Source organism: Pseudomonas sp. HLMP (assembly GCF_046365545.1).
Lineage (GTDB): Bacteria > Pseudomonadota > Gammaproteobacteria > Pseudomonadales > Pseudomonadaceae > Aquipseudomonas > Aquipseudomonas guariconensis_B.
On record NZ_JBDLLR010000001.1, the window covers coordinates 4,515,141 to 4,616,026 of the forward strand.

At 62.3% G+C, this 100,886-nt stretch carries 92 protein-coding genes, 6 tRNA genes and 5 pseudogenes (1 of these 103 only partly in view); 51 read left to right on the forward strand and 52 right to left on the reverse strand.

Annotation, left to right across the window (positions count from 1 at the left end):
* Positions 1-751: the 5' portion of a 23S rRNA pseudouridine(955/2504/2580) synthase RluC gene (gene rluC, locus ABFA30_RS20850; RefSeq protein WP_225787059.1), read on the reverse strand. It extends 206 nt beyond the left edge of the window; the window shows 751 of its 957 coding nt (coding positions 1-751); it begins with the start codon at positions 749-751; its stop codon lies off the left edge, out of view.
* Positions 752-1,497: 746 nt separating this feature from the next.
* Between rluC and rne the strand changes: the two genes are divergently transcribed.
* Positions 1,498-4,743, forward strand: coding sequence for a ribonuclease E (gene rne / locus ABFA30_RS20855; RefSeq protein WP_410045861.1), 3,246 nt, complete (start codon positions 1,498-1,500; stop codon positions 4,741-4,743).
* 138 nt (positions 4,744-4,881) lie between these two features.
* Here rne and murB read toward each other — a convergent pair whose 3' ends face one another.
* The 8 genes and pseudogenes from murB to ABFA30_RS20895 form a co-directional block, all read right to left on the reverse strand.
* Positions 4,882-5,901 (reverse strand): UDP-N-acetylmuramate dehydrogenase, encoded by a 1,020-nt coding sequence (gene murB, locus ABFA30_RS20860; RefSeq protein WP_225787061.1) that lies wholly within the window; start codon positions 5,899-5,901, stop codon positions 4,882-4,884.
* A complete protein-coding gene (locus ABFA30_RS20865) occupies positions 5,898-6,362 on the reverse strand; it encodes a low molecular weight protein-tyrosine-phosphatase (RefSeq protein WP_410045862.1) in 465 nt (154 codons plus the stop codon). The genes murB and ABFA30_RS20865 overlap by 4 nt, the downstream gene beginning before the upstream one ends.
* Positions 6,362-7,126 carry a 3-deoxy-manno-octulosonate cytidylyltransferase gene (gene kdsB, locus ABFA30_RS20870; protein ID WP_410045863.1) on the reverse strand — a complete coding sequence of 255 codons (765 nt, stop codon included), beginning with the start codon at positions 7,124-7,126 and terminating at the stop codon, positions 6,362-6,364. The genes ABFA30_RS20865 and kdsB (ABFA30_RS20870) overlap by 1 nt, the downstream gene beginning before the upstream one ends.
* Positions 7,123-7,308, reverse strand: coding sequence for a Trm112 family protein (locus tag ABFA30_RS20875; RefSeq protein WP_011532874.1), 186 nt, complete (start codon positions 7,306-7,308; stop codon positions 7,123-7,125). The genes kdsB (ABFA30_RS20870) and ABFA30_RS20875 overlap by 4 nt, the downstream gene beginning before the upstream one ends.
* Before the next feature lie 41 nt (positions 7,309-7,349).
* Positions 7,350-8,360, reverse strand: coding sequence for a tetraacyldisaccharide 4'-kinase (gene lpxK / locus ABFA30_RS20880; RefSeq protein WP_410045864.1), 1,011 nt, complete (start codon positions 8,358-8,360; stop codon positions 7,350-7,352).
* Positions 8,360-8,794 (reverse strand): ExbD/TolR family protein, encoded by a 435-nt coding sequence (locus ABFA30_RS20885; RefSeq protein ID WP_225787065.1) that lies wholly within the window; start codon positions 8,792-8,794, stop codon positions 8,360-8,362. Before ABFA30_RS20885 ends, lpxK begins: the two co-directional genes overlap by 1 nt.
* Positions 8,791-9,426 carry a MotA/TolQ/ExbB proton channel family protein gene (locus ABFA30_RS20890; RefSeq protein WP_410045865.1) on the reverse strand — a complete coding sequence of 212 codons (636 nt, stop codon included), beginning with the start codon at positions 9,424-9,426 and terminating at the stop codon, positions 8,791-8,793. Before ABFA30_RS20890 ends, ABFA30_RS20885 begins: the two co-directional genes overlap by 4 nt.
* Before the next feature lie 94 nt (positions 9,427-9,520).
* A pseudogene (locus ABFA30_RS20895) lies at positions 9,521-11,731 on the reverse strand (DNA internalization-related competence protein ComEC/Rec2); the annotation flags it as partial.
* A gap of 143 nt (positions 11,732-11,874) precedes the next feature.
* On the opposite strand from ABFA30_RS20895, the gene ABFA30_RS20900 reads away from it, so the two are divergent.
* The gene (locus tag ABFA30_RS20900) at positions 11,875-12,501 is read left to right on the forward strand and encodes a DUF2062 domain-containing protein (RefSeq protein ID WP_410045866.1); all 627 of its coding nucleotides are present in this window, start codon (positions 11,875-11,877) and stop codon (positions 12,499-12,501) included.
* On the opposite strand, the gene ABFA30_RS20905 is transcribed toward ABFA30_RS20900, so the two are convergent.
* From ABFA30_RS20905 to ABFA30_RS20915, 3 genes are all read right to left on the reverse strand, one after another.
* The gene (locus tag ABFA30_RS20905; RefSeq protein WP_225787069.1) at positions 12,385-13,164 is read right to left on the reverse strand and encodes an ABC transporter permease; all 780 of its coding nucleotides are present in this window, start codon (positions 13,162-13,164) and stop codon (positions 12,385-12,387) included. The two genes, ABFA30_RS20900 and ABFA30_RS20905, sit on opposite strands and share 117 nt — an antisense overlap.
* Complete coding sequence (locus ABFA30_RS20910; RefSeq protein WP_410045867.1) at positions 13,161-14,093, reverse strand: ABC transporter ATP-binding protein; 933 nt, start codon at positions 14,091-14,093, stop codon at positions 13,161-13,163. Before ABFA30_RS20910 ends, ABFA30_RS20905 begins: the two co-directional genes overlap by 4 nt.
* A 145-nt stretch (positions 14,094-14,238) precedes the next feature.
* A complete protein-coding gene (locus ABFA30_RS20915; RefSeq protein ID WP_410045868.1) occupies positions 14,239-14,862 on the reverse strand; it encodes a glutathione S-transferase in 624 nt (207 codons plus the stop codon).
* A 274-nt stretch (positions 14,863-15,136) separates the two neighbouring features.
* On the opposite strand from ABFA30_RS20915, the gene ABFA30_RS20920 reads away from it, so the two are divergent.
* Positions 15,137-17,584, forward strand: coding sequence for an acyl-CoA dehydrogenase (locus ABFA30_RS20920; RefSeq protein WP_368816580.1), 2,448 nt, complete (start codon positions 15,137-15,139; stop codon positions 17,582-17,584).
* Positions 17,585-17,612: 28 nt separating this feature from the next.
* Here the strand turns inward: ABFA30_RS20920 and ABFA30_RS20925 are convergent, their stop codons facing one another.
* A complete protein-coding gene (locus tag ABFA30_RS20925) occupies positions 17,613-19,088 on the reverse strand; it encodes a hypothetical protein (RefSeq protein WP_410045869.1) in 1,476 nt (491 codons plus the stop codon).
* 144 nt (positions 19,089-19,232) lie between these two features.
* Between ABFA30_RS20925 and ABFA30_RS20930 the strand changes: the two genes are divergently transcribed.
* The 3 genes from ABFA30_RS20930 to ABFA30_RS20940 all read left to right on the forward strand — a co-directional run bounded on the left by ABFA30_RS20930 (position 19,233) and on the right by ABFA30_RS20940 (position 21,173).
* Positions 19,233-19,643 carry a PA2817 family protein gene (locus tag ABFA30_RS20930; protein ID WP_410045870.1) on the forward strand — a complete coding sequence of 137 codons (411 nt, stop codon included), beginning with the start codon at positions 19,233-19,235 and terminating at the stop codon, positions 19,641-19,643.
* Between the two features lie 181 nt (positions 19,644-19,824).
* Positions 19,825-20,364 carry a fimbrial protein gene (locus tag ABFA30_RS20935; protein WP_410045871.1) on the forward strand — a complete coding sequence of 180 codons (540 nt, stop codon included), beginning with the start codon at positions 19,825-19,827 and terminating at the stop codon, positions 20,362-20,364.
* Between the two features lie 68 nt (positions 20,365-20,432).
* Positions 20,433-21,173 (forward strand): molecular chaperone, encoded by a 741-nt coding sequence (locus tag ABFA30_RS20940; protein ID WP_410045872.1) that lies wholly within the window; start codon positions 20,433-20,435, stop codon positions 21,171-21,173.
* 6 nt (positions 21,174-21,179) lie between these two features.
* Here the strand turns inward: ABFA30_RS20940 and ABFA30_RS20945 are convergent, their stop codons facing one another.
* Positions 21,180-22,640 carry a hypothetical protein gene (locus ABFA30_RS20945; protein ID WP_410045873.1) on the reverse strand — a complete coding sequence of 487 codons (1,461 nt, stop codon included), beginning with the start codon at positions 22,638-22,640 and terminating at the stop codon, positions 21,180-21,182.
* Positions 22,641-22,695: 55 nt separating this feature from the next.
* Positions 22,696-22,908, reverse strand: a pseudogene (locus tag ABFA30_RS20950) (autotransporter outer membrane beta-barrel domain-containing protein); the annotation flags it as partial.
* 357 nt (positions 22,909-23,265) lie between these two features.
* Here ABFA30_RS20950 and ABFA30_RS20955 point away from each other — a divergent pair.
* Positions 23,266-23,739, forward strand: coding sequence for an autoinducer binding domain-containing protein (locus ABFA30_RS20955; protein ID WP_253080450.1), 474 nt, complete (start codon positions 23,266-23,268; stop codon positions 23,737-23,739).
* A gap of 124 nt (positions 23,740-23,863) precedes the next feature.
* Here the strand turns inward: ABFA30_RS20955 and ABFA30_RS20960 are convergent.
* The 5 genes from ABFA30_RS20960 to ABFA30_RS20980 all read right to left on the reverse strand — a co-directional run bounded on the left by ABFA30_RS20960 (position 23,864) and on the right by ABFA30_RS20980 (position 24,422).
* A tRNA-Gly gene (locus ABFA30_RS20960) sits at positions 23,864-23,939 on the reverse strand.
* A gap of 86 nt (positions 23,940-24,025) precedes the next feature.
* Positions 24,026-24,101 (reverse strand) — tRNA-Gly (locus ABFA30_RS20965).
* A 3-nt stretch (positions 24,102-24,104) separates the two neighbouring features.
* Positions 24,105-24,180: transfer RNA gene (locus ABFA30_RS20970), tRNA-Glu, on the reverse strand.
* Positions 24,181-24,268: 88 nt separating this feature from the next.
* Positions 24,269-24,344: transfer RNA gene (locus tag ABFA30_RS20975), tRNA-Gly, on the reverse strand.
* Between the two features lie 2 nt (positions 24,345-24,346).
* Positions 24,347-24,422: transfer RNA gene (locus ABFA30_RS20980), tRNA-Glu, on the reverse strand.
* A 390-nt stretch (positions 24,423-24,812) separates the two neighbouring features.
* Here ABFA30_RS20980 and ABFA30_RS20985 point away from each other — a divergent pair.
* Positions 24,813-25,580: a hypothetical protein gene (locus ABFA30_RS20985; protein WP_225787091.1), complete on the forward strand. Its 768-nt coding sequence runs from the start codon at positions 24,813-24,815 to the stop codon at positions 25,578-25,580.
* Between the two features lie 239 nt (positions 25,581-25,819).
* Here the strand turns inward: ABFA30_RS20985 and ABFA30_RS20990 are convergent, their stop codons facing one another.
* Both ABFA30_RS20990 and ABFA30_RS20995 read right to left on the reverse strand, forming a co-directional pair.
* Complete coding sequence (locus ABFA30_RS20990) at positions 25,820-26,305, reverse strand: GAF domain-containing protein (RefSeq protein ID WP_225787092.1); 486 nt, start codon at positions 26,303-26,305, stop codon at positions 25,820-25,822.
* The gene (locus ABFA30_RS20995) at positions 26,302-27,192 is read right to left on the reverse strand and encodes an ATP-binding protein (RefSeq protein WP_225787093.1); all 891 of its coding nucleotides are present in this window, start codon (positions 27,190-27,192) and stop codon (positions 26,302-26,304) included. The genes ABFA30_RS20990 and ABFA30_RS20995 overlap by 4 nt, the downstream gene beginning before the upstream one ends.
* Positions 27,193-27,303: 111 nt before the next feature.
* On the opposite strand from ABFA30_RS20995, the gene ABFA30_RS21000 reads away from it, so the two are divergent.
* A complete protein-coding gene (locus tag ABFA30_RS21000) occupies positions 27,304-29,661 on the forward strand; it encodes a response regulator (RefSeq protein WP_410045874.1) in 2,358 nt (785 codons plus the stop codon).
* Here the strand turns inward: ABFA30_RS21000 and ABFA30_RS21005 are convergent.
* Positions 29,651-30,139, reverse strand: coding sequence for a glutathione peroxidase (locus ABFA30_RS21005; protein WP_225787095.1), 489 nt, complete (start codon positions 30,137-30,139; stop codon positions 29,651-29,653). The two genes, ABFA30_RS21000 and ABFA30_RS21005, sit on opposite strands and share 11 nt — an antisense overlap.
* A 13-nt stretch (positions 30,140-30,152) precedes the next feature.
* Positions 30,153-30,548, reverse strand: coding sequence for a peptide-methionine (R)-S-oxide reductase MsrB (gene msrB / locus ABFA30_RS21010; RefSeq protein WP_253080452.1), 396 nt, complete (start codon positions 30,546-30,548; stop codon positions 30,153-30,155).
* A 164-nt stretch (positions 30,549-30,712) separates the two neighbouring features.
* Between msrB and ABFA30_RS21015 the strand changes: the two genes are divergently transcribed.
* Positions 30,713-31,924, forward strand: a complete 1,212-nt coding sequence (locus tag ABFA30_RS21015; RefSeq protein WP_225787097.1) for a pyridoxal phosphate-dependent aminotransferase — start codon at positions 30,713-30,715, stop codon at positions 31,922-31,924.
* Between the two features lie 333 nt (positions 31,925-32,257).
* Complete coding sequence (gene htpX, locus ABFA30_RS21020) at positions 32,258-33,145, forward strand: protease HtpX (RefSeq protein ID WP_225787098.1); 888 nt, start codon at positions 32,258-32,260, stop codon at positions 33,143-33,145.
* A gap of 80 nt (positions 33,146-33,225) precedes the next feature.
* Here htpX and ABFA30_RS21025 read toward each other — a convergent pair whose 3' ends face one another.
* Entirely contained in the window at positions 33,226-33,876 is a 651-nt protein-coding gene (locus ABFA30_RS21025; protein WP_253167569.1) for a thiopurine S-methyltransferase, read from the reverse strand.
* A 101-nt stretch (positions 33,877-33,977) separates the two neighbouring features.
* Here ABFA30_RS21025 and ABFA30_RS21030 point away from each other — a divergent pair, with 101 nt between their 5' ends.
* Positions 33,978-34,745, forward strand: coding sequence for a class III extradiol ring-cleavage dioxygenase (locus ABFA30_RS21030; protein ID WP_368816491.1), 768 nt, complete (start codon positions 33,978-33,980; stop codon positions 34,743-34,745).
* A 104-nt stretch (positions 34,746-34,849) separates the two neighbouring features.
* Here the strand turns inward: ABFA30_RS21030 and ABFA30_RS21035 are convergent.
* Positions 34,850-36,542, reverse strand: a pseudogene (locus ABFA30_RS21035) (DEAD/DEAH box helicase).
* Between the two features lie 282 nt (positions 36,543-36,824).
* Positions 36,825-37,580 carry a spermidine synthase gene (locus ABFA30_RS21040; RefSeq protein WP_410045875.1) on the reverse strand — a complete coding sequence of 252 codons (756 nt, stop codon included), beginning with the start codon at positions 37,578-37,580 and terminating at the stop codon, positions 36,825-36,827.
* A 114-nt stretch (positions 37,581-37,694) separates the two neighbouring features.
* On the opposite strand from ABFA30_RS21040, the gene ABFA30_RS21045 reads away from it, so the two are divergent.
* Positions 37,695-39,041, forward strand: a complete 1,347-nt coding sequence (locus tag ABFA30_RS21045; protein ID WP_225787102.1) for a class II 3-deoxy-7-phosphoheptulonate synthase — start codon at positions 37,695-37,697, stop codon at positions 39,039-39,041.
* 61 nt (positions 39,042-39,102) lie between these two features.
* Here the strand turns inward: ABFA30_RS21045 and ABFA30_RS21050 are convergent, their stop codons facing one another.
* Positions 39,103-39,324 carry a DUF1127 domain-containing protein gene (locus ABFA30_RS21050; RefSeq protein ID WP_225787103.1) on the reverse strand — a complete coding sequence of 74 codons (222 nt, stop codon included), beginning with the start codon at positions 39,322-39,324 and terminating at the stop codon, positions 39,103-39,105.
* 96 nt (positions 39,325-39,420) lie between these two features.
* Here ABFA30_RS21050 and ABFA30_RS21055 point away from each other — a divergent pair, with 96 nt between their 5' ends.
* Entirely contained in the window at positions 39,421-40,275 is an 855-nt protein-coding gene (locus ABFA30_RS21055; protein ID WP_225787104.1) for a LysR substrate-binding domain-containing protein, read from the forward strand.
* A gap of 28 nt (positions 40,276-40,303) precedes the next feature.
* On the opposite strand, the gene ABFA30_RS21060 is transcribed toward ABFA30_RS21055, so the two are convergent.
* Positions 40,304-41,053, reverse strand: coding sequence for a sulfite exporter TauE/SafE family protein (locus tag ABFA30_RS21060; protein ID WP_253090857.1), 750 nt, complete (start codon positions 41,051-41,053; stop codon positions 40,304-40,306).
* 112 nt (positions 41,054-41,165) lie between these two features.
* Here ABFA30_RS21060 and ABFA30_RS21065 point away from each other — a divergent pair, with 112 nt between their 5' ends.
* The 3 genes from ABFA30_RS21065 to ABFA30_RS21075 all read left to right on the forward strand — a co-directional run bounded on the left by ABFA30_RS21065 (position 41,166) and on the right by ABFA30_RS21075 (position 43,192).
* A complete protein-coding gene (locus tag ABFA30_RS21065; protein ID WP_225787106.1) occupies positions 41,166-42,119 on the forward strand; it encodes a LysR family transcriptional regulator in 954 nt (317 codons plus the stop codon).
* A gap of 57 nt (positions 42,120-42,176) precedes the next feature.
* On the forward strand, positions 42,177-42,632 hold the full coding sequence (locus tag ABFA30_RS21070; protein ID WP_225787107.1) for a MarR family winged helix-turn-helix transcriptional regulator: 456 nt from the start codon (positions 42,177-42,179) through the stop codon (positions 42,630-42,632).
* A gap of 131 nt (positions 42,633-42,763) precedes the next feature.
* Entirely contained in the window at positions 42,764-43,192 is a 429-nt protein-coding gene (locus tag ABFA30_RS21075; protein ID WP_410045876.1) for an organic hydroperoxide resistance protein, read from the forward strand.
* 91 nt (positions 43,193-43,283) lie between these two features.
* Here ABFA30_RS21075 and efp read toward each other — a convergent pair whose 3' ends face one another.
* Both efp and earP read right to left on the reverse strand, forming a co-directional pair.
* Complete coding sequence (gene efp / locus ABFA30_RS21080; RefSeq protein ID WP_225787109.1) at positions 43,284-43,853, reverse strand: elongation factor P; 570 nt, start codon at positions 43,851-43,853, stop codon at positions 43,284-43,286.
* A gap of 48 nt (positions 43,854-43,901) precedes the next feature.
* A complete protein-coding gene (gene earP / locus ABFA30_RS21085; protein ID WP_410045877.1) occupies positions 43,902-45,035 on the reverse strand; it encodes an elongation factor P maturation arginine rhamnosyltransferase EarP in 1,134 nt (377 codons plus the stop codon).
* Between the two features lie 131 nt (positions 45,036-45,166).
* On the opposite strand from earP, the gene ABFA30_RS21090 reads away from it, so the two are divergent.
* The 5 genes from ABFA30_RS21090 to ABFA30_RS21110 all read left to right on the forward strand — a co-directional run bounded on the left by ABFA30_RS21090 (position 45,167) and on the right by ABFA30_RS21110 (position 50,259).
* A complete protein-coding gene (locus tag ABFA30_RS21090; RefSeq protein ID WP_225787111.1) occupies positions 45,167-45,544 on the forward strand; it encodes a hypothetical protein in 378 nt (125 codons plus the stop codon).
* A 2-nt stretch (positions 45,545-45,546) separates the two neighbouring features.
* A complete protein-coding gene (locus tag ABFA30_RS21095) occupies positions 45,547-46,029 on the forward strand; it encodes a GreA/GreB family elongation factor (protein ID WP_225787112.1) in 483 nt (160 codons plus the stop codon).
* A gap of 122 nt (positions 46,030-46,151) precedes the next feature.
* The gene (locus ABFA30_RS21100; protein ID WP_410045878.1) at positions 46,152-47,339 is read left to right on the forward strand and encodes an MFS transporter; all 1,188 of its coding nucleotides are present in this window, start codon (positions 46,152-46,154) and stop codon (positions 47,337-47,339) included.
* A gap of 239 nt (positions 47,340-47,578) precedes the next feature.
* The gene (locus ABFA30_RS21105; protein ID WP_253081491.1) at positions 47,579-47,956 is read left to right on the forward strand and encodes a hypothetical protein; all 378 of its coding nucleotides are present in this window, start codon (positions 47,579-47,581) and stop codon (positions 47,954-47,956) included.
* A gap of 164 nt (positions 47,957-48,120) precedes the next feature.
* Positions 48,121-50,259 carry a TonB-dependent siderophore receptor gene (locus tag ABFA30_RS21110; RefSeq protein ID WP_410045879.1) on the forward strand — a complete coding sequence of 713 codons (2,139 nt, stop codon included), beginning with the start codon at positions 48,121-48,123 and terminating at the stop codon, positions 50,257-50,259.
* 114 nt (positions 50,260-50,373) lie between these two features.
* Here ABFA30_RS21110 and ABFA30_RS21115 read toward each other — a convergent pair.
* Positions 50,374-50,463, reverse strand: a tRNA-Ser gene (locus tag ABFA30_RS21115).
* 289 nt (positions 50,464-50,752) lie between these two features.
* Between ABFA30_RS21115 and ABFA30_RS21120 the strand changes: the two genes are divergently transcribed.
* From ABFA30_RS21120 to ABFA30_RS21130, 3 genes are all read left to right on the forward strand, one after another.
* A complete protein-coding gene (locus ABFA30_RS21120; RefSeq protein ID WP_225787116.1) occupies positions 50,753-51,442 on the forward strand; it encodes a crotonase/enoyl-CoA hydratase family protein in 690 nt (229 codons plus the stop codon).
* Between the two features lie 157 nt (positions 51,443-51,599).
* Positions 51,600-52,340, forward strand: coding sequence for a lysophospholipid acyltransferase family protein (locus ABFA30_RS21125; RefSeq protein WP_253081489.1), 741 nt, complete (start codon positions 51,600-51,602; stop codon positions 52,338-52,340).
* Between the two features lie 97 nt (positions 52,341-52,437).
* Positions 52,438-53,409: a magnesium and cobalt transport protein CorA gene (locus ABFA30_RS21130; RefSeq protein ID WP_225787118.1), complete on the forward strand. Its 972-nt coding sequence runs from the start codon at positions 52,438-52,440 to the stop codon at positions 53,407-53,409.
* Positions 53,410-53,481: 72 nt separating this feature from the next.
* On the opposite strand, the gene ABFA30_RS21135 is transcribed toward ABFA30_RS21130, so the two are convergent.
* Entirely contained in the window at positions 53,482-54,219 is a 738-nt protein-coding gene (locus ABFA30_RS21135) for an amidotransferase (RefSeq protein WP_410045880.1), read from the reverse strand.
* A 526-nt stretch (positions 54,220-54,745) separates the two neighbouring features.
* Here ABFA30_RS21135 and ABFA30_RS21140 point away from each other — a divergent pair.
* Positions 54,746-55,546 (forward strand): cytochrome c, encoded by an 801-nt coding sequence (locus ABFA30_RS21140; protein WP_253102443.1) that lies wholly within the window; start codon positions 54,746-54,748, stop codon positions 55,544-55,546.
* Positions 55,547-55,560: 14 nt separating this feature from the next.
* On the opposite strand, the gene ABFA30_RS21145 is transcribed toward ABFA30_RS21140, so the two are convergent.
* From ABFA30_RS21145 to ABFA30_RS21160, 4 genes are all read right to left on the reverse strand, one after another.
* Positions 55,561-55,893, reverse strand: coding sequence for a ribonuclease E inhibitor RraB (locus ABFA30_RS21145; RefSeq protein ID WP_225787121.1), 333 nt, complete (start codon positions 55,891-55,893; stop codon positions 55,561-55,563).
* A 182-nt stretch (positions 55,894-56,075) separates the two neighbouring features.
* Positions 56,076-56,312 (reverse strand): hypothetical protein, encoded by a 237-nt coding sequence (locus tag ABFA30_RS21150; RefSeq protein ID WP_225787122.1) that lies wholly within the window; start codon positions 56,310-56,312, stop codon positions 56,076-56,078.
* A gap of 128 nt (positions 56,313-56,440) precedes the next feature.
* Positions 56,441-58,522, reverse strand: coding sequence for an LTA synthase family protein (locus ABFA30_RS21155; RefSeq protein WP_410045881.1), 2,082 nt, complete (start codon positions 58,520-58,522; stop codon positions 56,441-56,443).
* A 144-nt stretch (positions 58,523-58,666) separates the two neighbouring features.
* Complete coding sequence (locus ABFA30_RS21160) at positions 58,667-58,858, reverse strand: PLDc N-terminal domain-containing protein (RefSeq protein ID WP_225787124.1); 192 nt, start codon at positions 58,856-58,858, stop codon at positions 58,667-58,669.
* A gap of 125 nt (positions 58,859-58,983) precedes the next feature.
* Between ABFA30_RS21160 and ABFA30_RS21165 the strand changes: the two genes are divergently transcribed.
* Positions 58,984-59,931 (forward strand): ZIP family metal transporter, encoded by a 948-nt coding sequence (locus tag ABFA30_RS21165; RefSeq protein WP_368816496.1) that lies wholly within the window; start codon positions 58,984-58,986, stop codon positions 59,929-59,931.
* 30 nt (positions 59,932-59,961) lie between these two features.
* Here ABFA30_RS21165 and ABFA30_RS21170 read toward each other — a convergent pair whose 3' ends face one another.
* Positions 59,962-60,492: a hypothetical protein gene (locus tag ABFA30_RS21170; protein WP_225787126.1), complete on the reverse strand. Its 531-nt coding sequence runs from the start codon at positions 60,490-60,492 to the stop codon at positions 59,962-59,964.
* A gap of 61 nt (positions 60,493-60,553) precedes the next feature.
* On the reverse strand, positions 60,554-61,075 hold the full coding sequence (locus ABFA30_RS21175; protein WP_225787127.1) for an ankyrin repeat domain-containing protein: 522 nt from the start codon (positions 61,073-61,075) through the stop codon (positions 60,554-60,556).
* A 269-nt stretch (positions 61,076-61,344) separates the two neighbouring features.
* On the opposite strand from ABFA30_RS21175, the gene ABFA30_RS21180 reads away from it, so the two are divergent.
* A complete protein-coding gene (locus ABFA30_RS21180) occupies positions 61,345-61,617 on the forward strand; it encodes a DUF3509 domain-containing protein (protein WP_225787128.1) in 273 nt (90 codons plus the stop codon).
* A gap of 80 nt (positions 61,618-61,697) precedes the next feature.
* Here ABFA30_RS21180 and ABFA30_RS21185 read toward each other — a convergent pair whose 3' ends face one another.
* From ABFA30_RS21185 to aroC, 3 genes are all read right to left on the reverse strand, one after another.
* Positions 61,698-62,234, reverse strand: coding sequence for a cupin domain-containing protein (locus tag ABFA30_RS21185; protein ID WP_225787129.1), 537 nt, complete (start codon positions 62,232-62,234; stop codon positions 61,698-61,700).
* Entirely contained in the window at positions 62,234-63,388 is a 1,155-nt protein-coding gene (locus ABFA30_RS21190) for an MFS transporter (RefSeq protein WP_253081485.1), read from the reverse strand. The genes ABFA30_RS21185 and ABFA30_RS21190 overlap by 1 nt, the downstream gene beginning before the upstream one ends.
* 153 nt (positions 63,389-63,541) lie before the next feature.
* On the reverse strand, positions 63,542-64,633 hold the full coding sequence (aroC, locus tag ABFA30_RS21195; protein ID WP_225787131.1) for a chorismate synthase: 1,092 nt from the start codon (positions 64,631-64,633) through the stop codon (positions 63,542-63,544).
* A 156-nt stretch (positions 64,634-64,789) separates the two neighbouring features.
* On the opposite strand from aroC, the gene ABFA30_RS21200 reads away from it, so the two are divergent.
* Together ABFA30_RS21200 and ABFA30_RS21205 are read left to right on the forward strand one after the other, a co-directional pair.
* A complete protein-coding gene (locus tag ABFA30_RS21200) occupies positions 64,790-65,752 on the forward strand; it encodes an alpha/beta hydrolase (RefSeq protein ID WP_225787132.1) in 963 nt (320 codons plus the stop codon).
* A 126-nt stretch (positions 65,753-65,878) separates the two neighbouring features.
* Complete coding sequence (locus ABFA30_RS21205; RefSeq protein WP_410045882.1) at positions 65,879-66,667, forward strand: hypothetical protein; 789 nt, start codon at positions 65,879-65,881, stop codon at positions 66,665-66,667.
* A 142-nt stretch (positions 66,668-66,809) separates the two neighbouring features.
* Here ABFA30_RS21205 and prmB read toward each other — a convergent pair whose 3' ends face one another.
* Positions 66,810-67,718 (reverse strand): 50S ribosomal protein L3 N(5)-glutamine methyltransferase, encoded by a 909-nt coding sequence (prmB, locus tag ABFA30_RS21210; RefSeq protein WP_225787134.1) that lies wholly within the window; start codon positions 67,716-67,718, stop codon positions 66,810-66,812.
* A gap of 179 nt (positions 67,719-67,897) precedes the next feature.
* On the opposite strand from prmB, the gene ABFA30_RS21215 reads away from it, so the two are divergent.
* From ABFA30_RS21215 to ABFA30_RS21235, 5 genes are all read left to right on the forward strand, one after another.
* Positions 67,898-68,488, forward strand: a complete 591-nt coding sequence (locus ABFA30_RS21215; protein ID WP_225787135.1) for a cysteine hydrolase family protein — start codon at positions 67,898-67,900, stop codon at positions 68,486-68,488.
* Positions 68,489-68,579: 91 nt separating this feature from the next.
* Positions 68,580-68,900: a hypothetical protein gene (locus tag ABFA30_RS21220; protein ID WP_410045883.1), complete on the forward strand. Its 321-nt coding sequence runs from the start codon at positions 68,580-68,582 to the stop codon at positions 68,898-68,900.
* A 118-nt stretch (positions 68,901-69,018) separates the two neighbouring features.
* Complete coding sequence (locus ABFA30_RS21225; protein ID WP_410045884.1) at positions 69,019-69,579, forward strand: Smr/MutS family protein; 561 nt, start codon at positions 69,019-69,021, stop codon at positions 69,577-69,579.
* 69 nt (positions 69,580-69,648) lie between these two features.
* Positions 69,649-70,194, forward strand: coding sequence for a GTP cyclohydrolase I FolE (gene folE / locus ABFA30_RS21230; RefSeq protein WP_225787138.1), 546 nt, complete (start codon positions 69,649-69,651; stop codon positions 70,192-70,194).
* A gap of 63 nt (positions 70,195-70,257) precedes the next feature.
* Positions 70,258-70,632 carry a glutaredoxin family protein gene (locus ABFA30_RS21235; RefSeq protein WP_225787139.1) on the forward strand — a complete coding sequence of 125 codons (375 nt, stop codon included), beginning with the start codon at positions 70,258-70,260 and terminating at the stop codon, positions 70,630-70,632.
* A 186-nt stretch (positions 70,633-70,818) separates the two neighbouring features.
* On the opposite strand, the gene ABFA30_RS21240 is transcribed toward ABFA30_RS21235, so the two are convergent.
* Positions 70,819-71,421: a glutathione S-transferase family protein gene (locus ABFA30_RS21240; RefSeq protein WP_225787140.1), complete on the reverse strand. Its 603-nt coding sequence runs from the start codon at positions 71,419-71,421 to the stop codon at positions 70,819-70,821.
* A gap of 146 nt (positions 71,422-71,567) precedes the next feature.
* Here ABFA30_RS21240 and ABFA30_RS21245 point away from each other — a divergent pair, with 146 nt between their 5' ends.
* The gene (locus ABFA30_RS21245; protein WP_253081481.1) at positions 71,568-72,758 is read left to right on the forward strand and encodes a benzoate/H(+) symporter BenE family transporter; all 1,191 of its coding nucleotides are present in this window, start codon (positions 71,568-71,570) and stop codon (positions 72,756-72,758) included.
* A gap of 74 nt (positions 72,759-72,832) precedes the next feature.
* Here the strand turns inward: ABFA30_RS21245 and ABFA30_RS21250 are convergent, their stop codons facing one another.
* The 3 genes and pseudogenes from ABFA30_RS21250 to ABFA30_RS21260 all read right to left on the reverse strand — a co-directional run bounded on the left by ABFA30_RS21250 (position 72,833) and on the right by ABFA30_RS21260 (position 76,314).
* Complete coding sequence (locus tag ABFA30_RS21250) at positions 72,833-73,714, reverse strand: methyl-accepting chemotaxis protein (RefSeq protein WP_410046063.1); 882 nt, start codon at positions 73,712-73,714, stop codon at positions 72,833-72,835.
* 27 nt (positions 73,715-73,741) lie between these two features.
* Positions 73,742-74,773: pseudogene (locus tag ABFA30_RS21255) on the reverse strand (methyl-accepting chemotaxis protein); the annotation flags it as partial.
* Positions 74,774-74,916: 143 nt separating this feature from the next.
* Positions 74,917-76,314, reverse strand: coding sequence for a PLP-dependent aminotransferase family protein (locus tag ABFA30_RS21260; protein ID WP_253167581.1), 1,398 nt, complete (start codon positions 76,312-76,314; stop codon positions 74,917-74,919).
* Positions 76,315-76,471: 157 nt separating this feature from the next.
* Here ABFA30_RS21260 and ABFA30_RS21265 point away from each other — a divergent pair, with 157 nt between their 5' ends.
* Together ABFA30_RS21265 and ABFA30_RS21270 are read left to right on the forward strand one after the other, a co-directional pair.
* On the forward strand, positions 76,472-77,644 hold the full coding sequence (locus tag ABFA30_RS21265) for an MFS transporter (RefSeq protein WP_225787144.1): 1,173 nt from the start codon (positions 76,472-76,474) through the stop codon (positions 77,642-77,644).
* A gap of 93 nt (positions 77,645-77,737) precedes the next feature.
* Positions 77,738-78,583, forward strand: coding sequence for a lipopolysaccharide kinase InaA family protein (locus ABFA30_RS21270; RefSeq protein ID WP_253081478.1), 846 nt, complete (start codon positions 77,738-77,740; stop codon positions 78,581-78,583).
* Positions 78,584-78,588: 5 nt separating this feature from the next.
* Here the strand turns inward: ABFA30_RS21270 and ABFA30_RS21275 are convergent, their stop codons facing one another.
* On the reverse strand, positions 78,589-79,350 hold the full coding sequence (locus ABFA30_RS21275; RefSeq protein ID WP_253091297.1) for an SDR family oxidoreductase: 762 nt from the start codon (positions 79,348-79,350) through the stop codon (positions 78,589-78,591).
* A gap of 247 nt (positions 79,351-79,597) precedes the next feature.
* On the opposite strand from ABFA30_RS21275, the gene ABFA30_RS21280 reads away from it, so the two are divergent.
* The 6 genes from ABFA30_RS21280 to ABFA30_RS21305 all read left to right on the forward strand — a co-directional run bounded on the left by ABFA30_RS21280 (position 79,598) and on the right by ABFA30_RS21305 (position 85,873).
* Positions 79,598-80,599, forward strand: coding sequence for an NADP-dependent oxidoreductase (locus ABFA30_RS21280; protein ID WP_410045885.1), 1,002 nt, complete (start codon positions 79,598-79,600; stop codon positions 80,597-80,599).
* Between the two features lie 404 nt (positions 80,600-81,003).
* Positions 81,004-81,795, forward strand: coding sequence for an ABC transporter permease (locus ABFA30_RS21285; RefSeq protein WP_368816698.1), 792 nt, complete (start codon positions 81,004-81,006; stop codon positions 81,793-81,795).
* 13 nt (positions 81,796-81,808) lie between these two features.
* Positions 81,809-82,462, forward strand: coding sequence for an ABC transporter ATP-binding protein (locus ABFA30_RS21290; protein ID WP_368816697.1), 654 nt, complete (start codon positions 81,809-81,811; stop codon positions 82,460-82,462).
* A gap of 52 nt (positions 82,463-82,514) precedes the next feature.
* Positions 82,515-83,621, forward strand: a complete 1,107-nt coding sequence (locus tag ABFA30_RS21295; RefSeq protein ID WP_368816696.1) for an ABC transporter permease — start codon at positions 82,515-82,517, stop codon at positions 83,619-83,621.
* A complete protein-coding gene (locus tag ABFA30_RS21300) occupies positions 83,614-84,702 on the forward strand; it encodes a polysaccharide biosynthesis/export family protein (protein WP_368816695.1) in 1,089 nt (362 codons plus the stop codon). Before ABFA30_RS21295 ends, ABFA30_RS21300 begins: the two co-directional genes overlap by 8 nt.
* Positions 84,703-85,135: 433 nt before the next feature.
* Positions 85,136-85,873, forward strand: a complete 738-nt coding sequence (locus ABFA30_RS21305; RefSeq protein ID WP_368816694.1) for a CatB-related O-acetyltransferase — start codon at positions 85,136-85,138, stop codon at positions 85,871-85,873.
* Between the two features lie 208 nt (positions 85,874-86,081).
* Here the strand turns inward: ABFA30_RS21305 and ABFA30_RS21310 are convergent, their stop codons facing one another.
* Both ABFA30_RS21310 and ABFA30_RS21315 read right to left on the reverse strand, forming a co-directional pair.
* Positions 86,082-87,170, reverse strand: coding sequence for a right-handed parallel beta-helix repeat-containing protein (locus ABFA30_RS21310; protein ID WP_410045886.1), 1,089 nt, complete (start codon positions 87,168-87,170; stop codon positions 86,082-86,084).
* Positions 87,171-87,708: 538 nt separating this feature from the next.
* The gene (locus tag ABFA30_RS21315) at positions 87,709-89,379 is read right to left on the reverse strand and encodes a glycosyltransferase (RefSeq protein WP_368816692.1); all 1,671 of its coding nucleotides are present in this window, start codon (positions 89,377-89,379) and stop codon (positions 87,709-87,711) included.
* A 984-nt stretch (positions 89,380-90,363) separates the two neighbouring features.
* Here ABFA30_RS21315 and ABFA30_RS21320 point away from each other — a divergent pair.
* From ABFA30_RS21320 to kdsB (ABFA30_RS21345), 6 genes and pseudogenes are all read left to right on the forward strand, one after another.
* Positions 90,364-90,570, forward strand: a pseudogene (locus tag ABFA30_RS21320) (DapH/DapD/GlmU-related protein); the annotation flags it as partial.
* Between the two features lie 662 nt (positions 90,571-91,232).
* On the forward strand, positions 91,233-91,628 hold the full coding sequence (locus ABFA30_RS21325; protein WP_368816690.1) for a pantoate--beta-alanine ligase: 396 nt from the start codon (positions 91,233-91,235) through the stop codon (positions 91,626-91,628).
* Positions 91,621-92,754 carry a CDP-glycerol glycerophosphotransferase family protein gene (locus ABFA30_RS21330; RefSeq protein ID WP_368816689.1) on the forward strand — a complete coding sequence of 378 codons (1,134 nt, stop codon included), beginning with the start codon at positions 91,621-91,623 and terminating at the stop codon, positions 92,752-92,754. The genes ABFA30_RS21325 and ABFA30_RS21330 overlap by 8 nt, the downstream gene beginning before the upstream one ends.
* Positions 92,754-95,003: a capsule biosynthesis protein gene (locus ABFA30_RS21335; RefSeq protein ID WP_368816688.1), complete on the forward strand. Its 2,250-nt coding sequence runs from the start codon at positions 92,754-92,756 to the stop codon at positions 95,001-95,003. Before ABFA30_RS21330 ends, ABFA30_RS21335 begins: the two co-directional genes overlap by 1 nt.
* 112 nt (positions 95,004-95,115) lie before the next feature.
* The gene (gene kdsA / locus ABFA30_RS21340; protein WP_368816687.1) at positions 95,116-95,958 is read left to right on the forward strand and encodes a 3-deoxy-8-phosphooctulonate synthase; all 843 of its coding nucleotides are present in this window, start codon (positions 95,116-95,118) and stop codon (positions 95,956-95,958) included.
* A gap of 35 nt (positions 95,959-95,993) precedes the next feature.
* Positions 95,994-97,280 carry a 3-deoxy-manno-octulosonate cytidylyltransferase gene (kdsB, locus tag ABFA30_RS21345; RefSeq protein ID WP_368816686.1) on the forward strand — a complete coding sequence of 429 codons (1,287 nt, stop codon included), beginning with the start codon at positions 95,994-95,996 and terminating at the stop codon, positions 97,278-97,280.
* Positions 97,281-97,417: 137 nt separating this feature from the next.
* Here kdsB (ABFA30_RS21345) and ABFA30_RS21350 read toward each other — a convergent pair whose 3' ends face one another.
* Positions 97,418-98,305 (reverse strand): CatB-related O-acetyltransferase, encoded by an 888-nt coding sequence (locus ABFA30_RS21350; RefSeq protein ID WP_368816685.1) that lies wholly within the window; start codon positions 98,303-98,305, stop codon positions 97,418-97,420.
* A gap of 249 nt (positions 98,306-98,554) precedes the next feature.
* Positions 98,555-99,487 (reverse strand): SIS domain-containing protein, encoded by a 933-nt coding sequence (locus ABFA30_RS21355; protein WP_368816684.1) that lies wholly within the window; start codon positions 99,485-99,487, stop codon positions 98,555-98,557.
* 510 nt (positions 99,488-99,997) lie between these two features.
* Between ABFA30_RS21355 and ABFA30_RS21360 the strand changes: the two genes are divergently transcribed.
* The coding region (locus ABFA30_RS21360) for an IS256 family transposase (RefSeq protein ID WP_410045887.1) at positions 99,998-100,886 on the forward strand (889 nt) is incomplete at its 3' end.

The following is a 100,886-nucleotide window of genomic DNA, read 5'->3' on the forward strand; positions in this document are numbered from 1 at the left end:
TATGCACGCGGATCTGGTGGGTACGCCCGGTCACCGGACGCGCCTCGACCAGGGTGGCGAAATCACCGAAGCGGCGCAGCACCCGGAACAGGGTCAACGCCTCCTTGCCCTCGTCGTTGACCTCGACCATGCGCTCGCCCGAGCGCAGGTTGCTCTTCTGCAACGGCGCGCTGACCTGTTTCTTCGACGTGGGCCAATGGCCGCGCACCAGGGCCATGTAGCGCTTGTCGACGCCGTCGCCGCGCAAGGCCGCGTGCAGGTGGCGCAGCATGCTGCGTTTCTTGGCGATCATCAGCAGGCCGGAGGTGTCGCGATCCAGGCGATGGACCAGCTCCAGCTCCTTGGCGTCCGGGCGCAGCTGGCGCAGCGCCTCGATCACCCCGAAGCTCAGGCCGCTGCCGCCGTGCACGGCGATGCCGGCAGGCTTGTTGAGCACGATCAGCGCCTTGTCCTCGTAGACGATGGCCGCCTCCAGGCGCTGCAGCAGCCCCTGGGCCACCGGCACCGGCTCGTCGCGCTCGGGCAAGCGGACGGGCGGTACCCGCACGATATCGCCGGCCTGGAGCTTGTACTCGGGCTTGATCCGGCCCTTGTTCACCCGCACTTCGCCCTTGCGCAGGATGCGGTACACCAGGGTCTTGGGCACGCCCTTGAGGGCCGTGATGAGGAAATTGTCGATGCGCTGGCCGGCAAGCTCCGGCGCGACTTCGATCAGCTGAACGCCGGAAGTCGGGGGGGTATTGGTCGTCATGGATGGATCATAACAATTTTTTATGGAATTGAAGCACTTAATCATTACTGCTATAGTCGCGAACGCCGCCAAAAGCGGCAGGCCAGCGGCACATGGCTCCACGCCGGCCCCTGACCAACGCAATTCTCGAGGACGCGAGGCCGTCCGACGGGGTTTTCGCCAGTTTACCGAAATGCCTGGAATCGCCACCAGCGCCGAGTAGAGAAGACCGAAAAAAAACGACGAGTGCGGTGTTTCACCTCCTTCCCTGTTCTTTTTCGCCGCGCCTCTGCCCGCCACCGTCGCTTCCGCGCAAGCTGGCGAATGCTTCGGAAACATCTGCCTTGGACATGAATGCGCCAGCTCCCGACGTGGAGCTCGCGAAAAATGCAACCCGTTGCGGATTCAGCGCGCGGCAGCACCCGAATTATCAGGGATACGTGCAGGGTGGAGATGCACAGACCTCGGACCGTGTAGCACGGCATCCGGCCACCGGCCTTCTGACAACGGCCTGGCGAGCGGACCCGCTGTTTTCCAGATGCCCACGGGCGTCCACGGCCCCCTGGCTGATTCCTCCTCCTGAACTGAGTGCACATGCAGCAAATCAGGACGCGTCGTCGCGACCACGGCAGGCTGGGCAACCGGCTGGTGCCGAACGTCGCTGGACACGGGGGTGGCCCGCCACCCTTTGCGCACCTTGGCACCGACCATGAGAAGTCGTGTGTGCCGAACGCCGTTTCCGGCAGCCCGGAAACCGACGGTACAACATGAAAAGAATGCTGATTAACGCGACTCAACCCGAAGAGTTGCGTGTAGCCCTGGTGGACGGCCAACGTCTCTACGACCTGGACATCGAGTCCGGCGCGCGTGAGCAGAAAAAGGCCAACATCTACAAAGGCAAGATCACCCGGATCGAACCCAGCCTCGAAGCGGCTTTCGTCGACTTCGGTTCCGAACGCCACGGCTTCCTGCCGCTGAAGGAAATCTCCCGCGAGTACTTCAAGAAGGCCCCCGAAGGCCGCGTCAACATCAAGGAAGTGCTGAGCGAAGGCCAGGAAGTCATCGTCCAGGTCGAGAAGGAAGAGCGCGGCAACAAAGGCGCCGCCCTGACCACCTTCATCAGCCTGGCTGGCCGCTACCTGGTGCTGATGCCCAACAACCCCCGCGCCGGCGGTATCTCCCGCCGCATCGAAGGCGAAGAGCGCAACGAACTGCGCGAGGCCCTCAACGGCCTGACCGTCCCCGCCGACATGGGCCTGATCGTGCGCACCGCCGGCCTTGGCCGCAGCAGCGAAGAAATGCAGTGGGACCTCGACTACCTCCTGCAGCTGTGGACCGCCATCAAGGAAGCCTCCCAGGACCGCGCCGCGCCTTTCCTGATCTACCAGGAAAGCAACGTCATCATCCGCGCCATCCGCGACTACCTGCGCCAGGACATCGGCGAGGTGCTGATCGACAGCATCGACGCCCAGGAAGAAGCCCTGACCTTCATCCGCCAGGTGATGCCGCAGTACGCCAGCAAGGTCAAGCTGTACGAGGACAGCGTCCCGCTGTTCAACCGTTTCCAGATCGAAAGCCAGATCGAGACCGCCTTCCAACGCGTGGTCGACCTGCCATCGGGCGGCTCGATCGTCATCGACCCGACCGAGGCCCTGGTGTCCATCGACATCAACTCGGCGCGCGCCACCAAGGGTAGCGACATCGAGGAAACCGCCCTGCAGACCAACCTGGAAGCGGCCGAGGAAATCGCCCGCCAGCTGCGCCTGCGCGACATCGGCGGCCTGATCGTCATCGACTTCATCGACATGACCCCGGCGAAGAACCAGCGCGCCGTGGAAGAGCGCGTGCGCGAATGCCTCGAGGCCGACCGTGCCCGCGTGCAGGTCGGCCGCATCTCGCGCTTCGGCCTGCTGGAGATGTCCCGCCAGCGCCTGCGCCCATCGCTCGGCGAAAGCAGCGGCATCGTCTGCCCGCGCTGCTCGGGCACCGGCATCATCCGTGACGTCGAGTCGCTGTCCCTGGCGATCCTGCGCCTGATCGAGGAAGAGGCCCTGAAGGACCGCACCGCCGAGGTTCGCGCCCAAGTGCCGATCCCGGTCGCCGCCTTCCTGCTGAACGAAAAGCGCAACTCGATCACCAAGATCGAACTGCGCACCCGTGCGCGCATCATCATCCTGCCGAACGATCACCTGGAAACCCCGCACTTCGAAGTCCAGCGCCTGCGCGACGACAACCCGGACGTGCTGAACAGCCAGTCCAGCTACGAGATCGCGGCCGCCGAAACGGAAGAAGCGCCCCAGCCGACCGCAACCCGCACCCTGGTTCGCCAGGAAGCTGCGGTCAAGACCGCGCCGGCCCGCGCCAATGCACCGCTGCCGAGCACGCCCGAGCAACAGCCCGCCGCGCCGGTCGCAGCCGCGCCCAGCGTTCCCGAGCCGAGCCTGTTCAAGGGCCTGGTGAAATCCCTGGTCAGCCTGTTCGCCGGCAAGGAAGAGCCTGCCGCCGCACCAGCCGCCACCCCCGCCAAGCCCACCACCGAGCGCACGCAGCGTAACGAGGAGCGCCGCAACGGCCGCCAGCAGAGCCGCAACCGCGGTGGTCGCCGCGAGGAAGACCGCAAGCCACGCGAAGAGCGCAGCGAGCGCGCCCCACGCGAGGAGCGCCAGGCGCGTGAAGAACGTGCACCACGCGAGGAGCGCCAGCCGCGCCAGCCACGCGAAGACCGTCGCGGCAACCGCGAGGAGCGCGTTCGCGAACTGCGCGAGCCGCTGGATGCAGCCCCTGCCGCCCGCGAGGAGCGCCAGCCCCGTGAAGAGCGCGCCCCACGTGAGGAACGCGCACCGCGCGAAGAGCGCGTAACCCGCGAGGAGCGTGCGCCACGTGAAGAACGCGCACCACGCGAGGAGCGTGCGCCCCGTGAAGAGCGCGCCCCACGCGAGGAACGCGCACCGCGCGAAGAACGTGCTCCACGTGAGGAACGTGCACCGCGTGAAGAGCGTGCGCCACGCGAAGAACGTGTCGAGCGCGAAGAGCGCCAGCCACGTCCGCCACGTGAAGAACGTCAGCCACGCGCTGCCGAGCAGGCTGCCGAAGCGGCCGAGGAGCAACTGCCGAACGAGGAACTGCTGCAGGACGAACAACAGGAAGGCACCGATGGCGAACGCCCACGCCGCCGCTCCCGTGGCCAGCGTCGTCGCAGCAACCGCCGCGAACGCCAGCGCAACGCCAATGGCGAGCTGATCGAAGGTGGCGAGGAAGAAGCCAGCGGCGAGCAGCAGCCACAGCCACACAAGGCCACCGAGCTGGGTGCCGAACTGGCTGCCGGCCTGGCCGTGACCGCTGCCGTCGCCAGCAGCAACATCAGCGCCGAAGCCGAGGCCCAGGCCAACCAGCAGGCAGAGCTCGCCACTGCCGTTACCCGCGAGGCCGAAACCGTCAGCCAGCCAGCCGAACAGGCTGCCCAGGCCGAGGAAACCGCCGCCGCCCCAGTGGTCGAGCAGCCGGTCAGCGAACCTGTCGCCGTGGTCGAGCCAAGCGCCGAGCCAGTGGTCGAAGTCGTGCCGCAGCCCGTTACCGAAGCTGAAGCTGTCGAGCAGGCGCCTGCAGTCGAAGGCGGTGAAGCCGAGCCAGCAGTGGTCGCCGAGCAGGCGCCGGTCGAGACGCCAGTCGTCGAGCAACCAGCCGCTGTCGTCGAGGCCACGCCGGAAGTGACCGAGGCCTCCCCGGCCGCCGCCGAGCCAACCCCAGCCGAAGCCCCAGCCCCGGCCGAGCCCGCCACCGTGATGCTGCCCAACGGCCGCGCCCCGAACGACCCGCGTGAAGTGCGTCGTCGCAAGCGCGAGGCCGAAGCTGCAGCAGCGGCCGCCGCCGCTGCCGCCGCTGCCCAGGCGGCGGCACAGCAGGAGGCCCAGCCCGAAGCGGTCGAGCAGCAAGCGCCTGCGGCCGAGCAACCGGAAGTGGCCGAGCAACAGCCCCTGGAAACCACCGAGGAGCACAAGCCTCACCACGGTTGATGCCATCGGCTGAATGAAAAAGCCCCGCCAGTGCGAACTGGCGGGGCTTTTTCATCGGGGAAACCAAAGACCGAAAGCACAACAAGGACCCCGTGGGAGCCGGCTTGCCGGCGATCGGCTGCGCAGCAGCCGCCTCGGTCAATACAGGTTCGGCTCCATCTCCAACTCGACACCGAACCGTTCCAGGATATCGGCCTGGATCCTGCGCGCCAGGTCATGCAACTGCGCCCCGCTCGCCTGGCCATAGTTGACCAGCACCAGCGACTGCAAGCGATGCACCCCCGCATCCCCTTCCCGGTACCCCTTCCACCCCGCCTGCTCGATCAACCAACCCGCCGCCAGCTTCACCTGGCCGTCGGCCTGTGGATAGGCCACCAGGTTCGGATAGCGCGAGCGGATCCGTTCGGCCAGCGCCGCCGGCACCACCGGGTTCTTGAAGAAGCTCCCGGCATTGCCCAGCTCGGCAGGGTCCGGCAGCTTCTCCCGGCGAATGCTGCAGATGGCTTCGCTGATGGCCTGTGCGGTCGGCTGCTCGACACCCTGCTCAGCCAGGCGCTGACGCACCGGCCCGTAGTCCAGGTGTGCCTGCAATGTACGCGTCAGGGCGAAGCGTACCCGCAGGATCAACCAACGCCCCGGGTTGCGCTTGAACAAACTGTCCCGGTAGGCAAAGGCGCACGCCTCCAGGCCGAAGTCCCGCAACTCGCCGGTTTCCCGGTCCAGCGCGGTCAGCCCGGCGAACACATCCTTGATCTCGACCCCATAGGCGCCGACATTCTGCATCGGCGCGGCGCCCACGGTGCCCGGTATCAGACTGAGGTTCTCCAAACCGCAGAAACCCTGCGCCAGGCTCCACTGCACGAAGGGGTGCCAGGGTTCGCCGGCCTCGGCCTCCACCACCACCCGCTCGCCATCGTCGTGCAACACTCGCCGGCCATGGCTGGCCATGTGCAGCACCAGCGCGTCGACGTCACGCGTGAGCAGCAGGTTGCTGCCACCGCCGAGCACCAGCACCGGCACCTGCCGCTCGCCTGCCTCGGCCAGGGCCTGGCGTATCGCCTCGTCGCTGCACGCCTGGGTGAAGTAACGCGCCGTTACATCGATGCCGAAGGTGTTGTAGGGCTTGAGCGACACCCGCTCCTGCCAGCACGCCGTCATAGCCGCCCCTTGATTTCCACGACCAGCTCTCGGCAGGCGGCCTCGATCAGGTCCAGCACCTGCTCGAAGCCTTCGGCGCCACCGTAGTAAGGGTCCGGCACCTCATCCAGGGCGGCGCCGTAGCGCCGTAGGAACAGGTCGAGCTCACCGCTCGCGGTGTGCGGGCGCATGGCCTGCAGATGACCGAGATTGTGCTTGTCCATGGCCAGGATCAGGTCGTACTCACCGAAGTGGGCCACCTGGACCTGCTGGGCACGCTGACGCGACAGATCGTAGCCACGCGCCAGGGCGGCGCGGCGGGTACGGCCGTCGGGCGCCTTGCCGACATGCCAGTCACCGGTGCCGGCCGAGGCTACATGGACCTGCGCGGCGAGCCCTTCCGCTTCGAGCTGGTGACGCAGCACGCCTTCGGCGGTCGGCGAGCGGCAGATGTTGCCCAGGCAGACGAACAAAATGCGCATCAGGCCTCCAGCAAGCGCCGCACGCGCTCCAGGTCTTCGGGGGTATCGACACCCACGGCCGGGGCCTCGAGCGCATCGGCGACATGGATACGCACGCCGTGCCACAGGGCACGCAACTGCTCCAGCGACTCGGCTTGCTCCAGCCAGCAGGGGCCCCAGGCGACGAAGTCCTGGAGAAAACCCACGCGGTAGGCGTACATGCCGATATGCCGACGGTAAGGCACCGCCTCGGGCAGGCTGTCGCGATCCTTGGCGAAGGCATCCCGCGCCCACGGCAGCGGCGCACGGCTGAAGGTCAGGGCCAGGCCGTTCTTGTCGCTGACGACCTTGACCGCATTGGGGTTGAACACCGCTTGCGGCACGTGGATCGGCTCGGCCAGGGTGGCGATGCCCGCTTCCGGGTGTGCCGCCAGGTTCACCGCCACCTGGTCGATGATCGACGGCGGGATCAGCGGCTCGTCGCCCTGGACGTTGACCACGATAGCGTCGGCAGGCAGTTCCAGGCGCACGGCGACTTCGGCCAGGCGATCGGTACCCGACTCATGATCGGCGCGGGTCAGCAGCACTTCGGCGCCGAAAGCCTCGCAGGCCTGGACGATGCTCGTATCGTCGGTGGCGATGACCACACGGCTGGCGCCGCTCTTGCGCGCCTGCTCCCACACGTGCTGGACCATCGGCTTGCCGGCGATCGGCAGCAGCGGCTTGCCCGGCAGGCGCGTGGAACGCAGGCGGGCGGGAATCACCACGGTGAAGTTCAGGCTCATTTGTCCAGACGCTCTTCGTCGGTCAGGGTGCGCGCTTCGCTTTCCAGCATCACCGGGATGCCGTCGCGGATCGGGTAGGCCAGGCCCGCGCCCTTGCTGATCAGCTCGGTCTTGTCGGCGCTGAGCTTGAGCGGGCCCTTGGTGATCGGGCAGGCCAGGATGTCGAGCAGTTTGGTGTCCATGGAAGCTTCCTTGAGGCCAATGGCCGGAAATTGACGATGATTCAGGGCTGCCGGTGCGTGGGCAGCAGGCGCGCGAGCTGGCTGTCGAACCAGGCAATGAAGGCTGGCGATGGCACGGCGTCGACCGCCAGGTACCACCAGTCGTCGCTGGCGAACCCACGGCATTTCACCGCATCCTTTTCGGTCATCACCAGCGGCAGCGGCGGGCTGAAGGCCAGGCTTTCGGCGCTGAACTGCGCATGGTCGGCGAAAGGGTGCGGCACCGGCTGCCAGTTTAGCCCCTGCAGGGTGTCGAAGAAACGCCGTGGGTTGCCGATGCCGGCCACGGCATGCACGGCCTGGCCGGCGGCGAAATGATCGAGGGCGCAGCGCTCGCCGCTGCGCAGGTTGACCAGGGCGCTGGGCTGCAAGCGGAAGGCGAAGCCGTTGTCGCGGTCGGCTTCGGCGCCGTTGTACAGCACGGCGTCGGCCTCCAGCAGGCGCTCGGCCGGCTCACGCAGCGGGCCGGCCGGCAGGCAGCGGCCATTACCCAGGCCGCGGGCGGCATCGATCAGCACCAGTTCCAGGTCACGGGCCAGGCGATAGTGCTGCATGCCATCGTCGCAGAGGATCAGGTCCAACGGCTCGCTGGCCAGCAGCGCCTGCACGGCGCGGGAGCGGTCGGGGTCGATCATCAGCGGCACGCCGGTGCGCTGGACGATGAGCAGCGGCTCGTCGCCAGCCTGTTCGGCGCCTTGGCCGGCCTCGACGCGCCAAGGCAAGCGGGGTGGCTTGGCGCCATAGCCACGGCTGACCACCCCCACCCTGAGCCCTTGCCGGCGGCAGTGCTCGACCAGCCAGAGGATCATCGGCGTCTTGCCAGTGCCGCCGACGGTGATGTTGCCCACCACGATCACCGGCACCGGTGCGCGGTAGCTGGCGCTGCCGCCCTCGAGAAAACGTGCGCGCTTGCGCGTCACCACACGCCGGTACAGGGCCTCGAGCGGCCGCAGCAAGGCCAGGGCCGGGTGCCCGGTGTACCAGGCGGCGAGCAGGCGGTCGGCGAAGGCCATCAGGGGGTCCCCTGGGCCGCCTCGACGGTGGTCATGCGCAAGTGGCTGAAGCCGAGTTTGCCGGCAGCATCCATCGCGGTGACCACGGCCTGGTGCGGGGTACGGCCGTCGGCGCTGATCGCCAGGGGCAATTCGGTGTCGCCGCCAGACTCCCGTTGCAGCGCCTCGACCAGGGTGGTCAGGTCGCTCTTGGGCAGCAGGTGGTTGTTGACCGAGTACACGCCATCGGCGCTGATGGTGACCTCCAGGCGCTTGCCCTCCTCCGGCGGCGCCTGCTCGGCACTGGCGGCTTCGGGCAGCTCGACGCGCAGTTGGGTCTCGCGGGTGAAGGTGGTGGTGACCACGAAGAACAGCAACAGCACGAACACCACGTCGATCAACGACGCCAGGTTGATGTCGACGTTCTCCCGCTGCCGATTGCGCCGGAATTTCACGCCTTGCCTCCGGCCACTTCGACTTCGCGATCGCCCTGCAGCACCTCGACCAGCTTGATCGCCTCCTGCTCCATGCCCACCACCAGCTCATCGATGCGCCGCTGCAGGAAGCGGTGGAAGAACACTGCCGGGATACCGACCATCAGGCCAGCGGCGGTGGTGACCAGGGCCTTGGAGATACCACCGGCGAGCACCGCGGGATTGGCGGTCATCTGCGTGCCCATGAAGGCGCTGAAGATGTCGATCATGCCCAGCACCGTGCCCAGCAGGCCCAGCAGCGGCGCCATGGCGGCGATGGTGCCGAGGGTGCTGATGTAGCGCTCCAGCTCGTGGATGACCCGCGAGGCGGCCTCCTCGATGCATTCCTTCATGATCTCGCGGCCATGCCGGGAGTTGGCCAGGCCCGCGGCGAGGATCTCGCCCAGCGGCGAATCGGCACGCAAGGCCTTGAGCTTGTCACTGGTCAGTTGCTTGTCCTTGATCCACATCCACACCTGGCCCAGCAGGTGCGGCGGGGTCACGCGACTGGCGCGCAGGGTCCACAGGCGTTCGGCGACGATAGCCATGGCGGCGATGGAGCTCAGAATGATCGGCAGCATCATCCAACCGCCGGACTTGACCAATTCCCACACGTTGAACATCCCCTTGGAAAAAGGTCGCCACTCTACCATAGGCGCGAGGGGGGCTCATCTGCCGGAGGTCGCTTCGGTCTGCAAGCCCGAAAGGCTCTCGCCAGAAGCGCCGCTGCGCCCGCAGCCCTTCGACCTCGCCGTGGCGCCCCAGTACCAGCCGCAGTGCCCCGTCCACCGCCGTATCGTGAATCGCCAGCCCATGCCGCCGGTACCGCTCGATGACCTGCGGGTGCGGGTGCCCGAAGCCATTGCTCCGCCCCCGCGAGATCAGCACACCACGCGGCGCAGTGGCACGGATGAAAGCCTCGGTGGAAGAGCTGCGGCTGCCATGGTGCGGTGACTGCAACCAGTCGATACGCGGCCCACCGGTGGCATCCAGCCAGGCCCGTTCGGCACCCGCCTCGATATCCCCGGCCAACAGCAGGCGCTCGCCCTGGGCTTCGACCAGCAAGGTGCAGGAGCGATCGTTGCTCCCCTGCCCTTCGGGCCAGCGCCAGAGCGAGAAACGCACGCCGTCCCATTCCCAGCGCTGGTCGTTGCTGCACGCTTGTGCCTGCAACGCCTGTGGCAACGCCATCGCCTCGCCAGCGAGCACGCGGCCAACCGGCAAGCCGCGATGAATGGCCTGCGCGCCACCGGCATGGTCGGCATGGGCGTGGCTGATCAGCAGCAGGTCAAGGTGACTCACCCCCAGCTTGCGCAGGGTCGGTAACACCACGTGCTCGCCCAGGTCGGTGTCGCCCCAGGCGGGGCCGGCATCGTAGAGCAGGCTGTGGTTGCGGGTGCGCAGCAGCACCGCCAGGCCTTGGCCGACATCCAACTGCCAGACCTCCACCTGGCCCTGCGGTACTTGTTCCCTAGGCGCCCACAGGGCCAGCAGCATGACCAGCCCCAGGCCACGCAGAGGCACGCCCCGAGGCAACAACACCAGCACCGCCCCGGCGAGTACCAACAGCCAGGCCCAAAGCGGCAGGGATGGAGGCGTCCAGGCCGGGCGCCAGCCTGCCACCACGGCCAGCAGGCGAAACAGCAGATCGACCAAGCCACCGGCCAGCCACAGCAGCGCCTCGCCCAGCCCTGCCAGCGGCAGCAGCGCCGTCCCCAGCAGGGCCAGGGGTAGCACGGCCAGGCTTATCCAGGGTACCGCCAGCAGATTGACCAGCGGGGCGGTGAGGCTGACCGGCAACCCCAAGGCCAACAAGGCCGGCAACAGGCCCACGGCGATCACCCACTGGGCGCGGCTCCAGGCCTGCCAGGGCCGCCAGCCACCGAGACGGCCGCCAAAACAGTAGATCAGCACCGCCACCGCCGCGAACGACAGCCAGAAGCCCGGCAACAAGCTGGCCAGCGGCTCGACCAGCAGTACGCCCACCAGCGCCAGCAGCAAGGGAAACAAGGCACCGAGATGGCGAAAACGCAGGCGCCACAGCAGCACGGCCGCCAACATCAGGCACGCCCGCTGCACCGGTACCTGGAACCCCGCCAATGCGCCATAGCCCAGGGCCGCGAGCATTGCCAGGGCGCAAGCCCAAGGCAGCCAGGGCAAGCGCCTTGGCCAGGCGCCCAGACGCGCGGCCCCGGCCACCAGGCCATACACCAGCCCAGCCAGCAGGCCGATGTGCTGCCCGGAAATCACCAGCAGGTGCACCGTGCCGGTGGCCTGCAACACCTGCCATTGCTCACGCGCAAGCCCTGCGCCATCGCCCAGCACCAGCGCCGCCAGCACCGCCTCGCGCCCCTGGGCATTCACCGCCAGCAGACGCTGGCGCACGGCATCGCGCCAAGCCCCCGTGGCCGGTGCCAGCAACTGCCCGGCCTTGACCGTGCCCGTGGCGCCGATCCGCCGCGCCAGCAAGGTCGCCTCGCGGTCCGGGCCATGAGGGTTGAGCAGGCCATGGGGGCGCTTGAGCGTGACCGCCAGCCGCCAACGTTCGCCAGCCTTGACCGGCGGGCCGTCGAACCAGCTCAATTGCAGCCGCCGGGGCAAGCCCGCGCGGCGCGATACCGCCTCGTCCAGCTCGAAGCGCATGGCCCGCCCCGACTGGGCCGGCAGGCCCGTTACCCGCCCCTCCAACCACAGCGTACGGCCATCCAGCTCCGCCGCCAGGCGATCGTCCAGAGCCTGCTGTGCCGACCAGCAGGCCCAGACCAGGCCCAGCAGCAGGCAGCCCAGCGGCCAGCCGCGCGTACACAGGCATGCCAGGCCGGCCAGGGCCAGCACGAGCAGCCACCCGACCGATGGCAAGGCGGGGAGAAAGCCCAGGCTCAACAGCCCGAGCGCGAGCGCAAACATCCCTGTGCGCATGAGGTAAGGCTCCAGAAGCACAATCGCCTTCTGAGGCATAGACGAAATGGCGACAAAGCCCGCTCAACAATTGTCACAAACTCTGAACGAGGCTGTGCGGGAATCAGGGCATACTGAGCGCCTTCGACCCGCCGGGAGCCTACATGCCGCGCCGTCTTTTCAAACGCTACATGCCGGATCCGACCAGCATTCGAGAACACAAGTCCTTACGTTTTCTCGGCCGATTGCTGCACGATCCGAACCTCTGGCACCTGAACCGCCATTCAGTGGCGCGGGCCATGGGTGTCGGCCTGTTCGCAGCGCTCATCCCCCTTCCCATGCAGATGCTGCTGGCGGCCAGCCTGGCGATCCCGCTGCGTGGCAACCTGCCGATCGCGGTCAGCCTGGTGTGGCTGACCAACCCGCTGACCATGCCACCGGTGTTCTTCGTCACCTACATGACCGGCGCCTGGCTGATGCAGATCCCACCGCGCACCCTCCCCGACGAACTGACCTTCGAGTGGATCACCGCCCAGCTCGCCACCGTCTGGCAGCCGTTCCTGCTCGGTTCGGTGGTCTGCGGCGTGGTCCTGGGCGTGCTCGCCTACTTCGCGACCATGCTGTACTGGCGCTGGTGGGTGGGCCGGCAGTGGCGCCGGCGCAAGCAGCGGCTGTCAGGCACGCATGCCGCGGCCGCTGACCAGCAGGCGGACGCACAGCAGGTAGAGCACCGCGGTGGCCACCAGCATGAACGTAATCGCCGTGCCAATACGGATATCCGACACCCCTAGGATGCCGTAGCGGAACGAATTGACCATGTGCAGCACCGGGTTGGCCAGCGACACGGTCTGCCAGAACGGCGGCAGCAGGTTGATCGAGTAGAACACCCCGCCCAGGTAGGTCAGCGGCGTGAGCACGAAGGTCGGGATGATCGAGATATCGTCGAAGTTGCGCGCGAATACCGCGTTGACGAAGCCCAGCAGCGAGAAGATGGTCGCGGTCAACAGCACCACGACGATGGTCACGCCCAGGTGATGCACCTGCAATTGGGTGAAGAACAGCGACAGCAAGGTGACGATCACCCCCACGGCCAGCCCCCGCAGCACACCGCCCAGCACATAGCCGACGAGAATGGTGTGCGGCGACACCGGCGAGACCATCAGTTCCTCGATCGAGCGCTGGAACTTGCTGCCGAAGAAACTCGACACCACGTTGCCGTAGGAGTTGGTGATCACCGACATCATGATCAGCCCCGGGACGATGTACTCCATGTAGCTGAAGCCGCCCATGTCGCCGATCTGCCGGCCGATCAGGTTACCGAAGATCACGAAGTACAGGACCATGGTGATCGCCGGGGGCAGCAGGGTCTGTGGCCAGATGCGCAGGAAACGCCGGACTTCGCGGTAGACGATGGTATTGAGGGCGACCCAGTTGGTGCGCAGTTCCAGGTTCATACGGCCACCTTCGACAGGTTCTTTTCCACCAGGGCCACGAACAGTTCCTCGAGTCGGTTGGTCTTGTTGCGCAGGCTCTGCACCTCGATGTTGCGCAGCGCCAGCTGGCCGAACAGCGCGGTGATACCGATGTCCTTGTCCACTTGCACCTCGAGGGTGTGCGGGGTGATCAGCCGGCACGGATAGCCCTCCAGCGCCGGTGCGGCGGGCAAGTCGTGCTTGAGGTCGAGGACGAAGGTCTCGACGTGCAGCTTGCCGAGCAGCTTGCGCATGCTGGTGTTCTCGACGATGGTGCCGTGGTCGATGATGCCGATGTTGCGGCACAGTTGCTCGGCTTCCTCCAGGTAGTGCGTGGTCAGGATGATGGTGATGCCCTTCTGGTTCAGCTCGGTGAGAAAGCTCCACATCGAGCGGCGCAGCTCGATGTCCACCCCGGCGGTCGGCTCGTCGAGGATCAGCAGGCGCGGCTCGTGGATCAGCGCCCTAGCGATCATCAGCCGGCGCTTCATGCCACCGGACAGCGAACGCGATGGCACGTCGCGCTTGTCCCACAGGCCGAGCTGGGTCAGGTACTGTTCGGCGCGCTCCTTGGCCAGCTTGGCCGGGATACCGTAGTAACCCGCCTGGGTGACGACGATATCGAAGGTCTTCTCGAACTGGTTGAAGTTGAACTCCTGGGGCACCACGCCCAGGCAGCGCTTGAGCGCCGCAGGCTCGCGGTCCAGGTCGTGGCCGAAGACACTCACCGTGCCGCTGGTCTTGTTCACCAGGGTCGAGAGAATGCCGATGGTGGTGGATTTGCCGGCGCCGTTGGGGCCGAGCAAGGCGAAGAAGTCGCCCTCGGCAACCTCCAGGTCGATGCCCTTGAGGGCCTGGAAGCCATTGCCGTAGGTCTTGGTCAACTGTCGTATGGACAGGGCGGAACTCATAGCGGGTCACTTACCGAAGAAAAAGGTGCAGGACACGCCAGGTAAAGTCACTGGCGCAGTGAGTGCGGCCAATGGTGCAAGGCCTGGCCGCACAAGTACAGTCATGTCTATTGATAATGACTATCGAAGAAGCCGAGGTGTTCGATCAGGTCAGCGCGGTCATCACCGCTGCCTGGTAGGCCGGGCGCGCCGTCAGGCGCTCGTACCAGGCCTCCAGGTGGTGCATGGCCGGGCGCTCGATGGGCATCTCGAACCAGGCATAGATGAAACTCCCCAATGGGATGTCGCCCATGCCGATCTGGTCACCAGACAAGTACGGCTGGTGGGCCAGGGTTTCATCGGCGATGGCCAGCAGTTGGGCACATTGCTTGTGCGCGGCGTTGATCGCCACCCAGTCGCGCTGCTCTTCGGGCGTGCGCAGCAGGCCCCAGAACAGCGGGCGGAACGGGCCGGCGAAGGACGAGGTGGCCCAGTCCATCCACTTGTCGGCCTGGGCGCGCTGGCGAGGATCGTCCAGGTACCAGCCCTGCTCCTGGCCGTACTCGGCGCAAAGGTAGCGGACGATGGCGTTGGACTCCCACAGCACCAGGTCGCCGTCCTCGAGCATCGGCACCAGGCCGTTGGGGTTGCGCGCCCGGTAGTGAGGCTCGTCGACCACGCCGAAGGCGCCGCCGGCATCGATGGATTCGAAATCGAGGCCCAGTTCATGGGCGATCCACAGCGCCTTGCGCACATTGCTCGAGTTCTTGCGGCCCCAGATCTTCAGCATGACCCTGTCCTTGTGAATGCGGAGGGTGATCAGTCTACTCCAGAGAACCGCTTCGTGCCCCATCGCCGGCAGCCCCACAGGTTCGGCACCGCCCCCAACAACGGCGCGGTCCATGTGGGGCTTGCCAGCGATGGGCTGCAAGGCAGCCCCAGGATGACGAACCCGACAGAACGCCTGCAACCACACCCTGTCATCGTTCAGACCCTACCCTTCATGCCGTTGCGTCTAAGCTCTGTGGGACGGCTCAAGCCCCTGGTTCCAAGGAGGACCGATTATGTTGCTGTTGTGGTTGGTGGTGCTGGTGATCGGCGCGGCGTACCTCACGCACCGGCGCCTGGCGCCCTTGCAGATCCTGGGTATCCTCGCGGCCTATGTGCTGCTGATGGGCATTTTCAGCAGCGCCCCCGGCTGGCTGCTGACCCTGCTGTGGATCGTGCTGGCACTGAAGATCGCCCTGGTGGCATTGCCGCAGTGGCGGCGCAAGGTATTCACAGGCCCGGTGTTCGAATGGTTCCAGCGCACCCTGCCGCCCATGTCGCAGACCGAGCGCGAGGCCATCGACGCCGGCACCGTGTGGTGGGACGGCGAGCTGTTCAGCGGCCGCCCGAACTGGAACACCCTGCTCGACTATCCGGCACCGAAACTGACCGACGAAGAACAAGCCTTCATCGACGGCCCAACCGAAGCACTCTGCGCCATGGTCAGCGACTGGCAGATCGGCCAGGACCTGGACCTGCCGCCCGAAGCCTGGCAGCACATCAAGGATCAAGGTTTCTTCGCCCTGATCATCCCCAAGGAATACGGCGGCAAGGGCTTCTCCGCCTACGCCCACTCCCAGGTGGCGATGAAGCTGGCCACCCGCAGCGGCGACCTGGCCTCCACGGTGATGGTGCCCAACTCCCTGGGCCCGGCCGAACTGCTGCTGCACTACGGCACCGACGAGCAGCGCAATCACTACCTGCCACGCCTGGCCCGTGGCGAGGAAATCCCCTGCTTCGCCCTCACCGGCCCCTTGGCCGGCTCCGACGCCGGTGCGATGCCTGATACCGGTATCGTCTGCAAGGGCCAGTGGAATGGCGAAGAGGTCATCGGCCTGCGCCTGAACTGGGAAAAGCGCTACATCACCCTCGGCCCGATCGCCACCCTGCTGGGCCTGGCGTTCAAGGCCTACGACCCGGACCACCTGCTGGGCGAGGAAGAAGAGCTGGGCATCAGCCTGGCGCTGATCCCCACCGACACCCCCGGCGTCGAGATCGGCAAGCGCCACCTGCCCCTGGGCGCCGCCTTCATGAACGGCCCCAACAGCGGCAAGGACGTGTTCGTGCCGCTGGACTTCCTCATCGGCGGCCAGGGTATGCTCGGCAAGGGCTGGATGATGCTGATGAACTGCCTATCGGTAGGCCGCTCGATCTCCTTGCCTGCCGTGGGCACCGGGGTGGGCAAGTACACCAGCCTGGTCACCGGCCAGTACGCCAACATCCGTGAGCAGTTCAACGTACCGCTGGCGGCCTTCGAGGGTATCCAGGAATCCCTCGCCCGCATCGGCGGCAACGCCTGGCTGATGGACAGCGCCCGCCTGCTCACCGCCAAGGCCGTGGACCTGGGCGAGAAGCCCTCGGTGTTGTCGGCGATCCTCAAGTATCACCTGACCGAACGTGGCCGCGAGTGCATCCAGCACGCCATGGACGTGCATGGCGGCAAGGCCATCATCATGGGCCCGAACAACTACCTGGGCCGCAACTGGCAAGGTGCGCCGATCTTCATCACCGTCGAGGGCGCCAACATCCTCTCGCGCAATCTGATGATCTTCGGCCAGGGCGCGATCCGCTGCCACCCGTTCGTGCTCGAGGAAATGGCCCTGGCCGGGCGCGAGGACCGTGGGCAGGCGCTGGCCGAGTTCGATGAGCTGCTGATGAAGCACATCATGTTCGCCGCCGGCAACGCGGCCAGCACCCTGGTCTACAACCTCGGCCTGGGCCGCCTGGAGAACGTCCCTGGCGATGCCCTGAGCCAAGGCTACTTCCGTGCGCTCAACCGCCAGGCCGCGGCCTTCGCCCTGCTGGCCGACCTGTCGATGATGCTGCTCGGCGGTGCACTGAAGCGCCGCGAACGGCTGAGCGCACGCCTGGGCGATGTGCTGAGCCACCTGTACCTGGGCTCGGCGGCGCTCAAGCGCTATCACGACCTGGGTTCGCCCGAGCACATGCAGCCCCTGTTGCGCTGGGCCATGGAAGAAAGCCTGGGCCAGGCGGAAAACGCCCTGGACCGGTTGCTCGATAACTTCCCTAACCGTTTCGTCGGTTGTGCCTTGCGCGTCCTGGTGTTTCCGTTCGGCCGTCGGCATACCGGGCCGAGCGACGAGCTGGACGCCGAGGTGGCGGCGCTGATCGGCCGAAGCAAAGGTGACCCGGCGCTCGAAGAATTGTTGACCGGTTGCTTCCGGCCCCAGGCGGAAGGCGACCCGGTGGCGGCACTGCAGCGGGCCTGCGACCTGCTGGATGAAACCGGGCCTTTGCACAAGACGCTGCACCACGCCATCAAGGAGGGGGGGGTACGGCTAGCGAACGGGCAATCGGCTATCGACGAAGCCGTCGCAGCCGGTGTCCTGCAGCCAGCCGAGGGCCAGCGTTTGCACGAAGCCGAAAGAGCCCGACGGGCAGTGATCGACGTCGATGCATTCGAAAAAGACGCGCTCACGCTCAACCCAGACCAGGTGCGATAGCCGGCATAAGCCAGATAGCAGCGAGCGGTCATTCATTGAACAGCTCGCTCACTTTCTCCGCTGAGAACAACGGGACGGGAATGATCGTGAACGCCCAATACATGAACCGGGTGTCACTCAGGTCGCGCGCCCACACGGCAGTGAAAGCAGTGGGCAAGACAGCGGCGGGCGTGAACACGCCCGCCCGAGAGATCTTTCCATTGCCCGAAACGATCTTCCACTCGAGCTCGTCGACTGGAACTTGTACTTGCTCATCGGATTCAGCGCTCACGTACCATAGCGACAGCGACAGTTTGCCTGCTGACACCTTGGCCTTGAAAAAATGCGTCTGGGGCGCATAACGGGAAATGAATGTTGAGAAGGCAATGCTCTCACCTCGGCTGGCCTTGATCACATCCACCGTCACAGGCTCCCGGACCGTCGCCGACAGCGCGGCAGGGCGGTCGGTCTTGTTGTCAGGCTCCAGTTCGGCGGCTGGTTGCAGCGCCGCTGGCGGGAAGTAGTACTGCCTACCGTTTTCACGCCCCATCGTCCCCAGATGGGCACCTTCGAAAGCAAAGGTGGCCTCACCGGCAGGCTCAAGCACGAGTTCCTGCTTGGCATCGAAACTGCCAATCGCGCGGACCAGAGGCGTGATGGCCATTGTGTTCGTCAAACCGGCTATCTCATCGTCGGACGATCGTGGCGTTGCCGCCGTACCAGCCGCATAGAATGCCCAGTAACTGTAGAGGCTGGCTTCAAAGACTCCGCCCTCGAATTCGAACGATGACGGCGGAGCCAAAAGCGAAGCGAGCCATTGACTATCGCTCGGCGGCAGATCTTTATAAACCTCGGGGTACATCAACGATGAAATAATGATCACATTGTAATCACTGGCGATCTCTGCTGATGGCGGTGCTGCTGCAAAAGCGCGCGTGTCCTCGCCGAACAGCCAAAGCCAGGGCGAAAACTTACCAGCGTTTTCGAAATGCACCGATACATCATGCATGAGCGGGTTCAACGGTGGCGTAAGGCGATACAACAGCGTTTGCCCCCGACGTTCGAAATAGCCTCTGAAAAACGCAAGATCCGCATCGCTACCATTAAAGGTGTACTCGGCCGGGCTCGACCACTCCAGGCGCAGCGCCCCCAGGTCCAAGGTCCTGTAGCGTAACCGACTGTCCCCCAGCAAGGCCTTGATCGACAGGGTCTTATCGTCACCGGGCCATGTCTGGCTTATGTCACTGACCCAACCATGACTTGTGCCTGCTTCGTGGGTCAGGGTCATCTCCAAGTCACTCAGCAGGTGCTTGCTCACTTCAATATGCTTATCGGTATAGAGAAGCGATGGGTAACCCAGCCACACCAGCCTGATTTTCCTACTGACCGGGCCGGTGATGCGGTCAAAATAGACCCTCTCGCTTTTTGCAGTTGCTTTGTCGGCATGCAGCCTCCACTGGCGATTGATCGTGTCCCGATCAATCAGGAAAAACACCGGCGAAGGCTCGAGCTCCATGATTTTCATCGCAACTCTCCTCTTTCGTCCAAGTGGAACACCTTTCCCCTCGGCTCGAAACTGGCAGAATTGTCAGGTACGAAAAATCTGGCTGTCCGGTGATGCACCGACCTCTATAATCCCGTCCCACTCAATTTCCTCGAGGACTTTTTCATGGCGACCGACTACCAAGCCTACCACCTGCAGTTGCTGCATCATCTGCGCACCATCCTGGTAGCACTCGGCGACGCCGAGCAGGTGCCTGAAGAAAGCCACACGCTGTTCCTGGAGCGCTTCGATGAACTGCTTGCCGTGCTTCCCAAGGACCCGCTCGAAAGCCAGTACCTCGGCCAGGACCTAATCTGCCAGGTGATCCAGCGCTACCCGCAGATTGCCCATCTGGTCCCCCGTGACCTGCTGTGGTTCTTCGGCGGGGATTGCCTGCATTTCATGCCTGACGAAGAACTGAACCTGTATCAGCGACTGGAAGAACTCCGGTACGAGGCAGAGCAGAAAGGCGAAGCGTTCGACTGGCACCAGCAAAAGCAACGGCTCAGCCTGCCAGACGGTGACGGCCGGCACTGAGGTGCCCCCGTGCGTCACGCTCGAGCGCCTGAGCCTTAACGGGCAGCAGAGTAACCGTCCATATTTCCACGCCCCTCGGGTGAAGAGCCTTACATTTTTGTAGAGCCATCCCACCTATCCTGCGAGCCGAACATGCGCGTCCATGTTTGAGCATCGTTTTTCACCTTCAGGATCTATGGATATGAAAAAGACTTTGGCAGCCCTCGCCTTGGGCTTAGCAAGCAGCGCCGCAGTGGCCAATACAGGCAACATCAATTTTCACGGCACGGTCACACCGGGGGGCACCTGCCCCATCGAAATCGTCGAGCCCGGCAGCGGCGGCACCATTCTCCCCCGCGTGGTGATTGGTAACTTTCACCCCAGTTATTTCGACAGCGTTGGCAAGCGAACCCCGCATATTCCATTCGCCCTGCGTGTCACACCGGGAGGCGGTTGCACCATCAACCCAGGTGAGCAAGGTTACGTGACCTTCTCGCCCCTCCACGGCCCCAGCGGCACCGATCTCTATGCACTGCGACCAGGCGGTGCCGAGGGGCTGGCACTGGCCATTCAAGACAAGAGCAGGACCAACCTGGCGCCCGATGCGGAGTCGGCAGGCTACGCGCTCGACGATACCAAGCCCACTGACATGCTGTTCTACGCCATGTACCAGGCTACCAACGCAACCGTCACCCCAGGTTATGCTGCCGCTGATGTGACCTTCCTGGTCGACATCAAGTAGTACGTTGCTCCAGGCAGTCTCGAACCAGCCTGGAGCATTCCGTTACCCGCCCACCACGAGATTCTTCCATGTTTCGCAAGATCCTGCGCGGTTGCCAGTTGCCAGTAGCGGTGGCAGCCTGCCTGGGCCTGCTCTCGCCGCTCGACGCCCAAGCAGCCCTGACCATCAGCGCAACCCGCCTTATCCAGCCCAGCGACAAGCACAGTACGTCCCTGATCGTCGCCAACCCCAGTCAGCGCACTTATGCCGCGCAAGCCTGGGTCAACACCAGCACCGACGACAACGCCACCGCTGTCCCGTTGATCGCGTCGCCAGCCTTGTTCCGTATCGATCCGGGCAGCGAGCAGACCGTGCAGATCAACCGTCTGCCCAATGACCTGCCGCAAGATCGCGAGTCATTGTTTTTCTTCAATTTGCAGGAGATTCCCCAGTCGGATGCCGAACCAGGCAACGCCTTGACCATCGCCATGCGCACCCGTATCAAGGTCTTCTACCGCCCAAGCCAGCTCAAAGGTCGCCCGCAAGATCGGCTGGCGGAGCTGGCCTGGTCAGTGCAGTCGATAGAGGGCAAGGCGCATCTGGTGGTGGACAACCCCTCCCCTTTTCACTTCACCTTCAACCAACTCACCGTCACCGGCCCCCAAGCGAGCGAGAAAATCGAATCCAGGCACATGGCGCTCCCCTTGGGCCGTCAAACCTATCCACTCCATACGTTGTCGGTCCAGGATGGACTGAAGGTCGAGTTCACCACCGTCAATGACTATGGTGGTATCACTCCCAAAGTGATCAGCCCCGTGAGCCGATCCTGATGCGTCTCATGCCTTCAGCATCGGGCTATAGGTGGGGAAGTCGACCCATGTCTTGCCCGCGTCGAAACTCACCCCCACATGCAGCGTGAAGGTGTGGTTACGGCGCAGTTGCGCCAGATACGTCTTGGGAACTGTCACGCTATCGTTCATCCCGATACCCTGGCTGACCTCGCCCGGTGTGACGACATGCGCTTCGAGCACAGGGTAAGGCTGTGCATCACCACCACTTTGCAGGACGCCAGTGATGGTGATCCTGACCTGCTGGCCAGCGGCCATCCATGACCAGATCCCCAACCTGACAGGTACCAGCGCTGGCGCCGGCCCGAGACTGAAACCATTACCATCGGCCCCTTGCAACTGCACTTGGGGCAAGTGCTCCGACAATGGGCTTACAGCAAGATTACGCGCAGCAGAGGGGAAGGTATCCACCCCATCAAACACGTGGTAGCCGACAACCACCGTTTGCCGACTGTAGGCCAGGAGGCTCTTCACCGGGATGAGAAAATGCCGCTCGGTTCCAGGCTGCGGCTCGGCTGTGGAGAAATAACCATAATCGCCCGGATCGCCCCACGTCACCGTCACCGTCTCGTCCGGAAACAACCGTGCTGTCTCAGGGATTTCTACCAATAAAGGCTCGACGAATGCATTCATCGACAACGTAAGGTCTGGCCCTGCGCCGGTTGCCTGGGGAATTTCCACCCAGCCCAGGTCACGTGGTATTGGCTGAGCGTTCACCCCCATCTCCAACGAACGAGCCTGCGCGCTCAGATTGCCCGCGCGATCCTCTATCTCGTAGTAGGCATAACGTTGGCCGTCTTGACGCTCACGAATCATCTGGCCTTGAAAGTCGATGAACAAGGGCTGCGCGATGTCATCGACGTTCAGGGTTCTACTGTCGACGCGTTCCGAATCATCAGCGCTCGCTCCCCAGTACCACGTGATGATGTCGCCCGGCATGGGGGTTTCGTAATCGGGGACCCGGGTACGTAAACGGTCTTGGTGACGCTCCAGATAACGAGCGGTCAGCCCGTCCCTCTCGATCTGCTCGGCATCCTCGACGATTTCGAGTCGACCACGTTGGCCGCCTAGCGCAGGTGCTGTCTTGTCGATGTACAGCGTAAGCGGCTCGGACGCTTCCGTCCCTTCGTTGCCCAGTGTCACCCGGTACGTCAAGCTATGCCGCCCCTCGACCAGTTTCTCCACCGGCACCTCGAAATCCAGGTCTTCTTCACGCACCGGAACGGTCCAACACCTGGAGTCGAGAAACTGGTCATCCCACTGCAACTCCAGGGTTTCTGGTTCCTCTTCACTGGGGTCGGATATCAGCCACTTGGGAACGCTGACCAGAAGCGGCCTTCGCACAGCCCTGACGGGCAACAAGTTAGGCTCACCTCCCGGAATATCCTCCAGCAGATCAGGAACAATCACCGGTTTGAGCAAGAGCAGGCTTTCATCGGACTGGCGCATCGTCGACCTCTCCCCAAAAAAAAGGAAGACTCGGCGTCTTCCTCTTCAGCGTTGTTCACCAGCTGTAGCGCAGCCCCAGGTTCACCCCCCACGGCTGGTCAATATGTTCGCCACGGCTGTAGTCGAAATCAGCATGCAGTTGCAAGCGCTCCACCATCGATACAGCCACACCCACACCGAGTTCGCCACGCGAGCCTGACAGGTCGTTATCGAAGCGATGGGTATTGACCTTGACCTCATTGTCATCGATGAACTCGTATGCATAGGCGTGACACGCCTGGATTTCCAGGCCCGCTACTACCAGAGCGCCTCGAAGGTCACACCAGGGCTGGCGGAGGGCGCGTTGAGCTTTACTGTGAGTTACGAGTGACGGGGGCGGCCTCGGCTCCGGCAAGGCTCAGCTCGACCTCCAGACGCCAAGTACAAAAACCACCATGCTCCATTGGCAGGTTAGATTTCATCAGCCACCTGATTAAACATCCTGTTTATTTTCCTGGACACGGATTCAGCGCTACAGTGGTTGACCTATCAGCCCCGGCTAGCGCCGCCTCAACGATTCCAGAAAGAAAGGTAGTCGGACCGCCACGACCGACACAGGTCAGGCGTCAACCTACAAGGAGGTGCAATGAAATGCAGGACCATTGAACACTGGCAACGCTTGAGCGATCTACCTGCAATGCTCGACGCCCTGCCGGATATCACCAACGAACTGGGATTTCGGTTCCATGACTTTTCCTTCTGCAGCCCTGGGCATCACGTCGAGTCAGGTAACCTGCCGGCGGGAGCCCCTGCATTGATTCACGCCGCACTCGAGCTTAGCGCCCCCCACCAGCAAGGTTCGGAGCTCCCGTTGTTCTGGACCCCAGAAATCTTCGCCGCCACCCCTGACATGTGGGCCAGGGCGCAAGCGATGGGCTTGACGCATGGCTGGGTGCAGCCGCTGCACGACGGCACGGCCAGGAGCAGCCTGGCGCTCCTGCGCCCCGACGCCAGCGTGTCGGCAGCAGAGCTCTACGAGAAAGCGGCCATCGTCATCTGGGTGGGTAAACAGCTTCATCGGGCCGCAGCGCAAGCGGGTCACGGAGGCTCGAGCGTCTGACGCACCCTTGCCCATGGCGCAATGGCCAGCCCATGTGATGCGGCGCCGCACAAACGAAAAAAGACGCCGAAGCGTCTTTTTTCGTTGATCTACAGACTCCCTTGGAACCCTGCAAATCGATATTTGGAGCGGGAAACGAGACTCGAACTCGCGACCCCGACCTTGGCAAGGTCGTGCTCTACCAACTGAGCTATTCCCGCATTGTGAAGCTTTACCGCCAATCGACGTGAAGCGCCTTGAAGACCTTCACCATCACTGCATCGCATAGACGCCACAGTATCGAAACTGGAGCGGGAAACGAGACTCGAACTCGCGACCCCGACCTTGGCAAGGTCGTGCTCTACCAACTGAGCTATTCCCGCAAATGGCGTCCCCTAGGGGACTCGAACCCCTGTTACCGCCGTGAAAGGGCGGTGTCCTAGGCCACTAGACGAAGGGGACACACAACGCTTTTCAGCGCACCAGGATTTCCTTTCGAAGCATCCTGGATTTCTTTTTCCAGCACCGCCGAAGGCCATGCCGTGGAAACTGGAGCGGGAAACGAGACTCGAACTCGCGACCCCGACCTTGGCAAGGTCGTGCTCTACCAACTGAGCTATTCCCGCATTGGCGTCCCCTAGGGGACTCGAACCCCTGTTACCGCCGTGAAAGGGCGGTGTCCTAGGCCACTAGACGAAGGGGACACGCTACATCTTTTCACTCCCTGCCGCATATCGCGTTGTGCTTTACGCTGCAAGTGGCGCGCATTCTATGGACGCCTTGGGAAGCCGTCAACCCTTTTGTGGAAATTTATTTAAATCAATGACTTCCGCCCTTCTTGATAGCCAGGGCTGGAGGCGCCCAAGGATTGGCGTTGATTTTCTGACGACACCCCGGCAAGCTCGCAGCAAAGTGCCAGCACCTGGGGAAATCGGGCTTTTTGCCGATACCCACTCGGTGGGGACCGCTTCGCGGGCAAGCCCGCTCCCACAGGGGGCTACAGCAGATCGAACGCTGTCCGCCCGGCTGCACTGTTCGGTCGAAAGCGAACTTACTACACTCAAGCTGTAAAACTTCTTCATGAGGCGTTAACGGTGACACCACTTCTGATCACCCTGCTCATCGTGGCGGGTATCGCGTTGCTGATCGTGATCGGCTATCTGAACAACGTGGTCGAGAACGCCAAGCTCGAGCGCGCGCGCCTGAAGATCGAACTGGGCGAGCGCCTGCGCCGCTGCGGCGAGATCACCGAGACCTTCCCCGGGCAACTGATGACGCCCGCCCTCAAATTGCTGCTGACCCGCCTGGAGCTGAACCTCAACCAGCGCCAACTGGCCCTGGACAAGCACAACGGCGACCTCGCGGCGCGCATCACCGAACTCGAAGGGCTGGTCGCCCAGGGCGAAGGGATTGCGGTGAACAACCCGCCCAGCCCGATCCAGACCGAGGCCAAGGCCAAGGACGTGCGTTTCCTGCTGGAGCTGCTGCACAATCAGGTCGTGCGCGCCACCCAGGAAGGCTTCCTGGCCACCAGCGAAGGCAAGCACTGGGTCAAGGAGATCCGCCACATGCTGGTGCTGCTGCACATCGAGTTCTTCAACAACCTCGGCCAGCAGGCCCTGCAGCAGAACCAGCCGGGGCAGGCGCGCCTGGCCTTCGAACGGGGCGTGCAATACCTGCGCAAGCAGCCCGAGCCCAAGGTGTACGAAGAGCAGCTGACCTACCTGGAGAAACTGCTGGCGCGGGCCAATGCCCAGGTGCTGGACCAGATGGAGCCGGCGCAGAGCGACGAGAACGCGCTGACCCAGGGACTCAAGACCGATGAGGACGAGACCTGGAAGAAGAAGGTGATCTACGACTGATCCTGGCTCAGCCGTGGGCCTGAACAGGCATGAAAAGGGGCCATCAGCATCGTAATGCTGTTCACTTAAGTCTGATGTGACATCGATTGGGGCTGCCTTGCAGCCCTTCGCGGGCAAGCCCGCTCCCACAGGATCGTGCTTGCAGCGTACTTGTGGGAGCGGGCTTGCCCGCGAAGGGCCGCAAGGCGGCCCCAATTGCTTAAGTGAACAGCATTACCATCATCATCGGCCCTTTTCTTTTATCGGCAGTCGGTCAACTCGAGGAAGATCGCCGCCAAGCGCTCCAGCCCCAGCTGATCCGCCTCGCTGAAGCGCGCCAGCTTCGGGCTGTCCAGATCCAGCACGCCAATCAACCGGCCCGCCTTCACCAGCGGAATCACCAATTCGCTGTTGGAGGCGCTGTCGCAAGCGATATGCCCCGGGAAGGCATGCACATCCTCGACCCGCTGGGTCTGCCGCGAAGCCGCCGCGGCACCGCACACCCCCTTGCCGAACGGAATGCGCACGCAGGCCACCTGGCCCTGGAACGGCCCGAGCACCAACTGCTCGTCGCGGTTGAGGTAGAAGCCAGCCCAGTTCAAGTCCTCCACCTGGTTGAACAGGAAGGCCGAGAACTGCGCGGCGTTGGCGATGAAATCGCGCTCGTCGGCAAACAGCGCCTGTACTTGCGCGGCCAGCAGGTCGTAGCCATCGAGGCCGCTGCCACTGGCATTGAGATCGATCATTGTTTCTGCTCCAGCAATTGCAGTCCGACCCAGTAGCGGGCGAACTGATAGGCACAACGGCCATTACGGTTGCCGCGGCCAGTGGCCCAGCGCACGGCGAGTTTGTCCAGCGCCTCGTCGCGCTGCCAGGTGAGCCCGGCCGCCTGGGCCAACTGGCCGATCCAGTGCTCGACCACGTTGAGGAAATGCTCCTGGGTGAACGGGTAGAACGACAGCCACAGGCCGAAACGGTCGGACAGGGCGATCTTGTCTTCCACCGCCTCGCTGGGGTGCAGTTCGCCGTCGATCATCTTCCAGTTCTCGTTGTCGCTCTGCTTCTCCGGCACCAGGTGGCGGCGGTTGGAAGTGGCGTACAACAGCACGTTGTCCGGGGCCTGCTCCAGCGAACCGTCGAGCACGCTCTTGAGCACCCGGTAGTCGCCCTCCCCCGCTTCGAACGACAGGTCGTCGCAGAACAGGACGAAACGTTGAGGCAGCTTCTGCAGTTGCTCGACCACCCGCGGCAGGTCGGCCAGGTGGTCACGCTCGATCTCGATCAGGCGCAGGCCCCGGCCTGCGTGCTCGGCCAACAGGGCACGCACCAGCGACGACTTGCCGGTGCCGCGCGAGCCCCACAGCAGGGCGTGGTTGGCCGGCATGCCATCGATGAACTGCCGGGTGTTGCGGCCCAGTTGCTCGCGCTGCTGGTCGACGCCGATCAGGTCGTCCAGGCGGATGTCCAGGCTGACCTGAAGCGGCATCAGGTAGCCGCTGCGGCCATCGCGCTGCCAGCGCGCAGCCAGGGTGGTGCTCCAGTCGATGTCCGGGCGGGGCGCGGGCAACAGGGGTTCGAGGCGCGCCAGTACCGATTCGGCGCGTTCCAGGAAAGCATTCAAGCGAGCGTCCATGACGACTCCTAGCAGACAGATTTCAGTTTTTTCGGGGCCGTCAGGCGGCCCCCTCTAAGCCATCAACTGAAATGAACAGACAGACCCGCCAGCAGCCGAGGCTGATCGGCTATGCTTGCGCAGCGCAAGGGACATGAAACCGGCTCGGGACTCATGGATATCAAGTTCACCAATCGCCTGTCATACAAGCAAGCCCGGTTGACAGTCCTGGTCGGCTTCATCCTGGGAACATTGCTCAGTCTCATCCAGATCGGCATCGATTATGCCAGCGAAGACGCCTCCATCAACCGCGAAGTGCAAGCGCTGCTGCAAATCAGCCGTGATCCGGCCTCACGCGTGGCCTACAACATCGACGCCGAACTGGCCCAGGAACTGACCCGGGGCCTTCTGCAGGCACCGACGGTGATCCGCGCCCGGCTGATCGACAACAACGACACCGTGCTGGCCGATGTCCAGCGCCCGCGCGTGGAAGACCGCTACCGCCCGTTGAGCGACTTCCTGTTCGGCGAGCAACGCCTGTTCCAGGAGCGCCTGTTCTTCGCCCACATGCCCCACGAGTACCTGGGCACGCTGTACCTGGATGTCGACACCTACGCCTTCGGCAGCCGTTTCCTCGACCGCGCCGGGGTCACCCTGGTCAACGGCTTCACCCGCAGTCTGGTATTGGCCGGTATCCTCCTGGCGCTGTTCTACATGATGCTGACCAGGCCGCTGGTCACGGTGATCGGCGCCCTGAGCAGCAGCGACCCGCGCCAACCGCAGCGGGCCCGCCTGGAATGCCCCCACGGCCACGAGCACGACGAGATCGGCGTGCTGGTCAAGGTGGCCAACCAGCAATTCGTCAGCATGGCCACCGAGATCCAGCAGCGGCGCAACGCCGAGAACCGCCTGACCCAGTACCTCAACGAGCTGGAAGACATCGTCTCGGCCCGCACCGACGAGCTCAAGGCCAGCAACGAGCGCCTGAGCCAGTCCAACCAGGAGCTGGAGCAAGCCCGCCGACGCGCCCTGGACATGGCCCAGGCGCGGGCCGCCTTCCTGGCCAACATGAGCCACGAGATCCGTACCCCGCTCAACGGCACGCTCGGCATGATCGCCCTGGCCCTGGACAGCCCGCTGGCCGCCGAACAACGCCAACAGCTGTCGATCGCCCATGATTCGGGCAAGGTGCTGGTCGAGCTGCTCAACGATATCCTCGACCTGTCCAAGTTCGATGCCGGCCAACTGGAACTCGAGCGCATCCCCTTCGACATGGGCGCCATGGTCGAGGACACCGCCAACCTGCTGTCGCAGAATGCCGCGGCGCATGTCGAGCTGACCTGCCTGGTGGCCAGCGACTTCCCCAGCAGGGTGCTGGGCGACCCCACCCGGGTTCGGCAGATCGTCAGCAACCTGCTGTCCAATGCGCTCAAGTTCACCCGTTTCGGCCGTGTCGACGTGCGCCTGGGCACGATCGTCGGTGGTGTGCGCCTGGAGGTGCGCGACACCGGCATCGGCATTCCCGAACAGGCCCAGGCGCGGATCTTCCAGCCCTTCACCCAGGCCGGCGCCGGCATCACCCGCCAGTACGGCGGTACCGGGCTGGGCCTGACCTTGACCCACAACCTGTGCAAGGTCATGCATGGGCACCTGTACATCCACTCCGAGGCGGGCTTCGGCAGCCGCTTCAGCGCCGACCTGCCCCTGCCCGCCCATACCGAGGCCATGGCCCCGGCACCGTTGCAGGGGCGTGTCGTCGCCCTGTGCAACGCCACCAGTGGTCTGGCCGAGCTGCTACAGGCCCTGCTGCCCGGCTGGGGGCTCGACTACCGACGGCTGGACGACCTGGCCGAGGTGCAGATTACGGCGCCCGACCTGCTGATCACCGACAACCGGGAACATCCGCTCGCGCTGCGCCCTGGCTTCAAGGCCCCCATCCTGCTGGTGACCGCCTATGGCAGCTTCCTGCACGGCGAAGCGGCCACAGGCCTGGCGCCACTGCTGCAACTGGCCCGCCCCCTGGCGCGCAAGGCCCTGTACCAGACCCTGCGGCGCACCCTGCAAGGTGGCGAGGCCGACACCCCGCAGGGCGGCGCACAGGCCAAGGCCCAACGACAGCGGGCGCGCATCCTGCTGGTGGAAGACAACCCGGTCAACCAACTGGTGGCCAAGGGCATGCTGGCCAAGCTCGGCTGCGAGGTGCTGCTCGCCACCCAGGGCGCCGAAGCCCTGGAGCAACTGGAGCGGGAGGCCGTGGACATGGTGCTGATGGACTGCAACATGCCGGTGATGGACGGCTACGAAGCCAGCCGACGGATTCGCCAGGATGGGCGCTGGTCACAACTGCCCATCGTCGCCCTGACGGCCAACGCCATGCCCGAGGAGCGCGAACGCTGCCGGGCTGCGGGCATGGACGACTACCTGGCCAAGCCGTTTCGCCGCGAGGAGCTGCTGGCGCTGATCGACCACTGGGTGCCGATCAGCGGCTGAGCAAGGCCTCCACCGCTGCCTTGAGCGCCTCGGGCTTGGTGCTCGGGGAATAGCGGGTGACCTTGCCGCTGGCCGGATCGACCAAGAACTTGGTGAAGTTCCACTTGATGCGCTGGGTGCCGAGCACGCCAGGCGCGCGTTGCTTCAGTTCGACGAACAACGGGTGAGCGCCAGGGCCGTTGACCTCGATCTTGCGAAACAGCGGAAAGCTCACGCCGAAGTTGCGCTCGCAGAACTGGGCGATCTCCCGGGCATCGCCCGGCTCCTGCTTGCCGAACTGGTTGCAGGGAAAACCCAGCACCACCAGCCCGCGCTCGCGGTAGAGCTGCCACAGCTGTTCCAGGCCCTTGTACTGGGGCGTGAAGCCACACTGGCTGGCGGTATTGACCACCAGCAGCGCCTTGGCCTGGAAGTCGCCCAGCCGCTTGTGCTCGCCGCCCAGGGTGACGCAGGGAATGTCCAGCAGGGAATCGGCCATGTCGGTTCTCCGGTCAGTCACGCGGCTTGAGGTCCAGGCACACCGAGTTGATGCAGTAGCGCAGGCCGGTCGGTGGCGGGCCGTCGGGAAACACGTGGCCCAGGTGGGCATCGCAACGGGCGCAGGTGACCTCGGTACGGATCATGCCGTGGGAGGTGTCGCGTACCTCGATCATCGCGCCCTCCTCGATCGGCTCGTAGAAGCTCGGCCAACCGCAGCCGGCGTCGAACTTGGTGCGTGAGTCGAACAGCGGCAGGTCGCAGCAGATGCAATGGTAGATGCCGTCGCGGCGCTCGCTGTTGTACTTGCCGCTGAACGGCCGTTCGGTGCCCTTCAGGCGACACACCTGGTACTGGGCGGGATCGAGCATCTCGCGCCACTGCTCCAGGGTTTTCTCGATCTTTTGCATGGGTGAACCTCGGCAGGCTGAATTTCACCGTGCGCCGTCTTTATTTATGGCGCCGGTGGCACGTATATTAGTCGGCTTGTTGTGCCAGCCAGTCTGGCACGCGCCTCGCCCTTTTCAAACCTTTTGACGGCGGCGCGCCGCGACTTCTCAATCGGGATCACATCATGCAGTTCAGCAAATCGAACAAGCTCGCCAATGTCTGCTACGACATTCGCGGCCCAGTGCTCAAGCACGCCAAACGCCTGGAAGAGGAAGGCCATCGCATCCTCAAGCTGAACATCGGCAATCCGGCGCCCTTTGGTTTCGAGGCGCCGGACGAGATCCTCCAGGACGTGATCCGCAACCTGCCCACCGCCCAGGGCTACAGCGACTCCAAGGGCCTGTTCAGCGCGCGCAAGGCGGTCATGCAGTACTGCCAGCAGAAGCAGATCGAAGGTGTCGGCATCGAGGACATCTACCTGGGCAACGGCGTCTCCGAACTGATCGTGATGTCGATGCAAGCGCTGCTCAACAATGGCGACGAAGTGCTGATCCCGGCGCCGGACTACCCACTGTGGACCGCCGCCGTGAGCCTGGCCGGCGGCAAGCCGGTGCACTACCTGTGCGACGAGCAGGCCGACTGGTTCCCCGACCTTGAAGACATCAAGGCCAAGATCACCCCGAACACCAGGGCCCTGGTGATCATCAACCCGAACAACCCGACTGGCGCCGTGTATTCGCGCGAACTGCTGCTGGGCATGCTGGAGCTGGCGCGCCAGCACAACCTGGTGGTGTTCTCCGACGAGATCTACGACAAGATCCTCTACGACGAAGCCGTGCACATCAGCACCGCCTCGCTGGCCCCGGACCTGCTGTGCCTGACCTTCAACGGCCTGTCCAAGTCGTACCGGGTGGCGGGCTTCCGCTCCGGCTGGCTGATCATCTCCGGGCCCAAGCAGCATGCCCAGGGCTACATCGAAGGCATCGACATGCTGGCCAATATGCGCCTGTGCGCCAACGTGCCGGCGCAGCACGCGATCCAGACCGCCCTGGGCGGCTACCAGAGCATCAACGACCTGGTGCTGCCGCCGGGCCGCCTGCTCGAGCAGCGCAACCGCACCTACGAATTGCTCAACGCCATCCCCGGGGTGAGCTGCGTCAAACCGATGGGCGCGCTGTACGCGTTTGCGAAGATCGACCCGAAGGTCTGCCCGATCCACAACGACGAGAAGTTCGTCCTCGACCTGCTGCTCTCGGAGAAACTGCTGATCGTCCAGGGCACGGCGTTCAACTGGCCGTGGCCGGACCACTTCCGCGTGGTCACCTTGCCACGGGTGGATGACCTGGAGCAGGCGATCGGGCGGATCGGCAATTTCCTGCGTAGCTATCAGCAGTAAGTTCGAGTGCCATGGGGGCTGCGGTGCAGCCCATCGCCGGCAAGCCGGCTCCCACAGGGTCCGAGTCGATCACAAATGGTGCGGCTTGCAGGGCCATGTGGGGGCTGCACACCGGCGCGCCGCGAATGGAGCGCGCAGCGTCCCCGCTTGCACCCGTCCGGATGGGATATCCCTTACATCCTGCAACGCTCTATCTTCGAGGCTTCTCAGAATCCTCTGTCATACTCCCCCGGTACACAGTTTGAAATAGTCAACCGGTTGAATCGCCGGGACCCGCCCCTTATATAGCCCGCAGTAAGCGACATTTTCGTCCGTCAGGAGAACGTAACAACCATGATGCGCATCTTGTTGTTTGTAGCCACCAACCTCGCGGTGGTGCTGGTTGCAAGCATTACCCTGAGCCTGTTCGGCTTCAACGGGTTCATGGCGGCCAACGGGGTTGACCTCAATCTCAACCAACTGCTGGTCTTCTGCGCCGTGTTCGGTTTCGCCGGCTCCCTGGTCTCGCTGTTCATCTCCAAGTGGATGGCCAAGATGACCACCGGCACCCAGATCATCACCCAGCCGCGCACGCGCCATGAACAGTGGCTGCTGCAGACCGTCGAGGAGCTATCCCGCGAGGCCGGCATCAAGATGCCCGAGGTGGGTATCTTCCCGGCCTACGAGGCCAATGCCTTCGCCACCGGCTGGAACCGCAACGATGCCCTGGTGGCGGTGTCCCAAGGCCTGCTCGAGCGCTTCTCGCCCGATGAAGTGCGTGCCGTGCTGGCCCACGAGATCGGCCACGTGGCCAACGGCGACATGGTCACCCTGGCGCTGGTGCAGGGCGTGGTGAACACCTTCGTGATGTTCTTCGCGCGCATCATCGGCAACTTCGTCGACAAGGTCATCTTCAAGAATGAAGAAGGCCAGGGCATTGCCTACTACGTGGCGACCATCGTCGCCGAGCTGGTCCTGGGCATCCTCGCCAGCATCATCGTCATGTGGTTCTCGCGCCGCCGCGAGTACCGCGCCGACGAAGCCGGCGCCCAGCTGGCCGGCACCGGCGCGATGATCGGCGCACTGCAGCGCCTGCGCGTGGAACAAGGCATGCCGGTGCACATGCCCGACACCCTGAAGGCGTTCGGCATCAACGGCGGCCTCAAGCACGGCCTGGCCGGCTTGCTGATGAGCCACCCGCCGCTGGAAGACCGTATCGAGGCCCTGCGCCGTCGCGGTTGATCCGGCTGGAACAAAAAAGGGCGACTTCGGTCGCCCTTTTTCTTGCGAACTGGGGCCGCTTCGCGCCCCAAGATGCCCCCTCACCGCTGCAACAGGTAGGCCCGCTCGACCAGGCTCGGCACTCCAGCCTGGATGAACTTCGGGCTGTCCCGGAGCACCTCCTGCTCATCCAGCAGTTCCACTCGCCACCCCGCGAACCCTCGCCGCACTTCATCATCCGCTACGGAAAACGGCGGCCCGTCGAGCCGCGCCTGGTCATAGTCGAGCGTCACCAACAGCCCCTTGCAGGCAGCCGGCAACAACGCCGACAGCAACGCCATGTAGCGCTCACGCATGCTCGGCGGCAGTGCAATCAAGGCCGCGCGGTCATACACACCGACGCAGTCGGCCAGGTCCTCGGCCCGCAAGGCGAAGAAATCCCCGCACCACAACTCCACATCGCCGCTGCGCCAGGCTTCGAAATCCCCCTGCACCCTGATTTCCGGCGTCAAGCCATGCTCATGGAAAAACGCCTCCACCGCCCGCCGCGACAGCTCCACGCCCAGCACCCGGTGCCCCTGGCCGGCTAGCCAGGCCAGGTCCAGGGTCTTGCCGCACAGCGGCACCAGCACGCGACTGCCCGGCGCCAGCCCCAGCACGGGCCAGTGGGCCTGCAGGCAGGAATTGACCTGCGCCTGGTGGAAGCCGATCTGGTTGTCTGCCCACCGCTTGTGCCAGAACGCTGGCTCCATGTTCCCTCCCGCTTTTTCGATGAAATACCCGGAAAACTTATATTGGATCTCGATCGGTATCTGATCGAAGATGACCTCATCTTAACCGCCAGGAGCACACCATGCTGCCCAGCCTGTTCATTTCCCACGGATCGCCCATGCTCGCCCTGCAACCCGGTGCCAGCGGACCGGCCCTGGCCGCGCTGGCCAACGCCCTGCCACGGCCGAAGGCGATCGTCGTGGTCTCGGCGCACTGGGAAAGCCAGGCGCTACGGGTGACAGGCCATGCACGACCACAGACCTGGCACGATTTCCGTGGCTTCCCCGCAGCGTTGTATGCCGTGCAATACCCTGCCCCGGGCGATCCCTTGCTGGCCCGGCAGGTCAGTGAGCGGCTGGAAGCTGCCGGCCTGCCCGCCCAGCTCGACCCTGAGCGGCCGTTCGACCATGGTGCCTGGGTGCCGCTGTCGCTGATGTACCCGGACGCCAGCATCCCGGTGATCCAGGTATCGCTGCCCAGCCAGCTCGGCCCGGCGTTGCAACTGCGGGTTGGCCGGGCGCTTTCGGCATTGCGCGAGGAAGGCATCCTGCTGGTCGGCTCCGGCAGCATCACCCACAACCTGGGCGAGCTGGACTGGCATGCCGGGCCGGATGCCGTCGAGCCCTGGGCGCTGGCGTTCCGTGATTGGGTGGTCGAGCGGTTGGGCGAGGATGACCAGGCGGCGCTGCTCGACTATCGGCGGCAGGCACCGTTCGCGGAGCGCAACCATCCCAGCGACGAACACCTGCTGCCGCTGTTCTTCGCCCTCGGGGCTGGCGGCACGTTCGGCCTGGTGCACCAGGGCTTCACCCTGGGGGCGCTGGGGATGGATATCTATCGGTTCGGCTGAAGGCCTGCTGCGACAGTGCAGCGGCCCCAGCATTAACGCTTGCCCCTACCGAGCAGACAAAAAAATCCCCAGCCTGAGCCGGGGATTTTTTCATTGCGCCAGGATCAATCCTCGCGGTAGCGGCGCAGCTTCAGCTGCTTGCCGGCCACGCGGGTGTCCTTGAGCTTGGACAGCAGGCGCTCCAGGCCTTCCTCGGGCAGCTCGATCAGGCTGAAGCTGTCGCGCACTTGGATGCGGCCGATGGCATCGCGGGCCAGGCCACCTTCGTTGAGGATCGCGCCCAGCAGGTTCTTGGCGGCGATGCCGTCACGGGCCCCCAGGGCGGTACGGCAACGCACGCGGCCTTCCGGCAGCGGCATCGGCGCACGACGCTCGCGGTCGCCACGCTCGCTGCGCTCACCACGCTCACGCGGGGTGTAGGTCGGCACCAGCGGCTGCTCGCGCTCCACCGAGGCCAGGTCCAGCGCCTGGCCGTTGGTGGCCTTGCGCAGCAGGGCCGCGGCCAGGGCACGCGGGGTGCAGCCGAGGTCGGCGGTCAGGCGGTCGAACAGCTCGCCATGGCTGGCTTCCGATTCGGCCACCAGCGGCGCCAGGCTCGCGGTCAGCTTCTTGATACGCGCATCGAGCACGGCCTGCGGGTTCGGCAGGCGGGCTTCGGCGACCTTCTGTCCGGTCACACGCTCGATGACCTGCAGCATGCGCCGCTCACGCGGGGTGACCAGCAGCAGCGCGCGGCCATCGCGACCGGCACGGCCGGTACGGCCGATACGGTGGACGTAGGACTCCGGGTCGTACGGCATGTCGACGTTGAACACGTGGGTGATGCGCGGTACGTCCAGGCCTCGGGCGGCGACGTCGGTGGCGACGACGATGTCCAGGCGGCCATCCTTGAGCGAGTCGATCACCCGCTCACGCTGGTTCTGGGCGATGTCGCCGTTCAGCGCAGCGGCCTTGTAGCCCTTGGCTTCCAGCGCGGCAGCCAGGTCCAGGGTGGCCTGCTTGGTGCGCACGAAGGCGATCAGCGCGTCGAACTCCTCCACTTCCAGCAGACGCAGCACGGCCGGGATCTTCTGGTCGGCGTGGACCATCAGGTGGGCCTGGTCGATCGCGGTGACGGTCTGGGTCTTGCTCTGGATCTTGACGTGCTTCGGCTCGCGCAGGTGACGCTCGGCGATCGAACGGATCGACGATGGCAGGGTGGCGGAGAACAGCACGGTCTGGCGCGACGCGGGGATGGCGTCGAAGATCACTTCGAGGTCGTCCATGAAGCCGAGCTTGAGCATCTCGTCGGCTTCGTCGAGCACCAGGTACTGGACGGTGGAGAGGACTTTCTCGTCGCGGCGCAGGTGGTCGCACAGGCGGCCCGGGGTGGCCACGACGATCTGCGCGCCGTTGCGAATGGCACGCAGCTGTGGGCCCATCGGGGCACCACCATACACGGCCACCACGTTCACGCCCGGCATCTGCTTGGCGTAGGTTTCGAAGGCGGTGGCTACTTGCAGCGCCAACTCACGGGTCGGCGCCAGGATCAGGGCTTGCGGTTCGCGCTTGCTCACATCGATGCGGTTGAGGATCGGCAGGGCGAAGGCAGCGGTCTTGCCGGTGCCGGTCTGCGCCTGGCCGATCATGTCGTGACCGGCGAGGATGATCGGGATCGATTGTTGCTGGATGGCCGATGGCTCTTCATAGCCGGTAGCCAGCACGGCGGCAACGATGTTCGGATGAAGATCGAGAGCGGCGAATCCGCCGGTTTCCTGGGTCATGGGTCTGCCTCTAGGTGCATCCGCAAAGACCCATGCTCCAAAGCTGCACATGCCTTGAAAGACCCGAGGGTCACCCAGGCAGCTTTGGCGGCGGGGATTTGCGAAAACGATTGAAAAAGGAACGTCTTGGGGAGGTCCGCCTAGCGGACGCGCAGCCGAAGCTGGACTCGGAGGATTTGCACCACCTGATTTTAGGGTCCGCTAAAAGACCGGCGCGTACTATACCCGAATTCGCGCCGGGCCGTTAGATTTTTTTCAAGGGCACAGGCCAGCATTCGGCCACCTGCCCGCACAGGCTGAATCGTTTCCCTGCCCGTCAGGTCGCAGGCCGGATTTCCCGGATCAGGTAATCCAGCGAATACCCCAGGCGCGGCGCCAGCGCCTCGGCACGGGCACGGATACCATCAAGGTCCACCGCCTGCTCCAGGTCCGCCGGCACCAGCAGGATCACGTTGCCCTCCTTCACCGGCAGCTCCCAGTAGTGCCGGAGGTACAACCCGCGCAGCAATGCCGCGCCGAGCGGCTTGCCGTCGTCGCCGGCCCATTGGTTGATCACCAGCCAGCCGCCCGGGTTGAGCTGCCTCTGGCAGTTCTCCAAAAACCCCCAGGCCAGGTGGCCGACACCCGGCCCATGGTCGGTGTAGAGGTCGACGAAGATCAGGTCGGCCTTCTCCGCGCTGGGCAGCAACTCGATGGCATCGCCCACCCGCACGTACAGGCGCGGGTCATCGTCCAAGCCCATGAACTCCATGGCCAAGCGCGGCACATCCGGGCGCAGCTCGATCGCCTCGACATCTTCCAGGGGCAGGAACTTCAGACAGGCCTGGGTCAGGGTACCGGCGCCAAGGCCCAGGAACAGCGCGCTCTCCGGCTGCCCGTGGCACAGCGCGCCGACCAGCATGGCGCGGGTGTAGTCGTATTCCAGCCAGCTCGGGTCGGCGGTGAAGGTGCAGCTCTGCTCGATGGCGTCGCCGAACTCGAGGAAGCGATAGTCCTCCACCTCGTACACGCTGATGACGCCGAAGGCATCCTCGATCCGGGCCAGCAGCCGCTCTTCCCGCTCCGTCGTCATTGCTCGCCACCTGCCCCATGCAAAACGCGCATTGTCCGTCAATGCCCTCGGTGCAACAAGCGCAGCGCCAGCTGATACCATGACAGGCAGCCTACCCACGATATCGAGCCCGTGATGAACCGACCCTGGAGCCCCGACAGCTGGCGCACCCTGCCGATCCAGCAGCAACCGACCTACCCCGACGCCGCGCACCTGCTCAAGGTCGAGCAGACCCTGGCGAGCTACCCGCCGCTGGTGTTCGCCGGCGAGGCCCGTGAGCTGCGCCGGCAGTTCGCCGAGGTCACCGAAGGCCGGGCGTTCCTGCTGCAAGGCGGCGACTGCGCCGAGAGCTTCGCCGAGTTCTCCGCGGCGAAGATCCGCGACACCTTCAAGGTGCTGCTGCAGATGGCCATCGTCATGACCTTCGCCGCCGGCTGCCCGGTGGTCAAGGTCGGGCGCATGGCCGGCCAGTTCGCCAAGCCGCGCTCCTCGGGCGACGAGACCATCGGCCAGGTGACCCTGCCCGCCTACCGTGGCGACATCGTCAACGGCATCGGCTTCGACGAGCACAGCCGCGTGCCGGACCCGGAGCGGCTGCTGCAGGCCTACCACCAGGCCACCGCCAGCCTCAACCTGCTGCGCGCCTTCGCCCAGGGCGGTTTCGCCGACCTGCACCAGGTGCACAAGTGGAACCTGGACTTCATCGCCAACTCGGCCCTGGCCGAGAAATACCACCAGTTGGCTGGCCGTATCGACGAGACCCTGGCGTTCATGCGCGCCTGCGGGCTGGACGGCGCACCGCAACTGCGCGAGACCAGCTTCTTCACCGCCCACGAAGCGCTGCTGCTCAACTACGAGGAAGCCTTCGTGCGCCGCGACAGCCTGACCGGCGACGACTACGACTGCTCGGCGCACATGCTGTGGATCGGCGACCGCACCCGCCAGCTGGACGGCGCGCACGTGGAGTTCCTGCGGGGAGTGCACAATCCGATCGGGGTCAAGGTCGGCCCGAGCATGGACCCGGACGAGCTGATCCGCCTGATCGACATCCTCAACCCGGACAACGACCCGGGCCGCCTCAACCTGATCGTGCGCATGGGCGCCGGCAAGGTCGGCGAGCACCTGCCGGGGTTGATCCGCACCGTCGAGCGCGAGGGGCGCAAGGTGCTGTGGAGCTCAGACCCGATGCACGGCAATACCATCAAGGCCAGCAGCGGCTACAAGACCCGGGATTTCGCGCAGATCCTCGACGAGGTCCGGCAATTCTTCCAGGTGCACCAGGCCGAAGGCAGCCATGCCGGGGGGATTCATATCGAGATGACCGGGCAGAACGTCACCGAGTGCATCGGCGGCGCCCGGCCGATCACCGAGGATGGGTTGTCCGACCGCTACCACACCCATTGCGATCCACGGCTGAATGCGGACCAGTCGCTGGAGCTGGCCTTCCTGATCGCCGAGACGCTCAAGCAGGTGCGCCGCTAAGGGGCCGCTTCGCGCCCCAATGCCGTCTAGCTGACTGGCATTGGGGCAATGCCCCCTATCCTCACTTGCGCAACGGATCATCCCAGAACGGCCGCTCAGATTCCCGCAGGATATCCGCCCGGCTCAACCCCAGGTCCTCCAGCGTCGCATCGCTCAGGCTGGCCAGCTCGCGCCGCTGGCGATACAGCTGGTGCCAGCGGGCAATCCGCGCCAGCAGCCCACGCCCTACCCCCACGAAGGAAAAGGACGGTTTGCCATACAGGGTGGTGATTTGACCTTTCATCGCGAAGCCCTCCGTGTAGATGGCTTCAGTCTCCTGCCAGGCCTAAGATCAATCCAACGAATGTTTCTGATGCCATGCATCTCGGAGATTGATGCAATGTCCCAGTACCAGAGCCTGGATTCGGACGTGCTGCGCACCTTCGTCGCCATCGCCGAGCAAGGCGGTTTCACCCGCGCCGGCGAGGTGGTCAACCGCACCCAATCCGCCGTGAGCATGCAGATGAAACGCCTGGAGGAAGACATCCTGCAGCGCCAGCTGTTCGAGCGCGACGGCCGCCAGGTGCGCCTGACCGCCGAGGGCCAGGTGCTGCTCGGCTATGCCCGGCGCATCCTCAAGCTGCAGGGCGAGGTGTTCAACACCCTGCGCATGCCGCACATGGTCGGCGTGGTGCGCATCGGCACCCCGGACGACTACGCCATGCGCTTCCTGCCGACGATCCTGTCGAGCTTCGCCCAGGCCTACCCGCTGATCCAGGTGGAGGTGCATTGCGACTCGTCGAAGCAACTGATGCTGCGCCAGGACCTGGACCTGACCATCGTCACCCGCGAGCCCGGCAACGAGATCGGCGAGTTGCTGCGCCAAGAGCGCCTGGTCTGGGCGGCAGCCGAGGGCTTCTGCCCCCAGGAGCAGCGCCCGATACCGCTGGCCTTGTTCAACAGCGACTGCTTCTGCCGCGCCTGGGCGTGCAATGCCCTGCAGGCCCAGGGCGTCGACTACCGCATCGCCTACACCAGCCCGAGCCTGGCGGCGCTGTTCGCCATCGTCACGGCCGGCCTTGCGGTCACCGCGCAACTGCAAAGCCTGATCAGCGGCAACCTGCGCATCCTCGGCGAGAACGAAGGCCTGCCACAGCTACCCCTGGCCAACGTCATGCTGCTGCGCAACACCCAACACCAGTCGCCGATCACCGACTGCATGGCCGGCTACATCATCGAAGGGTTTGCGCCCTGAACCAGCGGCAAGCTGGGAGCTTGCCGCTTCACCCCTCCACCCCCAGCATCACCGCACAGAGCACCAGGAACAGGCAGAACAGCGAGCGCAAGACCTTCTCCGGCAGGGCATGGGCCAGCCGCACGCCCCAGCTGATGCTGAGCAGGCCGCCCACCGCCAGCGGTATGCCCACCGGCCAGGCAACGCTGTGGTGCACGCCATAGGTCACCAGCGTCACCAGGGTGCTGGGCGCGGCCAGGGCCAGGGACAGCCCTTGCGCCACTACCTGGGTGGTGCCGAACACGCTGGTGAGGATCGGCGTGGCGACCACCGCCCCACCCACGCCGAACAGGCCGCCCATGGTGCCGGCGAAACCGCCCAGCACACCCAGCCACGGCCAGGGGTAGCGCAGCTCGCTGCTCGGTGGCGCCAGCGGCAGGAACATGCGCGTCACGTTCCACACCGCCAGCGCGACCAGGAAACCGACGAAGCCCAGGCGCATGGACTGGGCATCGATACCCACCGCCCAGGTCGACCCCAGCCAGGCGAACAGGAAGCTGCACACCGCCAGCGGCAATGCATGACGCAACTCGATGCGATTACGCTGGTGATAGCGCCACAATGCCAACAGCACGTTCGGCACCACCATCACCAAGGCCGTGCCCTGGGCCAACTGCTGGTCGAGGCCGAACAGCACGCCCAGCACCGGGATGGCGATCAGCCCGCCGCCAATGCCGAACAAGCCTCCCATCGTGCCTAGGAAGGCCCCCAGGACCACGTACATCAACCACTCGATCATCAGCGCCTCATCCGCCTGTTTGCCAATGGGCGCATGCTAGCGAGTCGGGGCTGGCGGGGAAACGCATAGCAGCGCAAAATGGCTTTGCGTATTTCGCACAAGCAGAGCAGCCATGAGCCCCGATGCCCTTACCGAACAACTGAGCCTGTTCCTCGACGTACTGGAAACCGGCAGCTTCTCCGCCGCCGCCCGCCGCCATCCACTGACCCCCTCGGCCGTGGCGCGGCGTATCGACAACCTGGAGCAGGCCGTAGGCAGCCGCCTGTTCACGCGCAGCACCCACGCCGTGCGCGCCACACCGGCAGGCACGGCCTTCGCCGAACGGGCCCGGCGTATCGTCGAGGAACTGCGCCTGGCCCGCGCCGAGGCGGTGTCGTTGAGCAACGCGCCGGAAGGCCTGATCCGCATCGACGCGCCCGCCGCCTTCGGTCGCCGCCACCTGGCGCCCGCCATCGCCGACTTCCTGGTGGCCTACCCGGGGCTGGACGTGCAACTGCGCCTGATCGACAGCTTCGTCGACCTGCACGGCAGCCACCTCGGCGAAGTGGACCTGGTGCTGCGCGCCGGCCCCCTGGCCGATACTCGCCTGGTCGCCACCCCCTTGGCCTACATGGTGCGCATCGCCTGCGCCAGCCCCGCCTACCTGGCCAGCCGTGGCGTGCCGGCCTGCCCGAGCGAGCTGCCGCAACACGATGGCCTGGACTGGGACGGCCTGGCACCACCGTTCGCCTGGCGCTTCGTGGTGAACGGCCAGACGCGCCTGTACCGCCCGTCGCGCATGCGCATGACCGCCAACAATGCTGAGACCCTGTTGTTCGGCGCACTGGCCGGGCTTGGTATCGCCCACCTGCCCACCTGGCTGATCAGCGACTACCTGGTGCGGGGTGACCTGCTGCCGCTGTTCTGCGACGGCGGCCTGCCGGCGGCGGAAAGCAGCGGCATCTATGCGCTGCGCCTTGCACATGAAACGAACTCTCGCAGCCGCTTGCTGCTCGAATTCCTCAAGAGCCGTTTCAGCCCGGTGCCCCCCTGGGACCTGGCCCTGCGCAGCGAACTGCGTGGATGATGAACGCGCTAACCATCAGCGTGCTAGATTCTTACCTGACCCAATCCAAGGACCTGCATGAACGCCAACACCCAAGCCCCCTGCGACGAGCTGCTGCTGGACAACCAGGTCTGCTTCGCCCTGCACTCCACCTCGTTGCTGATGACCAAGGTCTACAAGCCGCTGCTGCAAGCGCTCGGCCTGACCTACCCGCAGTACCTGGCCATGCTCGTGCTCTGGGAGCAGGACGGCCTGACCGTGGGCGAGATCAGTCAGCGCCTGCTCACCGACCCCGGCTCGCTCACGCCCCTGCTCAAGCGCCTGGAGAGCGAAGGCCTGCTCAAGCGCACCCGTAGCCGCGAGGACGAACGGGTGGTGCTGGTGCAGTTGACCGACAAGGGGCGAGCCCTGCAGGAAGACGCCAAGCGCGTGCCGCACTGCATCCTGCAAGCCAGCGGCCGCAGCGTGGAACAGCTGCAGCAGCTACAGGCCGACCTGCTGGAGCTGCGCGCCAGCCTGCAAAAGAACCTCTGAGGGCTATGCTGTGAAGTGGCCGTTCGGATGAACGGTGAACGATTTATCTTGCGCGCAAAATAATTGCGCGATAATTTAAATCCCGTACCCACCCCCGCGCCATGGCGCACAGCACACAAGCGAGGCTCAAGATGCAAAAGGTCACTCCACTGTACATCGCAGAAGCCACTTCCACCGGCGGTCGCGACGGCACATCGCGCTCCAGCGACGGCAAGCTGGACGTCAAGCTGAGCACCCCCAAGGCGCTCGGTGGCGCAGGCGGTGAAGGCACCAACCCCGAGCAGCTGTTCGCCGCCGGCTACTCGGCCTGCTTCATCGGCGCACTGAAGTTCGTCGCCGGCCAGCAGAAGCAGCCATTGCCGGCAGACAGCTCGATCACCGCCAAGGTCGGCATCGGCCAGATCCCAGGTGGTTTCGGCCTCGACATCGACCTGCACATCAACCTGCCAGGGCTGGCCCAGGCGGATGCCGAGGATTTGGTGGAAAAGGCACACCAGGTCTGCCCGTACTCCAACGCCACCCGCAACAACGTCGACGTGCGGCTGCATGTGACGGTCTGAGGAGCGGGCTTGCCCGCAAAGCCCCGAACACCGATACCACGCGCACAAAAAACCCGGCCGAGGCCGGGTTTTTCGTACACCGCAAGAAGCATTACTTCTTGGAACGGCCCTTGAAGCTGCCGTCGCGGGTGTCGATATCGATCCACTCGTCGATCTCGATGAAGTCGGCAACCTGCAGTTCGGTGCCGTTGGCCAGCTTGGCCGGCTTCATGACCTTGCCCGAGGTATCGCCACGCGCGGCGTTCTCGGTGTAGGTGACCTGGCGGCTGATGGTGGTCGGCAGTTCGACCGATACGACTTTCTCTTCGTACATGGTCAGCGCGCAGACGTCCTGCATGCCTTCCTCGATGTACGGCAGAACGGCGTCGATGTCCTCGGCGTTCAGCTCGTACATGGTGTAGTCGGTGGTGTCCATGAAGGTGTAGGCATCACCGCTGATGAACGACAGGGTGACTTCCTTGCGGTCCAGGATCACGTCGTCCAGCTTGTCGTCGGCGAAGTAGACGGTTTCGGTCTTGTAGCCGGTCAGCAGGTTCTTCAGCTTGGTCTTCATGATCGCGCTGTTGCGACCCGACTTGGTGAATTCGGCTTTCTGGACCAGCCACGGGTCGTTGTCGATCCGCAGTACGGTACCGGGTTTCAGCTCTTTACCAGTTTTCATTACGAAATATCCGAATCTGGATGGATTTATAAAAATCGAGGCCGCATATCATAGCCAATTTCGGTAAAACTGTACCAGCGTCGTGGCAAGGTCCGGCCGAGCGGCCTGCGCGGCGCTCCATTGGCGGGCGTGGGCCTGCAGTTCCGGCCAGTGCCCCAGGGCCCGGCGCCAGGCCTCGCCCATGTCGCGGTCCATGTTCCAGGCACGCCACAGATCGACCAGCGCATCCCCCGCCGCCTGCGACAGGCCCTGGCGATAAAGCCCGAGGAAGGCTTCGAGCTTTTCCCAGTGGGCATTCTCCTCCTGCACGTAGATGTGCCACAGCAGCGGCCGGCCCGCCCACTGGGCGCGGACGAAGGAGTCCTCGCCGCGCACGGCGTTGAAGTCGCAACACCAGAGCAGGTGGTCGTAGTCGTCCTGGCTGACGAACGGCAGGATCTGCACGGTCAGCGCCCCCTGGCGTCGCACATCGCCGACCGCCAGCCCCGGTTCGCCCAGCCAGGCGCGCACATCGGCGAGGCTGCGCCCCTCGGGCACCAGCAGGTGCGTGGCCTGCCCATCCTCGGCCAGGGCCTGGAGCCAGTTGCCCAGTTGCCCGTTCTCGTAGGCGAACAGCGACATCAGCCGCACGTCTTCCTCCACCTGTACACCCAGGCCGCCGAGAAACGTCGCGCGCGCCGCCGGGTCCGCCTCGAAGGCCTGGCGCCGCGCCAGCAACCTGGCCTCGCGCAGCAGCCCACCGGTCTTGTCGGTAAAGCCGGGGAAGAAGAACAGCGTGCGCAGCCCATTGGCCTGGGGCGAAGCCAGGCCATGGCAACCCTCCACCCACTCCTCGGCGCTGAGGTATTCCAGGTTCAGCCACAGCGCAGGCACCGGACGCAAGCGCAGGGCCTCGATGTAGTCGGCCGGCAAGCGGCAACCGAAGGCGCCGATCACCACATCGGCGGTGCCGGCCGGCTGCCACTCGGCCGGCCAGCGACGTACCTCGACACCGGCCTGCCACTGCCGCTCGGCCGCAGCCTCGGCCTGCGGGCACAGGCGCACGAAGGCGTTCAGGTCATCCACCCACAGGCGCACCGCCAGCCCATGCTCGGCCACCAGTTGCCGAGCCAGGCGCCAGGTCACGCCGATGTCGCCGTAGTTGTCGACGACCGTGCAGAAGATGTCCCAGGTGGCTTTCATGCCCACGCCCCTCGCTACGCGGAAAAACCGCGGATTCTGCGGATAAATGCTCGCCGGCGAAAGGGCTGCTGAAAAATGCCTGCCCCGCCATGCGACAATGCACTCACGACCCGCCCTGCCAGGAGGCCGCCATGCCCCGCCGCGAACTGAAGATAACCCTAAAGCCCCTGCAGCTCATTCTCTGCGTGGCCTTCGGCCTGTGGCTCGGTGCCGTGGCCATTGCCCTGAGCCTGTGGCTGGCCTGGCAATTGTGGCCGCAGCAGGTGCAACCGCTGGCCCAGGCCATCGCGCCGGCCACGGCTGCCCCCGCGCAACCGGCCGATGCCCAGGCCGAGATGTTCGAGCGCTACAAGCAGATCCTGCACCGCCAGCAAATGCAGCAAGCCGCCGAAACCGCCCAGGGCAGCCCACGCAACCTGAACAACCCCAAGTGCCAGTTCTGGCTGCAGCAGAACCGTACCGCGCCCACCGACAAGAGCCAGGCCAACGTGCTGGAGTTCTGCTACTGACCATGGACAAAACCACCCTGCTCGCCCGTATCGTCGAAACCCTCGAACACGACATGGACGTGCTGCGCCGCGCAGCCCAGGCCGCCTACGAGGCCGCCACCGCCGAAGAGAACATCGCCGAGAACAAGTACGACACCCTCAGCCTGGAGGCCTCGTACCTGGCCACCGGCCAGGCCCGGCGCACCGCCGAGATCCGCCAGGCGCTGCTGGCCTACCAGCAGTTGTTGCTGCGCGACTACGATCCGGCGCGTGGGATCCAGGTCAGCAACCTGGTCACCCTGGAGGACGAGGCTGGCCACCCGCGCCGGCTGTTTCTCGGGCCCGAGGGGGCCGGGCTGAAGATTGGCGAGGGCGAGGAGCAAGTGACCGTCATCACCCCGCGCTCGCCCTTGGGGCAGCAATTGCTCGGCAAGCGGCAGGATGACGAAGTGAGCCTGGTGCTGGGTGGGCAGGCGCAGGTGCAAATCGTGGTGGAGGTCGTCTAGGCTGGGGCTGCGAAACGGCCCCAAATGGCAACTGAAAGCCTTAACTGAGGGCAAGCCCGCCGCCAGTTGCTATCATGCCGGCCACTTGCCTGCCTGTTGAACCATCCGCCCCGAGAGCTGCCATGAACGCCCCCGCCCTGAGCCGCGCCCTGATCCTGCTGATGGCCACCGCCACCGGCCTGGCCGTGGCCAGCAACTACTACGCCCAACCGCTGCTGCACAGCATCGCCGAACAGTTCGGCCTGGATACCGCCACCGCCGGCACCATCGTCATCGCCGCCCAGCTCAGCTATGGTGCCGGCCTGCTCCTGCTGGCCCCGCTGGGCGACATGTTCGAGCAGCGCCGCCTGATCGTCGTCATGGTCGCTATCTCCGCCCTGGGCCTGGTGATCAGCGCCTGTGCACCGAGCCTACCCTGGCTGCTGCTCGGCACCGCCTTGACCGGACTGTTCTCGGTGGTGGCACAGATCCTGGTGCCGCTGGCCGCGGCGCTCAGTTCGCCGGAACAACGCGGCCGGGCCGTGGGCACGCTGATGAGCGGCCTGCTGCTGGGCATCCTGCTGGCCCGCACCGCCGCTGGCTTCATGGCCGAACTGGGTGGCTGGCGCAGCATCTACGTGCTGGCCGCGCTGCTGATGGCCGTGTCCGCCATCGCCCTGTACCGTAGCCTGCCGCAGCACCACAGCCATGCTGGGTTGAAGTACCCCGCGCTGATCGGCTCGGTGTTCCGCCTCTTCATCGAAGAGCCGGTGCTGCGCCTGCGTTCGCTGCTGGGCCTGCTGGCGTTCAGCCTGTTCGCCCTGTTCTGGACGCCACTGGCGTTTCTCCTGGCCCGCGAACCCTACCATTACTCCGACGCGGTGATCGGCCTGTTCGGCCTGGCCGGCGCGGCGGGTGCGCTGTCGGCCAACTGGGCAGGGCGCCTGGCCGACCGCGGTCGCGGGGAGTTGGGCACCACCGTCGGCCTGGTCGCCCTGCTGCTGTCGTGGATACCGTTGGGCTTCGCCCAGACGTCGCTGGTCGCGCTGCTGCTGGGCGTGCTGCTGCTCGACCTGGCGGTGCAACTGGTGCACGTCAGCAACCAGAACGCGGTGATCGTCCTACGGCCGGAAGCGCGCACGCGGCTCAATGCCGGGTACATCACCTGCTACTTCATTGGCGGTGCACTCGGCTCGCTGCTGGGGACCCAGCTGTTCCAGCGCCATGGCTGGACGGGGATCGTCGTGGCCGGCGCGGCGATCGGGACGCTGGCCCTGGTGGTCTGGGGGCTGGCCGAGCGCAAGCGCAAGGTGGCTGTCCAGGCCGCGTGAGCGCTAGGGCTGCCCTGCAACCCATCGCCGGCAAGCCGGCTTCCACAGGTCTTGCGCCGGTCTCAAGAGCAGCGCGCACCCTGTGGGAGCGGGCTTGCCCACGAATAGGCCCTCACTGACACCCTGCCCAAGCATGCGGCAACCTGCCATCCACCCTCCGTCGCCTGCTCGTTGACTTGGCCGCTGCCGTAGCGCTCATTAACTGCTAGCCACAGCCCTTTCCCTGACAGGACGACACAATGACAAGGCTCACGGTGCAATCCGGCGATTTCTTGCAAGGTGAAGGCGAGTATCGCAATGGAGCGCTCACCCTCAAGACCCCGCGCAGCCCCTCGCCCGGCGAGCGGATCTCGCTGGCGCGCATCAAGGATCTCAAGCTGGCCAGCCTGGAATCCAGCCGCAGCCTGGGCAGCACGCTCGGCTGGGGCGTGGCCGGTGCCTTGGTGGCGGGCCCGGTCGGCCTGCTCGCCGGCCTCTGGCTGGGAGGCAAGGAAGAAGAAGCCACCTTCGTCGCCACCTTCAAGGATGGCCGCAAGCTGATGGCCATCACCGATGGCAAGACCTGGTCGAAGATCGACGACACCTGGCGCAGGCACCAGCGGCCACCGGCTCGCTGAATCCGCCGCCACCCCATCCGTCCACTAGCCGGGCGCCTGCGAAATGCAGGCACCCGGCGCGCCCGTGCCTGCTAACATGGCGCCCTTTTGCCTGACCGGCACAAAGACCGGCCGGCCCCACTGCCCGACACACCCGCACCGCCCGCCTTTCAAGGAGCCCTTGCATGACCTCGCCTCGCCCCCGCCTGCCCCTGAGCCTGCTCGGCCTGGGCCTTGCCCTGCACAGCGGCCAGGGCCTTGCCGACGACAGCGTCACCCTGGCGCCCTTGCGCGTATCGGAGCGCTATGGCGACGACGGCTACCAGGTGCGCGAGGCCCAGGCAGGCGGCTGGCAGGCCGCGCCCCTGCTCGATACCCCGGCCTCGGTCAGCGTGTTCGGCCAGCCGCTGCTGCAGGACCGCCAGGTGCGCCTGCTCAGCGAGGTGCTGCAAAGCGACGCCTCGGTGGGCGAGAGCTACGCGCCCATCGGCTACTACGAGAACTTCAACGTGCGCGGCTTCGAGCTCAACGCCGCCAGCAGCTACCGGATCAACGGCCAGACCATCGCCGGCGAGCAGAACGTGGCCCTGGAGAACAAGCAACAGGTAGAACTGCTCAAGGGGCTGTCAGGGTTGCAGAGCGGCGTGTCGGCGCCGGGCGGGCTGGTCAACTACGTGACCAAGCGTCCGGAGGATGTGCGCAGCATCAGCGTCTCGAGCAACGAACAGGGCGAACGCTACCTGGCCACCGACCTGGGCGGCTGGTTCGGCAGCGAACGGCAGTTCGGCCTGCGCGCCAACCTGGCCCACGAAGACATCCGCTCCTATGTCGACCATGCCGACGGCAAGCGCGATTTCGCCTCCCTGGCCTTCGACTGGCAGATCACCCCCAACGCCACCGTGCAACTGGATGCCGAATACCAGCACCGTGAACAACGTTCGGTGCCGGGCTACCAGTTGCTCGGCGGTACCGAGGTGCCCCATGGCATCGACCCCGACGACCGCCTGGCCTACCAGCATTGGGCCAAGCCGGTGCAAACCGATTCGCTGAACCTGGGCGGGCGTTTCGAGTACCGCTTCAGCGATGCCTGGAGCGCCACCCTGAGCGCCTCGCGCAGCAAGGTGGTGATCGACGACTACAGTTCGTTCGCGTGGGGTAGCCAAGCAGGCTGGGCGCCCCATTTCAGCCCTGAAGGCGACTACGACATCTATGACTTTCGCAGCCCGGACGACACCCGGCGCGTCGACGAGGCCCAGGCCATGCTCGCCGGGCACTTCGAGGCCCTGGGCCTGGGCCACGAGTTGACCCTGGGCACCAGCGCCCAACGCCGCACCCTCGACCAGCGGCCGTACTACAACGAGTGGATTGGCACCGGCAACATCCATACCGGCGCCCCGGCGCTGCCGCCGTCCGACAGGCCCGTCGGTTCGAGCGAGCGCCGCCTGGACAGCCGCCAGTACGGCCTGTTCGTCAGCGACCGCATCACCTTCGACGAACACTGGCAGGCCGTCCTCGGTGCCCGCGAAGTCCGCCTGGACGAGAAGACCTGGGACGAGAACGGTGTCGCGGGTCGCCATACCCAGAAGTACCAACTGCTGCCCAACGCCGCACTGATCTACAAGCCGCGCCCGGATACCACGCTGTACGCCAGCTACTCCAAGGGCCTGTCCGCGGGCGGCACCGCCCCCTGGTACGCCACCAACCAGGCCCAGATCCTCGCCCCCACCCTGTCGCGCCAACTGGAGGTGGGCATCAAGCGCGACTGGCAGGGCATGAGCTTCAGCGCCGCGCTGTTCCAGATCCGCCAGGCCTACCAGTACGCACGCCCCGAGGCTGACGGTGCCTTCACCTACGTGCAGCAAGGCCAGCAGAAGAACACCGGCCTGGAGCTGGGCGCCAGCGGCTGGCTGACCTCGCGCCTGCAGCTCCAGGCCAGCGCCGCGGCGATCCGCGCCCGGGTGCAGAACAGCGGCACCGACGCCTACGAAGGCCACCAGGCGATCAACGTGCCCCGGCTGCGCGCCGCGTTGCAGGCCGACTACAGCCTGCCGGTCGCAGGCCTGGCGCTGCTCGGCGGCGCCCGCTACAGCGCCAGCAAGTACGCCAGCCAGGCGGGCAATGTCGAGGTCGGCGGTTATACCGTGTTCGATATCGGCAGCCGCTACCGCACGCGCATCGGCGGGTATGACACGGTGCTGCGGCTGACGGTGGACAACGTCTTCGACAAACGCTACTGGCGCGATGTGGGGGATTACCTGGGAGACAACTACCTGTTCCAGGGGGCGCCGCGTACGGCGCGGTTGTCGGCGTCGGTGAGTTTCTGAGGGGCCCTGGGGCCGCTTTGCGGCCCCAGGATCACAAGGCCCCGCTTGGCCCTGAACCATGCCAGAAAACAAAAAGCCCCCGGGCTTTTCAGCGCGGGGGCTTCTTGCGGAATGTGGCGGTGAAGAAGGGATTTGAACCCTTGATACGGTTTCCCGTATACACACTTTCCAGGCGTGCTCCTTCGACCACTCGGACACTTCACCGGATCTCTTCAAGCTGTTCAGCCTGTCGAGGCGCGCTAATTTAGTAGAAGCCATTCCCTTTGGCAAGCATTTTTTTCAGAATTTTCATGCGCTTAAGCCCTTCGCCCAAAAAACCCTGGGCGCCAGGGCGATGCTGCCAATCTGCCCCGCGCTTTTGCAGCCAGCCAAGGCCCCTGCCCCGATGCCGCACGGCATGCCCGCAACTGCTGACCGACCAGTCAGCCTTGCCGCTTTACCTGGCCCGCGCCGCTGGGTAACGTCGTCGCCACGCCACCCAAAGGACTCTGTCATGAGCGAGCTGATTACCTACCACGCCGAAGACGGCATCGCCACCCTGACCCTGAACAACGGCAAGGTCAACGCCATCTCGCCGGATGTCATCACGGCCTTCAACGCCGCCCTGGACCGCGCCGAACAAGAGCGCGCGGTGGTGATCATCACCGGCCAGCCGGGCATTCTCTCCGGCGGCTACGACCTCAAGGTGATGACATCCGGCCCCAAGGAAGCGATCAACCTGGTCACCGCCGGCTCCACCCTGGCCCGCCGCCTGCTCGCCCACCCGTTCCCGGTGATCGTCGCCTGCCCCGGCAATGCCGTGGCCAAGGGCGCCTTCCTGCTGCTCTCGGTCGACTACCGCATCGGGGTCGAGGGGCCGTACAAGATCTGCCTGAACGAAGTGCAGATCGGCATGACCATGCACCATGCCGGCATCGAGCTGGCCCGCGACCGCCTGCGTCGCTCGGCCTTCCATCGTTCGGTGATCAATGCCGAGGTGTTCGATCCCCTGGCTGCGGTAGATGCCGGCTTTCTCGATAAAGTGGTACCGGCCGAGCAACTGCAGGAGGTCGCCCTGGCGACGGCTCGCGAGTTGAAGAAGCTGAACATGCTGGCCCACAAGAACACCAAGCTGAAGGTGCGCAAAGGGCTGCTCGATACGCTGGACGCGGCCATCGTGCGGGACCAGCAGCATCTCGGCTGACCTTACCGACCCATTCGCCGACAAGCCGGTTCCCAAGGTCCGAATCGATCATCGGAGCAGGCTTGCCCGCGAGCAGGCCTGCACTGCCCACCCAGGGTTTGCCCCGGACAGTGTACAGCCGTACACTGCGCCGCGACTGTCTGGTGTGAGTCGTATCATGCTCTATATGCTCCGCATGCTCCTTCTGGCGCTGCATTTCTTGCTCGTTGGCGTGGTGGGCCTGGTCATCGGCCTGTGCCGCCCGTTCAACCCCGATAACAGCCGCCTGTTCGCCCGCCTCTACAGCGTGCCCGCCGCCTGGCTGATGCGCATCCAGGTCAAGGCCGAGGTCGGCCCGCTGTGGGACCAGCCGCCGGGCTGCGTCATCGTCGCCAACCACCAGTCCAATTTCGACCTGTTCATCCTCGGCCAGGTGGTGCCCCGGCGCACCGTGGCCATCGGCAAGAAGAGCCTGGGCTGGATCCCGCTGTTCGGCCAGCTGTTCTGGCTCGGCGGCAACGTCCTGGTAGACCGCAAGAACGCCTACCAGGCGCGCAAGGCCTTGCAGGTCACTACGCGGATCCTGGGCGATGGCACCTCGATCTGGATCTTCCCCGAAGGCACACGCAACCCTGGCGAACAACTGCTGGCGTTCAAGAAAGGCGCGTTCCACATGGCCGTCGAGGCCGGTGTGCCGATCGTCCCAGTGTGCGTCAGCCGCTATTCGAAACGCCTGGGCCTCAACAGCTGGCGGCGCCGCACAGTGATCGTCCGCTCGCTGCCACCGATCGCTACCGCAGGCATGAGCCAGCAGGACCTGCCGGCCCTGATCGAACAGTGCCGCACGCAGATGCAGCAGTGCATCGACCGGATGGACAGCGAGCTCGAGCGGGCGGAGGGCGAGCTGGCTAACGGTTGAGTGGCTTGCCCCAATGCACCAGGCCAGCCGACGGTTGCTCTATGGCCCGGCACAGCCCAAGCTGTATCTGCGTGTTCAACCGAAAAAGCGAGCAACCATGGGCCGAGTCGTGGCAGCGGCGGTGTACAGCGCCGGCAGGAAGGTCACCAACATCAACATCGACGAAGGCAGCGAATGGGCGCGCAAGCCCGGCCACTTCGTCTGGATCGGCCTGGAGGAACCCAACGCCGAGGAGCTGGCCAACCTGCAGCGCCAGTTCAACCTGCACGAGCTGGCCATCGAGGACGCGCTGGAGAAACACAGCCGGCCAAAGCTCGAGACCTTCGGCGACGCCCTGTTCATCGTCACCTATTCGCCAGTGCGCCATGAAGGCAAGCTGGAGTTCATCGAGACCCACATCTTCGCCGGCAACGGCTACATCATCACCTGCCGCAACGGCCACTCCAAGTCCTACGCCCTGGTGCGCCAGCGCTGCGAAGCGCGCCCGCTGCTGCTCGAGCACGGCGAGGACTTCGTGCTCTATGCCCTGCTCGATTTCGTCACCGAGAACTACCAGCCGGTCAGCGAAGCCATCCACGGCGAGATCGAGGAACTGGAGCAGAGCGTGCTGGGCAACTCGCTCAGGGAAGAAGACATCCAGCGCCTGCACAGCCTGCGCCGCGACATCCTGCGCCTGCGCCGCTACGTGGCGCCGATGGTGGAGGTCAGCGAGGAGCTGCAGCGCCTGAGCTTCCCCTTCATCGACAAGAACATGCGCCCGTACTTCCGTGACGTGCAGATCCACGTCACCCGGCAGATGGAAGACCTCGCCAGCATCCGCGACATCGCCAGCCAGACCATCGAGATCGGCATGCTGCTGGAGTCGTCGCGCCAGAGCATCGTGCAACGCAAGTTCGCCGCCTGGGCGGCGATCCTGGCGTTCCCTACCGCCATTGCCGGGATCTACGGGATGAACTTCCAGAACATGCCGGAGCTGGGCTGGCACTATGGCTATTTCGGGATACTGGGGGTGATCGGGGTGGGTTGCACGGCGCTGTATGCCAGCTTCAAGCGTTCTGGCTGGTTGTAGATTTTCGCCGCGCCCTTCGCGGGCAAGCCCGCGAAGGACCGCAAAGCGGCCCCACTCGATGAAACGCCAAACCTAGGCCGCGTTCTCCTTGGCCTTCTTGCCCGAATGCCCGATGAAACGCAGCATCCACTTGCCCACCAGATCGCCCTGGTGGTCCTCGGCCAGGCTGGCGATCGCCCGCTGGTAAACCTCGTCGCCCAGAACCTCCTGGCGTGCATCGAGCAGCGCCCGGGAGTATTCGTGCACGAACTCCGGGTGGCCCTGGAAGCACAGCACCTGGTCGCGAATGTGGTACGCGGCATTGGGGCAGAAGTCGCTGGAGGCGATCACCGTGGCCCCCTCCGGGAGCTGGGTGACCTGATCCTGGTGGCTGATCAACAGGGTCAGCTCCGACACCTCCGGGTCCATCCACGGCGCATGGGCGGCCAGGCTGTAGCGGTGGATGCCCAGGCCCCAGCCCTGCTCGGCCCGTTCGGCCTTGCCGCCGAGCACCAGCGCCAGCACCTGATGGCCGAAACACACACCCAGCAGCTTCTCGCCACGCTCGTACAGCTTGAGCAGGTAGGCCTTGAGGGTCTGGATCCAGGGGTCGCTCCCGAACGAGTCGGCCTTGCTGCCGGTCACCAGGTAGGCAGCGAAGGTTTCGTCTTCGGGGGGATACTCGCCGTTCATCACGTTGTACACGCGAAACTCGGCGGCGATCGGCTGACGCGAGAACAGCTGCTCGAACATCCTTCCGTAGCCCTGGTACTGCGCGGTCAGCTCCGGTCGCAGGACATCGGTTTCAAGGATGCAGATGCGTAACGACATAAGGATAGTCCTGAACGACATGGGTGGGATTTGCTGTAGAGACTGACGCGAAAGGCACGTACAAGCAAGTAGGATGCGCTGACGAACGGTAGTGCCTGTCACCCTTGGTAACCCCCTTCGCGCACCCGTCTAGCCAGAGCATGCCAGCGAGCTGGCCATTGGCCTTAAAACCAATGGAAATCTACAGAAAAAAATCTAGAACAAAGGGTTCTGAAACATGGATGACGCGCGCCCTACTGTTGGTTGTATATCCAGACACAAGAGGCAAGCAGGAATGGCGTGCAGCCACGCCACTGCGATCGACCCGAAGCGAGACAAGGAAGCCAAGGGCTATTCAGGAATAACAACAAGAAGGCGGTCCGCCATGTTCAGACAACCCAAGATACGCCAAGCCGGGCTCATACTCTTCGCCACGACCTTGCTGCTGATCCTGCCGAACCTGACACGTCTGTTCGGATGAACGCAGCGGTGGCTCTTGCGGGCAACGCACAGGTAATCTGCCGACCCTGACGGTTGGAGATCACCCATGCGCCACTGCTTCGCCTTGCTGACCTTCCTGCTCTGCCTGCCGCTGTCGGCGGCCCAACTGCACCTGGACCTGGGCGACAGGCACGGCCAGTGGCAAAGCGCCGAGCTGCTCGCCCACCCGCAAGCCCGGGACATCAGCATCGCCCAGGACGTCTCCTACAAGCGCCCCATGCAGTACCGCGCCGTGCCCCTGGCCGCGCTGCTCGACGGCGTGGGCGCCGGCGACCACCTGCAGGCGGTGGCACTGGACGGCTTCGCCGCGGAAATGCCCGCTGGCCCTTTGCTGCAGACCGGCCCGGCACGCGCCTGGCTGGCCATCGAAGACCCCGCCAGGCCGTGGCCGGCCCTGGGCCCTGGCAAGCCGAGCGCCGGGCCGTTCTACCTGGTGTGGACCGATCCGCAGGCGAGCGGTATCCGCCCGGAGCAATGGCCGTTCCAGATCACCACGATCCGTCGCCTGGCGTCGGTGCAGGCGCGCTTCCCTGCCCTGCTGCCCGATGCCGGCTTGCCGGCGGACGATCCGGTGCGCCGGGGGTTTGCCCTGTTCCAGCAGAACTGCCTGGCCTGCCATCGGCTCAACGGCGCAGGCGACGCTCAGTTCGGCCCGGACCTGAACGTGCCATACAACCCGACCGAGTATTTCCAGCCGGGTTTCCTGCGTCGCTATATCCGTGATCCGCAGAGCCTGCGGCAGTGGCCGCAAGGGCGGATGCCGGGGTTCGCGCAGAGCGTGCTGAGCGATCAGGCACTGGACGACCTGATCGCCTATCTGGCGCACATGGCTACGCGTAAGCCGTGAGATCCCGGAGCCACTCAGGCAACCGGCCGCTCCTGCTTGACGCCCCACCCCTCGACCTCGCCGCCCAAGGGCGAGACGACCTGTTCGAAAGCCTCTTCGAAGGCCCCGATACCACGGTAGGTGGCATACATGATCTTGCTCAGTTCCAGGTGCCAGGCGCCGTCGTCGCGTTCGCGCACCTGGGCATTGAGGGATTCGCCGCGGAACTGCCCCGCCGCCCGGCGCGCACCGGCCTCGTCGGGAAACACCGCGTAGAACTCGATGGGATGGATGCGGGTGAAGTCGAAACCGCCAGCTTTCATCTGGCGAAGGACACTGCTGCTGATGTCGTCGTTCTGGCTGCTCATGAAACGTCCTCCTGCAAAGCAATGGATAGACTTTCCGTGCACTACGCACCTGCCGACACACCCAAGGTGCCTGGCAGACCGAGCTGATGCGAGACGCGAGTGAAACCGACAAAGGCCCGCAGAAAAGACCTGTGCCTCGTTGCATCCTAGTGCCTGGCGCCGGACGGCGCCAGTGGCCACGTTCAGGGCCGTTCGCTGATGCGGGTGATGGACACGCCGCTCTGCTCCTTGAGCCAGCGCACCGTGGGGGATGGACTACGGTCCTGGAAGTCGTTCAGGTCCAGTTCATCGATGACCGGGAACAAGTGCGAACGAATCAGCCGTGCGGCCTCCTCGTCGCTGGGGCGTTGATCGGCGTTGTACAGCAGCGAGCCCTGCACACCGTCCTGGTCGACGAAGGTGACTTCCCACTCTTTCATTGATCAGCCCTCCCATCAAGGAATACCGGTTGACGCCTGTATGCTTGACCGTTGGCGAGGGCTTTCGTTCAGTCCTGGCCTGGGCTTTGTTGCGCGGCAGAGGGGCTGCCTTGCAGCCCCGCCTGGTTCTACTTCGGCGTGCCGTGGACCACGCCGGCCGTGTTGTCCAGCAGGCTCTTGGTGGCCGTCTGGATGTACGACTCGAGTTTCTTCAGCAACTCCGGCTGGTCGGGGCTCTGGATCAGTTCGGCCTTGAACTCGCGCCCCAGCTGGTAGCGATACAGCCGCGGGCTCATGTCCTTGGACTCGATGAGGATGCGATCGCCCTGCACCAGGCCGACGATCTGCTCGCTGCCCGAGGGTTTGATCATGCCCACGCCCGGGTCGCCCTGCGGCAGGTTGAGCAGGTCGCGGCCCCAGCACTGGTGGCGAGTCTGGCCACCGAGACGGCCCATGATGGTCGGCACGATGTCGACCTGGGTACCCACGGTGTGGTCCACCGCGCCGAACTTCTCCTGGATGCCCGGGGCGATCAGCAGCAGCGGCACGTTGAAGCGGCCCAGGTCGAGCTCGGTGACCTGCTGGTGGTTGCCGAAGCCGTGATCGCCGACGATGACGAACAGGGTGTCCTTGAAGTACGGCTGCTTGCGCGCCTGCTCGAAGAACTGACCCAAGGCCCAGTCGGAATAGCGCATGGCGGTCAGGTGTTCGTCCAGGCGGCCCTGGCCTGTCACCTTCTCCACCGGCAGGTCCTCGGGCAAGGCATACGGGGTGTGGTTGGAGAGGGTCTGCAACAGGGCATAGAACGGCTTCTTGCCATAGTTGTGGGCCAGCTCCTCGGCGGCGCGGTCGAACATGTCCTGGTCGGACACCCCCCAGGTCGGGTCGGAGAACACCGGGTTGACGAAGTCGTTGCGGCCGATGAAGGTGGTCATGCCCTGGTTGCCGAAGAACCCGGACTGGTTGTCCCAGGCGAAGTCGCCGTTGTAGACGTAGACGTCGTCGTAGTCGCGGGTGCTGAGCAGCGCGGGCAGGCCGGAGAGCTTATGGCCGCCCTCGGGGGTCTGCATCAGGTACTCGAAGCCCGGCAGGTTGGGGAAGCAGGCCATGGTGGCGAACATGCCCTGGTGGGTATGGGTACCGTTGGAGAAGAAGCGGTCGAACAGTAGCCCTTCCTTGGCCAGCTTGTCGAAGTACGGGGTGATGTTGCCGTTGCCGCCCAGGGCGCCCACCGAATGGCCGGCGAAGCTCTCCATGAGGATCACCACCACGTTCTTGACCGGCAGGGTACGGTCGGCCGGCGGCACGAAGTCACGGCGCACCGCCGCCTCGTCGCCGTCGACCAGGGTGTCGTTGGTGGTCAGCAGCAAATCGCGCACGCTCTGCCGGGCCACCTCGGGGTCGAGGGTAGCCTTCCAGACATTGGCGCGGTCTTCGCCGAAACGGCTCTTGGCGGCGTCGATCAGCGTCAGGGTACCGTTCAGGCCCAACTGGTTGACGAAGTTCGACTCGGTGGTGAAGGCATCGCCCCACCGCATCGGCGGCCCCTGGCGCAGGGTGCCACGGGCAGCGACCACGGCCACCAGCAGGACGACCATGAACACCGCCAGGCGGTTGTACCAAGGGGTGATGCTGCGGCGCCCGGCAGCCTGGCCATGATCGCCGCCGGCGCCACGGGTCAGGCGGTCGATGCCCTTGAACAGCAGGCTCAGCAACCAGGTGCCGAACAACCAGGCCAGCAGGTAGCGGACCACCGGGAAGCCGTACCAGAGCATGCTCAGGACGGTCTTGGAGTCTTCCTGGACGTACTGGAACACCAGGCCGTTGAGGCGCTGGTGGAACTCCCGGTAGAAGTCCAGCTCCATCAGGCCCAGGAACATCACGATGCTCGCGGTCAGCGTCAGCCACAGCCGGAAGAACCCGCGACGGGCCATGGCCCAGGGGCTGAGCACCGCCAGCAGCAGCGGAATGCTGAGGTACACCACCACGCGCAGGTCGAAGCGCAGGCCGTTGAAGAAGCCCTCGGCCACGGTCGCATGGGGCGTGTCGCCGATCATGTCGCTGTTGTAGACCAGCAGCGCCAGGCGGACCAGGCTGAGCATCAGCATGATCACCAGGGCGCTCAGCAAGGTGTAGGCCAGGTGCGATTTGAGGGTCGGCGCGAACGGGGCCGGCACGGCCCGTTGTTTCAAGGCATCCGTGTTAGCCATGAATGGGAAGATCCTAGGATTGCGGGTTTGCGAAAAAGGCGGTGTCGCCCTGCAGCTGGCATGGCAATAGGGCCAACGCAGCATTGCGTGCGGCGCGGATTTTCGATAATCGGGTGTGAAAATTTCGTGACGAGCGATGTTGGCTCAGAGGCGCACGTTGCCCCTGGGCCCGGCGATGGCCCAGATGATCAGCCCGATCACCGGCAACAACAGGATCAGCAGAATCCACAGCACCTTGATGCCCACCTCGGCACTGCTCTTGAGAACGTTGAGGATCGCCCAGATGTCCAACACCAGGATGATCAGGCCCACCAGGCCGTTGAATGTCGAACCCATGCCTTCACTCCCTTGGCAACCTGTGTTGCTGAGCATAGCCGGCTATCACGTCGATAGAGGGGAATCCTTGGCCAGCCGGGTGGGTCGCTGGGTAGACTGTTTCCATACATTGCCGTGAGGTCCGTATGCCCCCTGCCCAGACTGAAAGCACCGAAAGCACCGCCCCCGTCTCGCTGTTGAGCGCCTGGCGGCAACAGGCCCAGGACATGCCCTGGCTCAGTGCCGGGCTTGGCGTGAGCCTGCTGGCCATTCTCGTCCTGTTGCTGGCCAGCCTGTGGAACGCGGTGCACGGCGACCATGCCCAGTACCTGCACCTGGCGGTGCTCGGCGGGCTGTCCGGCTTCGGCGCCACCGCCCTGGGCGCGGTGCTGGCGATAGTGCTGCGCGACGTCAGCGCGCGCAGCCAGGACGTGATGCTCGGCTTTGCCGCCGGCATGATGCTCGCCGCCAGCTCCTTCTCGCTGATCCTGCCCGGCCTGGATGCCGCCCGGGAGATCACCGGCAACGGACCGGCCGCGGCCTTCACCGTGGTGCTGGGCATGGGCCTGGGCGTCCTGCTGATGCTCGGCCTGGACCGCTTCACCCCGCACGAACATGAAAGCACTGGCCCCTGCGGCCCCGAGGCGGAACGGATCAGCCGGGTGTGGTTGTTCGTCCTGGCCATCACCCTGCACAACCTGCCCGAAGGCATGGCCATTGGCGTGAGCTTCGCCAATGGCGACATGCACATCGGCCTGCCGCTGACCAGCGCCATCGCCATCCAGGACATTCCCGAAGGCCTGGCCGTGGCCCTGGCCTTGCGCGCCACCGGGCTGTCGAGCCTGAAAGCGGCGCTGGTGGCCGTGGGCTCTGGCCTGATGGAGCCCCTGGGCGCGGTGATCGGGCTGGGGATATCCACCGGCTTCGCCCTCGCCTACCCGGTGAGCATGGGCCTGGCGGCGGGCGCGATGATCTTCGTGGTGTCCCACGAGGTGATTCCCGAAACCCACCGCAATGGCCACCAGACTGCGGCGACCCTCGGGTTGATGGGTGGGTTCGGGGTGATGATGTTCCTCGATACCGCGTTGGGTTGAGCCTTTGGGGGCTGCTTTGCAGCCCCCGACTCAGACGTGCACCGCGACCTTCAATGCCTCCAATGCCGGCTCCACCTTGATCCCCACCTCGGCACCGAGCGCCAGCACCCGCGCCAGGTCGTTCTGCCCCACCATCACCATCTGCAGTTCGTCATCGAGCAACTGGCTGAAATTGAGCAGCACATAACCGCCGGCCTCCTTGTTCAGCGCAGCCATCTGCACCTGGATGCGGTTGAGCGCCGTCAGCGGCTCGGTGCGCGCCAGTTGCTTGGGCTTGAGGTTGAACGGCACGCGCTTGTCGAACGAGTCGGTAATGCGCTGGAACAGTTCCTGGTAGCTGTCGGCCTGGAACAGCACGGTGTCCGGCAGGCTGCCGACCACCACCCATTCGCCCAGGGGGATGGGGAAGCTGTCGTCGTAGTTGATGTCCGGGTTGGCGGCAAGAAAACCGGCGGGATCGGCGTAGGCCTGGGCGGCCTCGTCGGCGATGCGCTCGATATCCTGCTCGCGCATGCAGCCGGCGCCGATGAGGCTGATGAGTTCGAGCAACTGGTTTTTCATGACGGGGGCCCTGCGCTGGCGAAAAAAGTCGCCAAGGATAGCCGCAAACGCCCCCGCAGGGTTAGCCGGCCAGCGCCTGCAGGCGCGCGGCGGTGTCGACCGCGCCCATGGTCTGGGCCGCAGCCAGGGCGGTGGCGCCACGGACATCCTGGCGCGCCGGGTCGGCGCCCTGGGCCAGCAGGTAGTCGAGGATCTCGCGGCGGTTGAACATGGCCGCCAGCATCAGTGCGGTACGCCCATCGGCTGCGGCCGCGTCCACCGGCACACCGTGCTCCAGCAGCAGGCGGATCATCGCCAGGTCGCCCTTGAACGCCGCGCCAGCGATGGGCAACTGGCCGTTGTCGTTGGCGATCAGCGGATCGGCGCCATGGGCCAGCAACACCCGCACCGCGTCATGGTGGCCGTGGTAGCTGGCCAGCATCAGCAAGGTATCGCCCTTGTGATTGCGCAGGTTGGCTGGCAGGCCGCTTTCCAGCAGGCGCCCGAGCATCTGGGCATCGCCCCGGCGGGCCCGTTCGAACACCTCCTCGGCGAAGGCGGCGGTTTCTTCGTCGGTCATGGCGGTGGGCTGTTGGTCGGACATCGGGGAACCTCCTGGCATCGTTGGGAGCCCAAGTCTTCGTCAGGCAATGGCGGCGGGTCAAAGGTTCAGACTCTATGGGGGCCAGAGACAGAGCCTATGACCTTGCAAAATGCACTGTGCAAAATGCACGACCATGCAGAATGCACGGCCCAGCGATCCGTACAAACGAGTAAGCTACTGATTCAAAAGGGTTTTATAAGGCCGTAAAGCCTGGCACGGTCGCTGCAACACTCAACTCACGTCTGCAAACATAACAGTCAGGAGTTGATATGGACCTCATCCAGGAAAAATTCGCCTCGGTCTTCTGCGCCTACCAGGTCGAGACCCAGTCCCGCCCCGATGGCGGCATCCTGCTGAGCCTGCGCGCCGCCGATGGCAAGATCACCCGCCGCGTGCTGTCGTATGCCCAACTGCACAGCGCCGAGCAACTGTCCTGGGCGATCAGCGCCATTCGCCGCGACCTGGCCGAACAGGCCAGTGAGCTGCCGGTGATCTCGATGTTGCAGAGCCAGCAGCGGTTCGCCCTGCCGACGTATCGCTGATCCGAGGATGTTGGGGCTGCTTTGCAGCCCATCGCTGGCAAGCCAGCTTGCCAGCGATGGGCTCAAGCGGTCAGACCCTGCTAGAACTCATCGATCCCCGGAAACTGCCGGGCACTGTCATCCCCGGTGAAGCGCGGCGGCATCCCCTGCTCGCTGCCGAACACTCGCAAGGCCAGGCAGAACGGCGCATCGCCCAGGTCGAACCAACGCCGCACCCCAGCCGGCACCACCAGCACATCCCCTTTCTCGCACAGCACGGCAAAGACGTAATCGTTCACGCGCAGGCTGACCTGCCCACGGCCAGTGACCACCGCGAATACCTCATCGGCGTCATGCACGTGCTCGTCGCGCAAGTCGATCTGCCCCGGGTCCACGCCGTCGCGGTTCAGCAACGTGAAGGCCGCGCCCCCATGCTCGCTCATCAGTTGATCGAGCAGCCCGCTGCAGGCAGCCATCACCTCGTCCTGGCCGCTGCCCGGCCGAACCCGCAGCTCATGCGGGCGGTGCACGAACCGCAAGCCCTGCTCGGCCAGGGTCGCGGTGATATCGTCGTGGTGGGTCAGCACCTTGTTCGGCAGCTCCGGGCTGGACGGGTGGAAAACGCTGAGAATGCTCATCAGGGGCTGTTCCTGGTCTGGTTCGAACGGATGGCAATGATAACGGCTGCCGCCAGCGCCGCGACGCTGGCCATACCAAAGGTGAAGGACGGGCCCAGCAGTTTCCAGCTGTAGCCCGAATACAAGGCGCCCAATGCACCGCCGGTGCCGGACAACGCCGCATACAACGCCTGGCCCTGGCCTTGCTGGCGGGCGCCGAAGCTGGCCTGGACGAAGGCGATCGCCGCGGCATGGAAGCAGCCGAAGGTGGCCGCGTGCAATACTTGGGCGAACACCAGCACTGCGGGCAGGTCGGCCAGGTTGCCCAGCAGCAGCCAGCGCAGCGCCGCCAGGAGAAAGCTGGCCAGCAGCACCTGGCGCACGGAAAAGCGCGTAAAGATCCGGCTCATGGCCATGAACACCAGCACTTCGGCCACCACCCCCAGCGCCCACAGCAGGCCGATGGCGCCACGGCTGTAGCCCAGGTGCTCCAGGTGCAGGGTGAGGAAGGTGTAGTACGGCCCGTGGCTCAGTTGCATCAACGCCACGCATACATAGAAGGCCGCCACGCCCGGCGCCGCCAGCTGGCGCAGGAAGCCGCCCGTCGCACGGCGTTCGGCATGCTCCACCGGCTGGGCGTTGGGCACCCAGCAGCTGGCGGCGACGATCCCTGCCATGATGACCACCAGGGCCACCGGGTAGATGTCCAGGCTCAGCCATTCGAACAACCGACCCAGGACGACCACGGTGAGGATGAAGCCGATCGAGCCCCACAGGCGGACCTGGCTGTAGCGCGCGGTCTGCCCATGCAGGTGGGCCAGGGTGATCACCTCGAACTGCGGCAGCACCGCGTGCCAGAAGAACGCGTGCAAGGCCATGACCAACGCCAGCCAGGCGTAGCTCTTGTCCAGGAAGATCAGCGAGAAGGTCGCCAGGGTCGTCAAGGCGCCCAGGCGCACGATGAGCAAGCGCTGGCCACTGCGATCGCCCAGCCAGCCCCACAGGTTGGGCGCAATGCAGCGCATCAGCATGGGGATGGCTACCAACTCGCCGATGCGGGCCGGGGAAAAGCCCAGGTGGTCGAAGTACAACGCCAGGAACGGCGCGGTGGAACCGAGCAGGGCGAAGTAGAACAGGTAGAAGCTGGACAGGCGCCAATAAGGGATGGGGGTCATGGGGCGGGCCGGCGGTCAGTCAGGAATGTTGTCGCCTACCGACCCATTCGCGGGCAAGCCCGCGCCTACAGGGGTTGCGCTGCTCTGCACGTCAGCGTTGAACCTGTGGGAGCGGGCTTGTCCGCGAAAAGGCCAGCACAATCACAGACGCAATCAGAGCTGCCCGAGCACCGGCGTCCCCACCTGCACACCGGCATTCTGCGCGCGATGGCGCAGCAGGTGGTCCATCAGCACGATGGCCATCATCGCCTCGGCGATCGGCGTGGCGCGGATGCCCACGCAGGGGTCGTGACGGCCCTTGGTGACCACCTCGACCGGGTTGCCATCGATGTCGATCGAGCGGCCCGGGGTGGTGATGCTGGAGGTCGGCTTGAGCGCCAGGTGGGCGACGATCGGCTGCCCGGAGGAAATCCCGCCGAGGATGCCGCCGGCGTTGTTGCTGAGGAAACCGTCCGGGGTCAGTTCGTCGCGATGCTCGGTGCCACGCTGGGCGACGCTGGCGAAGCCGGCGCCGATCTCCACGCCCTTGACCGCGTTGATGCTCATCAGCGCATGGGCAAGCTCGGCATCGAGGCGGTCGAAGATCGGCTCGCCCAGGCCCGGCATCACGCCTTCGGCGACCACGGTGATCTTCGCGCCGACCGAATCCTGGTCACGGCGCAGCTGGTCCATGTAGGCCTCCAGCTCCGGCACCTTGTCTGGGTCGGGGCTGAAGAAGGCGTTGTGCTCCACCGCGTCCCAGGTCTTGAACGGGATCTCGATCGGGCCCAGCTGGCTCATGTAGCCACGCACGCGGATGCCCTGGGTGGCCAGGTACTTCTTGGCGATGGCGCCGGCGGCCACGCGCATGGCGGTCTCGCGCGCAGAACTGCGGCCACCGCCACGGTAGTCGCGGATGCCATACTTGTGGTGGTAGGTGTAGTCGGCGTGGGCGGGGCGGAACAGGTCCTTGATCGCCGAATAGTCCTTGGACTTCTGGTCGGTGTTGCGGATCAGCAGGCCGATCGAGCAGCCGGTGGTGCGCCCTTCGAAGACCCCGGAAAGGATCTCCACTTCGTCAGGCTCCTGGCGCTGGGTGGTGTGCCGGCTGGTGCCGGGCTTGCGCCGGTCGAGGTCGTGCTGCAGGTCGGCCAGGGAGATCTCCAGGCCCGGTGGGCACCCATCGACAATGGCGACCAACGCCGGGCCATGGCTTTCGCCAGCGGTGGTGACAGTGAACAGCTTGCCGTAGGTATTGCCGGACATGGACGCTCCGCGAATCTGCCTGAATGGGAAGGAGGCCGCCAGTATACGGAAAGCCGGGGGTTTGCGAAAAAATTCGAAATATCTGGCCGCCACTGGCCCGCGCGAACCTTCCCACCACCACCCGGTCCAACCAGCATCCCTCCAGGTAGTAGCTCCATGATATTGCGCCTTGCCGCCCTCCTCCTGCTGTGCTGTACCACCCTCGCCCAGGCTGCTTCCCCCACCGTCCTGCATCGCCCCATCGACCTCGACACCGGCCAGGGCGTGCTGCATGGCAGCCTGTTGCTGCCCCAGCAAGACAGCCCGCCACCGGTGGTGCTGATCATCGCCGGCTCCGGCCCTACCGACCGCGACGGCAACAACCCGGCGAGCGGGCGCCTGGACAACCTCAAGCGCCTGGCCCAACTGCTGGCGAGCGAGCATATCGCCAGCGTGCGCTTCGACAAGCGTGGCGTGGCCGCCAGCCAGCCGGCCACGCCCGACGAGCGCGACCTCAGCGTCGAGCGCTATGTCGCCGACACGGTGGCCTGGGGTCGCAAACTCAGGGCCGACCCACGCTTCGGCCCACTGATCCTGCTCGGCCACAGCGAAGGTGCGCTGATCGCCAGCCTGGCCGCGGAACAGGCCGGCGCCAGCGCGGTGATCACCGTGGCCGGCAGCGGCCGGCCGGTAGCCGAAGTGCTGCGCGAACAGCTGGCCCAACGCCTGCCGCCGGCGCAACTGGCGCGCGGCAACGCGCTGATCGATCGCCTGCAGGCCGGGCAGACCAGCCTCGACGTACCGCCCTCGCTGCGCGAGGTGTTCCGCCCCACGGTGCAGCCGTACCTGATCTCCCTGCTGCGCCAGGACCCGGCGGCGGCCTTCGCCCGTCTCAAGGTGCCGGCGCTGATCGTCCAGGGCCGCAACGACGTGCAGGTGGACGTCGCCGACGCAGAGCGCCTCAAGGCGGCCAAGCCCGATGCGCAACTGGCGCTGATCGATGGCATGAACCATATGCTGCGCATCAGCCCAAGGGGCATGCGCCAGCAACGCGACAGCTACAACAACCCCGGCCTGCCGCTGGCCCACGAACTGGGTGAGCGGATCGTCGCGTTCATCCGCCAGTTGCCGCCGGCCTAGATTGCGCTCAGGAAGTCCTCGTCGCTGCCGATAACGCGGTATCGAGGCGGTACCGGTGCTCTTGGGGCTGCTGCGCAGCAGCCCTATGCCCCCATTCCGCCCGCCGTGCATTCGAGGACACCCCTGATGACCGATGCCCCCGCCGCCGTTGAGGCGGACGAAGACTCACAAGCCCCGCAAAGCGCTCCGCTGCCCTGGGAAGACCTTGCCGTCGAGCACTTCCAGCTGTTGCGCCTGGCGCCCCTGCCCACCGACCGCAACAGCGGCGCCCGCCCCCTGCGCTTCGTGCAGTTCGGCCATGCCGAGCGGCACAGCAAGACGCACAGCCTGCTGCGCATGGAGATCCGCCTGCCCGGGCAGAAGGTGCGCAAGGAGCAGAACCACCTGGATATCCGCGTCGACCATGAGCAGCGCCAGGTGCGCATCGGTGGCGACGGCGGCCTGCAGCTCGAGCCGCTCAACCGTGGCCTTGGCCGTTTCCTGCTGGGCCAGGCCGCGCAGTGGTTGCAGGGCAAGTGGTCGCACTACCAGGTCGAAGGCATGAGCCTGCCGAGCAAGGACGCCCTCAACGAGGACTCCCGCCTGCGCCGCGACCATGTGCTGCGCAGTGTCGGCCTGGAGGTGGAGTACACCGACGGGCAACTGCTCAAGGGCCGCACCGTGGAAACCCCGGTGGGCCAGCTCAAGGGCGGCTGGAACGGCGAGAAGGTGCAGCGCGTCGACATTCTCGAGGCGGCGGGGATGCTGCAGCAGGCCGAGCAGAACCTGCAGGAGAAGGAAGCGCAACTGCGCGAGCGCGATGAGCGTGTGGCCAAGTACCGCCGCGAAGACAGCGGTTTGCGCTTCACCATCACCTGCCTGGTGGCGTTCGCGGTGTTCCAGGCGGGGTTGTTGATCTGGATCGCTACGCGCTGAGATCGAGCGGGGCCGCTTCGCGGCCCATCGCTGGCAAGCCAGCTCCCACAAGTTACCCTGCAAAGCGAATCATCTGTGATCGACTCGGACCTGTGGGAGCTGGCTCGCCAGCGATGGGCTGCAAAGCAGCCCCCTGCCCCGATCAGGCCCGCGCCTGGAACAGCTCCTGGTGCTGCCGGCACTGCTCGGCCGTGAGCATGAACACCCCATGCCCGCCGCGCTCGAACTCCAGCCAGGTGAAGTCTACCTCCGGATACAGCGCCTCCACATGCACCTGGCTGTTGCCCACCTCGACGATCAGCAGGCCCTTCTCGGTCAGGTGGTCGGCCGCCTCGGCGAGCATGCGCCGTACCAGGTCCAGGCCATCGTTGCCACAGGCCAGGCCCAACTCGGGCTCATGGTGGTATTCGGCCGGCATGTCGGCGAAATCCTCGGCATCGACATAGGGGGGGTTGGACAGGATCAGGTCGAAACGCTGCCCCGGCAACCCGGCGAAACCATCGCCCTGCACGGTGTAGACACGCGCCTCCAGGCCATGCCGCTCGATGTTCTGGTTGGCCACCTCCAGGGCATCGTAGGACAGGTCGGCCAGCACCACCTCGGCTTCGGAAAACACGTCGGCGGCGACGATGCCGATGCACCCGGAGCCAGTGCACAGGTCGAGGATCCGCGCAGGCTCGGCCGCCAGCCAGGGTTCGAAACGTTTCTCGATCAGCTCGCCGATCGGTGAACGGGGCACCAGCACGCGCTCGTCGACCAGGAACGACATGCCGCAGAACCAGGCCTCGCCCAGCAGGTAGGCGGTCGGCACCCGATCCTCGATACGGCGCTTGAGCAGGTGCTGCAGGCGCACCCGCTCGTCATCCTCGAGCTGGCAGTCCAGGTAGCTGTCGGCCACTTCCCAGGGCAGGTGCACGGCACCCAGCACCAGCAGGCGGGCCTCGTCCCAGGCGTTGTCGGCACCGTGGCCGAAGAACAGCTCGTGCTCATGGAAGCGGCTGACCGCCCAGCGGATATGGTCGCGCAGGGTGCGCAGGCGGGATGTGATCACGGGGGACTCCTTTTCAGACAGGACAAAAGTCTAACAGCCCACCCGCGCAAATGTTCCCCCGGGTTCACCATTTGCCGGCCAGAGGCCAGTAACCATGCCGCCTGCGATGTCAACCATTCACATTGGCGACGAGGCAAGGGAGAATAGGGGCACAAAAGCCCTATCCAAAGGAGCCCTTGATGTCTGTTCCAACCACGATGTTCCGCCTCAGCGGCCGCGACTACCCGCCGGCCAAGCTGGGCCAAGCCAGCCTGATCATCATCGATGCGCAGAAGGAGTACCTGAGCGGTCCCCTGGCGCTGTCGGGCATGGACGAGGCCGTGGCCAACATCGCCCGGTTGCTCGACGCCGCGCGCAGCGCCGGTCGTCCGATCATCCACGTCCGCCACCTGGGCACCGTCGGCGGCCTGTTCGACCCCCAGGGCAGCCGCGGTGAATTCATTCCCGGCCTGGAGCCGCACGAAGGTGAGATCATCATCGAAAAACGCATGCCCAACGCCTTCAAGAACACCAAGCTGCACGAGACGCTGCAGGAGCTGGGCCACCTGGACCTGATCGTCTGCGGCTTCATGAGCCATTCCAGCGTCAGCACCACCGTGCGCCGGGCCAAGGACTATGGCTACCGCTGCACCCTGGTCGAGGATGCCTCCACCACCCGCGACCTGGCGTTCAAGGACACGGTCATCCCGGCCGCGCAGATCCACCAGTGCGAAATGGCCGTGATGGCCGACAACTTCGCCTGCGTCGCCCCGACCGCCAGCCTGATCTGACCGCGACGACCGCCCGGCGGCCGGGCGGAACCTGCCGGCCGGCTTCAGGTCGAATTTTGGATCAGCGCCGCAAGATCCCGAGGAAACCGTAATGAAGCTCCGCGACAGTCTCGATGCCAAGCGCCTGCGCCCGCGCGAACCGCGCAACTGGGGTGCACGCCTGGCTGCCAGCCTGTCCGCCCTGCTGGCCACGCTGGGTGTGCTCCTGGCCATGGCCGGCATCGCCGGCCTGCTGGGCAACTACGAGGCCCTGGCTGAACTCAATGCCAACCGGCCGCTGGCCGTCACCCTGGCCGTGGTCGGGTTGCTTCTGCTGTATGTCGGCGTGCGCTTCTGGCGGCGCAGCCGCATTCGCCTGCGCCGCAGCCGAGAACTGAACCTGGCACCGCATCTGATGAAGAAACACGACTGAGGTTCCAGGGCCGCTTCGCGCCTCAATGCGGTGACACCGAAGCCACCCGCGAATAGGCCACCACAGGCTGTACGCCCGCCCACAGTCGCGTAAACTACGCCGCCCACGTGGAGGCATCATGCAAGACGACGATTTTTCCCTGTTCCACTCCGAGATGCGCGGCGTGAAACCGATCAAGCACGACCGTGCCGATGTCGGCAAGCCCAAGCCCGACCGCAAGCAGATGGCCAGCCTGCGCCAGGCCGCGACGCTGCGCAGCGACCAGCCGCTGGTGGTCGATGGCCTGTCCGACCAGTTCGTCATCGACGTCGGTGCCGAAGACGAACTGATGTGGCGCCGCGACGGCGTGCAGGAAAGCCAGATCCGCAAGCTCAAGCTCGGCCAGGTCCCCTTCGAGGGCAGCCTCGACCTGCACGGTATGACCGTGGAAAAGGCCCGCGAGACCCTCTGGGACTTCATCGCCGAAGCCACCCGGCTGGAAGTGCGCTGCGTGCGCGTCACCCACGGCAAGGCCGCGCGCCTGGACGGCAAGCGGCCGATGATCAAGAGCCACGTCAACACCTGGCTGCGCCAGCACCCGCAAGTGCTCGGCTTCACCTCCTGCCAGGCCCGCCATGGCGGCACCGGCGCCGTGTACGTGATGCTCAAGCGCACCATGCTCGAAGGCCGCGACGAGTGACGCCGCGCTTGCAGCGCCGCCCTCGCCGCCGTACCCTTCGCCTTTGCGATTATTCCCACAGGTAGATCCATGTCCCTGGAACAGAACTACACCGAGATCCTCAGCCAGCTCGGCGAGGACGTCTCCCGTGAGGGCCTGCTCGACACGCCCAAGCGGGCCGCAAAGGCCATGAAGTACCTTTGCCGCGGTTATGAGCAAACCCTGGAAGAAGTCACCAACGGCGCGCTGTTCAGCTCCGACAACAGCGAGATGGTGCTGGTCCGGGACATCGAGCTCTATTCGATGTGCGAACACCACATGCTGCCATTCATCGGCAAGGCCCACGTCGCCTACCTGCCCAAGGGCAAGGTCCTGGGCCTGTCGAAGGTGGCGCGGATCGTCGACATGTTCGCCCGCCGCCTGCAGATCCAGGAGAACCTCAGCCGCCAGATCGCCGAGGCCGTGGAGCAGGTCACCGGCGCCGCCGGCGTGGCGGTGGTCATCGAGGCCAAGCACATGTGCATGATGATGCGCGGTGTCGAGAAGCAGAACTCGACGATGATCACCTCGGTGATGCTCGGCGAGTTCCGCGAGAACGCCGCCACCCGCAGCGAGTTCCTCAGCCTGATCAAGTGATCGGCCTGTGACCCCGGGCCGACCCTTCGCGGGTCGGCTTTTTCTTTTGCCCAGGAGTTGCCCATGATCGTCAAAGCCCTGCGGGTCGGCCTCGGCCAGCTCATCGTGTTCGGCGACTGGATCAGCCGCCCGGCCAAGCGCAAGCGCGACGCGGCGGCCCAGGCGCGTGTCGAGCAGCAGGCCAAGGGCCTGGCGCTGTACCAGTTCCATGCCTGCCCATTCTGCGTCAAGACCCGCCGCGCCCTGCACCGCCTCAACGTGCCGGTGACCCTGCGCGACGCGAAGAACGACCCGGTGCATCGCCAGGCCCTGCTCGAAGGCGGCGGTCGGGTGAAAGTGCCGTGCCTGCGGATCGAGGAAGACGACGGCAAGGTGACCTGGATGTATGAATCCAACGACATCATCGCCTACCTGGACAAGCGGTTCTCGGCGATCTGAGACTGGCTTTTCGGTCGCCTGCTGCGGCCTCGATCCCGTCAGGCACGCAGTGCCTTGTCACCTTGGGCTGCCTTGCGGCCCATCGCCGGCAACCCGGCTCTCATAGAACAAACGCTAACTCATTGATTTAGCAGGGACCTGCGGGAGCCGGCTTGCCGGCGATGGGGCGCGAAGCGGCCCTGCCCCTCACTCCCCCATCGGCACGTGCCGCGGATGGCTCGCCACCCGCGCCAGCCAGGCCTTCACCGCCGGATATGGCCCCAGGTCGAAGCCCCCCTGATGCGCCACATGGGTATAGGCATACAGCGCCACGTCGGCGATCGAATACTGCTCACCCACCAGGTAGGGCGTCATCTGCAACTGCTTCTCCATCACCTTGAGCGCCTTGTAGCCGCCCTTGTGCAGGCCTTTGTACTCCTCCAGCCGCTCCTGCGGCAGCCCCAGGTAGAACTGGATGAAACGCGCCACGGCAATGTACGGCTCGTGGCTGTACTGCTCGAAGAACTGCCACTGCAGCACCTGGGTACGCAGGCGCGGCTCGCTCGGCAGGAAGGCACTGCCATCGGCCAGGAAGTTGAGAATGGCGTTGGATTCCCACAGGCAGGTGCCGTCCTCCAGTTGCAGCACCGGCACCTTGCCGTTGGGGTTCATGGCCAGGAACTCGGGCGTCTCGGTCTGGCCCTTGAGAATGTCCACCGCCTGCCATTCATACGGACGGTCGAGCAGATGGAGCATCAGCTTGACCTTGTAGCAGTTGCCCGACAGGTAATCCCCGTAGACCTTGTACATCACCCCTCCCCCCTCGCATGCAGTTGCCGGTTCGAGCCCAATGGTTGGCGACTGTACGGTTAAAAGCAATGGTCGCTGTATCGCAAGGATCGAGCCTTGGCAGGGTAGTCTGAAAAAAACGCTTACATAGTTACAAGGACTTTCCCATGACCGATGCCACCTCCGCGCGCCTGCGCCCCCTGGCAGACAGTTCCCCGTCGGCGGTGGTCGCCGGCTTCATCGCCATGCTCACCGGCTACACCAGCTCGCTGGTGCTGATGTTCCAGGCGGGCCAGGCGGCCGGCTTGACCAGCGCGCAGATTTCCTCGTGGATCTGGGCCCTGTCGATCGGCATGGCGGTGTGCAGCATCGGCCTGTCGCTGCGCTACCGCACGCCGGTCACCGTGGCCTGGTCGACGCCCGGCGCCGCACTGCTGATCACCAGCCTCGGCGGGGTCAGCTATGGCGAAGCCATCGGCGCCTACATCACCTGCGCCGTGCTGGTGCTGATCTGCGGCCTGACCGGCAGCTTCGAGCGCCTGGTCAGGCGCATCCCCGCGTCGCTGGCCTCGGCGCTGCTGGCTGGGATCCTGTTCAAGATCGGCAGCGAGATCTTCGTCGCGGCCCAGCACCGCACCGTGCTGGTGCTGGGCATGTTCTTCAGCTACCTGCTGGTCAAGCGCCTGTCGCCGCGCTATTGCGTGCTCGCCGCGCTGCTGGTGGGCACCGCCCTGTCCGGCGCCCTCGGGCTGCTGGACTTCAGCGGTTTCCACCTGGAAGTGGCCAGGCCGGTGTGGACCACGCCGAGCTTCTCCCTGGCGGCGACCATCAGCATCGGCATCCCGCTGTTCGTGGTGGCCATGACCTCGCAGAACATGCCCGGCGTCGCGGTGCTGCGTGCCGATGGCTACCAGGTGCCGGCTTCGCCGCTGATCTCGGCCACTGGCCTGGCCTCGCTGTTGCTGGCGCCGTTCGGCTCGCACGGGGTGAACCTGGCGGCGATCAGCGCGGCGATCTGCACCGGGCCGCATGCCCATGAAGACCCAGGCAAGCGGTATACCGCGGCGGTGTGGTGCGGGATCTTCTATGGCATCGCCGGGGTGTTCGGCGCCACCCTGGCAGCGCTGTTCGCCGCCTTGCCCAAGGAGCTGGTGCTGTCGATCGCTGCGCTGGCGCTGTTCGGCTCGATCATGAACGGGCTGAGCGTGGCCATGGGCGAGGCCCGCGAGCGTGAGGCGGCGTTGATCACCTTCATGGTCACGGCATCGGGGTTCACGTTGTTTTCGATCGGGTCGGCGTTCTGGGGGATCGTGGCGGGGGTGTTGACCTTGCTGATCCTGAGCCCGCGCAGGGCTTGATCGATGGGGCTGGCCGGCGATGGGCGCGAAGCGCCCCCAGCCTTAGCCAGCCCCAATCGGCCCGTGCAGGCAACTCACAACCGGAAATGCCCCACCATCCCCTTCAGCTCATCCCCCAACTGCGCCAGCGCCACGCTCGACCGAGCATTGCCCTGCATGGCCAACGCCGCCTGATCGGCACTGCCGCGAATCTGCGTGACGCTGCGGCTGATCTCTTCGGCCACCGAACTCTGCTGCTCGGCCGCTGCGGCGATCTGCTGGTTCATCTGCTGGATCAACGAAACCGCCGCGGCAATGCTGCCCAGGGCGCTCTCGGTATGCAGCGCATCGGCCACCGCCAGGCGCACCAGCTCGGTGCTGCCACGGATCTGCGCCACCGATTGCTGGGCATTGCCGCGCAGGCTGGCGACCAGGCGCTCGATTTCCTCGGTGGACTGCCGGGTACGCCGGGCCAGGGCGCGCACTTCATCGGCCACCACCGCGAAACCACGCCCCTGCTCACCGGCCCGGGCCGCTTCGATGGCCGCATTGAGCGCCAGCAGGTTGGTCTGCTCGGCCACGCTCTTGATCACGTCGAGCACATCGCCAATGGTGTGGATCTCGGCGCTGAGGCTGTCGATCCCGGCACTCGCGGTTTCCGCCGCCGCCGCCAACTGCTCGATACGCTGCATGCTCTGGCGTACCACCTGCTGGCCGGAGCCGACCTTGTCGTCGGCACTCTGCGCAGCCTGGGCGGCCTCTTCGGCATTGCGCGCCACATCGTGCACGGTGGCGGTCATCTGTTGCATGGCGGTGGCCACCTGCTCGGTCTCCTCCTTCTGGCTGCCCACCTCACGGTTGGTCTGCTCGGTCACCGCCGACAGCGCCTGGGCACTGCCGGCCAGTTGCTCGATGCCATGCTGCAGGCCACTGACGATGCCCGACAACCCCGCTGCCATCTGCTGCATGGCCTGCATCAGTTGGCCCACCTCGTCACGGCGCGCCACCTCACCGTCGATGGCCAGGTCACCGGCGGCAATGCGCCGGGCGCGGTCGATCACCCGCTTGAGCGGCCCGACCACCGCCCGGGTGATCAACCAGGCCGCCAATATCCCCACCAGCAAGGCCAGCGCCGTGGCCAGGACGATGGCCAGGGTGTTGCGGCCCAGCTCGCCCTGCATGGCCTGCTCCTGGGTGGCGTAGGCCTGGTCGACCCGTGCCGTGACCTGCCCGGCGCGCGCCTGCAACTGCGCCTTGAGGCCCTGCTCCTTGGCCAACAGGTCGGTGTATTCGTTGAGCTTGTCGGAAAAACTGGCGATATGCCCGGCCACTTCGCCGAGCACGCTCTGGTAGCCGGCATCGCTGACCGCCGCCTTAAGCTGGTCGACCAGGGTCGCGGCCTCGACGGTCTGGGCGATGCGCCCCTCGTTGACCGCCTCCTCGCCCTTGCGCCCTTGCTCCAGGCGCACCCGCGCCTCGTCCATGGCCTGCAGCATCAGGCGCGAGACCTGGGCCACCTGCGCGGCCTGCTCGAGAAACTCGCCCCCCTCCTGGCCCTGGGACTGCTGCAAGGTATAGGTGCCATCGTCGGCCAGGCCCGCTTGCAGCACATCGAGGTTGTTGGCCACGCTGGACACCGACCAACTGGCCATGTCCAGCGCCAGCTCCTTGCCCTGCACCGCCTCGACGAAGGCCTCGAAAGCCTGGCCATAGGCTTGCAGGTCCGCTTGCGCCGCCGCCAGCGCCGGCACGCCGCGGGCGCGCTCGAGCAGGCCCTGCAGGCCGCTGCGCAGGGCGTCGGCCTCCTTGATGTCCGAGCGCAGGGCGAAGGCCTGTTCGTGCTGGCGCAGCCTGAGCAGGTCGGTGTTGAACTGGCTCATCTGGCGCAACCCGTCGAAACGCTGGCCCACTCCCTGCAGCGCCACGACGCCGATGGCCGCCACCGCCAGGGTCAGCAACAGCACCAGGGCGAAACCCAGGCCCAGCTTGCGGGCCATGCCCAGGTTGGCCAGAACACCGTGCTTGGTCGCCCGCATCACCGATTCCCCCTGCCAGTCGCATGTATGCCGATGGGGGGCTGCAGAGCAGCCCTTTTCCAGGCCAAGAATGGCAACAGGCGCGCCCTGCTCACAAGGCCCAGCCGCCACAATGATGTCAAATAGCTATGCCTGTGTCGTTTTCAGCAGGCTGAAGGTCGCCCTGCATGCCGGAAGAACGCCTGGGCACGCACATCCTGCCCATAGGCGACATTGATGCGCAGCCAGTCGCTCGGCGCCCCCTGGTGATCGAAGGCACTGCCCGGCGTCAGCAGCACGGCGTTGTCCAGGGCGATCCGCTCCAGGCGGGCATAGTCGAGGCCAGGTGCACGCGCCCAGACGAACATGCCCCCATAGGGCTCGCAGAACACCTCCCAGCCGTAGGCCTCCAGTTGCCCAAGCAGCTTGGCCATGTGCTGCCCCAGGCGTAGCCGCAGGCGCTGCATGCTCTTGCGGTAGCTGCCATTGGCGAGCATCTGCCCCACCACCTGCTCGGCGAAGCGCGAGGTACCGATGCCGGTGACCATCTTCAGCTCCGCCAGGCGCGCGACCAGCGCCGGGTCGGCCACCAGGTAGCCGACCCGCAGGGCGCTGCTCAGGGTCTTGGAGAAGCTGGCCATGTAGATCACCCGTTGCTCGCTGTCGAGGGTCGCCAGGCGTGTTGCCGGGCCGTCCTGGAAGTCGGCGTAGATATCGTCCTCGACGATCCGCAGGTCATGCTCCCGGGCCAGTTCCAGCAGGCGATAGGCGACCTTGGGCGTGAGGCTGGTGCCAGTCGGGTTGTGGTAGAGGCTGTTGACGAACAGGCAGCGCGGGCGGTGCTCGGCCAGCAGGCGCTGCAGTGCGTTCAGGTCCGGCCCGCTGGGGGTGCGCGGTACCGGCAGCATGCGCACCTGGTGCTGGCGCAGCAGGTTGAACAGGTTGTAGTAGCCGGGGCTTTCCACCAGTACCGCATCACCCGGACGCAACAGGGTGCGCACCAGCAGGTCGAGGGCATGGCTGGCCCCCTGGGTGGTGAGGATGCGCTCCGTACCGGCGGGGATGTCCAGGCGCGCCAGGCGCTTGTGCAGTTGCAGGCGCAGGCTGGCCAGACCCAGAGGTGGGCAGTAGTCGAACAGCGCTTCGGGGTGGCTACGGCTGACCTGGCGAATGGCCTGGGCCAGCTCGTCGCCGGCCCGCCAGGCGCTGGGGAGCCAGCCACAGCCCAGCTTGAGCAGTTCGTCATGGCCCTCGCGAAACTGCCGCCAACTGCCATCCACCGCCTCGCCCCAGGCTTGTGCCTGATCCTGCTCCAGGCCCGGCTTGCGCTCGGCGACGAAGAACCCCGTGCCATGGCGCGCCTCCAGCCAGCCGCTGGCGACCAGCCGGTCGTAGGCCTCGATCACGCAGGACGGGCTGACGGCCAGGTTGCGCGCCAGGGTGCGGATCGACGGCAAGCGGGTGCCGGGGCGCAGGCGTTGCCGGGTGATCCAGGCTTGCAGCTGGTCGGTCAGTTGTTGCACCAGGGGGGTGGCAGCGTGGCGGTCGAGGTGGATGTTCATCGTCAGGTGTTCGGTTGTTTTGACAGAACAGTTAATCACAAATGGGCTGGGAGTGTGCCTTGTTGGTCAAGGGGGCCAGGCCCACTGTTGTGCTCACGAGCCCAAGACGTTCGGTTGCCCTCCGGGGCCGCTTCGCGCCCTCAAGAAGGATTCCCCCATGCCCACCCGCTCCGCCCCGGCCCGCCTGGCCTTCGCCCTGTGCCTGATCACCCTGGCGGTGAACCTGCCCGCGCCCCTGTACATCGCCTATGCAGACCTTTCCGGCCGTGGCGCGGCGGCCACGGCGACGGCCTTCTCCAGCTATGTGCTGGGCGTACTGCCTGTGCTGATCGCCCTGGGTGGCCTGGCCGACCGCGTCGGGCGCCGGCCGTTGATCCTCGCCGCCCTGTGCCTGTCGATGATCGCCACCTCCCTGCTCCTGCTCGCCCCAGGGCTGGAAACCCTCGGCCTGGCGCGCCTGGTCCTGGGCCTGGGCACCGGGATGGCGACAGCCACCGCCACCGCCTACATGGGCGAACTGATGGCCGGCGGCGATATCGGCCGCGCCGCCAACTGGGTGACCGCCAGCACCTCCCTGGGCTTTGGCCTGGGTGCTGCACTGACCAGCCTGTGCCTGCTGGCCGGCCCCACCCTGGCACCGGCCAGCTTCCACCTGCAGTTGCTGCTCGCCACCGTCGCCCTGGTGTTGGTGTGGCGCCTGCCCGATCCACGCCCGGCCCAACGCAGCGCCATGCTGCGCCTGCCCTGCTACCCGGCCGGCAGCCTCGCCTACGGTTTTGCCATCCTCCTGGCCTGGGCCTGCGTCGGCCTGGTCATTGCCCTGTTGCCAGGCATCCTGCGCCAGCACGCGCTCAGTGCCTGGTCGGGCTTCTCCACCTTCTGCGTGATCAGTTGCGGCCTGTTGTTCCAGCCCATGGCCCGTCGCCTGCCCAATGCCCACGCCACCCTGCTGGGCCTGGCGATCCTGCCCTGCAGCTATGCCGTGCTGGCCTGGGGCGCCGCCGGCGGGCACCTGGCCGCGGTGCTGCTGGGCGCGGTGGCTGCCAGCAGCGCCTGCTACGGCTTCATCTACCTCGGAGGGCTGGCTGCGGTGAACCAATTGGCCAGCAGCGAAAAAACCCGCGCCAGCGCCGGATTCTTCCTGCTGGCCTACCTCGGATTCAGCCTGCCGGTGATCGTGACCGGGTGGTTGAACGACCGACTGGGACCACGCATGGCGCTGGTGGTATTCGGCGTGGCGCTGCTCATCGGCTGCCTGCTGGTCGCAAGCGCCCTGTTGCGGCGGATGCGTCAACAGCACTTGGAGGAACTCGCCGCTTCGCAAGTGTGAAAATACGTAAAAATCTGTAGGAAATTTATTAAATAACTGTAATATTTCAAGGAAATAACAATGTCATTTTGATATCACTAGGAATAAGGCAGCGTGGTCCGTAGCATTCATCTTCTCGCCGGCGAATACCCCTACACCCTGAAACACCGCCGCACCACGCTGCATTTCCAAGCCCCGCTTACCCCCCATACTCGTGCCGCCATCGAGCAACTGATCGAACAGCGTCCGGGCGCCAAGCGTGTCAGCGCACCGTTGGGCTGCGCCCAGAGCGCGCTGTTCACCAAGCGCGAACAGCTGGATTCGTTGAAGAAGAAATGGCGCGTGCAGCGGGGCACTCCCAAGCGCAGCGGCCTCTACGACTGGACCCTGGAAGAGCTGATCAATACCTGCGAAGCCTCCAGGCGCGGCGCACGGGTGCCCAACTTGGTCGGTTACGGCTACAGCCGCTCGAAGCTGGGCTTGGTGCAAGACCTGTTTCTCATCACCCAATTGCTGGAAGGCCATGTCGACGGGCTGACCTTGATCCGCCAGAACCCGGCGGCCCTCGACCGCGTGCTCGAGGCAGCCTTTGAATTGCTGCATGCGTTGCAGGCGCAAGGCATCACCCACATGGACCTCTGGGCCGCTAACGTGATGCTGCCGCTCGACGAACGCGCCCAGCCCATGGCCATCGACCTGGAGAACAGCTTCTGCAAACCGACGGACTTCCCCAACGAAACCCTGGGGTTCCAGCTCGGCTTCCTCTACTACCACGAAATCTACCGCTACATCACCGAAGCGGACTACGACGCCAAGGTGGAGCAGGCACTCGCCACGTATTTCCCCCAGGTCGAACGGGCCGCGTTCGACCGGGTGTACGCCATCGCCAAGCACCAGGACATCGGGCGCCTGGCGCGCCGCGATATCTTCCTCGCAGGCCACATCGAAAGCCGCTGGTAGACCATTCAGATCGCCAAGGCACCGCCATCGACGGTCAGCGCGTGGCCTGTGGTGAAGGCGGCGCCGTCGCTGCACAGGTAGAGCACCGCACTGGCGATCTCCTCGACCTTGCCGATACGCCCGACCGGGTGCATCGCTGCGGCGAACTCGGCCTTGCGCGGGTCGGCCTCATAGGCCCGGCGGAACATGTCGGTGTCGATCACCGCTGGGCATACCGCATTGACCCGGATGCCCTTCTTGGCATATTCGACGGCTGCCGACTTGGTCAGGCCGATCACCGCATGCTTGGAGGCGCTGTAGATGCTCATCTTCGGCGCCGCCGACAGCCCCGCCACCGAGGCGGTGTTGACGATCACCCCGCCGCCCTGCGCCAGCATCAGCGGGAGCTGGTATTTCATGCACAACCACACGCCCTTGACGTTGACGCCCATGATGGCGTCGAACTGTGCCTCGCTCCCCTCCGCCAACCGCCCCTGCTCGATCTCGATGCCGGCATTGTTGAAGGCATAGTCCAGGCGCCCGAAGGCCTCGATGGCCCGCTCATGCAGTTGGCGCACCTCGCCCTCGCAGGTCACGTCGCAGGCGACGAACAACGCCTGGCCACCCGCCTCGCGAATCAGCGCCACCGTCGCCTCGCCGCCCACCGCATCGCGGTCGGCCACCACCACCTTCAGGCCCTCGGCGGCGAACGCCAACGCCGTCGCCCGGCCAATGCCCGCCGCACCACCGGTGACCAGGGCGACCTGGCCGGAAAACCTCATGCTCATTGCTGGCTCCTTAAAGGATTCGTAGGGGTGGAGGGAGTCTAGACAGGAGCGGCGTACGCTGGGCAGCAGGATCAACCAGGTGGATCGGGGTGTATTTGCGGGGACTGTGGAACTTGATCCAAGGGCGAGGGCGGGCTATCTAATGGAGTCTGCCACCGTGAATTGCGTTGCCAGTGATGGCCTACTTCACACGCAAGCCGCCTGCAAATCGGCCGGCACTGCCTCCCCCAACCAAAGGGAACCCCCAATGCCCCAGACCAACCGCCGCTTCCTGCTCGCCAAACGTCCGGTCGGTGCCGTGCGCCGGGACGACTTCACCTATGAACAGGTCCCTACCACCGACCCTGCCGACGGCCAGGTGCTGGTGAAGAACCTGTACCTCTCCCTGGACCCGGCCATGCGCGGCTGGATGAACGAAGGCAAGTCCTACATTCAACCTGTCGCCCTCGGCGAGGTAATGCGCGCCCTGGGCGTGGGCGAAGTGATCGCCTCCCGGCACCCTGGCTTGGAGCCTGGCGATCACGTCAGCGGCCTGCTGGGCGTGCAGGACTACTACACCGGTGACGCCCAGGGCCTGCACAAGATCGACCCAAAGCTCGCCCCCCTGCCCCGCTACCTCTCCGCCCTGGGCATGACCGGCATGACCGCCTACTTCGCCCTGCTCGAGGTCGGCCAGCCCAAGGCCGGCGAAACCGTGGTCATCTCCGGCGCCGCCGGCGCGGTCGGCAGCATCGCCGGGCAGATCGCCAAGCTCAAGGGTTGCCGCGTGGTCGGCATCGCCGGTGGCCAGCAGAAATGCCAGTACCTCAAGGACGAACTGGGCTTCGATGGCGTCATCGACTACAAGGCCGAAGACGTGCTCGCCGGCCTCAAGCGTGAATGCCCCCAGGGGGTCGATGTGTACTTCGACAATGTCGGCGGCGATATCCTCGATGCCGTGCTCACCCGCCTGAACCTCAAGGCCCGCGTGGTCATCTGTGGGGCTATCAGCCAGTACAACAACAAAGAGGCGGTCAAGGGGCCGGCCAACTACCTGTCGTTACTGGTCAACCGTGCGCGCATGGAAGGGTTCGTGGTGTTCGACCATGCCAAGGAGTATGGGAAGGCTGCGCGGGAAATCGCCGGTTGGTTGGCCAGCGGGCAGGTGAAGAGCAAGGAGGATGTGGTGGAGGGGTTGGAGACGTTTCCTGAGATGTTGCTCAGGTTGTTCAGTGGGGAGAATTTTGGGAAGTTGGTGTTGAAGGTGTGAGAATCTGATGCTGTTTGCCTCTCCGTGCGGATGACGCTGTCGTGCGGGAGGGCAAGCGGCTGCCCGCGAAGGGCTGCGAAGGGGATACGAAGCAGCACTGTTGCTCCTACCCGACGCCTGACAACCGTTAGTCGCAAAAACAAGAATCAGACATATGACACTTGCAACAAATCAACTTCATATGTACGGCCAAGGGGAGATCTGAGCCCCCCTAATCCCCGGGGCTTCAAGCAGTTTCATGGCATATCCTTGACGCTTATACCCTTCTGCGCTTACTCTCGCGAGCCTTAGAACATGGAAGTCTCCGAGATCCTCCCTAGCCAGGCGCAAGTTGGAAGCGGGTCTTTCCTGAAGATGAACCCCCGGCGTGCTTAGGCGCGCTGCTTTGCTTTGCGGTAAACATCTTGAAGCCTCGCTCCTCTTTCCAGATCCAAAAATCGGTCATCTTCGCTCTGGTCCTGCGCGAGGCTCGTGCCCGCTTTGGAGCTCGTCGTATGGGGGCAGTCTGGATGCTGGTCGAACCCATCTGCCACCTGCTGATTTTCTCCCTGCTGTTCGCGATATTACGCGGACGCACCATCTCCGGGGTCGAATACCCTGTGTTCATCTTGGTCGGCATGGCTCCCTTCCTGCTCTACCGCAACACCGCCCTGCGCCTAATGGACAGCTTGCGAGAAAACCGCTCGCTGTTCGGTTACAAACAGATCAAGCCCCTGGACACCTATGTCGCCCGCGTCATCGTGGAAACCTGTGTCGCAGCCACGGTCTACGCCATTCTGGTGTTCACCTTCGCCTGGTTTGGATTCGACATGTCGGTGCACAGCCCACTGCAGTGGGTCGCCAGCCTATTCCTCGGTCTGCTGTTCGCCTTCGGCCTGGGGATGTTCCTGGCCCTAATCACCCATGCCTTGCCGAGCCTCAAAGCCTTTATCCGCATGGCATTCTTCCCCCTCTATTTCATTTCCGGCGTGCTTCTTCCACCGTCTTATTTACCTACGCCCATGATGCCCCTGCTACTCCTGAATCCTTTCTTACATTTGCTTGAACTTATCCGCGCCGAAGTACTACCTCATTACACCCCTGTTGATGGGGTGTCCGCGACCTATGTGATCGCCTTTACCCTGGTATTGCTGTTCCTGTCTCTTGGCGCCTACCGCGCCCGCAGGATGCACCTGATTTCCACCAAGAACGGTTAACTACAGGCCCCACGTGTTCGAGCTCAGAAACGTCACCAAGTCGTACCTCACGCCCAAGGGGCGGCGTTACGTCTTCCGCAACCTGTCGCTGGCCATTCCGCCCGGCAAGAACATCGGCCTGATCGGCCGCAATGGCGCTGGCAAGTCGACCCTGATGCGCCTGCTCGGCGGCGCTGATGTGCCCGACTCCGGCACCATCGTCACCGACCGCAGCATCTCCTGGCCGGTGGGCCTGACCGGTGGCTTCCAGGGCAGCATGACCGGTCGCGACAATATCAAGTTCGTCTGCCGCGTCTATGGCGCCACCGGCGATGCCATGCGCGAGAAGGTCCGCTACGTGCAGGAGTTCGCCGAGATCGGTGACTGGATCGACGAGCCGATCAAGACCTACTCATCGGGCATGCGCTCGCGGGTGGCCTTTGGCCTGAGCATGGCGTTCGACTTCGACTACTACCTGATCGACGAAGTGATGTCGGTGGGCGATGCGCAGTTCAAGCGCAAGTGCGCCGCAGTGTTCAAGGAAAAACTGCAGAAATCCAATGTCGTGCTCGTTTCCCACTCCATGCCGGAGATCGAGAAGCTCTGCGACATCGTCCTGCTGGTGCGTGACGGCGGCATCCAGGTCTATGACGACGTCGCCGAAGGCATCAAGGCCTACAACAACTGATCACACCATTACCGCTTCGCAGCACCGTTCCACATCAAGGATGCATCACACTATGAGCAGTACGGGTAAACACAAGGGCTGGGGCCTGGCGATCGCCATGGTCGTCGTGCCAATGGTCCTTGCGGCCATCTACTACGGCATCTTTGCCATCGATCGTTATGTCAGTTCCGCCCAAGTAGTAGTCCGCCAGGACGGGAACAACCAGGCGGCCCAGGTACCAGGCCTTGCCACCTTGCTGACTGGCACCAACCCAGCGTCGCGGGAAGAGACCCTCTACCTGCGTGAATACATCACCTCGATGGATATGATGCTGCTGCTTGAAGATCGTGTGCACTGGATCGAGCAATACGCCGACCAGAGCCGCGATGTGTTCTTCTGGCTCGACAAGGACGCTCCACGCGAAGACCTACTCGAGTACTACCAGCGTATGGTTTCGGCCCACTACGACGAAACCACTGGCCTGCTGCGCGTCGAAGTCCAGGCGTTCACACCTGAGCTGTCCGAGCAGATGCTGCGCACCATTCTCCAGGCCAGCGAACACTTCGTGAACGAGGTCAGCCACAATATCGCCCGCGAGCAGATGAAGTTCGCCCAAGGCGAGCTGGAAACCGCACGCGTGAACTACTCCAAGCGCAAGACCCAGCTGCTGAACTTCCAGAACGAGAACAAGGTGCTCGACGGCGGCAATACTGCTCAGAGTCGCGCGACCATCATCGCCAACTTAGAAGGGCAGTACACCGCCGAACAGGCCGCGCTCACCGAGATGTCCTTCAAGCTACGCGCCGACGCCCCGCAGATCCGCCAGCAGAAGCAGAAGGTCGAAGCCATCACCCAGCAACTGGCCAAGGAAAAACGCCTGCTCGTCTCCTCGCCACAGGGCTCACAACTCAACGTGGTCGCCTCGCGCTATCAGCAATTGACGCTCGACGCCGGCATCGCGGAAGAAACCTACAAGACCGCCGTCGCTGCGCTGGACAACGCTCGCATCGAGGCCAGCAAGAAGATCCGCACCCTGGTCACCGTGGTCAGCCCCAATACCCCGCAACTCGCCCTGTACCCGGAGCGCTTGTACAACCTGGCAACCATCCTGCTTGGCCTGCTGATGGTGTACGGCATCACCCGCTTCATCCTGGCTTCGATCGAGGATCATCGTGATTAAATCCATAGCTGTCCCCCACAAGCTCAACCTGAAACTGGCTGCGCTGGCCTTGGCAACCTTGGGGCTAGCCGGATGTGGCGGCACCTTGTCGGGTGCCGGTCCCTATAAGGGCGAGATAGAAAGCAAGACCGAGGCCTATAACCTTGTAGATATCAATGCCAGCACCATCGGCCCATACATGCGTGGCGCCGTGCGCCCGCCACTCGCCACCGTGACTAAGCCCTTGCCACCAGAAGTTCGGCTGATGCCTGGCGATACCCTCAACGTGCTGATCGCCGACACCGCACCGGAAGGCTCGGCGCTGTTCGCTCCACTGGCTACCGGTGGTACCCAGCTCAAGTCCCGCATTGACGCTAAAGGCATGCTATCGCTGCCTTATGTCGGTCGCCAGTTCGTCGCTGGCATGACCCTCAATGAGGTCGAGGACATGATTCGTCGCCAACTCAAGGGCATCACCACTGACGTGCAAACCCACGTCGAATTGGTCGGCGACCTATCTGGCTCGGTACTGGTAGCTGGCGCCGTCAAAGCTCCAGGCCGATTCAGCACCCTTCAAGGTCCCCTGACTCTGCTGGATGCTGTGAATCAGGCCGGCGGCCCGGTGATGGAACCACACTTGGTCAATGTCACCGTGCGGACTGGTAGCCAAGTTCAGCAGTTCAACTATGAAGACGTACTGGCAGGCAACAATATGGTGCTGCGTCCAAACTCCGAAGTCGTCTTGGATCGAGCACGCCAGCGCTTTGTGGCTATGGGAGCTGTCGCAGAGCCTGGCTTAAAAGATATGCCAGCACAATACACAAGCCTACTCGATGCCTTAAGCAGTGTCGGCGGATTGAAAGAAGGTAGCGCGAATCCTGAAGGCGTATTTGTATTCCGCATGGGCACAGAAGAGAATGCAAAACCGGTCGTGATGCGTCTGAATATGCGTGAACCAACAGCTATATTCTATGCACGTCAAATCATGATCAAACCAGACGACACAATCTATGTAACCAACGCAGCAGTACATGAATGGCAAAAAGTTATTAGCCCAATCGTTCAAACCATGTTACTGGGACGCGCCACCGGCGTTCAGTAATTAGCTAAACTCCAAAATAAAAAAGAACTTTTGAAGCCCACAAAAACCAGCCCTGCCGCCTTCAGGGCTGCCCCTTTAAACTACAACGCCTCACCTTTCCTTAACCTAGTTTTAAGAAGCGATGATAAAAGAAAATTTCTTATGACAAATAGGCTCAGAACCACTTAAATAACTTCAGCGCCCCTCCAATAACACACGACTCCGTAAGCTTCGTCGACAAACCTCCAAGGTTAACCTTATTCAGGGCGCACATGATTCAAACACCACCACACCAAAGCTGCCCCAATCTGGAAAACTCAATCGAGAGCCACTCGAATCAAGCATCTGCTGTTGTAAAAACGCATTTTGCGAGATACATTGCCGCTCTGCCCACACGTGCCCTTAATTCCATTACGGGCCAAAATATTGACTCACGTTGAAGGAGCTGGAGCCGGTGATTAACAAAGAGTTAAAGAGTGAGCTCAAAAACAAAGGCATCTACATCGCTGGAGGCGGTACCATAGGTACCGCCTCGATATTACAGTGCGAACCACCTGTCCTGATTGGTACCGATACCAATATGAAAGGTTTTATTGGTGCATACTCGTATATGAGGGGTGGCAGGATAGGCCCAGCCCTGAAAAGAATTGGTCGATACTGTTCTATTGCACCAGGCTTTACGGCGGGAGACTCCAATCATGTGATGACGTGGTTGTCTAGTCATCCTTTTCAGTACGGCACCGGATCCGTATTTAAAGCGTGGACAAAGAAAAAAGATTTCCCTTTCAAAAAAATGAAACAGAAAAAGCCAAGCGCAAGTGAGATTGGAAATGACGTCTGGATAGGAGCAAACGCAACAATTATGCCAGGAGTTAAAATTTTTGATGGGGCGGTGGTTGGTGCCGGGGCCGTTGTCACCAAAGATGTTCCACCTTATGCAGTTGTTGCTGGCTGCCCAGCAAAAATAATAAAGTACAGATTCGACGAACAAACAATTCAAGAACTATTAGAGCTAAAGTGGTGGCGATTTGACGCAGACTCTCTACTTGGCGTTGATTTTGACAACGTTGAATTAGCCATAAAGCAAATCAAAGAAATGGAATTACGCGGAGAGCTTGAGTTGATCGACCGCGCCCCCATCAGCATCAACGGGGCCGAGGCAAATAATAAGCTTTCTGCTAGATCAGCATAAGTTTTACACCAAAGATAAATCAAGGCCAATCAAAAAGCCTTGATTTATCTAGTAGCGCACTAAGCGGTTAATTCGCTATCTACTTAACTTGCTTCACCCAATGGTTCCGAGGCTTTTAGATTAACGAACTACCCTACCCATTCGGGACACTAGCTAGATAACCTAAGCAGAAGCCTCAAGAGCAAAACAGCTCTTTGCCCCAATGAGATCATCTAGAGCAAGAGAAAATCTCATTTTCTTTCACTTTATTCCCAAGATTCTTATACCCATCAGGCTTAAGCATATCTTTGTATGGCTCAACCACATGCTGCCTAACTGATTTCCCCATCCGATTCTTGACAACTACGTTGTTGTCCCCCTCAATTTTTACCCCAATACGCGAGCCACAAAATTCATTACCTTCAACAACATTAAAGTTAGCATAGTCTCTGTAAAATCGACCTTTATCATCTAACGCCGGATCGCCGCACCCCCACTTACTCAAATCTCTGCTTTGCCTTGATGCTATCCAGACACCCACTGGCTCATGTGAAAATAAATTGTTCCTAATTACATTATGATCACTAGACTGCCACCGAATAGCCGACTTTCCCGTTTTGAAATTCTCCCCACAATTCTTATATAGAAAAATCCCTCCACCAGCATTACCTAAAAATTTATTACCCTCAATAACATTATAAGCAGACGAGTCTATAGCCACCCCCTCCCGCCGGCCATTCACCCCATTCCCCTGAATAACATTATTCAAAATACTTATACGCTGACTCCCCTGATCCAAGTACACTCCAACCTTACCCGAATCTTTAACTATAGAATTTTTAAGTACTGAGTCAGTGACATAGCTTTCAAAATAGACCCCTCCACGCCCACTTCTCAAGACCTTTACACCATCCAATACAACATTTCTAGGAGCGATTTTGTAATTTTCCGATATGTCTGACGAGAACTCATTAATACGAACGCCAGAGGTAATACTAACCCCCCTATTCCTAAAATTTACTATTCGGCAATTTGATATTTTTATATTTTCTATCGGCCTGCCTCTACCATTAACCGATACACCAATCGCACGTGAATGCTCACCATCCAGAATCGCACCATCACAGTCTAAACTAGTGTCACTTCTTGATATCTCGAAAGACTGATAATAAATACAATCTGCTTGCAGCTTCACATTACCTACAACTCTCTTAGGCGAAGTGCAACGATTACTAATGTCTGCAGCTAGCACTCCAAGGGGGCTGACCAAAAACGCTCCACCGCCCAGCGCCAATAAAAAATACAAAGTTTTCCTCATAATCCCCCCAAACAAGCAGTCAACTAATACAAAAGCTGACCTCTCACCATCCAAAAAATCCCCATTAGCTCTTCATCAAACTAATAGCCACTCTGAATACCAACAACAAACGCCCCAAAAACAACCACCCCAATAAACACTAAGCCTCCAAATCTTAACTACACGAACAGACCACTCCATTAAACCAAGAACAGAACAACACGCCTAATAATCAATATCTTTCTCAGTTCGCAAATGAAGAATCCAGCCAAGCAATGATGAAGATATCACAACAAAGAAACATAGCGCCCCCCCCCCACAAAGCCCCCAAAGCGAGATTCCCATGCAGCTTTCCTCCATCGCAAGACCGACAGGCCGATCCAAGCAAACCTAAGACTCGAAATTGCATTCGAGCTCAGTTCTACCCGATCCCCATGACGAAACGATGTCAGTTAGCCTAGATCCAAGCAGTCCAATAAATCCGCCCTACTACTAATAAGGGAAATTCATATGCCAGCTAAAACCCCCTCCGAAAGCAATGAAAAGTATTTGAAACAAGTCACATCAGAATGAATTTAACCGCCTGACCTGCAATCACCCCACAATATGGCTTCCCGTCCCTCATAAGACGAAACTTATATCTCTGTCTCTCACCATCAAAAATCATTTCGTCTATTTCATAGTCCCCTGTCGACAAGGAAATAAATTCGCCGAAAACTTCTACATCACGGCAGACATCTATCACTCGCGCCCTACTAACCGACCTCAAGAAGCTTTCCCGAACACTGTCGCCATCAAATTTTGATAAATATATCCACCCAAACCGGCTTGACATTGCATTTTGCAGTACCGGCCCGTCGGGCAAAAGAGCATCAACACGACCAGAAGGTGAACTCAACAAAAACTCAAACAGCTCCAACCAAAGATTAACTATCGTCTTAGCGCCATATCTTTCCGCACTTAGCCGCCCCGCCCGCCCCATTCTCTCGACCAACTCCCTGTTACCCAACAGCAAACAAACCTTCTCCACAAACTCATCTTCGGAATCTACAATATATCCATCAACACCATTAGTAACAATCTCTGATGGTCCATAATTAGTTTTCGTTGAAACAAGAGGAGTCCCATACCCCAAAGACTCAGCAAAACTTATCCCAAACCCCTCAGTAGCCGACATCCCCAAACTGACACTGGCACGCCGGAAAACGACGGAAACATCCGTCGCAAACCCCATCAACTTTACAACCTCCTGCAAACCCAGCTTTTCTATATGCTCTCTAATCGCCTCCTCCTGCTCTCCTGTCCCCCAAATCTCAAGTCGTGCAGCAGAGTTTAGCTCTACCACACGCGCGAATACACTAATAATTGCCTTGATCCGCTTTATCCCATGAAGCCGAGAAACAATGACTGCAAGATTTTCTTCACGCTTAACATCAGTTACGTCAGGTGAAATGGTGACTAGATTTCCAATTACAGAATATTTATCCGATGGAAACTGCTCTTGTAGATCACGCATCTGCCCTGACGTCAGAACGACCAAGCGATCACAACTTGGTATCCCACGGATAACGCCATCATACTTCGGCGCAACCTTACCTCCCACCACGTACGGCTTAAGCAAATGATTACTGTGCATCATCAGTATGCGGAACACCCCCTCTCTCTCTATCATGCAAATGCTATCGGCAGCCCCAATAGAATCGGCAACCAGGAAGCTGGGAAGACACTCCTCAGACAAGCACTTAAGCCAATAAGCATGAGCCGATGCCAGCGAATTGAATTTTAATGGACCAGTTCCAGGCATAGAAATCATAACCATAACAACGACGTTGCCGGGCTTGACGAACTCCTCTAAAAAAATAAGCCCAGCCTCGGTCATATATCTTACTACGCATAGACCTGTGGAATTAATATGATCAACACGCCTTTTAACCTTAACACGCAAATGCACCAGAGTGTCTAAATTAGCACTTGCATCTTTATCTGAAGCCAAACAAGAAGCCCTGTAGGAAAACCACTTATAAAAATTCAGAACCTGCAGTGTTTTGCAAACCCTACCTTGCATAACAAGCTGCTTGAATGTCTTATCTAGCTTCTCATCGTAATCCAATAGCGCAACGCGAGCGAGTAACCCTGATTTAGATAAGGCTGCCGTCCTCCCCAGAGACACCCGCGTCACTCCCCCGCCCTGTTCAGCTAATTGATATAAAATAGAAATTACTTGACTCACAGACTCAACCCTTATGACTTTTTTTGCTAAGCCCCCATCGAAAGTGCATAAGTACGATCGGAGCTGCTCGTAGAAATTATAGGCATGCCACTACATGATTAGTGGACTTACAGACGCACCGCCAAAATACAGGCGCCATATTATTGGCAGCGCAATCTATTGAACTTCTCTCTCTGCCCGCTGTCTCCTTCCTGCCCGCTGCCCACCCCTAAAAGATTTTAAAAGAGGAACTAGGTAAAAATAACATCAGGCATACCAATCATGGCCATTTGCCACATTCCAAGGCTTTCCTTATATATCTCCAGAAAGCCCTCCAGTGACAAGGCAAAAAGCAAAAACTCTCACAAAACCTCTAAATTTTCGCCGATTTTTATAGATTTTTCGTAAAAAATTATGAAAACATAACCCTCCACACCCCCACGCTCGCGAGCAGGGGCAGAGTCATCTACCAAGACAGCCCGACGTCAGCGCAGACGCAAAATGCCATCAGCCAGAGTCCATTTCCGGCTTCTTATAACTACCTCACTACCATAACTACCATAAGGACACTATATGCTTGACATAAATTTGACACATCGATAAAATTGTCGATTTGACGCTATCGGAACACCCTTATTTTTTGTTTTATGCTGAAAGCATTTTTGATTTAGAGCAATTTAACTCATGGAAGATAAGTTAATATCGAAGCTTGCAACCATTTCCGAGGATGCCGTTTTAGTCTCCCCAGTAAAGCTTTACGGTGCCGTCACAGTTAACGCGAAGGCTCAAATCGGAAAATATACTTATATTGGGCGCGACGGCTACATAGGCCGAGGTGTAACCATTGGCAATTACTGCTCAATTGCGCGCAATGCGGAAATAAGCCCAATCAATCATCCAACCCATTATTTGAGTTGTCATCCCTTTCAGTACAATACCAATCACTTTACTGAGCTTGAGGACTATTTAGTTCATCAGCGCGTAAAAGGGCCAATCTCAAATCCCGCGGTAATTGGTCATGATGTATGGATTGGAGCAGGTGCAATGATCTGCCAAGGTGTGACGGTTGGCACAGGAGCCGTAGTTGCCGGAGGAGCTGTCGTCACCAAAGATGTGCCACCATATGCCATCGTCGGTGGAGTTCCTGCTCAAATCATTCGCTATCGGTTTGATGAGGCGACTATCGATAGACTTTTGGCTAGTAAGTGGTGGGACCTTGAGCCCAAAGACATGCTTGATGTCAATTTTGAAGATGTTCATGAAGCGCTGGATAAAATCAGTGCTATTAAACTGCATATCAATCTTCGAAACCGCAGCGCTCTTGCACGCACGCTAACTAATAATGCTAGTGGTACCGCATCTGGTATTGTGTGGTTCACGACTCCAACAGCCTATGCCGACCTAGATGCTCTCGATCGATTTACATCGATCGAGATCGTTGCACATGAAGCAGGGCCGGACGACACCTCAGAATTGCTATCTCCCGGTACCTACCCGATTGAGAGCGCATCGTATGATGTCAAGCGCGGCAGGTACCGCCTCACATTTCTAGTAGAAGATAAACCCTACAAAGGAAAAATTTTCAAGAAAAAGTTCAAGTTCAAGCTTGGTACAGCCAGCCCTCAGCCAAACTAGTAAGCAAACCGACGAGTCATCAAACAGAGCGTCCCCAATGGGGACGTTCGATGCAGTCGAGTAGTTAGCTTGATAGGTGCTTGTGCTGCACATGGATTTATCCAAAGCTGGGAGCGGTGCCCATTCCCAACCGGGGATAAAGACTGAAGCTATTGGACAAGGTACTTGTCAGTTTCAGCTCGATAGCAAGGCCATGTGTAGGCCCATGTAACGCAACCGCAAATACGATAGGGATAGTTATGAGAACAGTAATCACCTTCGGCACTTTCGATGTGCTTCACATCGGTCACGTTAGGATCCTGCAGCGCGCCCGTGCTCAAGGTGACAGACTGATTGTCGGCGTTTCTTCTGACGCGTTGAATTTCTCAAAAAAACAACGCAACCCGGTTTATCCAGAAGCCGAGCGTCGCGATATTATCGCTTCCCTAGCCTGCGTAGATGAAGTATTCATCGAGGAGTCACTAGAACTTAAAGCTCAATATATCAAAGAGTTCGGTGCTCACGTTTTGGTCATGGGCAATGACTGGGAGGGCCGTTTTGACGAATATAAGTCTCTGTGCGAAGTTATTTATCTGCCTCGCACCGATGGTATTTCCACAACTCAATTGATAGCTGAGATCAAGAAGTATGGGTAACCTTCCCCGAATTGGGTTCGTGGGATGGAACCCTTTTCAGTTCCTTCATATTCAAAAGCTGGCAAGCACCTTCCCTGGGGCTTGCTTCGTTATTGAAAAGCGCAAAGACTTTATCTCTGAATTCAGCGATGATGTTCTGAAAAATCCAAAGACACCAATCATGGTGTGGGATCGCGCCAAAATGGCATCGCTTGACGGCGTCTTTGACATTATTGTCTGTCAAACTCCGTTTTCTCGTATTGAAGCTATTGAGAAATCAAAGATTGCGATGATTCAGTACGGATATGCGAAGGAGCCACACAACTACGGCCCATGGCGTGCCTTCGCAGATGTTTGCTTGACCTATGGGCCCTACGCGTCTGAACGAATCGATTACTTTAGCCCTACCACCTCCGTTGGTAATCCTCGATACGACGATTGGCATATTGATAGCTTTCATCAGTCTGCCAAGTTGAAGCATGCTGGCAAATTAAACCCCAGTCGAAAAACTGTTCTCTACCTACCGACATGGGGCGAACTATCTAGCGTAGATAAATACGTTGATGCCATTTATGATTTGGCTGAAAATTTTAACGTTTTGATGAAGATGCATCACAATACAGAGCTTCTTGAAAGTGAACGAAAGAGCAAAATGGACATGGGTGCCATTTGCCACTTCGGGGCAAATGATGACCTTCTAGAACTTCTTTCGATTTCCGACATTGTAATCTCGGATTACAGCGGCGCCATTTTTGACGCAATCTACTGCAAAAAACCCATAGTGTTGCTTGACGCCGATCTTGCTGAGCAGATGGGCGGAAAAAAGATCGATGAGTATAGTCTAGAATATTCCCGCCGCGAGGACCTGGGACTCACAGTCAAGTCACCTGAGGCGCTAAGGGCTGGTGTCGAAGAGATTGCGAAAAGTCCAGAAAAATACATTGAACAGTATGGAGCCCTTCGCGATACTTTGTTTACCGACACCAAAAACTCTTTAGGTTTGGCACATGATGCACTGATTAGATTATGGAAAGGTGAGTTCACGCCTAGCCAGCCTCAATCCTATGTACGCAAGGAACTAAAGGAATATTATAAAACCAAGCGACAATTGGCTATTGCCAAGAAAAATCAGGGCGAACAAAAATAATGCAATCTATCCAGCGACACCTCATTGTAAAAGCAATATTCCTGCTTTCCAAATTTGGCGCGCATCGTGCAAGTCTTGCTTGTACCGATAGGCTGTTGCGTTTGAATGTATCGCTAGGCCAATTAAGACAAGCCGTTCTTACAGCTATCACTCAAAACGATTATGATGCAGCGCTTCGCTTTTCGACCTATGCCATTGAAAGATACCCGTCTAATTCATTCGGTTATTTGGAAAAAGCTAAAATCTTAGCTGCACGCGGAGCAACTGAAGACGCTATAGAGACGCTTGAACAGGCCCCATCCTGCGGCCCGGTTCTTGACGCTATGTTGCAATATCGTATCGCCCCCCCAATTTCCAAGCCCAAAAAATCCAATACTATAAAGCCCAGGCCGCGGGTACCAACTGACGACTTGGAAAGTTCATTGCTCATGGCTGGCAATGACGCCTCTTGGCTTAATATAATTGCTGAACAAGCACACCAAGCAATAAAAAACAACCCAGAAAATATTACAAACTACAATATCCTCGCGCGCACTTACAGCCAGCTCAATCAACACGAAAAACTGATCGAAGCAATTAACTCCTTTCCCGAAAGCGTGTCCTCAAAACTTAACTATCGCCTGATGCTTGCGAGCGCTTATAACTCGAACCGTAATCAGTTGGCGGCTTTTGGCGTTTTGATTGCCGCACAAATTGAACATCCGTCGGAGCGTAAACTGCTAATGCGGATCAGTGATATGTTGCGGGATGATACTCAGGTAGCACGTGCGTATTCGTATTTGTGTGCCGCGCAAGCAGTATACCCTGCTTATGGCTCAGTAAGGCGTCTTTCCTTCGAAATTGACCATGCGCTATTTGATAATGCGCGTGATACGCTCTTGGGCATCCTAGAGTTCCCACGAGAAGTACTGATGAAGTTTATGCCGATGATAAATCGCGCAACTCCATTCTTTCCTGACTTGCGTGATGAAACACTAGCGGCACGAAACCAGGCGCGCGAGCTTATTGCTGCAGAAAAAGGCAGAAAAGGCATGAATCCGACCGAGCAGGTAAAGGTCGCCATAAAGTGCCGCTGGCTATTTGAGGCGCAGCAAATAATCAATCGGAACAAGTCGGGAAACGAACCTGTTTCCAGCGAAAACCAGGCGTGGCTAAATACTGTCCTTTATAATCTAGGGCATGCCCGCCCCTTGGTAGAGGCAGCGAGCGCTAATGAAACCTCTCCGCACTTGTATGGATTGAAAAACGGTTCAATCGTAGATATAGAAATCGAGAACATCGATCTTTCTAAAGTTGTAGAGGTCTTTATTCCGACTGTGTTCTTTGCTGCACCTACCGAGGAAAAGCCAAGCTACGCTACAGTCCGTGAATTCCTGTCTAACGTCTACAGCTATCTGATGGGGCGAAGTGACTTAATATTGGTTCCAAGGCATCAGTGGAATTGGAGGAATTGTGATCCACGAATTCCCGGAGCAAAGGTCGTCAGTTATCACACTAACGCTCCGCTGAACAGTAATCACCTGCATATTCAAGAAGTTCCACTGGCAGGCCGTTGTAGCATGGACCACCAGGGTTTTGCTGGCTACTCATCTCTAGCAACGATTCACGCACCAATTGAACTATTTAGTCTTGATTGCTCAGAGCAAGCGTTAGCAGATAATGAGCGAGAACTGCGCGAAACCTACGTGCACAACAACGTATCTAAGTACTCGCAAACTCTCGAACGAGTTACATTCGAGGACGATTACGTGTTTGTAGCGATGCAAATCCCCACAGATACCGTAGCAGCGCTCGCTAGTATCACCGGAGTCGAACTTGTCCGCACCGTTGCCGAACACTATTTCGGAAGCTCGACAAAAGTTCGAGTTAAACGCCACCCATACTGTAACAGCATGGAAGTTCAAAGAACGCTTGAATCGCTCTCTAGCAGCAACGCGATTGAATTGTCCGACGCCTCAGTTCATGACCTGATCGGAGGCGCAAAAGCTGTGTTCACGGTTAACTCCGGTGTTGGCCTGGAAGCTTTGCTACATGGTCGCCCAGTTGTTATTACGGGTGACTGCGACTACTCTTATGCTGTTTCAGCTTACCCACGTACTATTGGCGAGCTAAAAACCTGCCTTAGTGGTGACCTAAATTTCGATCGTCAGCGCACACGAAAACTTCTACACTACTACGTTAACAAATATTCTATTCCTGCAAGTGATACTGCGGGAATTCACGACTGGCTCGCCGATTGGCTAAACTAATACACCGACATATATCGTACAACAAACAATCCACCAAGACAATCATATATACTCGGCTTAAATATTAACCCGAGTATATATTCAAAATCTTATAATTTTGCTGGGTATCCAGATGATCAAAATCACCCCCACTATCGAATGCTCCAACACTGCTCCTTTTGTCCTATTCGGCGGCATTAACGTTCTAGAGTCTCTGGATCTAGCTCTGACCGCTTGTGCAGAATACGTTCGCGCCACCGAGAAGCTGGGCATCCCGTATGTGTTCAAAGCAAGCTTCGATAAGGCCAACCGTTCTTCCATTCACTCCTACCGTGGCCCAGGCATGGAAGAAGGCCTGCGCATCTTCGAGAAAGTGAAGGCTGAATTCGGCGTTCCAGTGATCACCGATGTCCATGAGATCTACCAGGCCGCACCGGTTGCCGAGGTGGTAGACGTGCTGCAGCTGCCTGCGTTCTTGGCACGCCAGACTGATCTGGTCATGGCTCTGGCCAAAACCGGTAAACCAGTAAACATCAAGAAACCGCAGTTCCTGAGCCCATCGCAAGTACAGAATATCGTGCACAAGTTCAAGGAGGCCGGTAACGATCAACTGATTCTCTGCGACCGTGGCACCTGCCTGGGTTATGACAACCTGGTGGTAGACATGCTCGGCTTCGGAGTGATGAAGCGTACCTGCGAAGACCTGCCAATCATCTTCGACGTGACCCACGCCCTGCAGCAGCGCGACCCTTCGGGCGCAGCATCCGGCGGCCGTCGAGAGCAAGTAGTGGAACTGGCCCGTGCCGGTATGGGTGTTGGCCTGGCAGGCCTGTTCCTAGAAGCACACCCGACCCCGGATCAAGCCAAATGCGACGGCCCAAGCGCCCTGCCACTGGACCAACTGGAACCCTTCCTGGCGCAAATCAAGGCCCTGGATGATTTGGTCAAATCGTTCCCAGTGTTGAACATCCGCTAAAAGCTATGCCTCTTTAAGACGCAAGGATTGTAAACATGGCAAGCCCAGAACAACGGGTCGCGATTGTCATTCCGGCCCGCTATGGCTCAACTCGTCTACCCGGCAAACCACTAGCCGACATTGCCGGGAAGCCCATGGTGCAGCACGTCTACGAGCGCGCCCTACAGGTCGGTAATGTCCAAGTAGTGGTCATTGCTACCGATGATGAGCGCGTTGCGCAAGCGGTACGAGAGTTTGGTGGCGAATGCGTCATGACCTCGCCAGATCACCCATCTGGTACCGACCGCTTGGCGGAGGTCATGACCCAGGTTGATGCAGATATCTACATCAACCTACAAGGTGATGAGCCGCTGGTGCGGCCGGCCGACATCGAAGCGCTCGCCAGCGGTATGCTGGACGATCCGAGCGTAAAGGTTGGTACCTTGTGCCATCCGATCGATACGCACGAAGCCAGCAACCCCAACACCGTGAAAGTGGTACTTGCCAATAACGGCAATGCATTGTATTTCAGCCGCTCGCCTATCCCCTACCCACGTGACGGCGAAGTCACCAACTATCTCAAGCACGTCGGTGTGTATGGCTACCGTCGCGAAGTGCTGGCCGATTACAGCAGCCTACCGCAACCCATGCTGGAGCATGCAGAGAAGCTTGAGCAATTGAGGCTGATGGCTGCAGGTTATTGTATTCGCGCCTACCTGGTAGAACCTACTGGCCCAGGCGTCGATACTCCGGAATGCCTAGAGCATGTTCGTGCGCTGATGAGCGGCCAACCTCCTGCTCCAAAACCGTCGCTCAATGACATCCGCCTGGTAATTACCGATGTGGATGGCGTACTTACCGATGGCGGTATTTATTACGATGCCACCGGTGAATGCATCAAGCGCTTCCACGTACGCGATGGCATGGGTATGCGTCTGCTGGAAGAAAGCGGTGTTCGCGTAGCGGTACTCTCGGGTCGTGACTCGGCGACCTTGCGCAAGCGCGTTGCAGACCTGGGCATTACCCTCTGTCAATTCGGTGTGAAGGACAAGCAGGCCGCCTGCAACCAGTTGATGGCCGAAGCAGGTGTCCGCGCTGCACAAACGGCATGCATAGGCGATGACTCCATCGATCTGCCGGCATTCACAGCTTGCGCCCTATCGTTTGCTGTGGCGGATGCACCTACGTATGTCAAGGCAGCGGCCACCCATACGCTGAATGCTAAAGGGGGTACTGGCGCATTCCGCGAAGTGGCAGATGCCATTCTGTTTGCGCAGGGCAAAGATGCCGTATTAGGCACAGCAGCTGGCTATGCGCAAGTAATGGCAAAGATGACGCAGTAAGCAGTAATCACCTCTCCCTCGCACAAATTCGTATGTATGGATCTGTGCGAGGTGGAGGTATTTTTAAGCCTCATGATTTGAGCAAGCATGAATTCTAATTCTAAAAACACCACAAAATTATAAATTCACCCAACCCATTAGTCACCAACCCTATTAAAAGTGAACGTTACCGTTCCCTCAGGAATTTCCCCCGACACCCCAGAAATCTTTAAGGCGAAGAGATTTTTCTTTGCATTATACCAAGAATTCTCAACATCAAAGACACCCGCACCAAAAAATGATTCAACAACATTAACAGTGTCAAATTCCTTTAAGATTTCTGGCTCCGCATATGACTTATCAACATCAAACCAAATTATTCCACTCTTGCTACTCACTGTATTTTTTAGCGAGGCGCGGAGAGAATCGATTATTGATTTCCTGTAACTGATTCGTCGAGATTCTATTTCCCTCAAAGCTTTTTCAATATCATTAAAATCAACACCTTCCATGTCCTCTGGGTCAAGCTCCCACCATCTTGATTCCAGCAAACGTGAAATAGTCGCTTCATCAAAGCGCAGCCTTATTTCCTTCGCAGGCACCCCTGCCACGATGGCATATGGTCTAACATCTTTTGTAACGACGGAGCTCGAACCTATTACTGCTCCATGACCAATTTTAACGCCTCCGCGTATAACAGACTTCGTACCTATCCAAACATCACTACCAATCTCTGTCATACGCCCAGCCTTTATAGGCGCTTTTACTTTTACAGTTTTATACCCAGGCTGCGAAGAGAAATGATTATTGTTATATTGGAATGAGTGAGACGAAAGCATAGTTAATGGATGAGATTTAGCTCCGATCTCAATATTTCTAGCTATAGAGCAATAGTTCCCAATAGAACTATGCTGAACATACGTCCCCGCCCCAATATATGTATATTTTCCAACTGTAGAGCTTTTATCAATTACCACTTTGCCATATAACCGCACAGGCGCTATCAGCGTGGCCTCCTCCGAGACTCTGGACTCGGAGCTGATCATATTTTTGCTGCCTCGCCTACTATTATTCAAACTCGCCTCCGAACAGCACAATCATGAAGCCTTGCGCAATTAAAATTTAATGCTCACAACCTTAATGAGTGTTACTTGCACTAACTATAGGCAGCATCACCTCGTTGGACAGCACCAAAGTCCACATTCAGAGAATAACGAAGTGACACTCACTAGCTCTATTAATACCACAAGACTGGGACATGTCGAAGTCCATACATAGCAGATATTTATTAGTGGTTAGTCGAATATTTCAACCACACCCACAACAACTCCTTCCTCGTTGGTAACAGCCAACGCACGAATCTTGTTATCGACCATATAGGCTTCCGCTTCCGACATCTGCGCATCTTCCTTGATGGTATGAGGGGTAGCGGTCATGAAGTGAGCAACAGTGGTATGGATCACGCCTTCGTTACTCAGCAAGGCACGGCGTAGGTCACCGTCTGTGACGATGCCGACCAGTTTGCCTTCATCCATAACAACGGTCAGACCGAGGCGGCTCTGAGTCATGACCAGCAGGCAATCATGGAAGCTGGTAGCTGGGCTCACAAACGGCGCTGGCGAATGCATGACATCACTGACACGGGTCAGCAGTTTACGACCCAGGCTGCCGCCGGGATGATAGCGAGCGAAGTCCATCGGCTTGAACTGGATCGCGTCAATCAGGGCAACCGCCAAGGCATCCCCCATGGCCATAGTGGCCAAGGTCGAAGTGGTCGGCGCCAGGTTGTTCGGGCAGACTTCGCGCTCGACAGAAATGTCCAGCCAAATATCAGCATGCTTAGCCAGGGTCGACTTGCCATTACCAGTCATCGCGATGATCTTGTTGCCGAAGGACTTCAGGCTCGGGATCAGCTTGATCAGTTCCTCAGTCTCGCCGCTGTAACTGATGAGAATCAGCACATCGATCGGCTTGAGCATGCCCAGGTCACCGTGGAAGGCTTCGGCTGGGTGCAGGAAGAAACTCGGGGTACCAGTGGAGGCGAAGGTGGCGACCATCTTCTGGCCGATCAGGCCGGATTTGCCCATGCCACAGACGACCGTGCGCCCCTTGCAGCCTAGGATGAGTTCGACGGCGCTCTGGAATTCGCCATTGATGCGCTCGGCCAGCTGGGTAACGGCTTGGGCTTGAGCGATGAGGGCTTCTTTGGCAATCGTGAGGTGATTCATGTTCGTCCTTGAAGACTGCAGATAGTTGAGAAACGGCGAATGTTAAAGATTTTGCAAATATAAGCAAAGCGCGATGATGGGGATTGAAGCGAAATATGACTAGTAGGTCACGAAGGAAGCTGGAACCGCAGCTGCTGAGCAGCTGATTGGAGGCTTACGTTGCGAATGGGAAGACGGTTTGCCATACATCAGTGGTATCAGGATCAGTCTATTCGCGGGGCACGCCCCAATGCCGGTCAGTTAAATGGAGCCTTGCAATCCTAGGCCTGCTTCACAACACCACGTGGCGGTTGGAAGCCTTAACCGATCGCCAGTGGGACAAGCTCATTCCCACAGGGTTCCCTGTCAGGCAGAAGTTATTTGCTCGCAGACTGGTGGTGCCAGGACCGACCTATTCGCGGCAGGGCAGTTCGGAGAGCTGGGTAGTCCCTCACAGGGCTCCCTGTCAGATAGAAAGCGAGGGTGTCAGAAATTTTGTGTTCGGGCATAACATGAGTAAGAGGTGCATGTATGCCAACCAAAAAGAAACCCTTGCGTGACCTGCCCAAAATCCCCAAAGAGCTGCTGGAGCAGTTCGGTGAGGGCCTGATGACCGCAGAAGCTATCGAGGATGCCTCTGCGGCGTTTAAGAAGGCCCTGATCGAACGCGCGCTGCATGCCGAGCTTGGCCACCACTTGGGCTATCGACCGGGCGCGCAGCGCCCAGAGGATGAAAGCAACCAGCGTAACGGCAAGAGTGGCAAGACGGTTTTAACGGGGGATGGCCCGCTGCGGCTGGAAATTCCTCGCGATCGAGACGGCAGTTTTGCGCCCATTCTGATCCCCAAGCACGAGCGGCGGTACACCGGTTTCGATGACAAGATCATCGCCATGTACGCCCGTGGAATGACGGTCAGAGAGATCCGAGCCTTTTTGTCCGAGCAGTATGGAACAGAGGTTTCACCCGACTTCATCAGCTCTGTGACAGACGAGGTCATGGAAGAGATTGGCGCGTGGCAACAGCGGCCACTGGAGCCGATGTACCCGGTCATTTTCTTCGATGCGCTGCGGGTGAAGATCCGCGAAGAGGGCCTGGTGCGCAACAAGGCCATTTACCTGGCCCTGGGCGTTCTCCCCGATGGGACGCGGGATATCCTGGGCATCTGGATCGAGAACACCGAGGGTGCGAAGTTTTGGATGAAGGTCTTTAACGATCTCAAGACGCGTGGTGTCGAAGATGTGCTAATTGCCGTGACCGATGGCCTCAAAGGCATGTCAGAGGCCCTCAGCGCTGTGTTTCCAGAGACGACGTTGCAAACGTGCATCGTGCACCTGATCCGCAACAGCCTCGACTTCGCGGCCTGGGACAAGCGGCGGGCTCTGGCCAAGGAGCTGAAGCCGATTTACCAAGCCATCAATG

Bases quoted from the DNA above. Each gene is read 5' to 3' on its own strand.
- rne (WP_410045861.1), top strand. From the start codon at position 1,498: ATGAAAAGAATGCTGATTAACGCGACTCAACCCGAAGAGTTGCGTGTA.
- murB (WP_225787061.1), bottom strand. From the start codon at position 5,901: ATGACGGCGTGCTGGCAGGAGCGGGTGTCGCTCAAGCCCTACAACACC.
- ABFA30_RS20865 (WP_410045862.1), bottom strand. From the start codon at position 6,362: ATGCGCATTTTGTTCGTCTGCCTGGGCAACATCTGCCGCTCGCCGACC.
- kdsB (WP_410045863.1), bottom strand. From the start codon at position 7,126: ATGAGCCTGAACTTCACCGTGGTGATTCCCGCCCGCCTGCGTTCCACG.
- ABFA30_RS20875 (WP_011532874.1), bottom strand. From the start codon at position 7,308: ATGGACACCAAACTGCTCGACATCCTGGCCTGCCCGATCACCAAGGGC.
- lpxK (WP_410045864.1), bottom strand. From the start codon at position 8,360: ATGGCCTTCGCCGACCGCCTGCTCGCCGCCTGGTACACCGGGCACCCG.
- ABFA30_RS20900 (WP_410045866.1), top strand. From the start codon at position 11,875: ATGCCGCGCCGTCTTTTCAAACGCTACATGCCGGATCCGACCAGCATT.
- ABFA30_RS20905 (WP_225787069.1), bottom strand. From the start codon at position 13,164: ATGAACCTGGAACTGCGCACCAACTGGGTCGCCCTCAATACCATCGTC.
- ABFA30_RS20910 (WP_410045867.1), bottom strand. From the start codon at position 14,093: ATGAGTTCCGCCCTGTCCATACGACAGTTGACCAAGACCTACGGCAAT.
- ABFA30_RS20915 (WP_410045868.1), bottom strand. From the start codon at position 14,862: ATGCTGAAGATCTGGGGCCGCAAGAACTCGAGCAATGTGCGCAAGGCG.
- ABFA30_RS20920 (WP_368816580.1), top strand. From the start codon at position 15,137: ATGTTGCTGTTGTGGTTGGTGGTGCTGGTGATCGGCGCGGCGTACCTC.
- ABFA30_RS20925 (WP_410045869.1), bottom strand. From the start codon at position 19,088: ATGAAAATCATGGAGCTCGAGCCTTCGCCGGTGTTTTTCCTGATTGAT.
- ABFA30_RS20930 (WP_410045870.1), top strand. From the start codon at position 19,233: ATGGCGACCGACTACCAAGCCTACCACCTGCAGTTGCTGCATCATCTG.
- ABFA30_RS20935 (WP_410045871.1), top strand. From the start codon at position 19,825: ATGAAAAAGACTTTGGCAGCCCTCGCCTTGGGCTTAGCAAGCAGCGCC.
- ABFA30_RS20940 (WP_410045872.1), top strand. From the start codon at position 20,433: ATGTTTCGCAAGATCCTGCGCGGTTGCCAGTTGCCAGTAGCGGTGGCA.
- ABFA30_RS20945 (WP_410045873.1), bottom strand. From the start codon at position 22,640: ATGCGCCAGTCCGATGAAAGCCTGCTCTTGCTCAAACCGGTGATTGTT.
- ABFA30_RS20955 (WP_253080450.1), top strand. From the start codon at position 23,266: ATGAAATGCAGGACCATTGAACACTGGCAACGCTTGAGCGATCTACCT.
- ABFA30_RS20990 (WP_225787092.1), bottom strand. From the start codon at position 26,305: ATGATCGATCTCAATGCCAGTGGCAGCGGCCTCGATGGCTACGACCTG.
- ABFA30_RS20995 (WP_225787093.1), bottom strand. From the start codon at position 27,192: ATGGACGCTCGCTTGAATGCTTTCCTGGAACGCGCCGAATCGGTACTG.
- ABFA30_RS21000 (WP_410045874.1), top strand. From the start codon at position 27,304: ATGCTTGCGCAGCGCAAGGGACATGAAACCGGCTCGGGACTCATGGAT.
- ABFA30_RS21005 (WP_225787095.1), bottom strand. From the start codon at position 30,139: ATGGCCGATTCCCTGCTGGACATTCCCTGCGTCACCCTGGGCGGCGAG.
- msrB (WP_253080452.1), bottom strand. From the start codon at position 30,548: ATGCAAAAGATCGAGAAAACCCTGGAGCAGTGGCGCGAGATGCTCGAT.
- ABFA30_RS21015 (WP_225787097.1), top strand. From the start codon at position 30,713: ATGCAGTTCAGCAAATCGAACAAGCTCGCCAATGTCTGCTACGACATT.
- htpX (WP_225787098.1), top strand. From the start codon at position 32,258: ATGATGCGCATCTTGTTGTTTGTAGCCACCAACCTCGCGGTGGTGCTG.
- ABFA30_RS21025 (WP_253167569.1), bottom strand. From the start codon at position 33,876: ATGGAGCCAGCGTTCTGGCACAAGCGGTGGGCAGACAACCAGATCGGC.
- ABFA30_RS21030 (WP_368816491.1), top strand. From the start codon at position 33,978: ATGCTGCCCAGCCTGTTCATTTCCCACGGATCGCCCATGCTCGCCCTG.
- ABFA30_RS21040 (WP_410045875.1), bottom strand. From the start codon at position 37,580: ATGACGACGGAGCGGGAAGAGCGGCTGCTGGCCCGGATCGAGGATGCC.
- ABFA30_RS21045 (WP_225787102.1), top strand. From the start codon at position 37,695: ATGAACCGACCCTGGAGCCCCGACAGCTGGCGCACCCTGCCGATCCAG.
- ABFA30_RS21050 (WP_225787103.1), bottom strand. From the start codon at position 39,324: ATGAAAGGTCAAATCACCACCCTGTATGGCAAACCGTCCTTTTCCTTC.
- ABFA30_RS21055 (WP_225787104.1), top strand. From the start codon at position 39,421: ATGTCCCAGTACCAGAGCCTGGATTCGGACGTGCTGCGCACCTTCGTC.
- ABFA30_RS21060 (WP_253090857.1), bottom strand. From the start codon at position 41,053: ATGATCGAGTGGTTGATGTACGTGGTCCTGGGGGCCTTCCTAGGCACG.
- ABFA30_RS21065 (WP_225787106.1), top strand. From the start codon at position 41,166: ATGAGCCCCGATGCCCTTACCGAACAACTGAGCCTGTTCCTCGACGTA.
- ABFA30_RS21070 (WP_225787107.1), top strand. From the start codon at position 42,177: ATGAACGCCAACACCCAAGCCCCCTGCGACGAGCTGCTGCTGGACAAC.
- ABFA30_RS21075 (WP_410045876.1), top strand. From the start codon at position 42,764: ATGCAAAAGGTCACTCCACTGTACATCGCAGAAGCCACTTCCACCGGC.
- efp (WP_225787109.1), bottom strand. From the start codon at position 43,853: ATGAAAACTGGTAAAGAGCTGAAACCCGGTACCGTACTGCGGATCGAC.
- earP (WP_410045877.1), bottom strand. From the start codon at position 45,035: ATGAAAGCCACCTGGGACATCTTCTGCACGGTCGTCGACAACTACGGC.
- ABFA30_RS21090 (WP_225787111.1), top strand. From the start codon at position 45,167: ATGCCCCGCCGCGAACTGAAGATAACCCTAAAGCCCCTGCAGCTCATT.
- ABFA30_RS21095 (WP_225787112.1), top strand. From the start codon at position 45,547: ATGGACAAAACCACCCTGCTCGCCCGTATCGTCGAAACCCTCGAACAC.
- ABFA30_RS21100 (WP_410045878.1), top strand. From the start codon at position 46,152: ATGAACGCCCCCGCCCTGAGCCGCGCCCTGATCCTGCTGATGGCCACC.
- ABFA30_RS21105 (WP_253081491.1), top strand. From the start codon at position 47,579: ATGACAAGGCTCACGGTGCAATCCGGCGATTTCTTGCAAGGTGAAGGC.
- ABFA30_RS21110 (WP_410045879.1), top strand. From the start codon at position 48,121: ATGACCTCGCCTCGCCCCCGCCTGCCCCTGAGCCTGCTCGGCCTGGGC.
- ABFA30_RS21120 (WP_225787116.1), top strand. From the start codon at position 50,753: ATGAGCGAGCTGATTACCTACCACGCCGAAGACGGCATCGCCACCCTG.
- ABFA30_RS21125 (WP_253081489.1), top strand. From the start codon at position 51,600: ATGCTCTATATGCTCCGCATGCTCCTTCTGGCGCTGCATTTCTTGCTC.
- ABFA30_RS21130 (WP_225787118.1), top strand. From the start codon at position 52,438: ATGGGCCGAGTCGTGGCAGCGGCGGTGTACAGCGCCGGCAGGAAGGTC.
- ABFA30_RS21135 (WP_410045880.1), bottom strand. From the start codon at position 54,219: ATGTCGTTACGCATCTGCATCCTTGAAACCGATGTCCTGCGACCGGAG.
- ABFA30_RS21140 (WP_253102443.1), top strand. From the start codon at position 54,746: ATGCGCCACTGCTTCGCCTTGCTGACCTTCCTGCTCTGCCTGCCGCTG.
- ABFA30_RS21145 (WP_225787121.1), bottom strand. From the start codon at position 55,893: ATGAGCAGCCAGAACGACGACATCAGCAGCAGTGTCCTTCGCCAGATG.
- ABFA30_RS21150 (WP_225787122.1), bottom strand. From the start codon at position 56,312: ATGAAAGAGTGGGAAGTCACCTTCGTCGACCAGGACGGTGTGCAGGGC.
- ABFA30_RS21155 (WP_410045881.1), bottom strand. From the start codon at position 58,522: ATGGCTAACACGGATGCCTTGAAACAACGGGCCGTGCCGGCCCCGTTC.
- ABFA30_RS21160 (WP_225787124.1), bottom strand. From the start codon at position 58,858: ATGGGTTCGACATTCAACGGCCTGGTGGGCCTGATCATCCTGGTGTTG.
- ABFA30_RS21165 (WP_368816496.1), top strand. From the start codon at position 58,984: ATGCCCCCTGCCCAGACTGAAAGCACCGAAAGCACCGCCCCCGTCTCG.
- ABFA30_RS21170 (WP_225787126.1), bottom strand. From the start codon at position 60,492: ATGAAAAACCAGTTGCTCGAACTCATCAGCCTCATCGGCGCCGGCTGC.
- ABFA30_RS21175 (WP_225787127.1), bottom strand. From the start codon at position 61,075: ATGTCCGACCAACAGCCCACCGCCATGACCGACGAAGAAACCGCCGCC.
- ABFA30_RS21180 (WP_225787128.1), top strand. From the start codon at position 61,345: ATGGACCTCATCCAGGAAAAATTCGCCTCGGTCTTCTGCGCCTACCAG.
- ABFA30_RS21185 (WP_225787129.1), bottom strand. From the start codon at position 62,234: ATGAGCATTCTCAGCGTTTTCCACCCGTCCAGCCCGGAGCTGCCGAAC.
- ABFA30_RS21190 (WP_253081485.1), bottom strand. From the start codon at position 63,388: ATGACCCCCATCCCTTATTGGCGCCTGTCCAGCTTCTACCTGTTCTAC.
- aroC (WP_225787131.1), bottom strand. From the start codon at position 64,633: ATGTCCGGCAATACCTACGGCAAGCTGTTCACTGTCACCACCGCTGGC.
- ABFA30_RS21200 (WP_225787132.1), top strand. From the start codon at position 64,790: ATGATATTGCGCCTTGCCGCCCTCCTCCTGCTGTGCTGTACCACCCTC.
- ABFA30_RS21205 (WP_410045882.1), top strand. From the start codon at position 65,879: ATGACCGATGCCCCCGCCGCCGTTGAGGCGGACGAAGACTCACAAGCC.
- ABFA30_RS21215 (WP_225787135.1), top strand. From the start codon at position 67,898: ATGTCTGTTCCAACCACGATGTTCCGCCTCAGCGGCCGCGACTACCCG.
- ABFA30_RS21220 (WP_410045883.1), top strand. From the start codon at position 68,580: ATGAAGCTCCGCGACAGTCTCGATGCCAAGCGCCTGCGCCCGCGCGAA.
- ABFA30_RS21225 (WP_410045884.1), top strand. From the start codon at position 69,019: ATGCAAGACGACGATTTTTCCCTGTTCCACTCCGAGATGCGCGGCGTG.
- folE (WP_225787138.1), top strand. From the start codon at position 69,649: ATGTCCCTGGAACAGAACTACACCGAGATCCTCAGCCAGCTCGGCGAG.
- ABFA30_RS21235 (WP_225787139.1), top strand. From the start codon at position 70,258: ATGATCGTCAAAGCCCTGCGGGTCGGCCTCGGCCAGCTCATCGTGTTC.
- ABFA30_RS21240 (WP_225787140.1), bottom strand. From the start codon at position 71,421: ATGTACAAGGTCTACGGGGATTACCTGTCGGGCAACTGCTACAAGGTC.
- ABFA30_RS21245 (WP_253081481.1), top strand. From the start codon at position 71,568: ATGACCGATGCCACCTCCGCGCGCCTGCGCCCCCTGGCAGACAGTTCC.
- ABFA30_RS21250 (WP_410046063.1), bottom strand. From the start codon at position 73,714: ATGCAGGCCATGCAGCAGATGGCAGCGGGGTTGTCGGGCATCGTCAGT.
- ABFA30_RS21260 (WP_253167581.1), bottom strand. From the start codon at position 76,314: ATGAACATCCACCTCGACCGCCACGCTGCCACCCCCCTGGTGCAACAA.
- ABFA30_RS21265 (WP_225787144.1), top strand. From the start codon at position 76,472: ATGCCCACCCGCTCCGCCCCGGCCCGCCTGGCCTTCGCCCTGTGCCTG.
- ABFA30_RS21275 (WP_253091297.1), bottom strand. From the start codon at position 79,350: ATGAGCATGAGGTTTTCCGGCCAGGTCGCCCTGGTCACCGGTGGTGCG.
- ABFA30_RS21280 (WP_410045885.1), top strand. From the start codon at position 79,598: ATGCCCCAGACCAACCGCCGCTTCCTGCTCGCCAAACGTCCGGTCGGT.
- ABFA30_RS21295 (WP_368816696.1), top strand. From the start codon at position 82,515: ATGAGCAGTACGGGTAAACACAAGGGCTGGGGCCTGGCGATCGCCATG.
- ABFA30_RS21310 (WP_410045886.1), bottom strand. From the start codon at position 87,170: ATGAGGAAAACTTTGTATTTTTTATTGGCGCTGGGCGGTGGAGCGTTT.
- ABFA30_RS21325 (WP_368816690.1), top strand. From the start codon at position 91,233: ATGAGAACAGTAATCACCTTCGGCACTTTCGATGTGCTTCACATCGGT.
- ABFA30_RS21330 (WP_368816689.1), top strand. From the start codon at position 91,621: ATGGGTAACCTTCCCCGAATTGGGTTCGTGGGATGGAACCCTTTTCAG.
- ABFA30_RS21335 (WP_368816688.1), top strand. From the start codon at position 92,754: ATGCAATCTATCCAGCGACACCTCATTGTAAAAGCAATATTCCTGCTT.
- kdsA (WP_368816687.1), top strand. From the start codon at position 95,116: ATGATCAAAATCACCCCCACTATCGAATGCTCCAACACTGCTCCTTTT.
- kdsB (WP_368816686.1), top strand. From the start codon at position 95,994: ATGGCAAGCCCAGAACAACGGGTCGCGATTGTCATTCCGGCCCGCTAT.
- ABFA30_RS21350 (WP_368816685.1), bottom strand. From the start codon at position 98,305: ATGATCAGCTCCGAGTCCAGAGTCTCGGAGGAGGCCACGCTGATAGCG.
- ABFA30_RS21355 (WP_368816684.1), bottom strand. From the start codon at position 99,487: ATGAATCACCTCACGATTGCCAAAGAAGCCCTCATCGCTCAAGCCCAA.